General features: G+C 68.5%; 107 protein-coding genes, 1 tRNA gene, 1 other RNA gene and 1 CRISPR repeat array (2 of these 110 only partly in view). Of the genes, 56 read left to right on the top strand and 53 right to left on the bottom strand.

Going from position 1 to position 111,641, the window contains the following annotated elements; genetic code table 11:
- Positions 1-889 carry the 5' portion of a methylisocitrate lyase gene (prpB, locus tag KHU32_RS12165; RefSeq protein ID WP_213670351.1) on the bottom strand. 35 nt of this gene lie to the left of the window's left edge, so 889 of the gene's 924 nt are visible here — the first part of the coding sequence; its start codon is at positions 887-889; its stop codon lies beyond the left edge, outside the window.
- A gap of 12 nt (positions 890-901) precedes the next feature.
- Positions 902-2,314: a sodium:proton antiporter gene (locus tag KHU32_RS12170; RefSeq protein ID WP_213670352.1), complete on the bottom strand. Its 1,413-nt coding sequence runs from the start codon at positions 2,312-2,314 to the stop codon at positions 902-904.
- A 104-nt stretch (positions 2,315-2,418) separates the two neighbouring features.
- Between KHU32_RS12170 and KHU32_RS12175 the strand changes: the two genes are divergently transcribed.
- Positions 2,419-3,051 carry an SRPBCC family protein gene (locus KHU32_RS12175; RefSeq protein ID WP_213670353.1) on the top strand — a complete coding sequence of 211 codons (633 nt, stop codon included), beginning with the start codon at positions 2,419-2,421 and terminating at the stop codon, positions 3,049-3,051.
- An 8-nt stretch (positions 3,052-3,059) separates the two neighbouring features.
- Entirely contained in the window at positions 3,060-3,938 is an 879-nt protein-coding gene (locus KHU32_RS12180) for an AAA family ATPase (RefSeq protein ID WP_249680988.1), read from the top strand.
- 13 nt (positions 3,939-3,951) lie between these two features.
- On the opposite strand, the gene KHU32_RS12185 is transcribed toward KHU32_RS12180, so the two are convergent.
- On the bottom strand, positions 3,952-4,299 hold the full coding sequence (locus KHU32_RS12185; RefSeq protein WP_213670355.1) for a hypothetical protein: 348 nt from the start codon (positions 4,297-4,299) through the stop codon (positions 3,952-3,954).
- 138 nt (positions 4,300-4,437) lie between these two features.
- On the opposite strand from KHU32_RS12185, the gene KHU32_RS12190 reads away from it, so the two are divergent.
- Genes KHU32_RS12190 through KHU32_RS12205 form a run of 4 tightly spaced genes read left to right on the top strand, consistent with a single transcriptional unit; the run spans position 4,438 to position 8,307 of the window.
- On the top strand, positions 4,438-5,679 hold the full coding sequence (locus KHU32_RS12190; protein WP_213670356.1) for a vWA domain-containing protein: 1,242 nt from the start codon (positions 4,438-4,440) through the stop codon (positions 5,677-5,679).
- Positions 5,676-5,990: an XdhC family protein gene (locus tag KHU32_RS12195; RefSeq protein ID WP_213670357.1), complete on the top strand. Its 315-nt coding sequence runs from the start codon at positions 5,676-5,678 to the stop codon at positions 5,988-5,990. The genes KHU32_RS12190 and KHU32_RS12195 overlap by 4 nt, the downstream gene beginning before the upstream one ends.
- Complete coding sequence (locus KHU32_RS12200; protein ID WP_213670358.1) at positions 5,987-6,661, top strand: XdhC family protein; 675 nt, start codon at positions 5,987-5,989, stop codon at positions 6,659-6,661. Before KHU32_RS12195 ends, KHU32_RS12200 begins: the two co-directional genes overlap by 4 nt.
- Complete coding sequence (locus KHU32_RS12205) at positions 6,658-8,307, top strand: NTP transferase domain-containing protein (RefSeq protein WP_213670359.1); 1,650 nt, start codon at positions 6,658-6,660, stop codon at positions 8,305-8,307. The genes KHU32_RS12200 and KHU32_RS12205 overlap by 4 nt, the downstream gene beginning before the upstream one ends.
- A 234-nt stretch (positions 8,308-8,541) precedes the next feature.
- Here KHU32_RS12205 and dmeF read toward each other — a convergent pair whose 3' ends face one another.
- The 3 genes from dmeF to KHU32_RS12220 form a co-directional block, all read right to left on the bottom strand.
- Positions 8,542-9,423, bottom strand: a complete 882-nt coding sequence (dmeF, locus tag KHU32_RS12210; RefSeq protein WP_213670360.1) for a CDF family Co(II)/Ni(II) efflux transporter DmeF — start codon at positions 9,421-9,423, stop codon at positions 8,542-8,544.
- Positions 9,420-9,695, bottom strand: coding sequence for a metal/formaldehyde-sensitive transcriptional repressor (locus tag KHU32_RS12215; RefSeq protein WP_213670361.1), 276 nt, complete (start codon positions 9,693-9,695; stop codon positions 9,420-9,422). The genes dmeF and KHU32_RS12215 overlap by 4 nt, the downstream gene beginning before the upstream one ends.
- A 67-nt stretch (positions 9,696-9,762) precedes the next feature.
- Entirely contained in the window at positions 9,763-10,224 is a 462-nt protein-coding gene (locus KHU32_RS12220) for a Fur family transcriptional regulator (protein WP_408887846.1), read from the bottom strand.
- Positions 10,225-10,272: 48 nt separating this feature from the next.
- Between KHU32_RS12220 and hisI the strand changes: the two genes are divergently transcribed.
- The 5 genes from hisI to lpxB are packed head-to-tail and all read left to right on the top strand — an operon-like array spanning position 10,273 to position 14,276.
- Complete coding sequence (hisI, locus tag KHU32_RS12225) at positions 10,273-10,701, top strand: phosphoribosyl-AMP cyclohydrolase (protein ID WP_213670363.1); 429 nt, start codon at positions 10,273-10,275, stop codon at positions 10,699-10,701.
- Entirely contained in the window at positions 10,698-11,705 is a 1,008-nt protein-coding gene (locus KHU32_RS12230) for a CobW family GTP-binding protein (RefSeq protein WP_213670364.1), read from the top strand. The genes hisI and KHU32_RS12230 overlap by 4 nt, the downstream gene beginning before the upstream one ends.
- Complete coding sequence (locus tag KHU32_RS12235) at positions 11,702-12,289, top strand: GNAT family N-acetyltransferase (RefSeq protein ID WP_213670365.1); 588 nt, start codon at positions 11,702-11,704, stop codon at positions 12,287-12,289. Before KHU32_RS12230 ends, KHU32_RS12235 begins: the two co-directional genes overlap by 4 nt.
- Complete coding sequence (locus KHU32_RS12240) at positions 12,286-13,170, top strand: carbon-nitrogen hydrolase family protein (protein WP_213670366.1); 885 nt, start codon at positions 12,286-12,288, stop codon at positions 13,168-13,170. The genes KHU32_RS12235 and KHU32_RS12240 overlap by 4 nt, the downstream gene beginning before the upstream one ends.
- Positions 13,167-14,276: a lipid-A-disaccharide synthase gene (lpxB, locus tag KHU32_RS12245; RefSeq protein WP_213670367.1), complete on the top strand. Its 1,110-nt coding sequence runs from the start codon at positions 13,167-13,169 to the stop codon at positions 14,274-14,276. The genes KHU32_RS12240 and lpxB overlap by 4 nt, the downstream gene beginning before the upstream one ends.
- 46 nt (positions 14,277-14,322) lie before the next feature.
- Here lpxB and KHU32_RS12250 read toward each other — a convergent pair whose 3' ends face one another.
- A complete protein-coding gene (locus KHU32_RS12250) occupies positions 14,323-15,120 on the bottom strand; it encodes a class II aldolase/adducin family protein (protein WP_213670368.1) in 798 nt (265 codons plus the stop codon).
- A 182-nt stretch (positions 15,121-15,302) separates the two neighbouring features.
- On the opposite strand from KHU32_RS12250, the gene KHU32_RS12255 reads away from it, so the two are divergent.
- Positions 15,303-16,088, top strand: coding sequence for a DUF2189 domain-containing protein (locus KHU32_RS12255; RefSeq protein WP_213670369.1), 786 nt, complete (start codon positions 15,303-15,305; stop codon positions 16,086-16,088).
- 1 nt (position 16,089) lies between these two features.
- Here KHU32_RS12255 and KHU32_RS12260 read toward each other — a convergent pair whose 3' ends face one another.
- Positions 16,090-17,142, bottom strand: coding sequence for an FUSC family protein (locus KHU32_RS12260; RefSeq protein WP_213670370.1), 1,053 nt, complete (start codon positions 17,140-17,142; stop codon positions 16,090-16,092).
- An 11-nt stretch (positions 17,143-17,153) separates the two neighbouring features.
- The gene (gene hemA, locus KHU32_RS12265) at positions 17,154-18,377 is read right to left on the bottom strand and encodes a 5-aminolevulinate synthase (protein ID WP_213670371.1); all 1,224 of its coding nucleotides are present in this window, start codon (positions 18,375-18,377) and stop codon (positions 17,154-17,156) included.
- Positions 18,378-18,609: 232 nt separating this feature from the next.
- On the opposite strand from hemA, the gene hemC reads away from it, so the two are divergent.
- A complete protein-coding gene (hemC, locus tag KHU32_RS12270) occupies positions 18,610-19,623 on the top strand; it encodes a hydroxymethylbilane synthase (RefSeq protein WP_249680990.1) in 1,014 nt (337 codons plus the stop codon).
- Positions 19,624-19,636: 13 nt separating this feature from the next.
- Here the strand turns inward: hemC and KHU32_RS12275 are convergent, their stop codons facing one another.
- On the bottom strand, positions 19,637-20,248 hold the full coding sequence (locus tag KHU32_RS12275) for an immunoglobulin domain-containing family protein (protein WP_213670373.1): 612 nt from the start codon (positions 20,246-20,248) through the stop codon (positions 19,637-19,639).
- A gap of 40 nt (positions 20,249-20,288) precedes the next feature.
- Complete coding sequence (locus tag KHU32_RS12280; protein ID WP_213670374.1) at positions 20,289-21,236, bottom strand: LysR substrate-binding domain-containing protein; 948 nt, start codon at positions 21,234-21,236, stop codon at positions 20,289-20,291.
- Between the two features lie 128 nt (positions 21,237-21,364).
- Here KHU32_RS12280 and chrA point away from each other — a divergent pair, with 128 nt between their 5' ends.
- A complete protein-coding gene (gene chrA, locus KHU32_RS12285; protein WP_213670375.1) occupies positions 21,365-22,687 on the top strand; it encodes a chromate efflux transporter in 1,323 nt (440 codons plus the stop codon).
- Here the strand turns inward: chrA and KHU32_RS12290 are convergent.
- From KHU32_RS12290 to hpnH, 6 genes are all read right to left on the bottom strand, one after another.
- Positions 22,684-23,634 carry a sterol desaturase family protein gene (locus KHU32_RS12290; RefSeq protein WP_213670376.1) on the bottom strand — a complete coding sequence of 317 codons (951 nt, stop codon included), beginning with the start codon at positions 23,632-23,634 and terminating at the stop codon, positions 22,684-22,686. The two genes, chrA and KHU32_RS12290, sit on opposite strands and share 4 nt — an antisense overlap.
- A complete protein-coding gene (locus KHU32_RS12295; RefSeq protein WP_213670377.1) occupies positions 23,631-24,431 on the bottom strand; it encodes a polysaccharide deacetylase family protein in 801 nt (266 codons plus the stop codon). Before KHU32_RS12295 ends, KHU32_RS12290 begins: the two co-directional genes overlap by 4 nt.
- Before the next feature lies 1 nt (position 24,432).
- The gene (locus KHU32_RS12300) at positions 24,433-25,593 is read right to left on the bottom strand and encodes a YVTN family beta-propeller repeat protein (protein ID WP_347265545.1); all 1,161 of its coding nucleotides are present in this window, start codon (positions 25,591-25,593) and stop codon (positions 24,433-24,435) included.
- Between the two features lie 74 nt (positions 25,594-25,667).
- A complete protein-coding gene (gene msrB, locus KHU32_RS12305) occupies positions 25,668-26,069 on the bottom strand; it encodes a peptide-methionine (R)-S-oxide reductase MsrB (RefSeq protein ID WP_213670378.1) in 402 nt (133 codons plus the stop codon).
- Between the two features lie 167 nt (positions 26,070-26,236).
- Positions 26,237-26,869: a phosphoribosyltransferase gene (locus KHU32_RS12310; RefSeq protein ID WP_347265546.1), complete on the bottom strand. Its 633-nt coding sequence runs from the start codon at positions 26,867-26,869 to the stop codon at positions 26,237-26,239.
- A gap of 138 nt (positions 26,870-27,007) precedes the next feature.
- Complete coding sequence (gene hpnH / locus KHU32_RS12315) at positions 27,008-28,186, bottom strand: adenosyl-hopene transferase HpnH (RefSeq protein ID WP_213670380.1); 1,179 nt, start codon at positions 28,184-28,186, stop codon at positions 27,008-27,010.
- A 215-nt stretch (positions 28,187-28,401) separates the two neighbouring features.
- Between hpnH and KHU32_RS12320 the strand changes: the two genes are divergently transcribed.
- The 12 genes from KHU32_RS12320 (at position 28,402) to KHU32_RS12375 (ending at position 44,104) form a co-directional block, all read left to right on the top strand.
- Positions 28,402-29,331 (top strand): ferritin-like domain-containing protein, encoded by a 930-nt coding sequence (locus KHU32_RS12320; RefSeq protein ID WP_347265547.1) that lies wholly within the window; start codon positions 28,402-28,404, stop codon positions 29,329-29,331.
- A gap of 2 nt (positions 29,332-29,333) precedes the next feature.
- Positions 29,334-30,200 (top strand): hypothetical protein, encoded by an 867-nt coding sequence (locus KHU32_RS12325; RefSeq protein WP_213670382.1) that lies wholly within the window; start codon positions 29,334-29,336, stop codon positions 30,198-30,200.
- Positions 30,201-30,207: 7 nt separating this feature from the next.
- Positions 30,208-31,533 (top strand): hypothetical protein, encoded by a 1,326-nt coding sequence (locus tag KHU32_RS12330; RefSeq protein WP_213670383.1) that lies wholly within the window; start codon positions 30,208-30,210, stop codon positions 31,531-31,533.
- Positions 31,523-34,126: an MMPL family transporter gene (locus KHU32_RS12335; RefSeq protein WP_213670384.1), complete on the top strand. Its 2,604-nt coding sequence runs from the start codon at positions 31,523-31,525 to the stop codon at positions 34,124-34,126. The genes KHU32_RS12330 and KHU32_RS12335 overlap by 11 nt, the downstream gene beginning before the upstream one ends.
- A gap of 184 nt (positions 34,127-34,310) precedes the next feature.
- The gene (locus tag KHU32_RS12340) at positions 34,311-34,562 is read left to right on the top strand and encodes an acyl carrier protein (protein ID WP_213670385.1); all 252 of its coding nucleotides are present in this window, start codon (positions 34,311-34,313) and stop codon (positions 34,560-34,562) included.
- Positions 34,559-35,704 carry an acyl-CoA dehydrogenase family protein gene (locus KHU32_RS12345; protein ID WP_213670386.1) on the top strand — a complete coding sequence of 382 codons (1,146 nt, stop codon included), beginning with the start codon at positions 34,559-34,561 and terminating at the stop codon, positions 35,702-35,704. Before KHU32_RS12340 ends, KHU32_RS12345 begins: the two co-directional genes overlap by 4 nt.
- Positions 35,705-35,721: 17 nt before the next feature.
- The gene (locus KHU32_RS12350; protein WP_213670901.1) at positions 35,722-36,648 is read left to right on the top strand and encodes an amino acid--[acyl-carrier-protein] ligase; all 927 of its coding nucleotides are present in this window, start codon (positions 35,722-35,724) and stop codon (positions 36,646-36,648) included.
- Complete coding sequence (locus tag KHU32_RS12355; RefSeq protein ID WP_249680991.1) at positions 36,593-37,630, top strand: DUF1839 family protein; 1,038 nt, start codon at positions 36,593-36,595, stop codon at positions 37,628-37,630. The genes KHU32_RS12350 and KHU32_RS12355 overlap by 56 nt, the downstream gene beginning before the upstream one ends.
- A gap of 9 nt (positions 37,631-37,639) precedes the next feature.
- Positions 37,640-40,072 (top strand): glycoside hydrolase family 2 protein, encoded by a 2,433-nt coding sequence (locus tag KHU32_RS12360; RefSeq protein ID WP_213670388.1) that lies wholly within the window; start codon positions 37,640-37,642, stop codon positions 40,070-40,072.
- Positions 40,069-41,907, top strand: coding sequence for an alpha/beta hydrolase family protein (locus tag KHU32_RS12365; RefSeq protein WP_213670389.1), 1,839 nt, complete (start codon positions 40,069-40,071; stop codon positions 41,905-41,907). The genes KHU32_RS12360 and KHU32_RS12365 overlap by 4 nt, the downstream gene beginning before the upstream one ends.
- On the top strand, positions 41,823-43,061 hold the full coding sequence (locus tag KHU32_RS12370; RefSeq protein ID WP_213670390.1) for a serine hydrolase domain-containing protein: 1,239 nt from the start codon (positions 41,823-41,825) through the stop codon (positions 43,059-43,061). The genes KHU32_RS12365 and KHU32_RS12370 overlap by 85 nt, the downstream gene beginning before the upstream one ends.
- Before the next feature lie 74 nt (positions 43,062-43,135).
- Positions 43,136-44,104 carry a tripartite tricarboxylate transporter substrate binding protein gene (locus KHU32_RS12375; protein WP_213670391.1) on the top strand — a complete coding sequence of 323 codons (969 nt, stop codon included), beginning with the start codon at positions 43,136-43,138 and terminating at the stop codon, positions 44,102-44,104.
- 19 nt (positions 44,105-44,123) lie between these two features.
- Here the strand turns inward: KHU32_RS12375 and KHU32_RS12380 are convergent, their stop codons facing one another.
- The 3 genes from KHU32_RS12380 to KHU32_RS12390 form a co-directional block, all read right to left on the bottom strand.
- Positions 44,124-45,251, bottom strand: coding sequence for an endo-1,4-beta-xylanase (locus KHU32_RS12380; RefSeq protein WP_213670392.1), 1,128 nt, complete (start codon positions 45,249-45,251; stop codon positions 44,124-44,126).
- On the bottom strand, positions 45,242-46,228 hold the full coding sequence (locus KHU32_RS12385) for a glycosyltransferase family 2 protein (RefSeq protein WP_213670393.1): 987 nt from the start codon (positions 46,226-46,228) through the stop codon (positions 45,242-45,244). Before KHU32_RS12385 ends, KHU32_RS12380 begins: the two co-directional genes overlap by 10 nt.
- A 162-nt stretch (positions 46,229-46,390) precedes the next feature.
- Positions 46,391-47,089, bottom strand: a complete 699-nt coding sequence (locus tag KHU32_RS12390; protein ID WP_213670394.1) for a polysaccharide deacetylase family protein — start codon at positions 47,087-47,089, stop codon at positions 46,391-46,393.
- Positions 47,090-47,460: 371 nt separating this feature from the next.
- On the opposite strand from KHU32_RS12390, the gene KHU32_RS12395 reads away from it, so the two are divergent.
- Both KHU32_RS12395 and KHU32_RS12400 read left to right on the top strand, forming a co-directional pair.
- Complete coding sequence (locus KHU32_RS12395) at positions 47,461-49,518, top strand: GumC family protein (RefSeq protein ID WP_213670395.1); 2,058 nt, start codon at positions 47,461-47,463, stop codon at positions 49,516-49,518.
- Positions 49,519-49,601: 83 nt separating this feature from the next.
- The gene (locus KHU32_RS12400; RefSeq protein WP_213670396.1) at positions 49,602-50,543 is read left to right on the top strand and encodes an NAD-dependent epimerase/dehydratase family protein; all 942 of its coding nucleotides are present in this window, start codon (positions 49,602-49,604) and stop codon (positions 50,541-50,543) included.
- Positions 50,544-50,558: 15 nt separating this feature from the next.
- Here KHU32_RS12400 and KHU32_RS12405 read toward each other — a convergent pair whose 3' ends face one another.
- Positions 50,559-52,193: an FAD-dependent oxidoreductase gene (locus tag KHU32_RS12405; RefSeq protein ID WP_213670397.1), complete on the bottom strand. Its 1,635-nt coding sequence runs from the start codon at positions 52,191-52,193 to the stop codon at positions 50,559-50,561.
- Positions 52,194-52,270: 77 nt separating this feature from the next.
- On the bottom strand, positions 52,271-53,215 hold the full coding sequence (locus KHU32_RS12410) for a glycosyltransferase family 2 protein (RefSeq protein ID WP_213670398.1): 945 nt from the start codon (positions 53,213-53,215) through the stop codon (positions 52,271-52,273).
- A gap of 277 nt (positions 53,216-53,492) precedes the next feature.
- On the opposite strand from KHU32_RS12410, the gene KHU32_RS23095 reads away from it, so the two are divergent.
- The 6 genes from KHU32_RS23095 (at position 53,493) to KHU32_RS12440 (ending at position 60,085) form a co-directional block, all read left to right on the top strand.
- Positions 53,493-54,791, top strand: a complete 1,299-nt coding sequence (locus KHU32_RS23095) for an O-antigen ligase family protein (protein ID WP_213670399.1) — start codon at positions 53,493-53,495, stop codon at positions 54,789-54,791.
- Positions 54,792-54,837: 46 nt separating this feature from the next.
- Positions 54,838-56,070 (top strand): lipopolysaccharide biosynthesis protein, encoded by a 1,233-nt coding sequence (locus KHU32_RS12420; RefSeq protein WP_213670400.1) that lies wholly within the window; start codon positions 54,838-54,840, stop codon positions 56,068-56,070.
- 245 nt (positions 56,071-56,315) lie between these two features.
- The gene (locus KHU32_RS12425) at positions 56,316-56,666 is read left to right on the top strand and encodes a GNAT family N-acetyltransferase (protein ID WP_283771067.1); all 351 of its coding nucleotides are present in this window, start codon (positions 56,316-56,318) and stop codon (positions 56,664-56,666) included.
- Positions 56,667-56,931: 265 nt separating this feature from the next.
- Complete coding sequence (locus tag KHU32_RS12430) at positions 56,932-57,663, top strand: polysaccharide biosynthesis/export family protein (RefSeq protein WP_213670401.1); 732 nt, start codon at positions 56,932-56,934, stop codon at positions 57,661-57,663.
- 68 nt (positions 57,664-57,731) lie between these two features.
- Positions 57,732-58,433, top strand: a complete 702-nt coding sequence (locus tag KHU32_RS12435) for a WecB/TagA/CpsF family glycosyltransferase (protein WP_213670402.1) — start codon at positions 57,732-57,734, stop codon at positions 58,431-58,433.
- Positions 58,434-58,666: 233 nt separating this feature from the next.
- Positions 58,667-60,085, top strand: a complete 1,419-nt coding sequence (locus KHU32_RS12440; RefSeq protein WP_213670403.1) for an exopolysaccharide biosynthesis polyprenyl glycosylphosphotransferase — start codon at positions 58,667-58,669, stop codon at positions 60,083-60,085.
- A 59-nt stretch (positions 60,086-60,144) separates the two neighbouring features.
- On the opposite strand, the gene KHU32_RS12445 is transcribed toward KHU32_RS12440, so the two are convergent.
- Entirely contained in the window at positions 60,145-61,728 is a 1,584-nt protein-coding gene (locus KHU32_RS12445; protein ID WP_408887847.1) for an ABC transporter substrate-binding protein, read from the bottom strand.
- A 208-nt stretch (positions 61,729-61,936) separates the two neighbouring features.
- On the opposite strand from KHU32_RS12445, the gene KHU32_RS12450 reads away from it, so the two are divergent.
- Positions 61,937-62,449 (top strand): HigA family addiction module antitoxin, encoded by a 513-nt coding sequence (locus tag KHU32_RS12450; RefSeq protein ID WP_213670405.1) that lies wholly within the window; start codon positions 61,937-61,939, stop codon positions 62,447-62,449.
- Here KHU32_RS12450 and KHU32_RS12455 read toward each other — a convergent pair.
- From KHU32_RS12455 to trpD, 4 genes are all read right to left on the bottom strand, one after another.
- Positions 62,421-63,623: a molybdopterin molybdotransferase MoeA gene (locus KHU32_RS12455; protein ID WP_213670406.1), complete on the bottom strand. Its 1,203-nt coding sequence runs from the start codon at positions 63,621-63,623 to the stop codon at positions 62,421-62,423. The two genes, KHU32_RS12450 and KHU32_RS12455, sit on opposite strands and share 29 nt — an antisense overlap.
- A complete protein-coding gene (gene moaC, locus KHU32_RS12460) occupies positions 63,620-64,096 on the bottom strand; it encodes a cyclic pyranopterin monophosphate synthase MoaC (protein ID WP_213670407.1) in 477 nt (158 codons plus the stop codon). Before moaC ends, KHU32_RS12455 begins: the two co-directional genes overlap by 4 nt.
- 94 nt (positions 64,097-64,190) lie before the next feature.
- The gene (gene trpC, locus KHU32_RS12465) at positions 64,191-65,006 is read right to left on the bottom strand and encodes an indole-3-glycerol phosphate synthase TrpC (RefSeq protein WP_456315942.1); all 816 of its coding nucleotides are present in this window, start codon (positions 65,004-65,006) and stop codon (positions 64,191-64,193) included.
- 7 nt (positions 65,007-65,013) lie between these two features.
- Positions 65,014-66,027, bottom strand: a complete 1,014-nt coding sequence (gene trpD, locus KHU32_RS12470; protein ID WP_213670408.1) for an anthranilate phosphoribosyltransferase — start codon at positions 66,025-66,027, stop codon at positions 65,014-65,016.
- A 262-nt stretch (positions 66,028-66,289) separates the two neighbouring features.
- Between trpD and KHU32_RS23460 the strand changes: the two genes are divergently transcribed.
- On the top strand, positions 66,290-67,159 hold the full coding sequence (locus KHU32_RS23460) for a tetratricopeptide repeat protein (protein WP_213670409.1): 870 nt from the start codon (positions 66,290-66,292) through the stop codon (positions 67,157-67,159).
- A gap of 38 nt (positions 67,160-67,197) precedes the next feature.
- Entirely contained in the window at positions 67,198-68,739 is a 1,542-nt protein-coding gene (locus tag KHU32_RS12480; RefSeq protein WP_213670410.1) for a serine hydrolase domain-containing protein, read from the top strand.
- A gap of 8 nt (positions 68,740-68,747) precedes the next feature.
- Here the strand turns inward: KHU32_RS12480 and KHU32_RS12485 are convergent, their stop codons facing one another.
- From KHU32_RS12485 to KHU32_RS12505, 5 genes are all read right to left on the bottom strand, one after another.
- Entirely contained in the window at positions 68,748-70,346 is a 1,599-nt protein-coding gene (locus tag KHU32_RS12485; RefSeq protein ID WP_213670411.1) for an ABC transporter substrate-binding protein, read from the bottom strand.
- Positions 70,347-70,461: 115 nt separating this feature from the next.
- Positions 70,462-71,418, bottom strand: coding sequence for a tripartite tricarboxylate transporter substrate binding protein (locus tag KHU32_RS12490; protein ID WP_213670412.1), 957 nt, complete (start codon positions 71,416-71,418; stop codon positions 70,462-70,464).
- 102 nt (positions 71,419-71,520) lie between these two features.
- A complete protein-coding gene (gene moaB, locus KHU32_RS12495; protein ID WP_213670413.1) occupies positions 71,521-72,054 on the bottom strand; it encodes a molybdenum cofactor biosynthesis protein B in 534 nt (177 codons plus the stop codon).
- A 62-nt stretch (positions 72,055-72,116) separates the two neighbouring features.
- The gene (locus tag KHU32_RS12500; protein WP_213670414.1) at positions 72,117-73,691 is read right to left on the bottom strand and encodes a lytic transglycosylase domain-containing protein; all 1,575 of its coding nucleotides are present in this window, start codon (positions 73,689-73,691) and stop codon (positions 72,117-72,119) included.
- Positions 73,692-74,040: 349 nt separating this feature from the next.
- Positions 74,041-74,847: a uracil-DNA glycosylase gene (locus KHU32_RS12505; protein WP_249680995.1), complete on the bottom strand. Its 807-nt coding sequence runs from the start codon at positions 74,845-74,847 to the stop codon at positions 74,041-74,043.
- Positions 74,848-74,983: 136 nt separating this feature from the next.
- Here KHU32_RS12505 and KHU32_RS12510 point away from each other — a divergent pair, with 136 nt between their 5' ends.
- The 5 genes from KHU32_RS12510 (at position 74,984) to KHU32_RS12530 (ending at position 79,154) form a co-directional block, all read left to right on the top strand.
- Entirely contained in the window at positions 74,984-76,612 is a 1,629-nt protein-coding gene (locus KHU32_RS12510) for an electron transfer flavoprotein-ubiquinone oxidoreductase (protein WP_213670415.1), read from the top strand.
- Positions 76,613-76,696: 84 nt separating this feature from the next.
- A complete protein-coding gene (locus tag KHU32_RS12515) occupies positions 76,697-77,080 on the top strand; it encodes a DoxX family protein (protein ID WP_213670416.1) in 384 nt (127 codons plus the stop codon).
- A gap of 228 nt (positions 77,081-77,308) precedes the next feature.
- Entirely contained in the window at positions 77,309-77,917 is a 609-nt protein-coding gene (locus tag KHU32_RS12520) for a glutathione S-transferase family protein (protein ID WP_213670417.1), read from the top strand.
- Positions 77,914-78,543, top strand: coding sequence for a class II aldolase/adducin family protein (locus KHU32_RS12525; RefSeq protein WP_249680997.1), 630 nt, complete (start codon positions 77,914-77,916; stop codon positions 78,541-78,543). Before KHU32_RS12520 ends, KHU32_RS12525 begins: the two co-directional genes overlap by 4 nt.
- A gap of 56 nt (positions 78,544-78,599) precedes the next feature.
- Positions 78,600-79,154 (top strand): AAA family ATPase, encoded by a 555-nt coding sequence (locus KHU32_RS12530; protein ID WP_249680999.1) that lies wholly within the window; start codon positions 78,600-78,602, stop codon positions 79,152-79,154.
- A gap of 38 nt (positions 79,155-79,192) precedes the next feature.
- Here KHU32_RS12530 and KHU32_RS12535 read toward each other — a convergent pair whose 3' ends face one another.
- Positions 79,193-80,278, bottom strand: a complete 1,086-nt coding sequence (locus KHU32_RS12535) for an alpha-hydroxy acid oxidase (protein ID WP_213670418.1) — start codon at positions 80,276-80,278, stop codon at positions 79,193-79,195.
- 164 nt (positions 80,279-80,442) lie between these two features.
- Here KHU32_RS12535 and KHU32_RS12540 point away from each other — a divergent pair, with 164 nt between their 5' ends.
- The 3 genes from KHU32_RS12540 (at position 80,443) to KHU32_RS12550 (ending at position 82,402) form a co-directional block, all read left to right on the top strand.
- Positions 80,443-80,970 (top strand): hypothetical protein, encoded by a 528-nt coding sequence (locus tag KHU32_RS12540; RefSeq protein WP_213670419.1) that lies wholly within the window; start codon positions 80,443-80,445, stop codon positions 80,968-80,970.
- Entirely contained in the window at positions 80,967-81,461 is a 495-nt protein-coding gene (locus KHU32_RS12545) for a hypothetical protein (protein WP_213670420.1), read from the top strand. The genes KHU32_RS12540 and KHU32_RS12545 overlap by 4 nt, the downstream gene beginning before the upstream one ends.
- A gap of 83 nt (positions 81,462-81,544) precedes the next feature.
- On the top strand, positions 81,545-82,402 hold the full coding sequence (locus KHU32_RS12550; RefSeq protein ID WP_213670421.1) for an isocitrate lyase/PEP mutase family protein: 858 nt from the start codon (positions 81,545-81,547) through the stop codon (positions 82,400-82,402).
- A gap of 20 nt (positions 82,403-82,422) precedes the next feature.
- Here KHU32_RS12550 and KHU32_RS12555 read toward each other — a convergent pair whose 3' ends face one another.
- On the bottom strand, positions 82,423-83,355 hold the full coding sequence (locus KHU32_RS12555) for a sensor domain-containing diguanylate cyclase (protein WP_213670422.1): 933 nt from the start codon (positions 83,353-83,355) through the stop codon (positions 82,423-82,425).
- The gene (locus tag KHU32_RS12560) at positions 83,352-84,137 is read right to left on the bottom strand and encodes an HD domain-containing phosphohydrolase (RefSeq protein WP_213670423.1); all 786 of its coding nucleotides are present in this window, start codon (positions 84,135-84,137) and stop codon (positions 83,352-83,354) included. The genes KHU32_RS12555 and KHU32_RS12560 overlap by 4 nt, the downstream gene beginning before the upstream one ends.
- A gap of 567 nt (positions 84,138-84,704) precedes the next feature.
- On the opposite strand from KHU32_RS12560, the gene KHU32_RS12565 reads away from it, so the two are divergent.
- Together KHU32_RS12565 and KHU32_RS12570 are read left to right on the top strand one after the other, a co-directional pair.
- Positions 84,705-85,826 (top strand): glycosyl hydrolase family 8, encoded by a 1,122-nt coding sequence (locus tag KHU32_RS12565; protein WP_408887841.1) that lies wholly within the window; start codon positions 84,705-84,707, stop codon positions 85,824-85,826.
- A 169-nt stretch (positions 85,827-85,995) separates the two neighbouring features.
- Positions 85,996-86,781 carry a 2-keto-4-pentenoate hydratase gene (locus KHU32_RS12570; protein ID WP_213670425.1) on the top strand — a complete coding sequence of 262 codons (786 nt, stop codon included), beginning with the start codon at positions 85,996-85,998 and terminating at the stop codon, positions 86,779-86,781.
- Positions 86,782-86,805: 24 nt separating this feature from the next.
- Here KHU32_RS12570 and KHU32_RS12575 read toward each other — a convergent pair whose 3' ends face one another.
- From KHU32_RS12575 to KHU32_RS12590, 5 genes are all read right to left on the bottom strand, one after another.
- Entirely contained in the window at positions 86,806-87,615 is an 810-nt protein-coding gene (locus KHU32_RS12575) for a TIGR00282 family metallophosphoesterase (RefSeq protein ID WP_213670426.1), read from the bottom strand.
- Positions 87,612-88,169, bottom strand: coding sequence for a 5-formyltetrahydrofolate cyclo-ligase (locus tag KHU32_RS12580; protein WP_213670427.1), 558 nt, complete (start codon positions 88,167-88,169; stop codon positions 87,612-87,614). Before KHU32_RS12580 ends, KHU32_RS12575 begins: the two co-directional genes overlap by 4 nt.
- 84 nt (positions 88,170-88,253) lie before the next feature.
- Positions 88,254-88,410: non-coding RNA, 6S RNA (gene ssrS / locus KHU32_RS23585), on the bottom strand.
- 51 nt (positions 88,411-88,461) lie between these two features.
- Positions 88,462-88,824, bottom strand: a complete 363-nt coding sequence (locus tag KHU32_RS12585) for a cell division protein ZapA (RefSeq protein WP_213670428.1) — start codon at positions 88,822-88,824, stop codon at positions 88,462-88,464.
- A gap of 16 nt (positions 88,825-88,840) precedes the next feature.
- Positions 88,841-89,161: a hypothetical protein gene (locus tag KHU32_RS12590; protein ID WP_213670429.1), complete on the bottom strand. Its 321-nt coding sequence runs from the start codon at positions 89,159-89,161 to the stop codon at positions 88,841-88,843.
- A 57-nt stretch (positions 89,162-89,218) separates the two neighbouring features.
- Here KHU32_RS12590 and KHU32_RS12595 point away from each other — a divergent pair, with 57 nt between their 5' ends.
- The 5 genes from KHU32_RS12595 to KHU32_RS12615 all read left to right on the top strand — a co-directional run bounded on the left by KHU32_RS12595 (position 89,219) and on the right by KHU32_RS12615 (position 92,648).
- Positions 89,219-89,650 carry a hypothetical protein gene (locus KHU32_RS12595; protein WP_213670430.1) on the top strand — a complete coding sequence of 144 codons (432 nt, stop codon included), beginning with the start codon at positions 89,219-89,221 and terminating at the stop codon, positions 89,648-89,650.
- Positions 89,651-89,687: 37 nt separating this feature from the next.
- Positions 89,688-90,608, top strand: a complete 921-nt coding sequence (locus KHU32_RS12600; protein WP_213670431.1) for a class I fructose-bisphosphate aldolase — start codon at positions 89,688-89,690, stop codon at positions 90,606-90,608.
- 144 nt (positions 90,609-90,752) lie between these two features.
- Positions 90,753-91,400, top strand: coding sequence for a thiamine phosphate synthase (gene thiE, locus KHU32_RS12605; protein ID WP_213670432.1), 648 nt, complete (start codon positions 90,753-90,755; stop codon positions 91,398-91,400).
- Positions 91,390-92,277 carry a PhzF family phenazine biosynthesis protein gene (locus KHU32_RS12610; RefSeq protein WP_213670433.1) on the top strand — a complete coding sequence of 296 codons (888 nt, stop codon included), beginning with the start codon at positions 91,390-91,392 and terminating at the stop codon, positions 92,275-92,277. The genes thiE and KHU32_RS12610 overlap by 11 nt, the downstream gene beginning before the upstream one ends.
- A gap of 294 nt (positions 92,278-92,571) precedes the next feature.
- Positions 92,572-92,648, top strand: a tRNA-Pro gene (locus KHU32_RS12615).
- 450 nt (positions 92,649-93,098) lie between these two features.
- Here KHU32_RS12615 and KHU32_RS12620 read toward each other — a convergent pair.
- The gene (locus KHU32_RS12620; protein WP_213670434.1) at positions 93,099-93,794 is read right to left on the bottom strand and encodes a hypothetical protein; all 696 of its coding nucleotides are present in this window, start codon (positions 93,792-93,794) and stop codon (positions 93,099-93,101) included.
- Positions 93,795-94,213: 419 nt separating this feature from the next.
- Between KHU32_RS12620 and KHU32_RS12625 the strand changes: the two genes are divergently transcribed.
- Positions 94,214-94,477: a hypothetical protein gene (locus KHU32_RS12625; RefSeq protein WP_213670435.1), complete on the top strand. Its 264-nt coding sequence runs from the start codon at positions 94,214-94,216 to the stop codon at positions 94,475-94,477.
- A gap of 119 nt (positions 94,478-94,596) precedes the next feature.
- On the opposite strand, the gene KHU32_RS12630 is transcribed toward KHU32_RS12625, so the two are convergent.
- A complete protein-coding gene (locus KHU32_RS12630) occupies positions 94,597-94,908 on the bottom strand; it encodes a PepSY domain-containing protein (protein WP_213670436.1) in 312 nt (103 codons plus the stop codon).
- A 356-nt stretch (positions 94,909-95,264) separates the two neighbouring features.
- On the opposite strand from KHU32_RS12630, the gene KHU32_RS12635 reads away from it, so the two are divergent.
- Entirely contained in the window at positions 95,265-95,594 is a 330-nt protein-coding gene (locus KHU32_RS12635) for a PepSY domain-containing protein (RefSeq protein WP_213670437.1), read from the top strand.
- Positions 95,595-95,609: 15 nt separating this feature from the next.
- Here KHU32_RS12635 and KHU32_RS12640 read toward each other — a convergent pair whose 3' ends face one another.
- A complete protein-coding gene (locus KHU32_RS12640) occupies positions 95,610-96,005 on the bottom strand; it encodes a GtrA family protein (RefSeq protein ID WP_213670438.1) in 396 nt (131 codons plus the stop codon).
- A gap of 202 nt (positions 96,006-96,207) precedes the next feature.
- Between KHU32_RS12640 and KHU32_RS12645 the strand changes: the two genes are divergently transcribed.
- Positions 96,208-97,788, top strand: coding sequence for an ABC transporter substrate-binding protein (locus KHU32_RS12645; protein ID WP_408887848.1), 1,581 nt, complete (start codon positions 96,208-96,210; stop codon positions 97,786-97,788).
- A 48-nt stretch (positions 97,789-97,836) separates the two neighbouring features.
- On the opposite strand, the gene KHU32_RS12650 is transcribed toward KHU32_RS12645, so the two are convergent.
- Positions 97,837-99,048: a molybdopterin molybdotransferase MoeA gene (locus KHU32_RS12650; protein ID WP_213670440.1), complete on the bottom strand. Its 1,212-nt coding sequence runs from the start codon at positions 99,046-99,048 to the stop codon at positions 97,837-97,839.
- A gap of 10 nt (positions 99,049-99,058) precedes the next feature.
- Positions 99,059-99,895 (bottom strand): formate dehydrogenase accessory sulfurtransferase FdhD, encoded by an 837-nt coding sequence (fdhD, locus tag KHU32_RS12655; RefSeq protein WP_249681003.1) that lies wholly within the window; start codon positions 99,893-99,895, stop codon positions 99,059-99,061.
- A gap of 140 nt (positions 99,896-100,035) precedes the next feature.
- Here fdhD and KHU32_RS12660 point away from each other — a divergent pair, with 140 nt between their 5' ends.
- A complete protein-coding gene (locus KHU32_RS12660) occupies positions 100,036-101,025 on the top strand; it encodes a Bug family tripartite tricarboxylate transporter substrate binding protein (protein ID WP_213670441.1) in 990 nt (329 codons plus the stop codon).
- A gap of 37 nt (positions 101,026-101,062) precedes the next feature.
- Here KHU32_RS12660 and KHU32_RS12665 read toward each other — a convergent pair whose 3' ends face one another.
- From KHU32_RS12665 to cas3, 8 genes are all read right to left on the bottom strand, one after another.
- A complete protein-coding gene (locus tag KHU32_RS12665; RefSeq protein ID WP_213670442.1) occupies positions 101,063-102,697 on the bottom strand; it encodes a flavin-containing monooxygenase in 1,635 nt (544 codons plus the stop codon).
- A 112-nt stretch (positions 102,698-102,809) separates the two neighbouring features.
- A CRISPR array of direct repeats spans positions 102,810-105,238; the repeat unit is 31 nt; unit sequence GTTTCGATCCACGCCCCCGTGAGGGAGCGAC.
- Positions 105,239-105,430: 192 nt separating this feature from the next.
- A complete protein-coding gene (gene cas2 / locus KHU32_RS12670; RefSeq protein ID WP_213670443.1) occupies positions 105,431-105,721 on the bottom strand; it encodes a CRISPR-associated endonuclease Cas2 in 291 nt (96 codons plus the stop codon).
- A gap of 7 nt (positions 105,722-105,728) precedes the next feature.
- Entirely contained in the window at positions 105,729-106,769 is a 1,041-nt protein-coding gene (gene cas1c / locus KHU32_RS12675) for a type I-C CRISPR-associated endonuclease Cas1c (protein WP_213670444.1), read from the bottom strand.
- 10 nt (positions 106,770-106,779) lie between these two features.
- Positions 106,780-107,421 carry a CRISPR-associated protein Cas4 gene (gene cas4, locus KHU32_RS12680; protein ID WP_213670445.1) on the bottom strand — a complete coding sequence of 214 codons (642 nt, stop codon included), beginning with the start codon at positions 107,419-107,421 and terminating at the stop codon, positions 106,780-106,782.
- A gap of 6 nt (positions 107,422-107,427) precedes the next feature.
- Positions 107,428-108,366, bottom strand: a complete 939-nt coding sequence (cas7c, locus tag KHU32_RS12685; protein WP_213670446.1) for a type I-C CRISPR-associated protein Cas7/Csd2 — start codon at positions 108,364-108,366, stop codon at positions 107,428-107,430.
- A complete protein-coding gene (cas8c, locus tag KHU32_RS12690) occupies positions 108,359-110,155 on the bottom strand; it encodes a type I-C CRISPR-associated protein Cas8c/Csd1 (protein WP_213670447.1) in 1,797 nt (598 codons plus the stop codon). Before cas8c ends, cas7c begins: the two co-directional genes overlap by 8 nt.
- Complete coding sequence (gene cas5c, locus KHU32_RS12695) at positions 110,152-110,769, bottom strand: type I-C CRISPR-associated protein Cas5c (RefSeq protein WP_456315943.1); 618 nt, start codon at positions 110,767-110,769, stop codon at positions 110,152-110,154. The genes cas8c and cas5c overlap by 4 nt, the downstream gene beginning before the upstream one ends.
- A 356-nt stretch (positions 110,770-111,125) precedes the next feature.
- Positions 111,126-111,641, bottom strand: partial view of a CRISPR-associated helicase Cas3' gene (gene cas3 / locus KHU32_RS12700; protein ID WP_213670449.1) — the 3' portion only. It continues 1,788 nt past the right edge of the window; only the last 516 of its 2,304 coding nucleotides appear in the window; its start codon lies beyond the right edge, outside the window; it ends in the stop codon at positions 111,126-111,128.

Raw genomic sequence — 111,641 nt, forward strand, 5'->3', positions numbered from 1 at the left:
TGCGCACGAGGCTGGCATCCAGCTCCTCGTACTTGTGGTAGCCGATGGTCTCATAGAGCTCCGCGCGGGTCTGCATCCGGTCGACGGCGTTCTGCGCGCCGCCGTCCTTGGCGATCTGCGTGTAGAGCTGCTCCCAGGCCTTGGCCGCCACGCGCAGGTGCGAGACCGGCCAAATCACCATGGAATAGCCCAGCGCCTGGAACTCCTCCGCCGTCAGGAAGGGCGTGCGGCCGAATTCCGTCATGTTCGCCAGCAGCTTCACGCCCGGCATGCGCGCGGCGAATTCCTTGAACATCTCGGGCGTCGTCAGCGCCTCGGGGAAGATCGCATCCGCTCCGGCCTCGAGGTAGCGCTTCGCGCGCGCCACGGCGCCGCCCATGCCTTCGCTGGCCGCCGCATCGGTGCGGGCGATGATGTAGAGGTGCCGGCGCGCCCGATGGGCGGCGGCGACCTTGGCGCACATCTCATCGGCCGAGGCGAGCTTCTTGTCGTTGAGGTGGCCGCACTTCTTGGGCAGCAGCTGATCCTCGAGATGGACGGCCCCCGCGCCCGCATCCTCGAAGGAGCGGACCATGTGCATGACGTTCAGCGCCTCGCCGTAGCCCGTGTCGCCATCCACCAGCAGCGGCAGGCCGGTGGCGCGCGCCACCTGGCGGATGAAGAAGCAGACGTCCTCGATGGTGATCATGCCGAGGTCGGGCAGGCCCATCGTGGCCGACATGGCGGCGCCCGAGAGGTACAGCGCCTCGAAGCCCTGCTTCTTGGCCAGCAGCCCGGCAAGGCCGAGATGGGCACCCGGCATGCGCAGGATCTCGGGCCGGTCCAGCAGCGCGCGGAAGCGCTCGCCGGCGGGAGCGCTGGGAAGGTCGGCACCGATCACGTAAGGCATGGGAGGGTCCTGTCAGCGGAAGAAGAGGAAGGTGCAGAGGATGAAGAGCGGGACGAGGAAGACAAGCGCCCAGGCACAATAGCCGAAGAAGGAAGGCATCCGCACGCCGCTCTCCTCGACGATCGCCTTCACCATGAAGTTGGGCGCATTCCCGATATAGGAGTTGGCGCCCATGAAGACGGCACCGGCCGAGATGGCCGCCAGCGTCGCCGCCCCCGGCCCCATGAGATAGGCCGCGTCGCCCCCCGCCAAATTGAAGAAGACCAGGTAGGTCGGCGCATTGTCGAGGAAGCTGGAGAGCGCACCCGTCAGCCAGAAATAGACCCAGGGAATGGGCTCCCCCGCCGGGCCCGAGGTCATCGCCACAAGGTCGGCCGCCGCGCCCGCGGGACCCGCCTTCAGGATCGCGAGCACCGGCGCCATGCAAAGGAAGATGGCGGCGAAGAGCTTGGCGACCTCCACCATGGCGCCCCAGCCGAAGCCGTTCTCCAGCCGCAGCTCCCGCGGCGTCATTCGGAGGGAGACCACCGTCACCAGCGCGAAGAGCGCGATGGCCGCCAGGCGCTCGAGGCCGATGCGCTCGCCCAGCAGCGTCACCTCGCCCGGCTGCCAGATGCCCTGCATGAGCACGCCGAAAACGACCACGCCAATGAGGAAGATGTTGGAGGCGCCCAGGATCCGCAGCTTCTCGCGCGGCGCCGTGTCCGGCTCCAGCGCCGGTTCGCGGGCATGGAAGAAGCTGTCCAGGGCGAAATAGATGCTGAGCAGCACCGCCGCGCAGAACAGGAAGGGCACGAAGAGGTGGGTCGTCGGCCAGAAGAAGGAAACGCCCTTCAGGAAGCCCAGATAGAGCGGCGGGTCGCCGATCGGCGTCAGGCTGCCGCCGATATTGGCGACGAGGAAGATGAAGAAGACGAAGGTATGGGTCTTGTGGCGGCGCTTCGCGTTCGCGCGCAGCACGGGCCGGATCAGCAGCATGGACGCGCCGGTCGTGCCCATGACGCTCGCCAGCACCGTGCCGATGGTGAGCAGCACCGTATTCGTCAGCGGCGTGCCCTGGAGCGACCCGCGCAGCAGCACGCCGCCCCCCGTGGCATAGAGGGCCGTCAGCAGGGCCACGAAGGGGATGTATTCCTGCACGGCCACGTGGGCGACCTCGCCCCCCGCCGCACCGAGGCCATAGGCCAGGGCAAAGGGCAGCAGGAAGGCCGCGCCCCAGAAGACGGAGATCTTGCCGTAATGGTGGTGCCAGAAGCCGGGCGCCAGGATGGGCAGCAGCGCGATCGACAGCAGGATGCCGGCGAAGGGGAGGCCCCAGACGAGGCTGAGTTGTGCTCCATCGAAGCCCTCGGCCGCCGCCGCGGGCAAAGCAAGGCCGGTCAAAAGCGCAGCGAGAACACCGCGGAAGAGGATCGTCGCTGCCATGTCCGGGCTTTTCCCGAATTCGACTTCGGCGTCAACCAAAAGCGGGGGGTTTGCAGGGGCGTGGCCGGACACCTAATAAAGAAGCAACTGGCGGAGTACTTTTCATGGAAATGTCTGGTGAGCGGCTCATCGCCGCGCCGCGCGAGCAGGTCTGGCAAGCGCTGAACGATCCCGAGGTCCTGAAGGCCGCGATTCCCGGCTGCGAAAGCCTCGAAAAAGTCTCCGACACGGATCTGACCGCCCGGGTGGCGATCAAAATCGGTCCGATGGCCGCGAAATTCTCGGCGAAGGTCAAGCTCGAGAACCTGAACCCGCCCGAGAGCTATACCATCACCGGCGAGGGCAATGGCGGCGCCATGGGCTTCGCCAAGGGCGGCGCGGATGTCGCCCTGACCGAGACCGGCACTTCCGAGACGCTGCTGCGCTACGCAGTGAAGGCCCAGGTGGGCGGCAAGATGGCCCAGCTCGGCGCCCGGCTGATCGACAGCACCGCCAAGCAGATGGCCGACCAGTTCTTCGATCGCTTCGCCGCGAACCTGGCTCCCGCCCCCGCTGCCGATCCCGCGGCGCCGGAAGCAGCCCATGCCCCCGCGGCCGTCGCCCATGCCGCCCCGGCGCCGGCCCCGGCGGCGATCTCCATCTTTTCGCTTATTCCCACCGAGTACATGGGCATCTCCATCATCGGCTGGCTGAGCTTCGGCGCGATGTTCGTGATCGCCTGCCTGCTGTTCCTCTGATGGCCGGCATGCCGGAGAACGTCGCGGCCACCGCCTCCCTGCTGGCCGCCGGCGGCTACGTGGCGGATACGGCGCTGGCGACGACCGTGCATCTGGCGTTGCGCATGGGCCGCCCCCTCTTCCTCGAGGGCGAGCCCGGCACCGGCAAGACCGAGATCGCGAAGGTGCTGGCCGCGCAGCTGCCGCGGCGGCTGGTGCGCCTGCAATGCTATGATGGGATGGACCTCTCGGCCGCTGCCTATGAGTGGAACCATGCCCGGCAGCTCATGGCCATCCGCCTCGCCGAGGCGGCCGGCAATGTGGCCGACATCGAGAACAGCATCTACGAGCGGCGCTTCCTGGAGGCACGCCCCCTGCTCCAGGCGCTGGAAGGCGAGCCCGCCGTCCTGCTGATCGACGAGCTGGACCGCGCGGACGAGCCCTTCGAGGCCTTCCTGCTGGAGGTGCTGGCCGACTTCCAGCTGACGGTGCCCGAGCTCGGCACGCTGAAGGCCGAGACACCGCCCGTCGTCATCATCACCTCCAACCGCACGCGCGAGGTGCATGACGCGATCCGCCGGCGCTGCCTCTACCATTGGGTGGACTACCCCGACGCCGCCCGCGAGAAGGCCATCCTGGCCCTGCGCGCGCCCGGGGTGAGCGAAAGGCTATCCGCCCAGGTCGTGGCCTTCGTCCAGCGCCTACGCGCCGGCGACTACTTCAAGCTGCCGGGCGTGGCGGAGACGATCGACTGGGCCAATGCCCTGGCCGCGCTCGACGCGCGCGAGCTGGAGACGGGCGCCGTGGACGCCACGCTGGGCGTCCTGCTGAAATACCAGGACGACATCGCCAAGCTGAAGGGCGAGGAAGCCGCCCGGCTCGTGGCGGAAGCGCGCAGCGCCGCCTGACAGGCGTGGCGCGCTAGCGCCGGGGGCGCGGCGTGAAGCGCCGGACCAGGACCGTGGCCACACCGTCCTCCAGGCTCACGCGTCCTTCCACGGTCGAGGAATTGAGGCCCGAGGCGCGGCGGATGGCCTCCTGCACCGAGGTGAGCGTTGCCGGATCGATGACGATCCGCTCGGCACGGAGCCAGAGGTTCCCGACGTGGAAGCTCCAATAGGGCGGCGGACAGGGGGCGCGGATGCACATGGGGGTGGCGCGGCTCACGGCGAAGCGCCCTTCATGGACGGCTGGCGCGGCGCCTGCCCCCGCGATCGGGACGGGAAGGCCCAGCGCCAGGGCGAAGAGGACGGACCGACGGAACCCCATGCTTGCTCTCCCCTTCTGCGCCACGAATGGACGCCGGCGCGATGATAGCGCCCCTGCCCCCGGGAGGAACCGCCGTCGCGGCGCGGCGGCTTGTGGGCCCTGCGGGAATGGCCTGGAATGGCCGGAGATGAGGCGCAGATGATCCCCCCGAAGGAGGCGGTGCACGCCGCGGCCCGCCGTGGCACGGGCAGCCCCCTCGCGCCGCGCGACAGGCCCTCGGCCGAGGCCTTCGCCCCCAACCTGCTGGCCTTCATCCGCCTGCTGCGCCGCGTCGGGCTTCAGGTCGGCCCCGGTGATGCGCTCGCCGCCACCGAGGCGCTGACCCTCACCGGGATCGAGACCCGTGCCACGGTTCGGGCGGCGCTGTCGGCCACCCTGCTGCGCAAGCACGAGCAGGCCGAGCTCTTCGATGCCGCCTTCGCCCTCTTCTGGCGCGACCCCGAGAAGGGCGCGACGGAGGCCGCCTTCGCCATGCTGGAGGAGCAGAAAGCTCCCCAGAAGCCCAAGGCCGGCGACCGCCGCATGGCCGAGGCCATGGCGGCCGACCGCCCCCTCCCGCCCCCGCCGAAGCAGGAGGAGCAGCCCCCGCAGCTCGACGCCGCCATGACCGTTTCCGAGCGCGAGCGGTTGCAGCAGATGGATTTCGAGGCGATGAGCGCGGCGGAGATCGCGCTCGCCAAGCAGGAGATCCGCCGCCTCGTCCTGCCGCTCGACGCGCGGCCGACAAGGCGCTTCCGCACCGATCCCCTTGGGCCCCGCGTGGATCTGAAGGCCACCCTTCGCGCCGGCTCGCGCAGCGGCGGGGAGCTGGTGACGATCCTGCGCAAGCGCCGCGTGGTGCGCCCGCCGCCGCTGGTGGCCATCTGCGACATCTCGGGCAGCATGGCGCGCTACGCCCAGGTGCTGCTGCACTTCCTCCATGCCGTGACCAACGACCGCGAGCGCGTGCACAGCTTCCTTTTCGGCACGCGGCTTTCCAACATCACGCGCCAGCTCAAGCACCGGGACCCCGAGATCGCCTTCGAGATGGTCGCGCACATGGTGCCCGACTGGTCGGGCGGCACGCGCATCGGCGAGGCGCTAGAGCGGTTCAACCAGGACTGGGGCCGGCGCGTGCTGGGCCAGGGCGCGGTGGTCCTATTGATCACCGACGGTCTCGACCGCGAGGGCGGCCGCGGCTTGGCCGAGGCGACGGACCGCCTCAAGCGCTCCTGCCGCAGGCTGATCTGGCTGAACCCCTTGTTGCGCTATGCGGGCTTCCAACCCAAATCCCAGGGCATCCGCGCGATGCTGCCGCATGTGCACGAGTTCCGCCCCGTGCATAATCTCGCAAGCCTGCGACAGCTGATCGAGGCGCTGGGGAAAGGAACACGCCGATGAGCGACGATATTCTGGGCACCGCCGCGGCCTGGGCCGCTGAGGGCGAGCAGGTCGCTCTGGCGACCGTGGTGGAGACCTGGGGCAGCAGCCCACGACCGGCCGGATCCATGCTGGCGGTGACCGCCTCGGGCCGCATGGCCGGCTCCGTCTCCGGCGGCTGCATCGAGGGCGCGGTGGCCGACGTCGCGAAGCAGGCGATGCAGGACGGCAAGCCGCAGCTGCTGGATTTCGGCATCAGCGACGAGCGCGCCTGGGAGGTGGGGCTGGCCTGCGGCGGCAAGCTCAAGGTCTTCGTGGAGAAGCTCGGTTGACGCCCCTGACCCTCGAGCGGCTGCAGAAGGCGCGCGCCTCGCTGACGCCGGTCGCGCTGCTGACCCGTCTGTCGGATGGCGAGCAGCACCTCTTCCCGGAAGATGCCATCCCCGGGGCGCTGGCCGACGCCGCCGAGAAGGTGCTCTTCGACGACAAGGCGGCGAATGTCACCCTCGATGGCGAGGCCTGGTTCCTCCAGCCGCACAATCCGCCGCTGCGGATGATCGTGGTCGGCGCCGTCCATGTCGCGCAAGCGCTGGTGCCGATGGCCGCCGGGCTGGGCTTCGCCGTCACCGTAGTCGATCCCCGCCGCGCCTTCGCGTCCGAGGACCGCTTCACCGGCGTGACCATGAACCACGACTGGCCGGACGAGGCGATGGAGGCCCTGGCGCCGGACACGCGCACCGCCGTCGTCACCCTGACGCACGATCCGAAGCTGGACGACCCCGCGCTCGACGTCGCGCTGAAGAGCCGCGCTTTCTACATCGGCGCGCTCGGCAGCAAGCGGACGCACGCGAAGCGCGTGGAGCGTCTGCAGGCGCTGGGCCATGGCGAGGCGGCCATCGCCCGCATCGCGGCCCCCGTTGGGCTCGACATCGGCGCGATCACCGCGCCCGAGATCGCGCTCTCGATCCTCGGCCAGGTCGTGGCCCGGCGGCGCGGCAAATGAATTTCGGCCCCACCCCGCTGGAAGAGGCGGAGGGCGCGATCCTCGCCCATTCCATCCGCCTCGCGGACCGGGCGCTGAAGAAGGGCACGGTGCTCGACGCCGCGGCGCTGGCGGCGCTGCGCGCGGAGGGCCATGCCCAGGTCATCGTCGCCCGCCTGGAACGGGACGAGGTGCCCGAGGACGAGGCCGCGCGCCGCGTCGGCGAGGCGATGGAGGCGCCCCATGTCTCCCGCACCCGCGCCTCCACGGGCCGCGTGAACCTGATCGCGGAGACCGGCGGGCTGCTGGTGCTCGACGCGCTGGCCATCGACCGGCTGAACGCGCTGGACGAGAGCCTCACCATCGCGACGCTGGCCAATTACAGCGTGGTCCAGCCGAAGGAGATGCTGGCCACCATCAAGGTCATCCCCTTCGCCGTGCCCGGCGCCGCGCTGGGAGTGGCCGAGGCCCTACTGCGGAGGCAGCGCGTGCTCTCCGTCCATCCCTTCCGCCCACTGAAGGTCGGCCTCGTGCTGACCGAGCTGCAGGGCATGAAGGAAAGCGTGATGACGAGCGCCATCGAAATCTCCACCGCGCGGGTCGAGGCGCTGATGGGCACGATGCTGCCAGTGGAGCGCGCCCGACACGAGGCCGGTGCCACCGCGGAGGCGCTGAGGCGCCTGCTGCGCCAGGGCGCCGAGATGCTGCTGATCATGGGGGCCTCCGCCACCATCGACCGGCGGGACGTCGGGCCCGCCGCCATCGTGCGCGCCGGCGGGCGGATCGAGCATTTCGGCATGCCGGTGGACCCCGGCAACCTGATCTGCCTGGGCGAGGTCGGCGGCGTGCCGGCACTGGTACTGCCCGGCTGCGCCCGCAGCCCCAAGGTGAACGGCTTCGACTGGGTGCTGCAGCGCCTCTTCGCCGGCGTCGCCGTCACTTCGCGCGACGTGATGGGCATGGGCGTCGGCGGCCTGCTCAAGGAGATCGAGACGCGCCCCCTGCCCCGCGCCAAGGCCCCCGCGAGCCCGCCACCCCTCCGTGCACCGCGCCGCCCGCGCCAGGTGGCGGGGCTGGTCATGGCAGCCGGGCGCTCGAGCCGGATGGCGCCGCACAACAAGCTGCTCGTCACCGATGGCGAAGGTGTCGCCATGGTGGCGCGGGTCGCGGAAAAGGTGCTGGCGAGCGGCGTGCGGCCCGTCCTGGTCGTCACCGGCCATGATCGCGAGCGTGTGGAGGCGGCGCTGGCGGGCAAGCCCGTGATCTTCGTGCACGCGGAGGATTATGCGGAGGGCCTGTCGGCCAGCCTGAAGGCGGGCCTCGCGGCACTGCCGCCCGATACGGAGGGCGTCCTCGTCGCGCTGGGGGACATGCCCCTGGTGGAGCCCGCGGTCATCTCGCGCATCCTGGCGGGCTTCGATCCGGAGGAGGGCCGCGCCATCGTGCAGCCGATCTTCCGCGGCAAGCACGGCAATCCCATGGTCTGGGGGCGCGAATTCCTGCCCGAGATGATGCAGCTCACCGGCGACATGGGCGCGCGCCAGCTCGTCGCGCGGCATGCGGACCGGCTGGTCGAGGTGGAGGTGCCCGATGACGGCGTGCTGCGCGACTTCGACACGGCCGAGGCGCTGAAATCGGCCCCGGGCTTCGGGCGCATCTCCGCCTGAGCCCGCGCATCCCCCGCGATTGGACGATCCTGGAAAGCCCCGAGAACGGCCAGCACGACCGCTGCGTCGACCTCTTCCGGCGCCCCGACGGGACCTTCGGCTTCGAGGAGTTCCGCCGCGATGTCGAGGATCGGGGACGCTGGACGCCGGTGAGCTACTTCTCTGGCGCCGTTTTCCCCTCACAGGATGCGGCCCGAGAGGCCGCGCTCAGGGCCGTTCCCTGGCTGGCCGAGGTCAGCGCGTCTCGATCGTGACATGGGCGAGCTCGTGTACGGGCACGAGCCGCCGGCGGATCGCCTCCGCCTCCACGCCGCCCGTCACGCTGACGATCGCCGCATGCGCGCCCGGCCCCACGCGCCAGATGTGCAGGTCGGTGATGCGGGCATCACCGGGGCCTTCCACCTGCTCGCGGACCTCGGCTTCCAGATGCGGGTCCGTCGTGTCGAGCAGCACGCCGGCCGTGTCGCGCAGCAGGCTGCGCGCCCAGAAGGCGATCACCACGGCGCCGACGATGCCCATGGCGGGATCGAGCCAGAGCCAGCCCAGGTAGCGGCCCGCCAGCAAGGCCACGATGGCCAGCACCGAGGTCAGCGCATCGGCCATCACATGCGCGAAGGCCGCGCGGCGGTTGTTGTCGTGGTCGTGATGATGGTGGTCGTGATCATGGTGATGGTGCCCGTGCCCGTCGGAGAGCAGCAGCGCGCTCGCGAGGTTCACGGCGAGGCCGATGACCGCGACCACCGTGGCCTCCAGGAAGGCGACGGGCCGCGGATCGAAGAGCCGCCCCAGCGATTCCACCCCGATGCCGAGCGCGATGACCCCCAGCACCAGCGCCGAGGCGAAGCCCGCGAGGTCGCCCACCTTGCCGGTGCCGAAGGTGAAGCGCCGGTCCTCCGCATGGCGGCGTGCGAAGGCATAAGCGGCGGCGGCCACGGCCAGGGCGCCGGCATGCGTCGCCATATGGAAGCCGTCGGCAAGCAGGGCCATCGAATTATAGACGTGCCCGGCCACGATCTCGGCGACCATCATCGCGGCGGTGAGGCCCACGACCCAGAGCGTGCGCCGGGCATTGGCGTCATGGCGCTCGCCCAGGAAGACGTGGCTATGCCCGCTCATTTCGCGTAGCGGCGGATGGCCGCGATCAGCTCCTCGGCGCCGGCGGCGCGTTCCGCCTGGCCGAGATCGGGATGGGCGACGTGCTCGCGGACATGCTCCTCGATGAGCTCGTCCATCAGCCCATTGATGGCCCCGCGCGCCCCGGCGACCTGGTGCAGCACGGCGGAGCAGCCCGCCTCGCCCTCGATCGCCCGCTCGATCGCGGCGACCTGCCCCGCGATGCGCCGGATGCGGGCGAGTAGCTGATCCCTATGGGCGGCGAGATGCGACATAGAATACCCCCCTACCCTATCTTCTAGATCGCGGCAACGCCGCAGCAGGAGTACCTCCTTTATCGATTCAGGCGGCGCAGTTGGCGCAGGTGCCCTCGACCTCGACCGTCATGCGCTCGGGCGTGAAGCCGGCCCGCTTCGCCGCGGCCTCCAGCGCATGGGCCACGCCATGGTCCGTGAGCTCGGTCGTGATCCCGCAGGTCTTGCAGATGAGGAACTGGTGCGGATGCCCGTGCTCGCCGTGGTCGTGCCCGGCCTCGATGCAGGGGGTGAAGGCGTTCAGGCGCTCCAGCTTGTGGACGAGGCCCTGCTCCACCAGGAAGTCCAGCGCCCGGTACACGGTCGGCGGGGCCGCCGGCCCGCGGTCGTCGCGCAGCCGGTCCAGCAGTGCATAGGCGCCCACCGGCTGCCCGGCCTCCAGCACGAGGCGCATCACCTTGCGGCGCAGCGGCGTGAGCTGCGCCCCGCGCGCGGCACAGTGCTCGGCCGCGCGATCGAGCGTCGTTTCGAGATCCGCCGCTTCATGCATCATGGGGCCCCTCACCTGACATCACGAAACCCCATATAGTGTCTCGCCATGTCAGACACCCCCTCGCCCGTCCCCGTCAGCTCCGCCGCCGCCCGCGCCGCCGTGCTTGCCGCCGTCCATTTCGACGCGAAGGGACTCGTTCCCGCCATCGCCCAACAGCATGACACGGGCGAGGTGCTGATGATGGCCTGGATGAACGCGGAATCCCTCGCCGAGACGCTGGAGACCGGGCGTGCCTGTTACTACAGCCGCAGCCGTGGTGGCCTCTGGCGCAAGGGCGAGACCTCGGGCCAAGTGCAGAAGGTGCTCGACCTGCGCGTGGATTGCGACGGCGATACGCTGCTTCTGCTCGTCGACCAGCTCGGCGTCGCCTGCCACACGGGCCGGCGCAGCTGCTTCTTCCTGGCTCCCCGCGGCGACGAGCTCGCCGAGGTGGCCGCCCCGCTGGTCAGCCCGCAAAGCCTCTACGGCGCATGAGCCAGCTTCCTGTCACGCTGCTCACCGGCTTCCTCGGCGCCGGCAAGACAACCTTGCTCAATCGCCTGCTCCGGCAGCCGGCGATGGCCGAGACCGCCGTGCTGATCAACGAGTTCGGCGAGATCGGGCTGGACCACCTGCTGGTGGAGCGGCTGGACGAGGACGCCGTGCTGCTGGCCGCCGGCTGCCTCTGCTGCACCATCCGCGGTGACCTGGCCCGCGCCCTACGGGATCTGGCCGAGCGCCCGCAGCCCATCCGCCGCGTGGTGATCGAGACCACGGGCCTCGCCGATCCGGCGCCGATCCTGCAGACGCTGATGTCCGACCCCTGGCTGCAGCGCCAGTACCGGCTCGATGGCGTGGTCACGCTGGTGGACGCCGTGCACGGCATGGCCACGCTCGACGCCCAGCCCGAGGCGCTGCGCCAGGCCGCCGTGGCGGACCGGATCGTGCTCACCAAGACCGACCTCGCCGCGCCGGAGGAGGTCGCCGCGCTGCGCGAGCGGCTTTCGCACCTCAACCCTGTCGCGCCGCTGCTGACCGCCGTGGCCGGAGAGGTCGACGCCGCCGCGCTGATCGACGCCGGCCCCTTCACCGCGGACGGCAAGCTGCCCGACATCGACGGATGGATCGCCGCCGCCGGGCATCACCACCACCACCACCATCACCACCACGACGTGAACCGGCATGACGGCCGCATCCGCGCCACCTGCCTGCGCTTCACGGAGCCCCTGCCGTGGGAGGGCCTCGCCTCCTACCTGGAGATGCTGGCCATCACCCAGGGCCAGCACGTGCTGCGGATGAAGGCCATTCTGAACCTGAAGGGCCAGCCCGGCCCCGTGGTGATGCATGGCGTGCAGCACAGCTTCCACCCGCCGCAGCTGCTGCCGGCCTGGCCCGAGGGCGACGACCGTTCCAGCCGCCTCGTCTTCATCCTGCGCGACCTCGATCCCTCGGTGGTGGAGGACGGGCTGCGCGCCTTTCTCGAGGCCGCCGACGCATGACGCTCCGCATCGAGACCGTCACCGGCGAAGCCGCGCTGTCCCACGTCCCTGCCGTGGCCCGGCTGCGGACCGAGGTCTTCTGCGAATGGCCGTACCTCTATCGCGGCGAGGCCGAGGATGAGGCCCGCTACCTGCGCCACTACGCCGAGGATGAAGCCTCCGCGATCATCCTCGCCTGGGATGGCGAGGTCATCGTCGGCGCCGCCACGGCCCAGCCCATGACGGCGACGCACGGGCCCGTCCGCACGGCCTTCGAGGAAGCGGGCCGGAACCCGGCGGACTACTGCTACTTCGGGGAATCGGTGCTGCAGCGGCGCTATCGCGGCCAGGGCGCGGGTGTGGCCTTCTTCGCCGCGCGGGAGGCGCATGCGCGCCACCTCGAACTGCCCTTCACCACCTTCTGCGCCGTGATCCGCGAGGCCGACGATCCGCGCCGGCCAGCCGGTTACGCGCCGCTCGACGCCTTCTGGCGCAAGCGCGGCTACGCGCACCATCCCGAACTGTCCTGCGTGTTCAACTGGCGTGAGATCGGCGCCCAGCAGGAAACGCCGCACCGCCTCTCCTTCTGGATCAAATCCCTGTGACGGCGCTGACCCTGGCCACCCTGGCCTGGCCGGTGGAACCCACCTCCAGCATCGCTGCCTATGCCGAGAAGCTCGACCATTGGGTGGCGGCGGCTAAGTCCGGCGGGGCCGACCTCGTCCTCATGCCGGAATATGCCTGCGTCGAGCTCGGCGCCGCGCTGGCCGGCCGCAACGCCCCCGATGCCGCAACGGAGCTCCGCGCGATGGTGGCGGCGGCGGACGGGATCCTCGCCGCCATGCGAGCCGTGGCGATGCGGCACCGGATCTGGCTGCAGCCCGGCACGCTGCCCATGCGGGAGGGCGAGACCATCGTGAACCGCGCGCCCCTCATCGCGCCGGACGGCCGGATGGCGATGCAGGAGAAGCGCCGCATGACGCGCTTCGAGACGGAGCACTGGGGCGTCTCCTCCGGTGCTGCGCCGCAGGTCTTCGACACGCCCTGGGGCCCGGTCGGCATCGCCGTCTGCTACGATGCGGAATTCCCGGACGTGGTGCGCGCGCAGGTCGAGGCCGGCGCCTGGCTCATCCTGGTGCCCACCTGCACCGACACCGATCACGGCTTCAACCGCGTCCGCATCGGGGCCCAGGCGCGCGCGCTGGAGAACCAGTGCTTCGTCGCCGTCGCGCCCACGCTGGGGGGCTTCGAGGGCTCGGTCGCGCTGGACGAGAACCACGGCGCGGCCGCCGTCTACGGCCCCGTGGATCGCGGCTTTGCTTCCGACGGCGTGGTCGCGGCCCTGGCTTACGACACGCCTGGCCTGCTCTTCACGACGCTGGATCCGGCCCGGCTGGAGGCGGTCCGCGCCGAGGGCGCCGTGCGCAACCATCGCGACTGGCCCGCCATGCCCGCGCCGCGCAGCCCGATGGCAACCTTCGCTTGACCACCGTCTACATCGCCGCCGGCGAGGCCTCGGGCGACATCCTGGGCGCGCGGCTGATCGCCGCCCTGCGCGCGCGCGACGCCACGCTGGAATTCGCCGGCATCGGCGGCGAGCGCATGGCCGAACAGGGCTTCGCCTCGCTCTTCGACATCCGGCAGCTCGCGCTCATGGGCATCATGGAGGTGCTGCCCAGCCTCCGCCGGCTTTCCCAGCGCATGGACGAGGCAGTGGCCGACATCACCGCCCGCCGCCCCCGCCTCATCGTCACCATCGACAGTCCCGGCTTCACGCTGCGCCTGGCCGCGAGGGTGAAGCCGCTCGGCATCCCCATCCTCCATTACGTCGCACCGCAGGTCTGGGCCTGGCGGCCCGGCCGCGTGAAGAAGATCGCCAAGCGCGTGGACCGCATCCTGGCGCTGCTCCCCTTCGAGGCCCCGATCTTCGAGGCGGCCGGCATCCCGGTGGATTTCGTCGGTCATCCCATCCTGGAGAGCGAGGCCGCCCATGGCGACGCCTCGCGCGTTCCCTATACCGGCCGGTCGCTCATCGTCATGCCGGGCAGCCGGCGCGGCGAGGTCTCGCGCCTCCTGCCCCCCTTCGCCGAGACGGTGCGCCGCCTGCCGGCGGATATCCTTCCCGTCATCGGATTGGCCGGCACCGTCGAGGAGATCGTTCGCCGGCAGCAAGCCGTCTGGGGCCGGCCGATCCAGACCGTGCGGGCGCCCGGCGAGAAGGCCGACGCCTTCGCCGCCGCCCGGGCCGGGCTGATCAAATCCGGCACCTCCTCCCTGGAAGCGGCGGTGGCGGGCCTGCCGCATGTGATCGGCTACACCTTCAACCCGATCTCCAACGCCATCATCCGCCAGCTGTTCCGGGTGAAATACGCCAGCCTCGTGAACCTGCTGGCCGATGAGGAGATCGTGCCCGAGCTCCTGCTCGAGAAATGCGAGCCGCGCGGCCTCGCCGCCGCGCTCCTGCCGCTGATCGAGGACGACGAGGCCGTGGCCCGCCAGCGCGAGGGCTTTTCCCGGGCGCTGGCGAAGCTGCGCCCGGAGAAGGGCCTGCCGAGCGAGGCCGCTGCCGAGGCCGTCCTGCGGATGCTCTGACGTGATGCCGGGCGCGTGAGACGCGCCCGGTGCCTGAAAGCCGCCCTCAGTCGCGGAAGCTGGGATCCAGCCGGTCGAGCTTGCGCAGCAGGCCCGGCCATTCCATCACGCCGTAGGGCCGGCGCGTCTGCGGCTGGTAGTTCATGTAGGTCTCCTCCAACACCTTCGGCGGCACGGGATGGATCTCGGCGTTGCAGGCCAGCGCCGCGAGCTGCGCCTTGCAGGACAGCTCCAGGCGATGCATCGCGTTGAAGGCCTCGGCGATGGTCCGGCCCACCGTCAGCAGGCCGTGGTTGCGCAGGATCAGCGCGTTGTTGTCGCCGAGGTCCTGGACCAGCCGCTCCTGCATGGAGAGGTCGAGCACGACGCCCTCGAACTCGTGGTAGCCGATCTTCAGGAAGCGCATCGACGTCTGGTTCATCGGCAGCAGGCCGCATTCCAGCGAGGAGACCGCCATCCCGGGCCAGGTGTGCGTGTGGATCACGCAGTCGATCTCGTGGCTCGCCTCGTGGATGGCACCATGGATGACGAAGCCCGCGCGGTTCACGCCGTAGCCCAGGTCGCCGAAGTCCGGCTTCAGAAGGATGTTGCCCTTCACGTCGATCTTGATGAGTGAGGAGGCCGTGATCTCGTCGTAGCTCATGCCGTAGGCGTTGATGAGGAAGGCGCCGTCCTCGCCCGGCACGCGGCAGGAGATGTGGTTCGCCATCATGTCGCTCATGCCGTAGAGGTCCATGAGCCGGTAGCAGGCGGCCAGGTTCACGCGGGCCTGCCATTCGGCCGGCGTCACCTTGTCGCGCAGCGAAGGGATGCTGAGCACAGGGCTCGGCGAGAGTTCGAGCATGGTTCCGTCTCCTTCTATTGCCCGGAAGCGTAGCGCGATCGCCAGCGGAACGAAACGGGATGAATTCTGAACCGTTATGGCTCAGACGGTCCTAGAATGCCGCCATCGGGCGGATCGCGCGCCTCGGCATCCTCCCGTCGCCGCAAGCGGCCTCGGCTGATTCGGCCGCGGAGGAAACGACCATGGCACCAATCGCTTGGGTGGCCGACCACGCCGCCGGAGATCCGCAGATCCGTCGCCTCCGTTTCGGTGACTTGGCGACCGCGCTGCGCTGGGGGTGGGACGACTTCGTCGCCGCACCGACGCAGATCTTCTTCCTGTGTCTCATCTATCCTGTCTTCGGCCTGGTGATCGGCCGCGCCGCGGCGGGCAGCGCGATGCTGCCGCTCGTCTGGCCGCTGCTGGCGGGCTTCGCCCTGGTCGGCCCGGTCCTGGCGCTGGGCATCTACGAGCTGAGCCGGCGCCGGGAGCTAGGCTTCCCCACCACCTGGCGGGACATGTTCGGCGTGCTGAAATCTCCGGCCATCGGCGGGATCCTCCTGCTGAGCCTTTCCCTGGCCGCGACCTTCGTGCTCTGGATCGGCGTGGCCCGCGGGCTCTTCCATGCCTTCATGGGTCCGGAGATTCACACCTCCTTCAGCGCCATGATGGCCGAGATCCTGCACACGCGGCACGGCATGGGCCTGATAATCGTGGGCAACCTCGTGGGGGCGTGCTTCGCCTTCTGGGTGCTGGCGGTGAGCCTGGTCTCCTTCCCCATGATGCTGGACCGGCACGTGACCGCCGGCGAGGCCGTCTACACCTCGCTGGCCGCCTTCCGCGCCAATCCGGTGATGCTGACGGTCTGGGGCATCATCGTCGGCGCGATGATCTTCGCTGGCATGGCGCTGCTGGGGGTGGGCCTCGCCCTGGTGTTGCCCATCCTCGGCCACGCGACTTGGCACCTGTACCGGCGCCTGGTCCGGTAACTCAGGCCGGCTTGGGACGGAGCGGCAGGAACAGCGAGGCCGAGACCACGCCGAAGGCGCCGCCCAGCGCCGTCTCCCAGAGCCGCGCGGCCAGATGCGAGATGGAATGCTCGCCGCTGGCCGCCAGCGTGACGATGAGGGTGAAGGCGAAGGCCCCGCAGGCGATGTCGTAGCGGGCGGGCAGCGACATCGCGTAGATCACCATGGCCAGGGCGGCGGCCGCCCAGATCAGCACCGGCGCGTGCTCGGCGATGGGCAGGCAGGCCAGACCCAGCGGCACGCCGAAGAAAGTTCCGACCACACGGCGGCGAACGCGTTCCCGCGTGCCGGAGGCCGTGCTCGCCACGACATAAGTGCTGGCCGTGATGGCCCAGACGGAATGCTGCAGCCCCAGCGTGCCCGTCAGTGCCACGATCGCGACGGCGGAAATCGCCGCCTGCAGCCCCATCACCAGCTCAGGTGAAAATCCCAGCCGCGCCTCCGCGACCGTCGAGGGCCTGGGCGGAGCCGGGTCGGGCCGCTCGGCCGGGCCGCTCAGCATGCGCGGCACGATGGCGGCCGGTACGGCGATGAGCCAGGCCACGGCGAGCATGGGCAGGTCGGCTGGCGCCAATCCCAGGCCATAGGCGAGCAGCTGGCCGGTGTAGATTTGCGAGCCGAGCCCGGTCCCCAGCCTGCCGAAGCGGCGCAGGTAGCTGACCAGGAAGGCGCCGGTCACGAGCGCCGCTTCCGGCGCCACGGTGCCGAGGAGTGCCAGCCGCGGCGAGGCAAGCGCCATCAGGCTCGCCCCGGCCACCGCGGCCGTCACCAGCAGCGTCAGGTCCCGGGCGGACTGCCACCGCGTCAGCTGGCCTTCGGAGACGCTGGCCCAGAGTGCCAGCCCGCCCGCCAGCGGGGTGAGGAAGGCGCCCCGCGAGAAGTCGCCCGAGACGTCGTGCAGCGCGCCCACCAGCGCGGCAAGGCCGAAGGCCGTGACCAGGCGCAGCCCCTTGATGCGGCGATGCGTCCCCGGATCGATCCGGTCCAGCCAGGACGCCAGGGCGCCCCAAGGCATGCGCCGGCTCGTCAGGCGGCGCGCCGGAGGCTGAACTCGGCCCAGGCTTCCGCCAGGGCGTTCATCAGATGGTCGATATCGGCGTCGCTGTGCAGCGGCGAGGGCGTGACGCGCAGCCTCTCGGAGCCGCGCGGTACCGTCGGGAAGTTGATCGGCTGCACATAGACGCCATGGCGCTCCATCAGCAGGTCGCTGATGCGCTTGCAGAGCACCGCATCGTGAACCATCACCGGCACGATATGGCTGGGGTTGGGCAGGTGCGGGATGTTCAGCGCATCCAGCCGCGCCCGCACGGTGGCCACCCGCTCATGCATCCGGTCGCGTTCGGCCGTGCTTTCCTTGAGATGGCGGATGCTCGCCCTCGCCCCGGCCGCGATCGAGGGCGGCAGCGAGGTGGAAAAGATGAAGCCGGAGGCGAAGCTGCGCACGAAATCGATCACCGCGGCCGAACCGGCGATATAGCCGCCGATCACGCCGAAGGCCTTGGCAAGCGTGCCCTCGATGAGGGTGAGGCGGTGCTGCACGCCCTCGCGCTCCGACACGCCGCCGCCGCGCGGACCGTAGAGGCCCACCGCATGCACCTCGTCCAGATAGGTCATGGCGCCGAACTCGTCGGCAAGGTCGCAGATCTCGGCGATGGGCGCGATGTCGCCGTCCATCGAATAGACGCTCTCGAAGGCGATGAGCTTGGGGACGTCGCGCGGCAGCGCCTCCAGCCGGGCGCGCAGATCGCCGAGGTCGTTGTGCTTCCAGATCTCGCAGCGCGCCCGGCTATGGCGGATGCCCTCGATCATGGAGGCGTGATTCAGCTCGTCCGACAGCACCACGCAGCCCGGCAGCCGCCCGGCGAGGGTGGTGAGCGTCGCCCAGTTGGACATGTAGCCGGAGTTGAAGAGGAGCGCCGCCTCCTTGCCGTGCAGGTCGGCGAGCTCGCGCTCCAGCAGGACATGCTCGTGATGGTTGCCGGCGATATTGCGGGTGCCGCCGGAGCCCGCGCCCGTCCGGTCCAGCGCCGCATGCATGGCCTCGAGCACCTTCGGATGCTGCCCCATGCCGAGATAGTCGTTGGAGCACCAGACGGTGATCTCTTCGCTGCGGTCGGCCCCGTTCTCCGAGGAGTATTTCGTGGCGCGGGGGAAGGCGCCGGCATGCCGCTCGAGGTCGGCGAAGACCCGGTATCTGCCCTCGCGGCGAAGGCCGTCGAGCTGATTGCGGAACAGGTTTTCGTAGTCCATCGCATGCCTTTCCCGGGCCGCGGCCCTTGCGCCCCATCTAGCGGCCTTCGAGCTCAAAATCAGCCCCTGCATGGCTGACAGGCCGAGATTGCGGCACGATTTAACCTGGAAAGCCCCACCCGCTACTCCCCTTGCGCGAGCGTTGTGCTATGCAGCGGCCGCATTCTCCAAAGGGTCATCCAACGGTGTCGGGTTCCGGCACCCCCAGCCTGGCGCGGGGGGACATCCAGCTTTGAGGCATCCCGATCCGGGTCAGGCGCCCCGCCGCGGGCTGCGCTCGCACGCGCCCGCCATCCCGATGCGCGTCGGTACCCGCGGCTCGCCGCTGGCGCTGTTCCAGACGCGGACCTTCCTGGACCGCATCCGCGCCGTCTGCCCGGTGCTGCGCAACCTCGACGCCTTCGAGGAATGCGAGATCGCGACCTCGGGCGACCGTGCGCAGGAAAAGCGCCTCGCCGAGATCGGCGGCAAGGGCCTCTTCGCCAAGGAAATCCACGAGGCGCTGCTCGACGGCCGTGTGGACTTCGCCGTCCATTCGCTGAAGGACCTCGAGACCGAGCTGCCGCCGGGGATCGCCCTGGCCTGCACCCTCCGGCGCGAGGACGCGCGCGACGCCATCGTGCTGGGCGCCGCCTGCCGCCGCGGCGGCTTCTCGAGCCCGGCCTGGGACCCCTTCTCCGCCCTGCCTCCCGGCGCGCTCGTCGGCACGGCCTCCGTCCGCCGTCAGGCGCAGCTGCTGCACACGCGGCCTGACCTCCGCTGCGAGGTCATCCGCGGCAATGTGCAGACCCGCCTCTCGCGCGTGGCGAGCGGTGAGTTCGATGCGACGCTGCTGGCGCTGGCCGGCCTCAGGCGCCTCGGCCTCGAAGCCCATGCGGATGTCGTCCTCGACGAGGAGGAGATGGTGCCCGCGGCCTGCCAGGGCATCATCGGCGTCACCGTCCGCGAGGACGACGTGGCCCTGCGCGAGATGCTGACCGCCATCTGGGATCCGGCCTCCAAGGCCGTGAGCCTGGCCGAGCGGGCGCTGCTGCGCGCGCTGGACGGCTCCTGCCGCACGCCGATCGGTGCGCATGCGGTGCTGCTGCCCGAAGGCCGGCTCCGGCTGACGGCTCTGATCGCCCGGGGCGACGGCAGCTTCCTGATCCGCCGCACGGTCGAGGGCGCCGCCGAGGATGCCCCCCGGATCGGGCGCGAGTTGGGCGAGGAACTCTACCGCGAGACCCCGGCCGACGTCTTCGCCTGAGCCAGGCCGTGGCCTACTGGTCGCCCGGCCCCCAGAAGAACGTGTCGCTCCTGGGCCGGCTGCCGCCGCTCGTCGGATAGACGCGGACATAATTGCCCGTATTGGCCCGATAGACAGGGTTGGTAAGACCCCGTCCGCCTACCACGGGGACCGCGAAGGTATCGGCGAACATCTCCATGAGGCTGATGTTCATCCCGGCCTCGCAATGCTGCAGATGGACATAGGCGCCCGGCGCGAATTTCGATGCCAGCTTGGCGAATTCCGGCTGGAACCGCGCGAAACTCGCCGTCGAGACCCAATCCGTGCCGATTTCGAGGCCCGAGGAATTCCCGTGATCGAGGATGTTGAGCTTATCCATCGGGGTCGTCCCCGGGGCAGGCGTCTTGGGCAGCGGCACCCGTCCATGTGACATCGCATAGGCCGTGATGGAGTGCGGACTGGGCGGCGGCGAGTACTTCGCCAGAAAGGCGAGGATCTTGGCCACCATGTCGACCGCGTCCGTCATGTAGAGTTCGCCGGTTCGTAGCATGCTTGCCGCATAACCCACGCGATCCGTGTCATCGACGACAGTAACAACGAGTGCCATGGAGTTTCTCCCCTCGCTCCAGCGAAAGGGATAGTTCATTCCCTGGAATGATTGAATAAAAATCTCCTACCCAATCCCCTCAGGGGGCCGCCCGCCCCGGACGGTGCACCTTCACCGCGCTCTGTTCCGCGAGAATCTCGCCGATCGACTGGCGCAGCAGCCGGATGTCGCGGATGCGCCCGAAGCTGGGACGGTGGAACAGCGCGACGTCGCGCATGTACTGGCCGCCGGCGATGCGGCGATAGGCCACCATGTCGTCCAGCAGGGCGCCGACCTGGATCGCCAGCTGCGGCATGAAGGCAACGCCTGAGCCGGCTGCGATCATCTGCCGCATGGATTCCAGGCTCGCGGCCTGGAGCTCCGTCGGCCCTTCCCGGAGGCGTGAGGGGCAGAGCTGCAGCGCCTGCTCCCGCAGGCAATGCCCTTCCGAGAGCAGGATCAGCTCCGCCACCGGGATGTCCCCCGGATTCACCTGCTCGGCCTGGGCCAGCGGGTGATCGCGCGGAACGGCCAGGGCCAGTTCCTCCCGGAAGAGGGGCAGCTCGGTCAGCTCCGCCTCGGGGATCGGGCTGGTCGCCAGCAGCGCGTCGAGCTCGCCCTCCTCCAGCTGGCGGATGAGGGCGCGCGTATGCCCCTCGTGCAGCATGAGCTTGAGATCGGGATAGCGCGCCCGCAGCGGCTTCAGCAGGAAGGGCACGAGATAGGGCCCGAGCGTGGAGATGACGCCGAGGCGAAGCGTGCCGGTCAGCGGCTCGGCGCCGATGCTCACCACCTCGAAGAGGCGGCGCGCTTCGGCGATGATCCGCCGGGTCTGGGCGATGACATCCTCGCCCCGCCGCGTGACGAGGACGCCGCGCGGGCTGCGCTCGAAGATCTCGACGCCGAGGAACTCCTCGAGCTTGCGGAGCTGGCCCGACAAGGTGGGCTGGCTGACGCCGCAGGCCACCGCGGCCCGGCCGAAGTGGAGATGCTCGGCCACCGCCGTGATGTATTCGAGGTCGCGCAGGCTCAATCCGGCGAGGTTCATCCCGTGGCCTCATCCAATCCTTGACCAGGAACATTCCCCCCGGCAGCTTCCGCGACAAGGGGCATTCGGCGATCGCCCCATGAGGCACCCGCCCAAGCATCGCAGCGCATGAATGACAGGTGCCTGCCGTGCCGGCTACTCCCACCCTTCCCTCCTTCTCCGAGGCCCTGCGCGTCTGGGCCCGCATCGGCTGCCTTTCCTTCGGCGGACCGGCCGCGCAGATCGCCATGCTCCAGCGCGAGGTCGTGGACCGGCGCCGATGGGTATCGGATGCGCGATTCCTGCACGCGCTGAACTTCTGCATGCTCCTGCCGGGGCCCGAGGCGATGCAGCTGGCCACCTATCTCGGCTGGCTGATGCATGGCGTGCGCGGCGGCGTGGCGGCGGGCCTGCTCTTCCTGCTGCCGGGGGCGCTGGTGATGCTGGCGCTGTCGGCGATCTATGCGGCGCTGGGCGGCGTGCCGCTGGTGGCCGCGCTGTTCTTCGGCCTGAAATGCGCCGTGCTCGTCCTGGTGGTCGAGGCGCTGCTGCGCCTGGCGCGACGGGCGCTGCGGGGCCTCCTGCCCTGGGTGCTGGCGGTGGCTGCCTTCCTCGCGCTCTTCGTCTTCGCCGTGCCCTTCCCGGTCGTGGTGCTGGGCGCCGGCGCCATCGGCTTCCTCACGCCCGGGAGCTTCGCCAGGGCGGGCCACGGCCCCTCGGCTGACGACCACCCCGCGGCGCTGGACGCGCTGCTGGCGGCCGAGCCGGGGCGGATCGCCGCCATGTCGGGCGCCGCGCGCCGCGCCGGGCTGCTGGCCGTGGTGCTGTGGCTCTGGCCGGTGGCACTGCTGATCCCGGCGGGTGGGGTCTTCGCCGATATCGGCTGGTTCTTCTCGAAGATGGCGGTCGTCACCTTCGGCGGCGCCTATGCGGTATTGGCTTATGTCGCGCAGGAGGCCGTGGAGCATTACCGCTGGCTGACAGCGCCCGAGATGCTGGCCGGCCTCGGCCTCGCCGAGACGACGCCGGGGCCGTTGATCCTGGTGCTGCAATTCGTGGGCTTTCTCGCCGGGCTGCGCGAGGGCGGCGGATGGATCGGCGCCGCGGCCGGTGCGGGGTTGACGCTCTGGGTGACCTTCCTGCCCTGCTTCGCCTGGATATTCCTGGGCGCGCCCTATGTCGAACGCCTGCACGACGTCGCGCGGCTGCGCGGCGCGCTGGCGGGGGTCACCGCCGCGGTGGTGGGGGTCATCGCGAACCTCGCGCTGTGGTTCGCGCTTCGCGTGCTCTTCTCCCGGATGGTGGACGGGCCCTTCGCCGTCCAATGGCCCGATCCGGTCAGCCTGCAATGGCAGGCGCTGGCCCTGGCCGCGCTGGCCGCCTTCGGCCTGTTCCGGCTGAAGCTGGGCGTGGTGCCCCTGCTGGGAATGAGCGCGCTGGCAGGCCTCGCGCTGACGCTCGCCGCGCCCTAGGCGCGCCGGGCCGTGATCGCCCGCCAGACCTGCCGCAGCCCCATGGCCTGCTGCGCCAGCCAGCCACCGCGCACATAGGCCGAAGGGGCGTCGGGATCGCCCGTGCGGGGATAATAGTCCCGGCGGAAATCGGCCGTGCCGAAGATCCAGTCCCACACCGGCAGCAGCACGCCGTAGTTCTTGCCCGAATTCCCCGCGCTCAGCACGCCGTGATGCAGGCGATGGAAGCGCGGGCTGACCACGAGGCGCTCGCCCACCCGCCCGAAGTCGAGCCGGACGTTGGCGTGGCTGAGGCTCTCCGCCAGCCGGAGCACGAGCAGGATGATCGGGAACTGCCCCGGCGGCACGCCGATGACGACGGCGATGATGCCGAACCAGGCGGCGGCGATGATGTCGTCCAGGATGTGGTTCCGGTCGTCCGTCCAGAAGGTCATCTGGGTCTGGGCGTGGTGGATCGAGTGCAGCGCCCACCACCAGGGGAACATGTGCTGCAGCCGGTGGCGCCAGTATTCCGCGAAGTCGAGGATGATGATGTAGAGCGCGAGCGCGACCAGCGGCGCCTCCCGCAGCCAGGGGATCATCGTCTCGAGCGTCGGAGGCACGAAGCCGCTATCGGCGATCATCCCCTCGATGCGCGAGGAGGCGGCGTAGAAGAGGATGAAGCCCAGCATCGGCAGGATGCCGAGGCGCGCGAGCAGCGTGTAGAGCACATCCGTCTGCACGACGCGCTGGCTCTCCCAGCGCTCCACGGGCCGCCATTTCTCCAGCGGCAGGCAGACGGCGACCACGACGATGACCTGGATGACGCCGAAGACGAAGAAGTCCATCCATTGGAAGGCCTCGTCCGCCCAGTTCATCAGGCCCAGCTGATACATGGCCGGCTGCAGCAGCGCTTCGAAGAGCCAGCCGGTCAGCCGGTCGTACTGGTCCTGGATGAAGTCGATCATGTCGGGCCCCGAGGGGAAGCGGAGGGAGAGGGACGCGCCGGGATGCCGGCCGGCGGCAGGGTCGCGAAGCAGAAACCACGCTCGAGCAGGCCCGTCACCAGGGCCTCGAAAATAAGCCCGAAGGGCTCGCGGCGCGAGCGCACGCCCCAATGCATGATCAGCACCTCGCCATCGGCGATCCGCGCCAGGTTGCGCCGCAGCAGGGCGCCATTGGGCTGCGCGGCGGAATCCAGCTCGTCGCCAAGGAAGCCGTTCGGGGTCCAGCCCTGGTGCCGCAGCCCGCAGGCCTCTGCCATCCGCAGCGCGCCCGGCGTGACGATGCCCCCCGGCGCGCGCCAGAGCGGCAGGACCTGCGCCTCGGGCGCCAGGGCGCGCAGGGCGTCGACGGGCCGCGCGAGCTCGGCGCAGAGGCCGGCCTGGTCCAGCACCTCCCGGCCCTCGCCCCGGCGGGAGGCATAGTTCGTGCGCCCCGGCCCGGCATCGCCCCGGAAATACCAGTGGCGCCAGGTGTGGCTGGCGAAGACGTGCCCCTCCGCCGCCCGGGCGCGCCAGAACGGCCCCCAGGAAGCGTCAAGCGAGCGGTCGCCGCGAAAGGTGGGCTCCTGCGCCACGAAGAGGGTCGCGCGGATGCCGTGGCGGGCCATGACGGCGGCGATGGCCTCGGCCTCGCGGGCCCAGCCGGTATCGATGGTCAGATAAAGCGTGCCGGCGCAGCCGCGCGGCCTCGCCGGCTGCGCGAGGGCCGGCGCCGCCATGGCCGCGAGGGAGGCCGCGCCGAGGAGGCGGCGCCCGATCATGTCAGCGGGGTGCGGTGGCGGAAGCGGGCGTGGCGCTGACCGTCCCGGGCGTCGGCGCGGGCGCGCGGTCGGCGACCTCCGTCGCGACGGCCGGTGCCGCGACCGGCGTGGGCGGCACGGCGACGCGCACGATGGCCCCGCCCCCCACCACCGGCTGCGCCATCGGCCGGCTGCCGCTGATGGCACCGGGGGCTGCATAGGCGAAGTCGACGGCAACGCCTTCCCGCTGCGGAACCACGAAGATCCCATGCGGGCTGCGGCCCACGCGCGCCTGGGCGCTTTCACCGGTGCGGGGGTCGAAGGCCAGGATACGGCCCGTCCAGCGCAGCGTCGCGTAGATGCGGCCCTCTGGGTCGAAGGCGATGCAGTCCGGCCCGCCAGGGATCTCGAAGACGCGCCGGACCTCATAGGTCTCGGCATCCACCTCGGCGATGCGGCTGTCGACGCGGGAGGTGGCGTAGAGCGTCCGCCCGTCGGGCGCGGGGAAGGCCGTATGGGCGCCGCGCCCGACCCTGAAGGCGGTGCGGACCTCGCGCGTCGCGGGGTCCAGGGTCACGAATTCCTGCCGGCCCATCAGGCCGATCAGCAGCTTGCCGCGGTTCCAGATGATCCCGGCGGGCTCCGGCCCGACTTCCTGAACCCAGGCCACGCTGCCGTTGGAGAGATCCACGGCCGAGACCTGCCGGGTGCCCTGCAGCGTCACATAGACCCAGCGGCTGTCCGGGCTGAAGGCCACATGGCTCGGCTTGTCGCGCTGCCGGATGCGATGGATGAGGGTGAGCGTCGCGGCCTCGTAGATGTCGATCTGGTCTCGGCGCAGCGAAGCGACCACCAGGTACCGCCCATTCGGGCTGAATTCCAGGTGGTAGGGGTTGCTGATGCGCTCCCGCCGCCGGATCTCCCCCGTCGTCGGGTCGAGGAAGATCAGTTCGTTGGCCGCGCTGTCACCCAGCACGAGGTCACGCCCGTCGGGCGAGAGGACGATGTGATGAGCCTCCCGCAGCAGCGGGATCCGGCGCACCTCCGCGAAGGTCGTGACATCGACCACGGAGATGGAGGCGTCGCCGGAATTAAGCACGTAGACCGTGTCGGCGCGCGCCAACCCCGTCGTGAAGCACAGGAACAGCAGAGCGGCGCGCCACATGGCAGTCGAGGCTTTCACGGATTTTCGAAGGGTTCAGTCAACCGCATAAACCCGCCAAATTCAAGGCAGGCGGCGCGATGGCCGGCGCCTGCCTACTCCTTGGGATTGAAGTCGAGCGCCGCCCCGTTGATGCAATAGCGCAGGCCGGCCGGCCCCGGCCCGTCGGGGAAGACATGCCCCTGATGGCCGCCGCAGACGCTGCAATGGACCTCGACGCGCCGCATGCCATGGCTCTCGTCCAGGCTCTCGGCGATCGCACCATCCACGGGCGCGGTGAAGGAGGGCCAGCCGCAGCCGCTGTCGAACTTGGCGTCGCTCTCGAAAAGGGGCGTGCCGCAGCCCTTGCAGAGGAACATTCCGTCCCGCTTCTCGTGGTTCAGCGGCGAGGTGCCCGGGCGCTCGGTCGCCTGATGGCGCAGCACGCGATAGGCGAGCGGGTCGAGCTCGGCCTGCCACTCTTCGTCGCTGCGCTGGACGGGGAAATCTCCGCTCATGATCCAAACTCCCAATGGGCCGTGCCGCGGGGCGCCGGCCGGATCGGCCGATCCTCGGCGCGATGACGGCACGGCCATAGCCCGGTCGGCGCCGGCAGTCGAAATATTCCTGTTTCAGATGGGGTTCCGGCGCGCGCCCTCAAGCCGGCGTGGAGACCGGCGGTGCCTCAGGCGGGGAACCATCCCCCTTCCCGTCTCTCCAGCCGCGGCGTCTCGCAGACGCATTCCACCGGGATATCGGCCGGCCATTCCGGCTGCCAGCGGCGGGTCTGGATCATCGCGACGCAAAGCCCGACCGGGCGAATCCCCGCCGCCGCCAGCAGTGCCAGGCCCGCAAGGGCGGAGCTGCCGGACGAGATCACGTCATCCACCAGCAGCACGCGGCGGCCCTCGAGCCGCGGCAGCGTGCGCGGATCCAGCCAGACCCGACGTTCCGCGACGGTGGTGACGGAGCGAATCGGCACGCTCAGCGCCTCCTCGTACCAGAATTTCCGCGAATAACCGGCCGCCACCCAGTTGGGATGGCCGAGGCGCTCGGCCAGCAGCGGCGCGAAGACATGGCCGAGGGTGGGCAGGCCCAGCACCACCTCCGGCTCCAGCTTCCGGGCGGCCTCGGCCATCCAGCCGACGAGCGCGTGGATCACCGGAAAGCTCGCCTGGTTGGCGATCAGTCCGGCGACGCCGATGGGGCGGATCGGGAGGTGAAGGAAGCTGCCGTCCGGCATGCGGGCGGGAAAACGCTCGCCATAGGGAGGCCCGGGATCGGGCTCGGCGTCGAAATGCTGCCAGGCGTCCTGCACATGAGGCGGCTCCGGAAAGGCTGGCGCCGCGGCCGTCGCGTTAAGCCGCGACGGTGTGCCCGGCTGCCCAGAAGGGTCGCCCGGCGCCGGCATCGGGATGAGCCGGGCCGGGAAAGCCGTCGCGACCGGGAGGGCAGCCTATTCGGCGGCGGTGGCGGGGGTAGCCGAGGCGGCCGTGTCCCCGTGCTTCGCGCCGCGCTTGGGCTCGTGCTTCATCTCGCCCATGGCCTTCTGCACATGGGCGGAGAAGACGTATTCCGCCGGGCGCTGCTTGGTCAGGTCGATCTCCGCCGCCATGGGGCCCTCGGTGCGCGGGCCGCGGATCTGGGAGGCGATGATCTTCCAGGGCTTGCTGATGGCGTCCATCGCCGCCGTCGCCTCGAAGCCGGAATGGACCATGCAGTCGGCGCACTTCTCGTAGTTGCCGACGCCGTACTTGTCCCAGTCCGTGTCCTCCATGAGCTCCTTGAAGGTCTTCGCGTAACCCTCGCCCAGCAGGTAGCAGGGGCGCTGCCAGCCGAAGATGTTGCGCGTCGGATTGCCCCAGGGCGTGCAGTGGTAGGTCTCGTTGCCGGCCAGGAAGTCGAGGAAGAGCGGGCTATTGCCCATGCGCCACTTCGTCTTGCCGTTGTTGCGGGCGAAGATGTTGCGGAACAGGTCCTTGGTCGTCTGGCGGTTCAGGAAGTGCTTCTGGTCCGGCGCGCGCTCATAGGAATAGCCCGGGCTGAGCATGATGTTGTCCACGCCCATGGCCGTCACGTCGTCGAAGAACTTCGCCGTCCGCTCGGGGTCGGCGTTGTTGAAGAGGGTGCAGTTGATGGCGGTGCGGAAGCCCGCCTCCTTCACCTTCTTCAGCGCGGCGACGGCGCGGTCGTACACGCCGTCCTGGCTCACGGCCCAGTCGTGCTGCTTCTGGTCGCCATCCAGGTGGATGTCCCAGATGAAGCGCGGGTGCGGCTTGTAGCCTTCCAAGCGCTTCTCGAGCAGGAGCGCATTGGTGCAGAGGATGACGATGCGGCCCTGCTTCAGCAGCCCCTCGACGATCTGCGGCATCTCCTTGTGGAGCAGCGGCTCGCCGCCCGCGATCGCGACGACGGGCGCGCCGCATTCCTCGGCGGCGCCCAGGCAGTCATCGACCGAGAGGCGCTTGTTCAGAATGGCGTCGGGATAGTCGATCTTGCCGCAGCCGGCACAGGCCAGGTTGCAGCGAAACAGCGGCTCCAGCATGAGCACCAGCGGGAAGCGCTTACGCCCGGCAAGCTTCTGCTTGACGACATAGGCCGCCACCTTCGCCTGCTGCGCGAGAGGAATACCCATACCGAATCCGCTCCAGGATTAAAAACGAGCTGAAGCAGGTAGCATAGGTTTTGCTGCACCGCGAGCACGAGCAACGCAAGGCTGTCGCGCCCTTGCCAAGGCCGCTTCCGGTCACATCTCCCGCATTTCCATGTCGTAAACTTGCCGGCGGGTACGGGGGCGGATAATCAACGCCCGCGGCCGTCTGGCCGCCTCGACCAGCCGGAGTGAGCCTCGTGAGCACCGCCGACGCCGCCACCATCGCCGCGGCCGATCATGCCGCCCGCCACTGGCAGAGCCCTGAACCGGGCCCCCTCGTCATCGGATCGGAGGCGCATAAGCACGCCGTCTGCAAGATGTTCGAGGACACCTTCAACCCCTACAAGCCCTCGGTCATTCCCTGGCCCAAGCTCGATCCTGATACGCTGAACCGGATCACGAGCCTGCCCATCTGGGACATCGCGGTGCAGACCGAGGGCAAGGCCCGGCTGCGTATGGCGGCCTATGCGGCCACCATCACCGACCCCGAGATGCGCGACACCATCGCCCGCAACGGCTGGGAGGAGAACCGCCACAAGGAGGTCCTCTCCAAACTGGTGGAGGCCTATGGCATCCCGCTGGCGCCCGAGCCGGAATACGTTCAGCCGAAGGACCCGGAATGGGCCTATCTGGTCACCGGCTACAGCGAATGCGTGGACAGCTTCTTCGCCTTCGGCCTCTTCGAGATGGCCCGCCGGTCCGGCCTCTTCCCCGAGGAGCTGGTCGAGACCTTCGAGCCGGTGATGCAGGAGGAGTGCCGCCACATCCTGCTCTTCGCCAACTGGCTCGCCTGGCACCGGAAGAACATGCCCTTCTGGAAGCGCCCCTGGTTCGAGATGCGCGTCTGGGCCGTCTGGGTCTTCCTCGGCTACGAGCGGATCGGCATGGCCAAGACCGTCGATGGCGCCGGGAACGAGCAGAAGCAGGACAACAACTTCACGGTCAACGGCTCCAAGGCGGTCGCGAACGAGGACATCTCCCTCGCCCAGATCCTCGACCTCTGCCTCGCCGAGAACGACCGGCGCTTCAGCGGCTACGACCGCCGCCTGCTGCGCCCGACCACCGCGCCGTTCCTCGCCCGGATGGCGAGAAAGTTCATGCGCACCCCGCGTCCGAAGGAAGCCTGAGAATGAGCCGACGCCTGGTCGCCGGGTCGGAAGAGCACAAGAACCTCTTCTGCCAGCAGTTCATCGACACCCACCTGACCTTCGACCCCGAGGAGCTCCCCTGGCCGGAGCTGAACGAGGAAGAGCTGGCCCGCCTGCGCGCCGTGCCCTTCTGGCAGGAGGTCTATCATACCGAGCGCCGGGCCGGCGCGATCGTGCAGGCCTTCCTGCCGCAGATCGAGGACCCGATCGTGCGCGAGGCCGCCCGCGTGCAGGGCGTGGAGGAAACGCGGCACGCGAAGCTTATCCGCGTGCTCATCGACAAATACGGCCTCAACGCCACCGAGCAGCCGCTGGAGCAGTTTCCGGACGATCTGGAGAAGGCCTTCATCGACTTCGGCTTCGGCGAGTGCCTGGACGCCTTCCTTGGCTTCGGCGCTTTCAAGACGGCCCGCGAATCCGAGTTCCTGCCGGAAGCCATGTTCGAGATCTTCGACGTGCTGATGGACGAGGAGACGCGCCACATCGTCTTCTTCATCAACTACATGGCCTGGCGCGAGAAGCAGCGCGGCCTGATCGCGCCCATGCGCGCCATGAAGTCGGCCATCTTCTATGGCCGCGCCGTGCGCCGCCTGAAGGGCATGGTTGGCCGCGGCCAGGAGATGAATGACGGTAAGGATTTCAACGTCACCCAGGCGGGCGTCTTCCTGGACGGTTTCAACTTCACGAAGTTCGTGGAGGATTGCTACCGGGAGAATAGCCGCCGCATGGCCATCTTCGATCCCGACCTGATGCAGCCGCGCCTGCTGCCCGCCATGGCGGGTCTTGCCCTGCGCGGCCTGCGGCTGTGGGATCTCGGCGCCCGCCAGCTCCGCCGCAAGCCGGCCTGAGGCGATCATGCTCGCGGAGGCGGTTTCGGGGCTGTTGGCGGCGATCCAGTTCGCAGCCCATGGCGCCCTGTTCGGGTGCCTGGCCTTCCTCGCCGTGGTGGCGACGCCCCTGACCCTTCGCCTGCCCGACGAGCAATCTCGGGCGCTGACCGCGCGCACGCGCTGCGCCGTCCGGCTCTTCGCGCTGGTGACGGTGGCCTATGCCCTGGCGGAAGGCGCGCTGCTGGCCTTCCTCTTCAACGTCCTGCCCCCCCTGGCCACGGTCGGCATGGGGGTCGCGGGCCTCGTCGTCTTCTTCGCCGTGCCGCGCGGCGGGCCCGCCCCCCTCCGTGTGGCGGCCCTGACGCTCCTCGTCGCGGCCGCCATGATCCTGTCCTTCGCCCGCGAGGGTGCGCCCTGGTTCGGCCAGCGTGAGCTCGCCGCGCTGCTCGCCGAGGCGGGGCTTGGCCTGACCCTCGGTTCCCTGCCCGCCCTGTGGCTGGCGCTGCGCGCGCCCTGGCCGGCCTCGGTCTCGCAGGTCGTGGGCGTCCGGCATCTGGGCCTCGCCCTGCCCGGCCTTGCACTGCTGCTGGTGGCCGGCTCCATCGCCTGGCCGCAGCGCGCGATCCTCTGCACCGCCGAGATCTACCCGGTCGCCGTACTGGCGGCGCTGTTGGCGGGCATTCTCCTGCTGGCGTTCCTCGCGCGCGCTGCCTTTCTGGCGATGGGCTCGCGGGCCGGTGCGGCCCCAGGCTGGCTGCCGCGGCTGATCGTCACGATGGAACTGGAGATGCTGCTCGGCCTGGCGCTCTCGGCCGCCGCCATCTCCCTCGTCATGGCGCAGCCCGGCACGGGGCCGACGCCCAGCCTGCTGCCCACGGCCTCCCTCCGGGCCCCGGGCCCGATGGCGGCGGTGGGTGGGCTCGTCATCCTGATGGCACTTCTCTCCGCGGTGCGGTGGCCGCGCTGGCGCCGCTTCACCCGCTTCGGGCCCATCCTGCTGCTGCCGATCGCCTTCCTGCTGATGCTGCATCCCCAGGGCGGCCTGCGCGACGGCCTCGCGATCCTGGTCCTCATCGCCGGCCTCGGCGAGACATGGCGGCTCCTCGGTGGGGAGCGCGGTCGCCTGGAACGCGCGCCGGCGATCCTGGCGCTGCTCGGCATCATGCTCATGCTCGCCGCGCCGCCCTTGCCGACCGAGGGACTGCCGATCCTTCTCGTGCTCCTGGCGATGATCGCCCGCTGGAAGGAACTGCGCCTTCCCTCCAATTGGGAGCGTCACGCCGCTTCCGTCGGCTATGCGGCCTGCCTTGGCGTGCTCGGCCTCCTGCTGATCGTCACCCATGGCGGCTGATCCGGCGGCGGCACTGGGCCGCGTGGTCGTCGCGCTGGTGCGCGTCTCCATCCGGCGCCCCTGGACGGTGCTGGCCATGCTGGCGCTGGTCACGGCCGGCGCCATGTGGCTGACCGCCACGCGCTTCGTCCTGGATTCGGACGTCACGAAGCTTTTCTCGCCCGACCTGTCCTGGCGCGTCGCCGAGCGGACGATGGAGCGCGCCTTCCCGCAGAGGCTCGATCTCGTCGTGATCGTGCTGGACGGGCCGGACGCCGCCACTTCGGATCGTGCGGCCGCCTCACTGACCTCGGCGCTGCAATCCCGGCCCGACCTCTTCCGGACGGTGCGCCAGCCCAATGGCGGCCCCTTCTGGGCCAGCCACGGCCTGCTCTATCTGGACCGCGCCGAGGTGCAGTCCATCACCGAGAAGCTGGTCGAAGCGCAGGGCCTGCTCGGCCCGCTGGCCGAGGATCCCAGCCTTCGCGGCCTCGGGCGCCTCTTCGGCCTGATGGCCGAGGGGCTGGGCCGCGGGGATGCCGATCCCGCCCAGCTCGCCGGCCCGCTCGGCGCCTTCGCGAATGCCGCCGGGGCCGCCGCCCAAGGCCGCGTAGCGACGCCCGACTGGGGCGCGCTCATGACCGGCCGGCCCGCCCGCCCGCTCGAATTGCGGCGCATCATCCTGGTCCAGCCCGCCCTGAACTACGAGCAGCTGTCGGCCGGCGCGGCCGCAACCGACGTGATCCGCTCCGAAGCAGTCCGGCTCGGCATCGATGCCGCGCATGGGCTGCGCATCCGCCTCACCGGCCCCGTGCCCATGGCCGATGAGGAATTCGCGACCGTTTCCGAAGGCGCGGTCGAGAATGCCGTGCTTTCCTTCGTGCTGGTGGCGATCCTGCTCTGGATGGCGCTGCGGAGCTGGAAGCTGATCGTGCCCCTGCTCGTCCTCGTGCAGGTCGGGCTCGTCTGGACTTCCGCCTGGGGCATCCTCTCGGTCGGCAGCTTCAACCCGTTGTCGATTGCCTTCGCCGTGCTCTTCATCGGCATCGGCGTGGATTTCGGCATCCAGTATGCGGTTCAGTACCGTGCGGAGCGCGTCCACCTTCCCGCCCTGCTCCCGGCGCTCGAGAAAGCCGCACGCACTGCCGGGCCCGGCATGACGCTGGCCGCGCTGGCCGTTACGCTCAGCTTCCTGGCCTTCCTGCCGACCGAGTATCGCGGCGTCGCCGAGCTCGGCCTGATCGCGGGCGGCGGCATGGTGATCGGCTGGTTCCTTGCCATGACGCTGCTGCCCGCCCTGATGGTGCTGGCCAAGCCCGCCAGCGAGGCGCGGGAGGTCGGCTATCCCGCGCTGCGGCCAGTGGACGAATGGCTGTCCCGCCATGCCAAGGCCGTCGGCATCGGCGCGGTGGTGCTGAGCCTTGCCTGCCTGGGCTCCCTCGCCTGGCTGCGCTTCGACACCAATCCGATCAACCTGCGCGACCCCCATGTGGAATCGGTCGCGACCTGGCGCGACCTCGCGCGTGACCCGGACACGGACCCGAATATCCTCGAAATGCTGGCGCCGGACCTGCCGGCCGCCCAGGCCCTGGCGCGCCGCCTCGCGGCGCTGCCCGAGGTAGCCCGGGCCATGACGCTCGCCGACTTCATCCCCGAGGATCAGGAGACGAAGCTGGCGCTCATCGAGGATGCGGCCATGCTCCTCGGGCCGGCACTGGCCGGCGCGCCGTTGCCGCCGCCCAGCGATGCGGAGATCGTCGCCGCACTCCGCAAGGCCGCTGCCGAGCTCGCGCCCCTTCGCGGCGAGGGCGCGGTCTATCGCGACACTGCGCGGCTCGCCGCGGCGCTGACCGCCCTGGCAAATGGGCCTGCCTCCGGCCGCGACACCCTCGCCCGCGCCACGCTTCCCGGCCTCGGCCATCTCATCGGCCAGGTGCGCGCGATCCTCGCGGCGCGGCCCGTCACGCTGGACAACCTGCCGCCCGACCTCATTGCCGATTGGCGGACGCCCGATGGCCGTGCCCGGGTGGAGGTCGCCCCCGCGCCGACGACCCTGGACGAGACGGCGATGCTGCGCCGCTTCGCGCTGGCCGTTCAGGCCGTGGCGCCGGACGCGACGGGGCTGGCCGTCTCGACACTGGAATCCTCGGCCACCATCCAACGCGCCTTCCTCCAGTCCGGCGCTCTCGGCGTGGTCTTCGTGCTGGCGCTGCTCTGGCTCATGCTGCGCTCGGTCCGCTTTTCGCTGCTGGCGATTGCGCCCCTGGCCCTGGCCGGGCTGATGACGCTGGCGCATTGCGCGATCTTCGGCCCCGACCTCAACCTGGCGAACATCATCGCGATGCCGCTGCTCTTCGGCCAGGGCGTCGCCTACGACATCTATTTCGTGTCCGCCTGGCAGCAGGGCCGGCGCGACCTGCTGGCCTCGCCGCTCAATCGGGCGGTAATTTATTCAGCCGTCACCAATGCGGCGGCCTTCGGCGCGCTGGCCATCTCACCGCACCCGGGCACCGCCAGCATGGGCGTCGTGCTCTCCGTCAGCCTCGTCTATTCGCTGATTTGCGTGATGCTGGTCCTGCCGCCGCTTCTGAAGCTCTTCGCCCCCGGGAAGTAGGCCCCTGGGGGCCTGATTCGGAGCTTCAAGCCGGAGGTATGTCGACAAAGCCTTGTTCAAATTCCAAACATTACAATTAATTAATTTATGGGAAGCTTTTCATGGCACAAAGAAAGGATACGCTTATAGCGTCGTATATAAATTTAGAAACTTCTTATTTTTGACAAATATAGGACACCAAGAAATGACCGAAGTGGAAACTGGCATTCGAGAAGTGCTCCAGGCGAGCGCTCGCCTCTCGGTTCCAGCCAGCTCCATCGGACTGGATGACGATCTTTTCGATCGTGGCCTCACGTCACTCTCCACGGTGGACCTCATGCTTTCCCTCGAAAGCAAGTTCAATGTCGAGTTTCCCGACGAAGCTCTCAAGCGTCAGACCTTCCGCTCGATTTCGAGCCTGCGTGACGTGCTCGTGCAGATCGGCGCTGCCGCTTGAACCTTGAGCCGGACATTTCCGGCGCGGCCCGCGCTGCGGCGGACCATGCCGATGCCGTGGATCGCGAAGGCCGCTTCCCGGCCGAAGCCGTCGCGGCCCTGCGCGAATCCCTGTCGCTAGGCCTGATGATCCCACGCGAGCTCGGCGGCGGCGGCGGAAGCCTCGCGGATGCCACGCGGGATTGCTTCGCGATCGGCCGCGGCTGCGCCAGCGCGGGCATGGTCCTCGCCATGCATCACATCCAGGTCGCCTGCCTCATGGCGCATGGAGGCGACACGCCCTGGCAGCGCGACTTTCTCGTTCGCGTCGCGAAGGAACAATTGCTTCTGGGTTCCGTGACCTCTGAGGAAGCGATCGGCGGCAATATCCGCCGCTCCTTCTGCGCGCCCGAACCTTCGGGCAAGGGGCGCGTAAAGCTGGTGAAGCGCGCCACCAACATCTCCTACGGCGCCCATGCCGATGCCCTGCTGCTGACCGCGCGTCGTGACGGCGAGGCCGCCGAGGCGGATCAGCTTCTCTGGGTGCTGGGTCCCGGCGATTTCGCGCTGGAGCGCACTGGTGGCTGGGACACCATGGGGATGCGCGGCACGCGCTCCGAAGCCTTCCTGGTCACGGCCGAGGCACGAACGGACCAAGCGCTTCCGACCGGCTTCGGCAGCATCGCTTCCGAGACGATGACACCTGTCACCCATATCGTCTGGGCCGGGGTCTGGCTCGGCATCGCCGCCGACGCGCTGGACCGCACGCGCTCGGCCTCCCGCGCGAAGGCGCGCCAGCGGGGCATGGCCTCCGTCGCCACCGGTCGCCTCAGCCAGGCTGCGGAACGGCTGATCGGGGCGGAGGCCATGGTCGCCTCCGCGCTGCGCAAATACGGCGAGCCGGGCGGCCAGGCTTCCCGCGAGATCTCGGCCGTCGAGATCAACGCGCTAAAAACGGCCGTTTCCGAGGCAACGCTGGAAGCGGTCGGGCATTGCATGATCGCGAGCGGGCTGGCCGGCTATCGTACCACCGGACCCGCTTCCTTATCGCGCCATCTCCGGGACCTCTGGTCGGGTCCCTTAATGATTCAGAACGACAAAGTGCGGGAAGGCACGGGCGCGATGCTCGTGGCCAGCCCGCCGAAGCTGGGAGTATTCCTGTGAGCGCCGTCGCCAAGACTGTGGGCCTCCCCTCCGAAGCGGGTCGCCCGGAGGTTTTTCGTGATGCGCTCCTGAGGGCAGGCGTGCTGATAGATGGCGGCACGCCCGGCCTCTATCTCCGCTCCGGCGAATTCGAGGCGGTGGCGCGCGCCGTCGAGTCGCTCATGCGCCGCCAGATGGCGGAGGACGGGGCGGAAGAGATCCACCCGCAGCCCGGCATGACCACCCGCGCGCTCGGCAAGAGCGGCTATATGCGCTCCTTCCCGCAGCTGGCTGGCACCATCGGCTGCTTCTGCGGCGACGACGCCGCCCACCGCCGCCTCGTCTGCAAGCTCGATGACGAGGAAGACTGGACCGACCAGCAGGTCACCTCAGAGGTCTCCCTCATCCCCGCCGCCTGCTACCCGACCTACGCGCTGATCGCATCGCGCGGGCCCCTGCCGGTGGATGGACACCGCGTGGCGATCACCTCCTGGTGCTTCCGGCACGAGCCCTCGCCCGACCCCTGCCGCATGCAGATGTTCCGCATGGCGGAGTCCGTTCGCTACGGCACGCCCGAGCAGGCGCGCGCGCATCGCGAGCTCTGGATGACGCGCGTCGCCGAGGCCGCGACGATGATGGGCCTGCCCCATACGATCGAGCCGGCGAATGATCCCTTCTTCGGCCGCACCGGCCGCCTCATGGCGACCAGCCAGCTCGAGCAGGAGCTGAAGATGGAGCTGCTGATTCCCGTCTCTGACGAGACGAAGCCGACGGCCTGCGCCTCGGTCAACATGCATCTCGACGGCATGGGCCTGAAATGGGGCATCACCACCCAGGACGGGGCTCCCGCGCATACGGCCTGCGTGGGCTACGGGCTGGAGCGGATGAGCCTGGCGCTCTTCCGGCATCATGGCGCCGAGCCGCGGGACTGGCCGCCTTCTGTCCGCGCGGCACTCTGGCCGTAGTGTTGTGACCCCAGACGAGCTCCACGGCACGGCGAGCACTTTTCAGCTCGAAGCCGTTCCGTTGGACGGCCCACACCGTCAGTGGCCCGAGACGAATTGCTATATCGACCTCTGGCTGAGCTTGCTCAGCCTCTGGGGCGAGGAGCCCCGGGCCATGCTCGGTTTTCTGGCGGCGACCGGATATGCCGGAGACCAGTTCACCTTCGGCAAGCCGCCGCATCCCGAGCTCGAGTTGCTCTACGGGATCCGCGTGGAGGAGATGACGGTCTACCGTTCCCTGGAGGCGCATCTCGGCACCCATGCCAATGCGGGCCGGCCGGTCCTGATGGAGGCCGACTCCCATTGGATGCCCGATACCCAAGGGACCGATTATCGCCACGGCCATACCAAGACCACCATCGGCGTGCTCGGCATCGATCCCGCCGCGGCACGGCTGACCTACATCCATAATCGCTTCCATGGCTCGCTGGCGGGCGACGATTACCGCGGCATCCTCTGGCAGGAGCCGGCACCGCCGTCGAATTGGATGCCGCCCTTCGCCGAGGTGGTGGAGCGTCATGCGGGTGCGCCACGCGGCCGGCAATTGGCGGAGGCAGCGAAGGTACTGCTGCTGCGCCACCTGGATCGCGCCCCGGCCGATCCTTTCGCCGCCATGGCCGACCTGTTGGCAACCGAAATGGAGCAGCTGCGCCTCGGTGGCCCAGAAGCCTTTCACCCTTGGGCCTTCGCGACGCTGCGACAGGCCGGCGCCGCCTTCGAGCTGCTGGGCATCCATGCTTCCTGGCTCGGCGCGGAGCTGGGGCGGGATACGGCCGAGGCCACGGAGGCCTGCGCCCGCCTTGCCAGCGGCTGCAAGGCTCTGCAGTTCCGGGCGGCACGCGCCGCGCGCGGCGGCGACACCGGCGTTCTCTCCGCCAGCATCCGCGCCCTCGGCGAGGATCGCGGCATCGCCCTCGCCAGCTTGCGCAAGGCCTTCGGTTGACCTCCGGTCATGGCACGCATCCACACGGCCTCGCACCGCCTCGTCACTCATCCGCAGCACTGGCAGCTGGCCGTATTGCCTCCCGGCAAGGCGACGCATCCGGCCGAACTGCCGGCAGGCACGGAATGGATCACGGCTGAGGCGCCGGGCACAGCCGGCGCCGCGCTCAAGGCTGCCGGTCGTGCAATCCCCGATCTGGACGCGATGGACTGCTGGTTCCGAGCCGACATCCCAGCAGGGCCGGAAGGGCGCATCCTGCGCTGCGAAGGTCTCGCGACGCTAGCGGAGCTCTGGCTGGGAGACCAATTGCTGCTCGCCTCGGACTCCATGTTCCTGCCGCAGGAGGCCGCCATTCCGGCTTCGGGCGGCGTGCTCCAACTGCGCTGCCGCGCCCTCGCCTCGCCGGCCGGAATCCGTCGTCCACGCTGGCGACCGGCGCTCATGCGGCCGACCTGGTTGCGGGGCATCCGCACGGCGCTGCAGGGGCGGATGCCGGGCTCTTTTCCAGGTCCGGCGGCCGTCGGTCCCTGGCGAGAGATCGAGCTCCTGACCTGGAAGGCCGGCGCGCCGCGCGTGACGGAGGTCGACCTCCGCGCCACACTGGATGAGGCCGGAAATCCCCGGCTGTCCGTCTCGCTGCGGACCGATGCCACCGCCGGCCGGCTGCTCTGCGGCGGCGAGGAAGCACCGCTGCGCCCCAGTACCGAGGGCCTTCTCGCCGCGACGCTTGAACTGCCCGGCCTCGCCTTGTGGTGGCCGCACACGCATGGAGAGCCGGCGCTGCACGAAGTGGCCGTGGAGCTGGGCGGGACCCGCATCGAGCTCGGCCGCACGGGCTTCCGCCGTATCGAGGTCGACACCGGCGCTGGCGGACGCGGCTTCGGCCTGGTGGTGAACGACATCCCGATCTTCTGCCGCGGCGGGGTCTGGGCCGGCGCCGATCCGACGACGCAGGGCGGCGATCCCCTGCCCTTCCTGCGCGCCGCGCGCGACGCCGGGCTGAACATGATCCGCGTCTCCGGCACCGGAGTCTGGGAGAGCAACGCCTTCTATGAGGCCTGCGACGCGCTGGGCCTGCTCGCCTGGCAGGACGCGCCCATGGCCAGCGCCGATTTCCCCGAGGAACAGCCCGCCTTCCGGGCCGCGATCGAAGCCGAGGCGACCGCGTTTCTCGCTCGCATCCAGACCAGCCCTTCGCTCGCGGTGCTGTGCGGCGGCAGCGAGATCGCGCAGTCGGCAGCCATGAATGGACTGCCGCCGGAGGCCTGGTACGGCCCAGTACGCCGCGAGGCCTTGCCCTCGATCCTCGGCCAATGGCGACCGGATGTCGTCTACGTGCCCGACTCTCCCTTCGGCCCCGCCGACGAGCTGCCGCATCGCTCGGATGCTGGCGTCGCGCATTATTTCGGCGTGGGGGCCTATCTCCGCCCGCTCGGCGATGCCCGCGCCGCCGGCGTGCGCTTCGCCTCCGAATGCCTGGCTTTCGCGAATGTGCCGGCGGGGGCCCTGGATCTTCCCCCCGTGCACCATCCGGACTGGAAGCGCGGTGTGCCGCGCGATCCCTCAGCCTCCTGGGACTTCGAGGATGTGCGCGACGACTACCTGGGCCGCCTCTATGGCGTCGATCCGTCCCGCCTGCGGCGCGAGGAGCCGGAGCGCTATCTGGACCTCTCCCGTGCCGTGACCGGCGACATCATGGAGACCACTTTTGCCGAATGGCGGCGGCCCGCTTCGCCCTGCCGGGGCGCGCTTGTCTGGACGTTGCAGGATGTGATGCCGGGCGCCGGCTGGGGCTTGCTCGATGCCGCCGCGCAGCCGAAGCCGTGCGTGCACGCCCTGCGCCGGGCCTGCGCGCCGCTGGCCCTGCTCCTGCTGGACGAGGGCACGAACGGCATCGCGCTGCATCTCCTCAACGACGGTCCGGAGCCGGTCGAGGGCGAATTGGAACTGGCCTGCTACCGCGGTAGCGCCCGCGTCGCCCAGGGCAGCCGCATGGTCACGGTGGCTGCGCACGGCACGCTGTCCCTGCCTGGCGAGGCGCTCTTCGGCCGCTTCTTCGACGCGGGCTACGCGTGGCGTTTCGGGCCGCCGCCTTGCGACGCCACGCATGCGACCTTCCGTCGCGTCGGTGCGTCCCCCGATGCCCAGCCCTGTGCGGAGGCCGCGCTCTACCCGCAGGACCGCGTCCTACCGCCCGCGACCAGCATACGCGCTGTCCCCGAAAAGGATGAGGCGGGATGGTCGCTGGTGATCACGGCGGAAGGGTTCGTCCGCGGCCTGCGGATAGAAGATGAAAACGGCTTCCGGCCGGAGGTAGACTGGCTCCCCTTGCCTCCCGGGCAGCCGCGGCGTCTTCGCCTGAGCGGCCCCTCCAGCCGGGCGCCGCAGGGCCGTGTCGCGGCCCTCAACGCCGGCAGTTCCTCCTATCGAGGTGTCTCATGAAGCCGGTCTCGGTCGTATTCGGGGATTGCGTCGGCTGGTACCACCCCGTCGCGAAGCCGAGCGGCCGCTGCGTCGTGATGTGCGGCGCCGATGGCTACGAGGGGCTTTGTTCCTACCGCCCCTGGCGCGAGCTGGCCGTCCTGCTGGCCGAGGCCGGCTTGCCCGTCCTTCGCTTCGATCCGCCCGGCAGCGGCGATTCAGGCGGGCCGGAAGAAATGTCGCCCGATCTTCAGCTCTGGAGCGATGCGATCGTGGCGGCGGTGGAGAAGGCGCGCCGTCTGAGCGGCGCCGCCGAGGTTTCCCTGGTGGGTCTTCGCCTGGGTGCGCTGGCGGCGGCTCTCGCGGCCGCCCGTATTCCGCGCGCGCCAATGGCGCTGCTCTTTCCGGTTCTGTCGGGCCGCAGCCATGCGCGGGGGCTCCGCGTGGTCGCCGCTGCCACGAAGGAAGGGCCCGAGGTCGCCGGCTACCCCTGGTCCGAAGCGGGGCTGAGCGCCCTGTCTAAGCTGGACCTCGGAGAAGCCCTCAAAGCCGCGGCCGACCGGCCGATACTGCTGCTGGCGCGCCCGGACGGCATGGCCCCCGCCGAGGCCCTCGCCGCCTCCCTTCCTAGCGCCGAAGCGCGGCCAGCGGAGGGCTACGGCGACCTCATGGCCGAGGCCCATGTCGCCGAACCGCCGGCCGCGGCCTACGAAGCCATTGTCACCTTCCTTTTGCGCGATCTGCCAGATGGCCCGGAGAATATGCCCTCCCCCTTGGCGCCGGGCGTCCTGCGCCTGCGCTTCGGCGTGACAGAACGTGTTGTGCGTTTCGGTCCGGAAGACGGCCTCGTAGGGGTTTGGAGCGAACCAGCTGGCGGCGCGCGGCCTGGCACGCCGGCGCTGCTCATCCCGACCACCGGAGCCGTCCACCATTTCGGCAATGGCCGCCTTCTGCTGCGCATGGCCCGGCGCGCCGCGGAGGCGGGATGGCCTGTCCTTCGCTTCGACGGCACCGGCATGGGAGAAAGCGAGAACCCCGCAGGGCTTCCCCCAGTGCGCCTGCTCTATCAGCCAGGCGTGGTGACGGACACGCGCGCCGCCATCGACTGGGTCGAGGCGCAGGGCCATCCGCAGGTCGTCGCTACGGGCCTCTGTGCCGGTGGATGGGCCTCGCTACAGGTCGCGTTGGCGGATTCCAGGGTCATTCATGCGATGCCGCTCAACATCCAGACCTTCGTCTGGCGCAAAGGTCGGCTTCTGACCGTGCCCGCCAATCGGGAGCGCGAGAAACCTCGCCAGGGGCACATCCGCTGGGAATTGCTGGCCGAGGGCCGGCGTGCAGGCGCCCCCTGGACGGATCTGGCAGCGATTTTCATGCCACGCATCCTACGGCGTGGCGTGCGGCGGGGAGCCGCCGTGCTGGGGCGCAACCTGCCGCCCGCCATGCTGCCACTCCTCGGTGCGATGCCACTGCTCGGCTCGATACGTGTGTTCGGTTGGGTACGGCAGCTTTCCGCGCGCGGCGCGCGCCTCACCCTTGCTTACTCCGATATGGATCCCGGGCTGGACGAGTTGGAGGTTCATTTCGGTCATCTCGGGCAACGGCTGGCAGGCATCCCCGGCATACAAACCATCTTCGTTCCGGATGCCGACCACATCCTCTCCACACGAAGGATGCGGCGCGACTGGGAGGCGGCCTTCCTCGACGCGCTTGGTGACCCGGAGGATCAAACCGATGTTTCCTTCGGCCAGGCTCCGACGAAGAGGATTACATGTCCCTCCGACGTTCCCTCCTGGCCGGCTCAATCCTCGTGGGCGGCGCAGCCGCGACCGTCGTCGCGGCGAACCTCGGCATAGGCCTTCAGCGCTACGGCCCCACCTATCTGCGCCGTACCCTCACCCGCCGATGGATCCCCGATCTGCGCGATCCGGAGTATTTTCCGGCCCGGCCGATCCGGGCCGCCGACCGCGCCTTCCTCCTTCCCGTCGATCCGGACGGGCCCGAACACGTCGAGGCCGCCTTTGCCTCGATCGCGGGTCGTCACGGCGCATCGGGGGAAACGCTGGACGGCTTCCTCGCGCGCACGCGCTCCACGAGCCTCCTGGTCCTGCATCGGGACCGGCTGATCCGGGAGAGCTATGCCAACGGTGCTTCCGACACGAGCCTGCTGACCTCGATGTCGATGGCGAAATCCGTGCTGTCGCTCCTCGTCGTCGCGGCCATCGCGGACGGGTACATCCCTTCCCTGGACGTTCAGGCCGAGACGTTGCTTCCCGATATCGGCGGCTTGCGAGGAACCGGCATCACGCTGCGGCATCTCATGCACATGGTCTCCGGCCTGCGCTTCGAGAATCCGCGCCCGCTCGGGTGGCTTTCCTGGGAACACATCTTCGACGGCGAGCGCGTTTCCTATCTCACGCCCGATATCGTGTCCCATCTCGCGACCGCTCGCGCAGGCCAAACTCCCGGTTCGCATTTCAGCTATGACGATCGCAGCGCGCAGCTTGTGGGCCTGGCCATCGAACGCGCCACGGGTCGAACCGTCTCGGCCTGGCTTGAGGAGCGTCTCTGGAGGCGGATCGGAACCGAGGCGGGCGCGACCTGGGTGCTCGATCGCAAGGGCGGCCACGAGCGGATGGAGAGCGGCATCAATGCCCGCGCACGGGACTGGCTGCGCCTGGGCCGGCTCGTTCTGCGCGAGGGCGACTGGGAAGGCACGGCCGTGCTCCCCCGGCAGCTGGTGCGTGAGGTGACGCATGCCCCGCAGATCATCGCGGGCCTTGCCGACCCCATCTCCCGACAGCCGGAATATGCCGGGCGGTCCTACGGCCTGTTCTGGTGGGGCCTCGTCGATGAACCTCAGGACTGCCTGGCGGAGGGCGCCCTGGGGCAGGTTCTCTACGTGGCGCGCTCCCACGATGCCGTGCTGCTTCGGACGGGAGGGGGCACGCGGGACGTGCCCTCCTGGGCCACGCTGCTCCGCGATCTGGCGGCCGCACTGCCGGCCTGAGGGCTGCCCGAAAGTATCTCGCCGGACTTTCAGAGTTGCTCCATGATCCTCAAAATACCAGGAGGACACGAAGCATGCTCCCACGCCGATCCCTTGTCGCGGCGCCCGCTCTGCTGGGCGTCATCGCGGCCGAGGCGCGGGCCTCCAGCGCGAATTGGCAGCCCGATCGTCCCATCACCATGATCGTCGCCTTTGCCGCCGGCGGCGGCACCGATGTCGCCGCCCGCACCCTCGCCCGCTTCATGGAACGCGAGCTCGGGCAATCCGTCGTCGTGAACAACCGCGCCGGCGCCGGCGGCGAGATCGGCTGGGCGGAGCTAGCGCGCGCGCGGCCGGACGGGCTGACCATCGGCTTCATCAACACGCCCAACCTCGTCACCATCCCGATCGAGCGCCAGGCCCGCTACAAGCTCGACGACTTTTCGCCCATCGCGAATGTGGTGGACGATCCCGGCGGGTTCTGGGTCCTGCCAGACAGTCCCTGGCGCAACCTGCAGGATCTCGCGGCCGCGGCGCGGGCTGCGCCGGGGCAGATCGCCTATGGCAGCACGGGCGTAGGTTCGGACGACCATCTGGCCACCCTGACCTTCGAGCGCGCGATCGGCACGCGCCTGCTGCATGTGCCCTTCAACGGCTCATCGCAGGTGAAGAACGCCATGCTGGGCCGGCAAATCCATCTCGCCGCGATGAACATGGGCGAAGGCGTGGGCGATTTCCGCCAGGGGCAGATCCGCCCGCTCGGCCAGATGGCGACGGAACGCTGGGCCAATACCTCGGATGTACCGACCTTCCGGGAGCAGGGCTTCGATGTGGTCGATGGCTCGCTGCGTGGCCTCGCGGCTCCTGCTGGCACGCCGCAGCCGGTGCTGCTGCGGCTTGCGGCCGTGGTAAAGTCGGTCATGGAAAATCCGGAATTCGTGGCGCTCGCCAATCAGCAACAGCTGCCGCTGCGCTTTCTCGATCCGGATCAGCATCGCGCGGTGCTCCTCGGCATGCATGAGGGCTATAGCCGGATGTGGCGGGAGTATCCGTGGCGGGATTGAGAGGCCAGGCGGAAGCTTTCTACCGTGTGGGCCGCATTGAGCGTTGCGGTGCCGCTCGAAACGCCTGGGCGACGGCATGCCAGGCCGGTTTCCGCAGAAAAGCCTCGTCATAGAGATGTGGGCGTTGCGGCTTACCGTCGCGGCGCTGGAGATCGGGGATGCGGCTCATGTAGCTTCCACGGTCGCTCAGCCCCCAAAGAGTGACGAGGTCCACCGCGGGCTCCGCCAGCGCCACCGCGAGAACCTCGCCGATCGCCGTGGCGGCCATCGCATCCCGCTGGCCGATATCCGCGGGCAGGAAGCGGTCCTGGATGTCCAGCTCGGTGAATTGGATGCGCAGCCCGAGGCTGGCAACGTCGCGCAGGAAACGCCGGAAGATTTCCGGGCGGAACGGTGCCTGGCGCGGCACGAGATGCGCCTGGATGCCCAGCGCATCGATCGGCGCACCGCGGCGGACCAGGCGCTCCAGCAAGGCGAGCATCGCCCGGCGCCGCGCCTCCTGGTAAGAATTGTCCATCTCCAGATTGAATTCGTTCAGCACGCGGATCGCGCGCGGGTCGGCCGCCGCTGCCAGCTCGAACGCCTCCTCGATGTAATCCGGGCCGAGAGCTCGCAGGAACGGCGTGTTCCGCAGCCCTTGCGGATGGCCCTCATGAGGTTGAATCACCTCGTTCACGACATCCCAGGAATGCAGCCGGCCCGCAAAATGTCGACCCACCGTGGAGATATGCGTGCGCAGCAGCGCCTGCGCCTCATCACGGGTCGGGGACAAGTTAAACCAGCGTGGCAGCGCCTCGTGCCAGACGAGCGTATGACCCTTCGACGGCAACCCCTGACGTTCCGCAAAAGCGAGCATTGCCTCCGCGCGAGAAAAATCGAAGCGGTCCGGAGCGGGGCGCAGCTTGTCCCATTTCAGCTCCAGCCCCGGCACCACGATCCGTGCGTCGCGCGTGATCGCCTCCGGCAGCAGGATCGGGCTTTCCTCGAGCAAGTCGAGCGTGGCCATGGTGCCGAAGAGAATCCCCTTCTCCCAGGCGAGCTGAGCGAGGGAGGCTTCCGCGCCCGAGGCTGCCGCTGGGCCAAAGGTGGTGGCCGAGGCAGCGGCGGCCAGCAGCGTCGTACGCCGACCCGGACCCGTCACCGGCATGCCGCGGTCCCGTCAATACGCGCGGTGACCGCCGGCGGCTGCGCGTATTCACGGTAATGCCAGCCCAGCAGCACCGACAGCTTGCCGAAATTCGCGCAGGCACGCCCCAGCCAATACGCCGCCCGGTGGCGCCCGACCGGTAAGGTGAGAATGGCAAGCCCTGCCGCAGTCACCATCTGCGAGGCCGCGCGAGCGAAAAACATCACGCTGCGCGCCGTACTGGGCCGTCCACCGAAGCGACCGACCCGGAAGTGGCGTGCGAAATCCTGACCACCGCGCATCGCGCGCTTCAAAATCCAGCCCAGCCGTAGGCGCGCCTCCGGCACCGGTTCGCTCACCGCAGCCGCTTCGCACCAGATCAACCGCGCGCCGCCATTGACGAGGCGCAGCAGCATGTCGCCATCCTCACCGCCGGTCAGGCCGTAATCGGGATTGAACACCGGATCGAGCCACCGCAGCCGATCGGCGACTAGGATGGCATTGCCGATCCGTAACTCGTTGGGGGGGACGACGCTGCCGGTCGGCATTTGGTAGCGGTCGTAGAAGCCGCCACGCCGGATCCACTCCGGCGCATGCGCCGGCAATACCGGCAATACCGGTGCGAGGGCGCCGTCGGCATTGAAGCGCAGCAAGGCCGCTTCCAATTCGGCCAACCAGTGCGGCGGAGCCCGCTCATCGTCATCGATGAAGGCCAGCAGGTCGCCATCGGCCAGTGCGACGGTGCGATTTCGCGTGAGCGAGATATTCTGCTCGGGCTGTACTTCATAAGATAGGTCGATACGCGGCAGACGAGCCCGCCAGTCGTTCACGACCGCGGCGGCGCTTGCGGCCGCATCGTTATCGACGATGACGATCTGCTCCGGCAGGCGAGTCTGTACCGCCAGGTCGCCCAGCAGGGCGCCGAGCAGGTCGGGACGCCGGTAGGTGGCAATGCACACGCTGATGCGAGCCGGGGTGCCCTCCGCCGCGCCCATCATTCGACGCTGTCCTTCATCGATTCCAACTGGCACGGCCACGCATCGCAGGGCGATTGCCCGCTCGCGAGGATTCTTTCGTCCAGCATAGAGGCACAAATTCTTCCCGAAGATTGATGCTGTTTTGCGGGCCGATCGCCACGCCACGCGAAACCTTCTTCAAGATCAGTCCTGACCTGCTGACGTCATCGAAGCGTATCCATTTACTCGGTGCTTCAACAGGCGGGCGTGGTTTCGAACGCCGGAGATCAAGCGGTCTTGCACGCCGAGCACTGGATAGGATTCGTTCCTTACGGATGTCCGCGGCAGGATTCTCATGACCTTCGAGGCAAATCCGCCGGAGCTCGTATAGACGTTCTGGTATCCGACACTCAGCGCCTTCCTGAGGGATCGGCCGTCGAAATCACCGAAGGGAACAGCAGCCGTCAAAACCGGCTTACCCAAAATATCCTCTAAAACACTTTTCGAGACGGCCAATTCGCGATGCAAAGCGACATCATCGACCGCCGGCCAGTGTACATGGTCCATGCCGTGACTACCGACGACCATTCCCAACCGATCAAGCTCACGAATATCCCGTGCCGACAGGAAATCCTGCCATCCGATCCTCCCTCCCAGGATGAAGAATGTAGCACTCAATCCTCTCTCGGCGAGTATTGGAGCCGCAACCCTTAGATCAGATATATTTCCGTCATCGAAAGTTATTTCGATACAATTATCGATAACGGCCGCATTGGCGACCCCAAGCAGAGTATCCTCTCTCGACCAAAAATTTCTCTCGGCCGAATCTACCGCCCTCGATGGCAATGCCCCCACGCCATGGAAGATCAGTATTTGTCTTTTTGGCAATATTTCCGAAAGCATGACCGTCCCTCGAGCTTCGCCTCGCGTTGATATCAGAACGAAAAACCGAAACCGGGCTTTGTATTTTCATGGAATGGCTCGGTGTGTGTGGCGTAGGACGCCTCGATCCGCTAGTTGTTCCTTTCATTGCTGTCTTCCAACAACAACTCCAGCCTTCGGGGTCGGAAAATCGTGCAGCCGGAATGATCATCCGCCACCTCCGTGACCATGCCAATTCCCGCCAGGAGCGATAAGGTGCACGGCATGACAAACTGGGCGATCGGCTGAAGATGCCTGAGCTTATTCCTGCCACAGGCCCGTCCAGGCCGCCTGCGCTTCTCGAGTCACCGCCGCAGCCGCCGCCCTATTCCGGCTTCGGGTTTCGGGAAGTGATGGTGACCGCCTTTCTATGGCGCGGCCTGATGGTGGCGGCGCTGATCCTTCCCATCCTTGCCGGGATCGCGATGGGCCTTGGCGGACGCACCTTCACCGCCGAGAGCCTGCTGACCGTGTTGGCCAGTCGCGAAAGCACCGGCACGCCCGATATCTCGGGCTTCGGCCGGGACGTTCAGGCGATCGAACTCCTGAAAGTTGTGCGCTCTGAGGCGGGACTTCTCGAGAGCGACGACGTCGTGCGCCGCGCGCTGCGATCCCTCGGACCGCTGACGCTTTACCCCGGCCTCGCCGAACGCCGTCGCTTCGGCCTGCTTCCGCCTCGCCCGCCCGAAGAGCACCTGGACCGGGCGGTCGAAATGTTCCGTCGCGACCTGCGCACGGGCACGGATGCGAGCAGCAACATCCTCCGGGTGCAGTTCACCTATTCCGATCGCGCCCTGGCGATCCGCGCACTCAGCGCACTGCTGGACGCCTACTTCGAGCAGCGATCGGAACTGGCTCAGAACGGCAATTCGCGCTTCCTCGTCACCGAACTGGATCGCTATGCCGGTGAGCTGCAGCAGCTCGAGGCGCGGATCGTCGCCGAGAAGACGGAAGCCGGCGTTCTCGACATCGCACAGGACATCTCCCTGGCGGGTAACCGCGTCAGCGGAATCCTGGACCGCGCGGACAGAGTGAGAGAACAGCTGGCGACCACCCAGGCGCAGCTTGCCTCCGCGCGGGCACAGTTGGCCGCCCTGCCTCAGCGGGTCACCGCCTCACTGGAGAGCACGAACATCGTCGCGAACGACGAGACCAGGAACAACCTCGCGCGCCTCGAGCAGGAACGCGCGCGGGTCGCAGCGCTCTATGCTCCAGGCTGGCCTGGGCTGCGTGATCTCGACAATCGGATCAATGCCGCAAGGGAGGCCGTGCGCGCCACGGCGCGCAACGCCTTCGCCACGCGGCGCGAGGTGCGCAATCCAGAAGTGGAACTGCTCAGCGGCCGGATCGTGACCCTACAGGTCGAGGCAGCAGCGTTGACGGAGCAACTCGTGGAGCTCGAGAAACAGCGGGAAGCAGCGGAAGCGCGCAGCGCCACGCTGCTTCGCGCCGACGCCTCGCTCCGCGACTTGCAGCGTCGACGCGATGGGCTTGAGGCGGTTTACCGGCAGTTCACGACCCGCGAGGCTGGCACGCGCGCGGAGGAGGATGCTCGCCGCATGGGCAATGCCAGCGTGCAGGTGACGCAACAGGCCAGCGCGCCAATTTCCGGTAAGAGCCTTGCGCCTGCCTTCATGCTGGTCGGCATCCTTGGCGGCCTCACGGCGGCGGCCGGCGTTGCCGTAGCGCTCACCTGGCTCCGGCGCAGCTTCGCCACGCCGTCGGAAGCCGAACGAGGCCTGGCGCTCCCGCTGCTGGCGTCGTTCGAACCATTGGGCAAGGCGGCGGACCAGTTGGCCGATAATGAGGGTATCGCGGGGCTCGCCGCTCAGATTCTCGACCTCCGGCTCGACGGCCGGCGGCCGCAGATCATCCAGCTTCTGTCCAGTGAAGCGGACGACGAGCGAGGCAAAATGGCCCGCCTGCTGGCCTTGGAGTTTGCGCGTGCCCGCTCGAAGGAAACCTTGCTCGTAGATCTGCAGGAGGATGGGCGGTCGCACCTCGCCGCGCTCGGAACGCAGCCTATGAATGTTGAGCGCATCGAAGGCCATGTACTCGCCTTCAATACCGTGATCGAGCGCCTATGGATCACCTACGAGGCCCAGAAGTCCGACCTGATGAACATCCGGGTGGATGTGGCGCAGATCCAGGACGTGCTCGCACAACTCCGCCGCGCCTTCGAGTTGGTCATCGTCATCGGTCCGGACCCGTCGGCAAGCTACGCGACACGCCGTCTGGCCGCGCTGGTGGATGCCAATGTCATGGTGGTTCACGGCGAGAGCACCGAGGCCGGCCCGCTCCGGCAAAACCGGGATGCCGTCCTCGCAGCGGGTGGGCAGGTCCTCGGCCTTGCCTTCACCGGGCGACGGCAGGTCGTACCGCGACGGCTGGAGAAGCTGGTCGACGCCTGACGGCCCTTCGCCAGCTGCCGCCAGCGGCCCTCCCCCCGACGCGAGGCGCCTTCAGGAGGGTTACCCATGCCGTTCTTGCCCGCATGACTCGCAGGGTTCTGGTTCTCGGCGCCGGCGGCTTCGTCGGGCGCCACGTGATGGCGGGCCTGCCGACGGCCGGCTTTGATGTGATCGCGGGCGTGCGCGGCGCGGCTCCCCCGGGTATCGAGGCGCGACGGTTGGAGGCAACTGATCAGACCTCGCTGCGCGCCGCCCTCGACGGTGTGACCGATATCGTGAACTGCGTGGCGGCGGCGCCAGGGGCCATGACGCAGGCCACGCAGGCCCTATGCGAGGTCGCGCGCGAGCGGCGCATCGTCCATCTCAGCAGCATGGCGGTCTATGGCGCGGCCACCGGCTTGGTGAACGAGGAGGCTTCTCTGCCCGGCGGCGGCCCCTATGCCGACGGCAAGGTGGCGAGTGAGGGAATCCTGCGGCAGCACGCCGCGAATGGCGGCCAGGCGGTGATCCTCCGCCCGGGCTGCATCCATGGGCCCGGCTCGGAGCAATGGACGGCGCGGCCGGCGCGGCTGCTGCGCCAGGGCCGGCTCGGCGACCTCGGAGTAGCGGGGGACGGGTTCTGCAACCTGACGGCAGTCGCAGATCTCGTGGCCGCCATCGCGGCGGCGCTGGAGCGGTCGGAAATCAGCGGCGCCGCATTCAACATCGCGGATCCGGAGCCGGGCAGGTGGAACGACTATTTCCTGCATCTGGCCCTCGCGATCGGGGCCACCCCGCTGCGGCGATTGCCCGACTGGCAGATGAAGCTCGACAAGCTTGCGGCCTTCCCGCTGAAAGCCGCCGAAATAATGGGTGGAAAGCTGCGGATCCGATTTCCTGATCCGATCCCGCCCTCGCTCTGGCGGGTCTTCGCCCAGGAGATCCGCTTGGACCACCGGCGCGCCGATGCCGAACTCGGCTTTCTGCGGCAGGCGCCAAAGGCTACATTGGCCGAGGCGGCCGAGTGGTTTCTGCGCGCCGCCTGAAGCGGCCCGCTCGCGTCAGCCGACTTGTTTCAGCCGCTCCGCCATCCGAAGCGCCAAGGCCACGATTGTCAGCGTCGGGTTGGCCTGGCCGGAGGTCGGGAAGGTCGCGCTTCCGGCAATGCTGAGATTGCTGATCCCATGCACCCGGCCCTCGGCATCCACCACGCTATCGCGGGGCGATCGGCCCATCCGCGCCGTACCGATGTGATGCCCGCCATAGGCGCCGTCGCGCAGCATGTCGTGGGCGAGCTCCGCGGGGTCCCACTCCAGCCAGCCGCGACCCCAGCGCCGAAGATCCTCCGCCAGCAGCCGGAAAAACACCTCGGCCGTCCGCAGGTCGCCCGCCGTATGGCGCCAGTCTATGTGAAGGCGAGGCATGCCCAGCGCATCGGTTGTCGCTCCGAGGGTGATGCGGCTCTCCGGATTCGGCTGCTGCTCGGCATGGAAGTCGAGGGAGAAGACACGACCGGGCGGGTGCACGATCACCGAGGGAAACTTCCGCGCCGCAAGCTTGCGCCGGAACAGCATCGAAGTCGCGAAACCAACGGCGCTGCCGGGATCGGTCGCGACATTCCCCAGATGAGCCAGCATATGTCGGACACCACCCGCGCCGTCATGGTCGAGCCGCTTCCGGTACTCATAGGGCAGCAGACGGCGGGCAAGGTAGAGGCCGGACAACACGCCGCTGCCATGGCTCGGATCGGGAATACGCGGAAAGTGCAGCCGTGCGACCGCATTGCCGACTTCATGGCGCTCTTGCGCTGCAGCATTCAGCTGCAAACGACGCCGGATATAGGTGCCATCCTCCGAACGCTCATAGCCGGGATGCACCATGGCGCGCGGAACCGCCAGCCGTAGGCGACCAGAGGTGCCGGCGATGTGGCACATGTAGTAGCGCCCGACCTGATCCTGTGCATTGCCGAGACGCGAAGCAAGCAGCAAGCGGGGGGTCTCCAGCCCGCCCAGCGCCAGCACAACCTGCGCGGCCCTCACGAGGAAGCCACGCCCGCTCAATGTACGCACGCGCAGGGCTTCGACGCGGCCGCTCCCGGCGTCCGTCTCGATGGCCGTGCAGTTGGCACCCAGCAGGACGCGCACCGACGCACTGGCGCGTAGACGATGGCCGTAGCGCGACGCGAAATTGGTCGGCGTGCTGAAGCGCTCGATGCCATCGGCAGAAAAATTCTCCGGATCGAAGCCAGCGATCATCGAACGCATACCGCCCGGGACGGCGCGTGCCGCGCTATACTGGTACTCTCCCGCCTCGCAGAGCGCATTGGCCGCCCGATACCAACGCGCCAACTCCTCCATGCCGATCGGCCAGCCGGAATGCGGCACCCAATGCCGCGCCTCCAGATCAACTGGATCGAGCGGCATGCAACGTCCACCCCAAAGGGCGGTGGAGCCACCGAAGCGCCTCTGGCGGTAGGAATCGGCGGGCGGATGCAGGGCCGGATCGGCTACCTCACCTTCGTAAAGGGCCTGGGTTCGCGCTTCAAAATCGGGCCTTCCCGACTCCAAGAGGATGATGCGTCGCTTGGTATCCAGGAATTGCAGGGCGATCGCGATCCCCGCGGCACCCGCGCCGACGATGCACAGGTCACACTCCAGCCGTGCCCCGTCCTCCACCATTTCGGCATCGTCGATCATGCGCGGCAAAAGACGGGAGAAGTAGTGTCGGCACAAGGTCCATTTTGCCGTCCAAGATCAGGCGGCTGAGCAGGTGTTCAGCTCTGTGGGGCATCTCCCGCGCCAAGCTTGGCAGCGCAGTCGCGCAACGCGCGCTGCCGCATCGATTCAGCGGCACGGGCCTTGCCAATGAACAGAGCCCGCCACTGGTAGCTGCTCACGAAATCCAGGTAACCCGCTGCGTCGTATCGCGGCGCCCGGCCCAGCCAAGCCTTCAGATAGCCGATCCCCATGAACAGCGACCCCAGGACGATGGGACGCTGCCCTAGCCGATAGACCATGGAAACGAACATGAAAGGAGGAATGGTCCCGAGGAACCATGCACCCAGCCCGTGCCTTTGGCGGCCCTTCCAGATGCTGACCTGGCTCGATCCCATCTGCCGGAGGTGAATGAAGCGCAGCTCGGGGCGATCCACGCTCAGTGCCTTCCAACCCCTCATACGGCAGGCATGGCAGTCGATCACATCCCAGCCGACATGCAAAACAAAGCCGCCGAGCTGACGAAGTCGATCGAGCCGGTAGAACTTGGTCATACCGACGGAGATCTCATCGCCGGAGGTTTCCGCTACCAGACGTCCGTCCGAGCCGACGCGGATATAAGGTTTGCCGCTGCAGGTCGCGATGGAAGGGTCGGCATCCATCATCGCCATCAGCGTCTCGAAGTAGCGTGGCGGCAGGTCCAGGTCCGCATCCAGCTTGCAGATGAATTCGACAGGGGCGTCGAGCGATTCCATCCCCTGATTGAAGGCCTCCACGACACCAGCGCCGACACGGCGAGGACCCGTTCGCAGCCTGGGGACCACGCGCAGGAAAGGCATGCGCGACCCATATTCGGCCAGGATTGCCGGCGTCGCATCGGTGGAACCGTCATCCACGACGATCAGCTGCGCGGGAGGCATCGACTGCGACAGAATGGAATCCAGCGTCGTGCGCAGCGTCGCTGCCTCATCCCGACAAGGAACGATCAGGGCATAGCGGGACACTGGGTGCACAAACTCCGTTGCGCCATTGGGCAGGAAACAATAACCCTATTCTATCTTGGGAGACACTTGCGGGTACAAGTCGGGTCTGGGCGTGTCAAGCGAAGGGCAGATCGGCTATTTTCTGAAATAGGGACCTGCAGGCGTCCGACGATGTGTTTTTCTTCCAGGGGCTTCAGAAGACACCATGCGAGCGTTTTCCTCCCCTTCGAGCCCGCCCGGGTCGGGTGCCAGCGCCGCCGCCGCTCGCGCAGCCCCTGGTTCTGCAGGACGTGGTTGGGTGCTCTTCGCGGCCTTGGGTTCTCTCCTCTACATGGGCGCGCGCATCGCCCTGGCGGTGCCTTCGCCGGATGCCGATCCTGAAATGGGCGCCTTCGATCCCATCAACACCATTCTTTCCCTGGTGATGCTCGGCTTCGGCCTTTTCCATGCCTTGCGCTATCCACGGGCGACGTTGCTCATTTCACTCCGAGCCTGGCCTTTTGCCTTGGCCGTGGTTGTGGCGGCCGCCTCTGCAATGTGGTCGCAGTCACCGGAGCATTCGCTGCGCCGTGCGTTAAGCCTCGCGACCCTGCTGCTGTTCGCCGCGGCCATCTGGAATAAGCTCGGCCTGCGGCGTTTCATGCGCGTGCTGGTCGGCACGACGATCTTCGCCTGCATCGCCAGCCTCGGCGAGGCGGTGATCCGGCCCGAGATCGGCTTCGATATCGGGGAATACGCCGACGCCATCCGCGGCATCTTCTGGCAGAAGAACGTCTTCGGCTTCGCGCTCCTAGGCGGGACAGTGGCACTCGCCTTCGTGGCGCTCGACCGCAGGCGGCTCCGCGGCAAGGACATCGCGGTGGCCCTGTTCTTTCTGATAATGCTCATGCTGTCGCGCTCGACCACGGCACTCCTGCTTTCCGTTGCCGTCATGGGGGGAACCTTCGTAGCGCTGGGCCTGGATCGCGGCGGTGCCTGGAGGGCCGCGATCCTCATCCTGACAGCAGGAGGAGTCACCCTGGCCTTGCTGATCCTCACGCTACTTGGCTCTTCCGGTGTTTTCGAGGCGATAGGCAAGGACGACACGTTGACCGGCCGCGTCTATATCTGGGCCGAGGTCTACGAGGCCATCGGCCTGCGGCGCTATCTCGGCTACGGCTACAACGCGTTCTGGCTACAGGGCACCAACCCCGCGGAGGTCATCTGGCAGCGCATCGGCTGGCTCGCTCCCACGGCTCATAGCGGGTATCTCGACGTGGCGTTGCAACTCGGCATGCTCGGAGTGGCAGTCGTGGTGATGGCGCACCTTCTTGTCCTCTCCCGGGCGGCCATGGCGATCTTCGACGGGCGCCGTCCCCAGGCGTTCTGGGTACTGATGGTGTCCGCCACCTACCTTGTCTACAATTACAGCGAATCCCTGCTTCTGCGGCCCGATCTGCAATTCCTGCTCTGGATGATGGCGTCGCTTGCGGTCGCCCCCGTTATGCGTAAGCAGGGCGCAGAGAGCTGGGTCGGACCATGGAGCTTTCGCTCCGCCCGGCGGCCGCATGCCGCGAAGGGCCCCGCGCAGAAAACCCTGCCCGTGCCCGCTCCATAGCCCGAATATGACGTCTGCTTCCCCGTCGTCGCGGCCGCGCCTGCTGGTGAGCGCCGCGACCTCCATCCTCGACCAGGCCTGGCTCAGCATGCTGAACCTTACCCTGGGCCTGATCCTGATCCGATTGGCGAGCAAGGACGACTATGGGATCTATACTCAGCTCTACGTCGCGGGGATTTTCGCGGCTGGCATCGGCGAAGCCCTGATCACCAGCCCTCTGACCACCCTGGCCTCCACCTATCCGGAGGATCAGCGCCGCGCCATGGTCGGCCATCTGGACCGATTCCAGGGCCGTCTGAGTACGATCGTCGCCCTACTGTTCGGCCTCGGCTGCGCTGCAGTCACGAACTGGGCGCAGATGGGACAGCCGCTGTGGCTGGGCCTGGGCTTCGCCTTCTACGTGAAGACCAACGCGATCCGGGAATATCGGCGCAGTTCCTTGTTCATCGAAGGCGAGGCGCAGCGGGTCCTGTGGATCGATCTGCGCTACGGTATCGCGGCGCTGGCCTGCACGGGCCTGCTGATCTGGATGGAGTGGCTGCATATCCCCGCTGTGTTCGGCATGTTGGGAGTCGCCAATCTGGTCGCACTACTGGGAACGCATGCGCATCCGGTGCCGGCGACAGATGCCGTGCCAGACTACCGCTATGCCGTGCGGGAAGCCTGGAAGCGCGGGCGATTGGGCCTGCCAGGCTCGATCCTGGCCTGGATCATCAACTACAGCTACCTGTACCTGACCGCCGCGTGGCTGGGCGCAGCCGCCACCGCCGATCTAAACGCGTCGCGGCTTCTGCTGATGCCGATCTCGCTGACTGTTCTGGCCTGGTCGCGCGTGGCCAGACCGCTCATCGGCCGGCGATTGATCGAGCGCGACCGCCGCGGGTTACGTCGGCTACTGGTGGTGTCGGTGGTGGGCATGGAGGTCCTGACGCTGGCCTACATCGGCGTGCTGTGGCTGGCGTTCCCCTTGCTTCAGCAGCACGTGCTCGGTGCCAATTACGCCTCCGCCCAGCACCTAGTTCTGGGCTGGGGGTTCTACTTCGCCGTCAATGCCGCGCGCTGGATCGGTACCGCAGCACTGCTGGCCGTCGATCGCTACGGTTCTACTCTTGCGGTCACAGCGGTCAGCCTGACCTTGGTGCTGATCTCAATGAACATACTGATCCCTCGCTACGGCACGGCCGGCGCCGTCATGTCGCTGACTTTAGTGGAAACGGTCGGTCTAATTCTAGTTTGGTTTATATACTGGCGCTCCCCACGCAAGATTACCGCACTATAAATATTTATTCTAATATATATTTTTTATTAAGGATAAATCAACTTTGATTCAATCTGCTGGAAAACTCTACGGGACGGCTCTAGCGACTTGTCCCAGACCTTGGAGTGGAATGACGTCTGGCAGGACACCATCGGCCGGTTTGTGCTGCGCGTCCCGGACTTCCTGGCGGACATGGTAAGCGACTATCGGGCACCGATCTTGCGGCCCGCACTCATCCAGGCCCTGCCGTCTGGCGCCTCGAAGCCCTGTGGCAGGCAATCGCCCGCGGCACGTCCTGGATCGACTTGGTGGCGCTACGATACGACGCACAACTTGAGGCGCCGGCCGCTCCCCCAATCGCATGGCGCAGCTGGCGGATCCTGCCAACCTATGCCGCCGGCGAGTGGATGCGCTTCTCCTGCGGCCGTGCACTGATGAAGGCGATGATCGAGTGGAGCATCGCGCAGGGCTTCCGGATCTTCGACCTCACGGTGGGCGACGAAGCCTACAAGAAGGACTGGACCGACCACAGCATGCCGCTCTACGCGTGGCAGCAGGGTGTCACGCTGCCGGGCCGTGGTTTCCTGGTACTGCAGGGCATCAGAGCCTGGGCGTGAGCTCAGCCCGCATTAAGGCGCTTGGTGCGGCGCCTAAGGGGATCTCCGTGATCGGCAGCGCGTATCTTTTCGTTGGGTCCGAACCCATCCTGCAATTCCGTCAACGATAAATATGCTCTAAGCTAAAAATTGAGCTCTTCGGAGAGACAAGCTTTTATGGCGGCGCATTTTCCTGGGGTGGCAGAGATATGAGCGTCTCTGGATATATCGTCGCCATGCCATCAGCGCGCCGACGCGCGCCTGTACTGACCAGACTGGAGACGTGATGCGCCGGGCCTTCCTGTTCCTGCCGCTCCTGGCCAGTTGCGCCCCCGGAACCAACAATTTCAGTACCACCCAGTCGATCTCGGTGACCGAAAACATGCCCGAGGGCTTCGCCCCCTGGACCGACGCCATGCCTCCCTACCGTTTCGGCCCGGGCGACAAGGTTAAGGTACAGTATCTGTTGACGCCCGAGATCAACGAGACGGTGCTGGTCGCGCCCGACGGTTCCATCGCCCTCCGCACCGGAGTGCGGCTGACTCTGGACAGCCGCACGGGCGAGGAGGCCTCGGAGGCGGTGGCAGAGGCCTCGCGGCGCGTACTGATGCACCCCTTCGTAACAGTCAGCCTCGATGAGCCTGGCGCGGCCGTCGCCTTCGTGGGCGGCATGGTTCGTCGTGCGGGTGCCTATCCGGTCACAGGCCGCCGCGGCATTGCCGAGATGATTACCTTGGCAGGCGGGCTCGAGGATTCCGCGCGCATGGACCAGGTGGTGCTGATCCGTCGCTCTCCGGAGAACCGGCCCATGCTGCGCACCGTGGATCTGCGGGGCTTTATCTCCGGCCGTGGCACGGAGGCGGACGTCCCCCTGACCGCGGGGGACATCGTCTTCGTCCCGCGTAGCCGCATCGCCGAGGTCGGGCTTTGGGTAACCCAGGCCATCACCCAGACCTTCCCTTTCTCGCGCTCCTTCTCCTACGCGATCAACCGCAACAACCCGGGCAACCTGCTCTGACGACATCCGAGATCCTTCTCCTCGGCTGCGAATCCGTGCTGCCGGTGGGCGCTCATGAGGCGCTGGAGATGATCGCCGCGCGTGATCCGTCGGCGCCGCTTCGCTACGTCGTCTCGGTCAACGTCCAGCACATGGTCATGGCTCAGCACCCGGAAAGCGGACTTGCCCCCGCCATGTCAGGTGCCTGGCTGCGGTTAAACGACAGCCGGATCCTTGCGCGGCTGCATAGGATGGTGACTGGCGAAAACGTGCCGCTTGCGCTGGGTAGCGACCTCACTGCCATGATGTTGGATCAGGTGATCCACCCCGACGATCCCATCACCATCATCGGCGGCGGCCCGCTGCTTGTGCCGGCCCTACAGGACAAATATCGCCTGAAGTGTATCGCACAGCATGAGCCACCAATGGGCTATATGGGCATTCCCGAGGCGCGCGAGGCGGCGATCTCCTTCGCGGAGGCCAATCCCGCGCGCTTTCTCTTCGTCTCCACTGGAGCGCCCGGCTCAGAAATCCTGCTTGCCGAAATGGCGGCACGTCGCAGCATTACCGGTACCGGCCTCGCCTTCGGCAGCGCTCTTCTGTTTTCCGTGGGAATTACCCAGAGAGCGCCGGGGTGGATGCAAAAATATGGTTTTGAATGGCTGCATCGCGCATTCACGAGCCCGCGGCGACTGGGCAAACGCTACGCAAAGGATCTTATCCCTCTGATCCGTCAGACTTGGCGCGCATGGTCGGCCGAAGTTGCTCGCAGGCGCAGGCCATCTGAATGACGGCTATCGGTCTTTTATGCGAAACATCTTCATTTTGAAACGACAGTAGACACGTAACTACCTTACGATAGAAGTAAGAATGGCTCCGTGGATTCAACGTGGCATGTAGGTGAGGCGCGAGGTATCAGCGGGTGCAGGCGGACATCGGCGGGAAGGGTCAGGCCGGCTCTCCATCCGGAGTAGAGCTAGAGAATAAGGTCTGCTGCGGTCCACCGGCACATTCGGTTGCGCCTGTGGAGGCCTATAAGCAGATTGCGCTGGCTGTTGACCTGATTTGTCTGCTTCTTGCCGGTTGTTTCTGGCTCGGTATACCAGAAGTCCACAATGCGTTCACGCAGCTTGAAGCGCGGCTGATTGCCGCGGGGCTCGCCGGCCTCGGCTGGCTAACTATCCTGCGCTTGGCACCACCCCGGCTTGGCCGTCTGCTCGATATGCCTTGGGCAATCGCGGACGCGCTGCTGGTCCCGATGCTCGTGGGCGTCACAAGCATCCTCTTGGTCCTGCTGATGGCAGGACCGCAATACTCCTCCGCATTGCTGCTCTGGTCCTTCGCAACGACAGCGATTCTGCTGCCATGTCGGGCCATTCTCTCGGTCCTCGCACGGCGAGGCGTGAAAGCGGGCTGGCTACGGCGGCGTATCGCGATCGTAGGGGCGACCGATATGTCGGCCCAACTCATTCATCGCCTCCAAGGTTCTGATAATCCCGAACCTCCCAACATCGTCGGTATTTTCGATGATCGCGACGCCTCTCGCCGCCCTTCCGAAATCTTCGGAGTGCCGGTGCGAGGGGATATCGCCCATCTATGCGCCCTTGCTCGCATAGAGCGATTGGATCTCGTCGTCATAGCGCTGCCGCTCAATCGCGCGATCGACATTCTGCGTACCGTGCAAGAGGTGCAATGGTTGACGGCAAAGGTCGTCGTTCAGCTGGATGGCGCGAATGAAGCGCCGCAAGGCACCAACCGCTCGGTGATGGCCGGCCAGCCGGTGCTGGAACTGGTGCGTCAACCGATGGCGCCAGGAGCCGCGATCACCAAAACCCTGATGGACTTCATCCTGGCCGCCATCGCTTTGCTTCTATTCTCCCCCGTGCTCGTGGTGGCGATGCTGGCCATCATGCTCGAAAGTCCCGGGCCCGTTCTCTTCCGCCAACCGCGCATCGGCCGGAGCGGGAAACCCTTCCAGATTCTCAAGCTACGCACCCTGCACCACGACCCAACCGACACAGGCACGCAGGGTGTCGTTTCACGCGATTCACGCGTCACCCGGGTCGGCCAGATCCTACGGCCCACCTGCATCGACGAGCTGCCGCAGCTGATCAACGTCCTGAAGGGCGATATGAGTATGGTGGGACCGCGGCCCCATGTAGCGCATATGCTTGTGGCCGGCAGGCCCATCGAGGAAGTGGCGCCGGGCTACGGCGCCCGTTACCGCGTGCGCCCCGGCATCACGGGCTGGGCGCAGGTGAACGGGCTTTCCGGCACCATGAGCGACGACGCCTTCGCCCGCAAAGTCACGGCGCATGACCTCGCCTACCTCGGCGAGTGGTCCATCTGGCTCGACCTGCGCATCCTCGCGCGCACAGCCGTCGTCTCGCTGTTTGGCCGCAAGGCCTTCGAGGCGCAGAGCCACGAGTGGCGGGGGCTTTAGAGCCTCTCTACCCGACCAGATGTTCCCATCTGGTCGGGTGAAGCTCTAGCCCCCGTCCGTCACGTCTTCCTAATGTTCCAAAAGGTCGGGAAGCCCTTCTGAATGCCGGTGACGTTGTTGCGGTAAGCGGTCGGCTGGACGTATTGGCCGAGCGGAATGCTGGGGACGTCCTGCATGCACTGGATCTGCATGAGCCGGCAGGCCTCCTGCTGGGCGGCCAGGTTCGGCGCCTCGAACCACTGGTTGCGCAGTTCCTCGAGTCGCGGGCTGACGCACCAGCCCGGCCAGCCGGAGGGCTGATCGCCATTGCCGCGGATCGCGTAATGGTTGGAGGGATCCATGTGGTCCACGCCCTCCCAGCCCGTGTTGAAGCAGCTCCATCCGCCCTGCTCCACCGGGCCACGATTGTTGCGGCGGGAGAGCATCGTGCCCCAATCCGTCGCGACATAGTCGACGTTCATGCCGATGCGGCCCATCACATCGGCCATCACCTCGCCGATGGCCTTGAACTGCGCGTAGTCGGTGGCCACGAGGATCGCGACCTTCTCGTTGGCGTAGCCCGCCTGCTTCAGCATCTCCTTCACGCGGTCGAGGTTGCGCGTGCCGACCAGCGGCTCGAGCCCCGCCTCGCTCGCCATCGGCGTGTTCGGGCAGAAGACGCCATGCGGCACGTGGTACATGGCGGGGTCGGCGCCCACGATTGCCTGCATGAAGTCCGTCTGGCTGAAGGCGTGCAGCATGGCGCGCCGAATGGCCGGGTTGTTGAAGGGCGGCTGCAGGTGATTGGGCCGCATCATGTCGACGGCGCCGGTGGGGTTGTTCACCTCGATCTTGATCTGCCGGTTGCGGCGGAGCAGCGGCAGAAGATCGTGCGTGGGGTTCTCCCACCAGTCCTGCTCGCCCTGCTGGAGGGCGGCTACCTTGGTCGCGGCATCCGGAATCGTGGTCCAGACCACGCGTTCGAAATTGACCCGCTTGGGGCCCGCATTCCATTCCGTCGGCCCGTCCTCGCGCGGGACGTAGCGGTCAAACTTGGCATAGACGTTGCGCGAGCCCGCGATGCGTTCATTCGCCACGAAACGAAAAGGCCCGCTGCCCACCATCTCGGTGATCTGCGTGAAAGGATCGGTGTTGGCGAGCCGCTCAGGCATCATCGCCGGCATCGGCGAGGTGACCTTGCCCAGCGCATCCGGCAGCAGCGGGAAAGGCCGCTTCAGGCGGAAGCGGATGGTGCGGTCATCCGGCGCGGAAAGCTCGTCGGTGGCCTCGATGAGGGCGCCGCCCAGCGCGTCCCGCTTCGCCCAGCGGCGGATGCTGGCCACGCAATCGCGCGCCGTCACGCGCTCGCCGTCATGCCAGAGCAGGCCCGGGCGCAGCGTCAGGTTCCAGAGCTTGCCGTCATTCTCGACGGTGTGGCCGGAGACCATCTGCGGCGATGGCCTGAAGGAGGCATCGCAACCGTAGAGCGTGTCGAAGACCATGTGCCCGTGGCCGCGCGTGACATAGGCCGTGGTGAAATGCGGATCGAGGAAGGCAAGGTCGATCTGCGGAATGAAGCGCAGGACATTTGCGCCTTGGGCCGTCGCGAGGCGGGGTGCAGCGATGCTCCCCGCAGTCAGCGCGAAAATGGAACGGCGACTGATGGCCATGCGGCCTCCTTCTTGTTCGACCAGCTTTTCTCCCGGTCGAGAGGCTAGCAGCGCACTGCGCGCCTTTGCACGAAAAAGCCTTCACCTTCGCTCCCGTACGCGACGAGGGGGCGATAGGGACGGCTGATCGCGCGCATCGGAACACCCGATGCTGCGCCGCATGCCACCCCATGTAGCTTCCGCTCCAGCAAAGGAGGCGACCATGAGCCTGGACACGTCGCGATATCCCATCACCCCCGAACAGCAGCGCGTCCTGCTCGCGACGGCCTATGAAGGCGGTGCGGCCGGCCGGATCGACGAGGTTCTCCAGGCGATCTGCCGCGCGCGCGGGCTGTCCCCTGCCCTGGCGACCACGCCACCGCAGCGTCCGGCCTTCGACACGCTCGCGCGGCGCGCCGCCACGCGCGCGCTCCGCACGCCGGGCGACGTGCTGCTGCGCCTCTTCATGGAACCGCACGGACTCTCGGGAAAACGCCTCGCGGCGGAGCTCGGCGTGCCGCGCAGCCGTATCGCAGCCATCCTCGGCGGCTCGCGCAGCATTACTGCGCCGACCGCGATCCTGCTGGGTCGCCGCTTCGACAACAAACCGGAATTCTGGCTGCAGCTGCAGATGCAGCACGACCTGACGATGGCCCGGCGCGAACGTCAGACCCCGCCGGCGATGATGCTGATCGGCCGGTCGGCGATCAGACCCCCAGCGCCGCCAGTGGGATGACCTCGACCATCTCGCCCGCGGCGAGCCCCGGCGCGAAGGGTGCGCGGAGCACCAAGCCGTCCGCCCGCGCCAGCACAGCCAGCATGGAGCTGTCCTGACGGCCGGCGGGGGTGGCGATCCAGTTCCCGTCCGCGTCGCGCTTCAGTTCCGCGCGCAGATGGTCGGCACGCTTGTCGTTCTCCGGCAGGGCCACGCCCGCCCGGGCGCGCAGCATGGGCGTCGCGGTATCGGCGAGGCCCTGCAGCCGCGCCAGCGCGGGCAGCAGGAAGACGACCGCACAGACCAGCGCCGAGACGGGATTGCCCGGCAAGCCCAGCACCGGCACCGCGCCCAGGCGGCCCCAGATCAGCGGCTTGCCCGGCCGCATGGCGATCTTCCAGAAGTCCAGCACGAAGCCGTCCTGGCCCAGCGCCTTCTGGATGAGATCGTGCTCGCCCACGCTGGCGCCGCCCGTCGTGACGAGAAGGTCGTAGCCGCCGCTGCCGGCCAGGGCCGCGATCTCGGCCGCGTCGTCCCGCGCGATGGGCAGCACGCTCGCCTCGCCGCCGGCGGAGGCGACGAGCGCGGCCAATGCATGCGCGTTGGAGCTGACGATGCCGCCTTCGGGGATCCGCTCGCCCGGCAGCGCAATCTCGTCCCCGGTCGCGAGGATGCCGATGCGCGGCCGGCGATGCACCGCGAGCCAGGGGTGGTTGCCGGCGGCGGCAAGCCCGATGTCGCGCGCCGTCAGCCGCCGTCCGGCCGGCAGCAGCTCCGCGCCCTCGGCGAAGTCGAGACCGCGGCGGCGGATATGGCGCCCGAGCGTGACGGTCTCGTTGACGCGGATGCCGGCCTCGGAAGCCGTGGCGTCCTCCTGGAGGAGGATCGCGTCGGCGCCCTGCGGCACGAAGCCGCCGGTGAAGATGCGAACCGCCTCGCCCGGCCCCACGGCGCCCGTGAAAGGTTGGCCCGCCGGCGCCGCGCCGGCCAAGCGCAGGACCGCGCCCTCCACCGCATCGGCCGCCCGCACCGCATAGCCGTCCATGGCCGAAACATCGGCCGGCGGTTGCGTGAGCCGCGCCGTCACCGGCCGCGCCAGCACGCGGTTCCATGCCTGGGCCAGCCCGACCGTCTCGGGGCCCGTCGGGGCCAGCGCCGCCAGTATGCGTTCGCGCGCCTCGTCGACCGAGATCATGCCTCGGCCTCGAAGCGGCCGGACTTGCCGCCTTCCTTGAGCACCAGCCGGACGTCCTCGATGCGCATGCCGCGATCCACCGCCTTCACCATGTCGTAGACCGTCAGCGCCGCGACGGTGACCGCCGTCAGTGCCTCCATCTCCACCCCCGTGCGACCCGTGACGCGAACCTGCGCCTCGATCTCCACCGCCTCCGGCTCGACGATCACGAGATCGACCGCGACCTTGGTCAGCATCAGCGGGTGGCAGAGGGGAATGAGGTCCGAGGTGCGCTTGGCCGCCATGATGCCGGCGAGCCGCGCGACGCCGAGCACGTCGCCCTTCCCGGCCTTGCCCTCGGCGATGAGCGCGAGGGTCGCGGGCTGCATCACCACCCGGCCGCGCGCGACGGCGAGACGCTCCGTCTCCGCCTTGCCGGCCACATCCACCATGGCGGCACGGCCGGCCTCGTCGAAATGGGTGAGAGACGACATGTTCTAGGCCTTCAGGCGCCGGGCCGGTGAGTGGAGTGGGCGGCGCCGGCCGCTTTCGCGGCCGGATTATTCTGGTTGGATGAGGCTTCCGGCCTCACGTGCCCAGCAAGGCGCGCGTCGCGGCCGCGACGTCGGGCTGGCGCATCAGGAACTCGCCGACCAGGATGCAATGCGCGCCGACCTTCGCCATGCGCGCCACGTCGTCGGTGTTGCGCAGGCCGCTTTCCGCCACTGGGATGCGATCCGCCGGAACCAGCGGCACCAGCGCCTCGCTGATCGCCAGGTCGGTCTCCAGCGTCTTGAGGTTGCGGTTGTTCACGCCGATCAGCCGCGTCTGCAGGCCGAGGGCGCGGTCCATCTCCCGGGCATCGTGCACTTCGGCAAGCACCGCCATGTCGAGGCTGCGCGCCACCTCCTCGAGCTCCTGGGCACGGGCATCGGTCAGGGCCGACATGATGAGCAGGATGGCATCCGCGCCCATGGCCCGAGCCTCGAAGACCTGCCAGGGGTGGATCATGAAGTCCTTGCGCAGCACCGGCAGGGCGCAAGCGGCGCGGGCCGCGCGCAGATACTCGGCGCTGCCCTGGAAATACTTCGCATCCGTCAGCACCGAGAGGCAGGAGGCACCCGCGATCTCATAGGCCTGGGCCAGCGCCGCCGGCTCGAAGGGATCGCGGATGAGCCCGCCGGAGGGCGAGGCGCGCTTGATCTCGGCGATCAGGCCGGTGCGGCCCTCGCCGATGGCGCGGCACAGGGCGCCCATGAAGTCGCGCGGCTTCTCCTGGTCGAGCGCGCGCTTCTCCATCTCGGTGATCGAGACGGCGGAAGCGCCGGCCGCAACCTCGGCCTGCTTGTCGCGCAGGATGCGCGCCAGCGTGTCTGACATCTCGGGGACGACGTCGATATTCATGATGGGATCAAGCCTCGGTGGTCGCGCGGCGAAGACGGGTTAGAACATCCCGTGCACGGCCGCTGTCAATGCTGTCTGAAGCCAACGCGGCACCCTCCTTCAGCGTTGCAACGCGCCCGGCAACGAGCAGCGCGGCAGCCGAATTGAGCAGAACCATGTCACGATAGCCGCCTTTCTGTCCCTCCAGGAGGGCCACGAGCGCGGTCGCATTCTCGGCGGGCTCGCCGCCGCGGATGGCCTCAATGGGATGGACCGGCAGGCCGGCATCCTCGGGCGTCACCGTGAAGCGCCGCAGGCGGCCCTCGTAGATCTCGACGACCTCGGTCGGGCCGGAGATCGCCATCTCGTCCATGCCCTGGCCATGGACCACCCAGGCACGCTCCGTGCCGAGGCGGCCGAGGGCCTCGGCCATCGGATGCAGCCATTCGGCGGAATAGGCGCCCGTCATCTGGCGCTTCACGCTGCCCGGATTGGCCAGCGGCCCCAGCAGGTTGAAGATCGTGCGCGTCCCGAGCTCGACCCGGGCGCCGCCGGCGTGGCGCAGCGCCGAGTGATGCCGGGTGGCCAGCAGGAACACCATTCCCGCCTCGCGCATCACCTGCGGCAGGCGCTCCAGCGGCACGTCGAGATTGACGCCGAGCGCAGCCAGTGCATCGGCCGCCCCGGACTTGGAGGACAGCGCCCGGTTGCCGTGCTTGGCGACCGGCACGCCCGCTCCGGCCACCACCATCGCGGTGGTGGTCGAAATATTGAGGCTGCCTGAGGAATCGCCGCCCGTGCCCACGATGTCGATCGCGTCGGCAGGCACCGAGACGGGCGTCATCCGCGCGCGCATGGCACGCACCGCGCCGGTCATCTCGGCCACGGTCTCACCGCGCACGCGCATCGCCATGAGCAGGCCGGCGATCTGCGCCGGGGTGGCTTCGCCCGCCATGATGATGCCGAATGCCGTTTCGGCCTCGCTTTCCGCGAGCCTTTCGCCGGCAGCGAGGCGGGCAAGGATGGGTTTCAGGCCATTCATGCCCCGTTCGTAAGGCCTTGTGGCGCCGCCCGCCAGTATCGCCGCCCGGCCCCGGCGCCGGCCTGACCCGCTTGTGGGACAGGACGGTCATGCGCGATGGGAGGATTTCCCGCTATTCCCTTCTCATCTCGAATGAATGTCCCCTGCGGCAGCGATCCCCCGGTCGTGCCTCCCCGTCACGGATCCCCCCATGGCCGAAACCGCCTCCCCCCCGATCTCATGTCCGATTCCAGCGCAGGGCGAAGTGTTGTAGAGTCGGCAGGTGCGCATACGCCTTCCCCTCCTTCTCGCCACCGGTCTGGCCCTGGCCGCCGCCGCAGGGAGTGTCGCCTGGCAGGCCCGCGAGGACGCGGAGCTGCCCGACACCATCGTCGTCGCCCAGGTGCCCGAGGCAACGGCCGAGCCCACGCCGGAAACCCTGCCGCTTCCGCCTGAGATTCCGCGCATCGCCGACGGCCCCGATTACGACCGATGCCTCACCTTGCTCCGCAACGACCCTCACGAGGCCATGCGCTTCGCCGAGGCCTGGGATGCGACCGGCGGCGGCGACGGATCCCGCCATTGCATCGCCCTCGCCATGATCGGGCTCGGCGAGGCCGAGCGCGCGGCCGAGCGCCTGGAGCGCCTGGGCAACGGCTCGCGCGCCGGCGGTATCGCGCGCGCGCAGGTCTTCAGCCAGGCGGCACAGGCCTGGATGATCGCGGGCGACGCCAACCGCGCCTACGGTGCCGTCACCATCGCGCTTACCTTGGCGCCGAACGACACCGAGATGCTGGTGGACCGCTCCGTCATTCTCGCCGCGCTGCGCCGCTTCAGCGAGGCGCTCGAGGATCTGGACGCCGCCCTGGCCCTCGAACCGGAACGGGCCGAGGCCTGGGTGCTGCGCGCGGCCGCGCTACGGCGGCTCGACCGCGTCGACCAGGCTTTCGAGGCCGTGGAGCGCGCGCTGACCCTGGCCCCGGACAATGCCGAAGGCCTGCTCGAGCGCGGCATCCTGCGCCAGCTGCGCGGCGATATCGCTGCCGCACAGGTCGACTGGCGCCGCGCGATCTCCGTGGCCCCCGACAGCATGGCCGCCGACCTCGCCCAGCAGAATCTGGAGCTGAGCGAGATGGGCCCGGCCCGCCGTTGATGACCCATCGTTGATACACCGGCATTGAGGAGACGGCCGTGCAGCTGAACTGGGCGGCGGCCGAAGCCGCGGCAAAGGAAGCCGCCAACGCCTGGACCGCGGAGGGCCCGAACCACCCGGGCGGCGTGATCCTGGCCTTCGACCGTGAGGGAATCCGCTTCTCCGCGGCCGCCGGTATGGCCAGCCTGCCGCAGGGCTTGGCCCTTACCCCGGCGACGCGGCTGCGCTTCGCCTCGCTCACCAAGCACTTCTTCTGCGCCTTCGCCCTGCACCATGGGCTGGACCCCGCGGAACCGCTGGGCGCCCTGCTGCCGGACCTCCCGCCCGAGCTCGCCGCCGTGCCGGCGGGGCGCGCACTGGGCATGGCCGGCGGCATCCCGGACCTGATGCCGAGCTTCGTGCTCTGCGGAACGCCCGCCACCGCCTTGCTGGACGATGCCGCGCTGGACGCCTTCACCCGCGACCTGCCGGGCCTCGACAATCCGCCGGGCACCGAGATCTCCTACAGCAACACCGGCTACCGCCTCGTCGAGCAGGGCCTGGCCCACCGTGGCGCGGTCTTCCGCGAATGGGCGGAAGGCCCGCTGAACGCGGCGCTGGGCACGGGCTTCCGCTATCCGAAGGGATGGGATCGCCCCCTGCCTGCCCTGGCCGACGGTTACTGGCGGGCGACGCCGCAGGAAGGGTGGCGCATCGGCGATTACGGGATGGCCCTCTCGGCCTCGGGCGCGCTGACCGGCAGCGCCACCGACCTCGCGGCCTGGCTGCGCGCCCTGCTGCGGGGCGACGGGCCGGCCGGCGACGTGCTGCCCCGGCTCGCGACGCCGGGCATGTTGGAAGGTGGGCGGGTCGCCGGCTACGGGCTCGGCCTCGCGCTCATGGCCATGGGCGGGCGGCGCTGGATCAGCCATGGCGGCCACCTGCCAGGCTGCAAGAACCACTTCCTGCTGGATGCCGAGGCCGGCGTGGGCGTCCTGCTCCTCTCCAACCGGGACGACACCGATCCGCTACTTCCGGCACTACGCGTGATGGCGGCCCTGCATGGCCTGGAACTTCCGGCGCCCGCCCCCGCGCTCCTGCCCGAGGGCTTCTTCGTCGAGGAGGAAGGTCCCGCCTGGATCGAGCATCGCGCCGGGCAGCTCACCTTCCTGGGCGCCACCGAACGGCTCTTTGCCGGGGCGGATGGGCGGACCGCGATGTCCCTGTCCCCCTACCTGCCCATCGCGCTGAGCGTGGAGGCAGGCGGCATCGCGGGCACCATCGGCCATGTCGCCCGGCGCTTCCGCCCGGTCGCGGCGGCGGCTTTTTCGCCCTCGGCCTTCCTGGGCCACTGGCGTTCGGCGCGTCCCTGGCTGGAGCTGCGGATCGAGTCGGATGCCGAGGGTCGGGCCGTGGCGGTCATGGGCAACGGACCGTTGCGCCGCCGCGAGGCGCTTACCCTCCTGGACGAGCGGCGGGCCCTGATGCCGGTCGGCGCGGCGCCCTGGCCGGGCCGCGCATGCCTCTGGCTGGAAGCGCCGGACCGGTTGCGCCTCTGCACCAACCGCAGCCGCGTGATCCGGCTGGACCGCGCGGGCTGATCCGCCAGCTACTGCTTGCGGATATTCCAGAAGACCATCACCGGCGCGGCCAGCATGCCCTGCACATTGGCGCGCCGGGCATAGGGAACGTCCACCTGGCCCAGGACCCGATAGGGCTGGACCTCGGCCAGGCGCCGCTGCAGCGCCTCGGCCAGGCGGGTGCGCTCGGCGCCCTCCGGCGCATCGAGGAAGGCCGCGCGCAGCCGCTCGGCCTCCTCGTCGCAGGGCCAGCCGGACCAGTTCCGGCCCTCACAGGACATGTCGGTGCCGATATTGGTCAGCGGGTGCTGCATCGTGGCGCCCGAGGCATTGGTGACGAAGAGGTTCCAGCCGCCCTGGCTTGGCGGATCCCGGCGCGGCTGGCGGGTGATGACCGTGCCCCAGTCATTGACCTGCAGATCGACGTTCATGCCGATCTGGCGAAGGTTGCTCGCCACCACCTCGGCCATGCGGCCGATGGGCGGGATGTCGGTGCTGGTGATGAAGACCATCCGTTCGCCGTTGTAGCCCGACTCGCGCAGCAGTTGCCGCGCGCGCTCCAGGTTCGGGCGGGCATAGCCCTCGGCCCCGGCCTCCGAGCCATAGGCGGTGCCGCAGACGAAATAGGCGTCGCAGCGCCGCCACCAGCGCTCGTCGCCCCAACCGCCGGCCATTACCTCGGCCTGGTCGGTGGCATAAGCCAGGGCCAGGCGCGCGCGCGGATCGTTGAAGGGCGGGAAGAGCGAGTTGGGCCGCAGCATGCTCTGCGTGCCGAGCGTGTTCAGGCGATCGACCTGGATCTCCCGCCGGCGGGTCAGGACGGGCAGCAGGTCCAGCGCGGGCTGCTCCCAGATGTCGATCTCGCCGGTCTGCAACGCCGCGGCAGCCGAGGCGGCATCGGGCATGATCAGCCATTCGACGCGGTCCACATTCACGACGCGGCCGCCGGCCAGGCCGTCGGCGGGCTCGGCGCGCGGCACGTAGTCGGGGTTGCGGTCGTAGACCACGCGCTGGCCGGAGAGCCAGCGCTCCCGGTTGAAGCGGAAAGGCCCGGAACCGACGGTCGTGCTGATCTGGCGCGAGGGGTCGGTCTGCGCGTCCTGCTCGCGCATGATGGCCGGGATCTGCCCCACGGCCGAGCCGAGCGCATAGGTGACGAAGGCATGCGGGCGGGAGAGCCGCATCTCGAAGGTCCGGTCGTCGACCGCCTCCATGGCGGCGACGCGGGCACCGAGATGGCTGCCCACGACGTCCCGCGCCATCCAGCGCCGCAGGCTCGCGATCACGTCCCGCGTGGTGACGGCCTGACCGTCATGGAAGCGCAGCCCCTCGCGCAGGGTGAAGCGCCAGACGAGGCCGTCGGGGCTGACGCTATGCTCGCCGACCATCTGCGGCTGGGCACGCAGCTGGCTGTCCCAGGCGAAGAGCGATTCGTAGATCATCAGCCCGTGCATGCGGGTGATGACCACGGAGACGGAAACGGGATCCAGGGTGCGCAGGTCCGCATGCGGGACGACGCGCAGGACGCGGTTGGGCGGCGGGTCGCCACCCTGGGCGAGCGCGGTCCCCGCAAGGACCGGCAGGATCAGCAGTGCCGCCGCCGCGCGGCGCAAATGTCCCAGAGCCATGCCGTCCGTCCTCCCCATTCCTGAGGAGGCAGCAAACACGCCCGCCTTCCCGGCGGCAAGCCGGCCAGAGGCCCGCCCACGCCGACGGAAGGCGGACTTCTGCCCGGGGATTACGCTAGTCGCGCCAGGGGTGCTCGTTCCACATGCGCTGGAAACGCTCGCGCATCGCCTGCAGCTCCGCCTTGAACTGCTCCGGGTCGAGATAGCGCAACGGCAGCTGCTGCTGGGTCGCGGAGGCCACGAATTCCGGATCGGCCATCACCGCCTTCACCGCCTCGGCATAGCGATGGAGAATGTTCTCCGGCGTGCCGGCCGGCGCGGCAATGCCACGCAGCGAGCCGTCCACCACGTCGATGCCCTGCTCCCTGAAGGTCGGCACGTCGGTGGCATTGGCCCAGCGCGTCGCGGCCATCTGGCCGAGCGCGCGCAGCATTCCGTTGCGGAAGTCGGCGATGCCCTCGCCCATGTTCATGGCGGCGAGGTCCACGGTCCGGCCGAGGATGGCGTTGCGCACCTGCGCCGCGCCATTGAAGGGCACGTGCAGCAGCCGGGTGCCGGTGGCGCGCTCGAAGGCCAGGGTCGCGAGATGGTCGTCGGAGCCGACGCCGGTCGTGCCGTAGCTGATCGTGCCCGGTGCCGCCTTGGCCGCCGCGGCCAGCGCCGCGAGGTCGCGCCAGGGGCTGTCCGGCCGCACCCAGAATCCGCCCGGATCGTCCACCACATTCGCGATGGGCGCGAAGTCCTCGAGCTTGTAGCGGGCCTGGCGCTCGATCGGGATGGTGACGAGGTTGGGCGTGTTGACGAAGCCGATGGTGAGGCCGTCGGGACGCGAGCGCGCCAGCTGTGCCCAGCCGATCTCGCCGCCCGCGCCCGCGCGATTGTCGACCACGACGGTCTGGCCGAGGCTGCGCTCCATGAAGCGCGCCAGCGTCCGCGCGGCGATGTCGGTGCCGCCGCCCGGCGCGAAGGCGACGATCATGGTGACGGGGCGATCAGGGGTCCAGCTCTGGGCGGAGACACGGGTCGCGGCGAGAAGCGCCGGCGCAGCCAGGAGAAGGCGGCGTGTGTTCATGGAAACTCCAGCTTCGGCAGATGGGAAGACAGTCTGGCGGGGTGATACGCCGCCCTTGGCGACGTGAACATGGCGCCTTCCCGAAGGGCCTCGCCCTGCCCCTTAGGCCAGGTGCTCTCGCAGCCGCGGCATCAGTTCCACGAGATTGCAGGGCCGAAAACGCGCATCCAGCTGATGGACCAGGATGTCGTCCCAGGCATCCTTGCAGGCCCCGGTGCTGCCCGGCAGCGCGAAGAGATAGGTACCGGCCGAGACGCCGCCGATGGCGCGCGACTGGATCGTGGAGGTGCCGATCTTCTGGTAGCTCAGCATGCGGAAGAGCTCGCCGAAGCCGGTGATCTCCTTCTCCAGCACGCGGTCGAAGGCCTCGGGCGTCACGTCGCGGCCGGTGATGCCGGTGCCGCCCGTGGTGATCACGCAATCCACCTCGGGGTCGGCGATCCAGGTGAGGAGCTTCGCCTCGATGGTATCGGCCTCGTCCCGGCAGATCTGGCGCGCGACGCAGCGATGGCCCGCGGCCTCGATACGGGCCTGCAGGGTCTCTCCCGACCGGTCGGAAGCGAGGTCCCGCGTGTCGCTCACCGTCAGCACGGCGATGTTGACGGGGACGAAGGCGCGTTCGGGGTCCAGGGGCATGGCGATCTCTGCGGGCCCGGTGCCGCCAGGAGCCGCTGCGGCACCTGGCGACCGGACCTGTCTTAGTTGGAGCGCGAGGGCCGCCGGCGCAACATCGCCACGACCTCTTCCGTGTTGGAAAGGGTCGGAAAATTGCCGCCCGCGATCTGGTCCAGCGTGGGCGTCGGCAGGCCGAGGCGGTTCGCGTAGATCCAGCTGAAGGTCAGTACCCGGCTGACGAAGCCGCGCGTCTCATTGATGGGGATGCTCTCGATGAAGAGCAGCGGGTCCGACCGATGGCGGGTCGCGGGCAGCCAGCGCGTGAGATTGCCCGGGCCGGCATTATAGGCCGCAAGGACGCGAACCAGGTCGCCCTGCACCGCCTCGTGCCGCACCAGATAATGAATGTAGCGCTGGCCGAGCTCCAGGCTGAAGCCGGGATCGTGGAGCCGCGTCACGCCTTCTCCCCGCAGCGAGGGGTCGTTCGCGAGATAGCTCGCCGTCGCCGGCATGATCTGCAGGATACCGCGGGCACCCGCGCGGCTGACCGCGCTGGGGTCGAAGCGGCTCTCCTGGAGGGCCAGCGCGTAGAGCAGCGAGGGATCGATCCGGAAGCCGCCATTGGGCAGCAGCGTCGGCAGGGGGAAGCGCGCGACGTCCCGGACGCGCCCGTCATCGCCCTGCGCCTGGCTCGCGATCTGGGTGGAGAGGCTGTTCAGCCCCGCCTGCTGCGCCACGCTGAGAATGCCCTGCACGACCGGCGTGTTGTTCCGCGTGCGCTGGTTGAGCAGCCGAAGCTCGGCCTCGGCGCGGTTCTTCTGGCCGATCTGGAGCAGGGCGAGCGCCCGCCAGCCGCCGGCCGTCTCGGCCACCTGCTGGGCATGCGCCTCGTTGGCGATGTCGAGTTCCCAGACAAGGCCGGGCGGCAGGCCCAGGCTGCGGCGGGCGATCATCCCGTAGAAGGTGCGTGGCTCCTGCGCGGCCTGGAGCATCCAGGGCACGTAGAGGTTGGGGCGCCGGGCACGCACGGCCGAGCGCGCGGTCCAGAAAGCGGCGGCAGCCCGCTGGGTCGCGGGCGCCTTGCTGTTGCGCGCCGCCCGCTCGAAGGCCGCCTGCGCGACGTCGAACTGCTCGGTGCCCCAGGCGGCAAGGCCCGCCTGGTAGGCCGCGTCCGGATTTTGTGGCGCATGGCGCAGGGCTTCCTGCGCGACCCGCAGGGCGTCCGCGTCGCGCCCGAGGCGGAACAGCGTCGCGGACATATCGGCCTTGAGCTGGCCGAGATAGGCGGGCGTCAGGTCACGCCGGGCCTGGATCAGGGCCAGGGCGGCGTCGAGGTTGCCGTCGTTGAGCCGCTGGTTGATCGAGCGCTCGAGCGCCGTGTTGCGGGTGATGCGAGGCGCGGCGGGCGCGCGGTCCTCGGGGCCGAGATCGGAAGGGACCTCCGGCTGGCTCGGCGGCGGCGGCGCCGCGGCGCCCCGCGGCAGGCGGCCGACCAGCGTCTCGTGGATCAGCGGGGCGTCCGGAAGATCGGAGAAGTCGGCGAGCCAGGCCTGGAGCTCGGCGACGGAGGACTCACCGCGCAGGTAGCGGTCGGCGAGCAGGTGGCCCATGAGGCGCCGGTCGTCGAGACGCTCGGTCTCGCGCGCCGCGGTGGCCATGTCGCCGCGCGCCTGCGCCTCGAAGGCGCGGCGGAGATGGGCGGCATCCGCAACCGAGAGGGGCTGCGTCCATCCAGGTGATGGTGTTCGGACCCGCGCCTGTGAAGGAGCGGGCTGGTCGGAGGCCCGTTGAGCGGTGGCCGGAGCGAGCCCGGCGCCGATAAGGAAAAACCCCAAAATCAGGCGGGGGCAAATTCGGGCCACGGGGCTTTTCGCTCGCATGACGGGCCACCGGTTAGCCAGTCCCGCTCAAGCTGGCAAGCGATGATGTTCGAGGTGTTCCAAAACCCGACCAGACGACGGCCCCCGGGAGGGCAGTCAATCCCCCCCCTCGCAAGGCTGCCTTATTCTAGTCATCTTTCATGTTGCGTTGCAGTAACAGGAGGTCCGCCCAGGCGTCCCGCTTGGCCATCGGGTTTCTCAACAAATAAGCCGGATGCCAAGTCGGGATCGCCTTGAATACTGTACCGTCTTGGTTCGTTACTTGATGCCATCGACCGCGCAGGCGGGTGATTCCCTCCCGCGCCTGGAGCATCGCCTTCGCGGAAACACCGCCCGCCAGCACGAGGAAACGGGGCGCGGCGAGCCGGACGTGGCGCAGCACGAAAGGCAGGAAAAGCGCGATTTCCGCGTCGGTCGGCGTGCGGTTTCCGGGGGGACGGAAAGGCAGGATATTCGTGATGTAGACGTTTTCCGCCCGGCTCAGCCCGATGGAGGCGAACATACGGTCCAGCAGCTGGCCTGAGGTGCCGACGAAGGGCTTGCCCTGCCGGTCCTCCTCCGCGCCCGGCGCCTCGCCGATGACCATCACGGGCGCGCCGGGGACGCCGTCGGCGAAGACAAAGTTCGTCGCGGTCTCGCGCAGCGGGCTGCCTTCGAAGGCCTGCATCGCGGCGCGCAGCTCCTCCAGCGTCGAAGCGCCGGCGGCCAGGCCCGCGGCGAGCTCGCCGCCCGGCGGCGGCTTGCGCAACGGCACGGGGGCCGCGCGCGTTGTCCCCGGGGTAGTGGCCGGCGTCCGTTCGGCGGGCGGCGCGGCGGTTCGCGCCACGGGCTCGTCGAGCATCGCCTCGTCGGCCCCCATGGCGACCTGCCAGCTGAGGGCCGCAATGAGCGCGTCGCGTTCGGTGGCTGCGTCCATCGTGCCTATGTAGAGCATGATGCGCTCCGGCGGAATCGCCGGAGGGGCCGAAGCTGTGCCCATGACGGCGGGCCAGGGAGTCGCACGGGTTCCGCGAAGCCGCGGGCTCGTCTAGTGAAGTTGTTCAGAGTTAGCCGTGGAAAGGTCCAAAGGGATGAGCGAAGAGCGCGAAAGCATGGAGTTCGACGTCTTGATCGTGGGCGGCGGGCCCGCTGGTCTGGCCGCCGCGATCCGTCTGAAGCAGCTCTCGCCCGAGATGAGCGTCTGCCTCGTCGAGAAGGGCAGCGAGATCGGCGCCCATACGCTGAGCGGCGCCGTGCTGGAGCCGCGGGCCCTGGATGAGCTGCTGCCCGACTGGCGCGACAATCCGCCCGACCTCGCCACCCCCGCGGGCGACGACCGCTTCATGCTGCTGACCGAGACCAAGGCGTTCAAGCTGCCCACGCCGCCGCAGATGAACAACCACGGCAACTACATCGTCAGCCTCGGCAACGTCGCCCGCTGGCTGGGCGCCAAGGCCGAGGAGCTCGGCGTCGAGATCTATCCGGGCTTCGCGGCCTCGGAGACGATCATCGAGGACGGCCAGGTCAAGGGCGTCGTCGCCGGCGTCATGGGCATCCTGAAGGATGGCGAGAAGGGCCCGGACTACCAGCCCGGCATGGAGCTGCGCGCCACCTACACCATCTTCGCCGAGGGCTGCCGCGGCAGCCTGACCAAGAAGCTCTTCGAGACCTACAGCCTCCGCGCCGATTGCGAGCCGCAGACCTTCGGCCTCGGCATCAAGGAGCTCTGGGAGATCCCGAAGGAGAAGCACACGCCCGGCCTCATCTGGCACAGCACCGGCTGGCCGCTGAAAACCGACACCTATGGCGGCTCCTTCCTCTACATGTTCGGCGAGAACCTGGTGACGATCGGCTTCGTCGTCGGCCTCGACTATCCGAACCCCTGGCTCTCCCCCTTCGACGAGTTCCAGCGCTTCAAGCAGCACCCGGCCGTGCGCCCGATGCTGGAGGGCGGCAAGCGCGTCAGCTACGGCGCGCGCGCGCTGAACGAAGGCGGCTTCCAGTCTATCCCCAAGCTGGTCTTCCCGGGCGGCCTGCTGATCGGCGACACGGCGGGCTTCCTGAACGTGCCGAAGATCAAGGGCACGCATACGGCGATGAAGTCCGGCATGCTGGCCGCCGAGGCGGTGGCCGCGGCCCTGGCCGGCGAGGAGCGCCCGCCGGTGCTCGAGTCCTATCCGGAAGCCCTCAAGGCGAGCTGGGTCTGGTCGGAGCTCCACGCGGTCCGCAACATCCGCCCGGCCTTCGCGAAGTACGGCTTCTGGGGCGGCATGGCGAATGCCGCGCTTGATACCTACCTCTTCCGGGGCAAGGCGCCCTGGACCATGTCGCACCACAAGGACAATGAGAGCCTGCGCAAGGCCGCCGAGGCCCCGCGCATCGCCTATCCCAAGCCCGACGGCGTGATCAGCTTCGACCGGCTTTCCTCGGTGTTCCTGTCGAACACCAACCACGAGGAGAACCAGCCCGCCCACCTCGTGCTGCGCGATCCCGGCAAGTGGCTCGGCGAGAACTGGGAGAAGTTCGGCAGCCCGGAAAGCCGCTACTGCCCGGCCGGCGTCTACGAGGCCGTCGGCGTCGAGGAGGGCAACCCCCACCTCGTCATCAACGCGCAGAACTGCGTCCACTGCAAAACCTGCGACATCAAGGACCCGACGCAGAACATCGACTGGTGCACGCCGGAAGGCGGCGGCGGCCCGAACTATCCGGGCGGCATGTGATATCTCGCGAGGGGTGCGCGAATCGCTTTCTTGCGCATCCCTTGCGACGGTATGCAGGCGTGTTCGACACCCAAAGGACACGCCATGAATCTCGACGCCTGGGCTCCCCGCGTTCTCAGCCTGACACGGGCGGTGGCCGGCCTGCTGTTCCTTCTCCACGGCACGCAGAAGTTCTTCAGTTTTCCTACCCGCGCCGCGCCCAACGCGCCTGAGCTCTTCTCGATGATCGGGGCCGCCGGCACGATCGAGATCGTCTGCGGTGCGCTGATCATGGTCGGCCTTTTCACGCGGCCTGCGGCCTTCCTGGCCTCCGGCCTGATGGCCTTCGCCTATTTCATCGCCCATGCGCCGCGGAACCTCTTCCCGACGCTGAATGGCGGCGATGCGGCGATCCTGTTCTGCTTCTTCTTCTTCTACCTCGTCTTCGCCGGCCCGGGCGTCTGGAGCCTGGACGGACGGCGCCGCTGACACCGGCGCAGGTATCGCACTGACAAGGCACGCGGCCGGATCTTCCGGCCGCCGCCGACTTGCCGGAACGCCGCGCCCTGCCGCTCATGGCGGTTTCCCATCGCATCGGCGCAGCTGAACAGCCCGCCGGGCATATCCCCCCCCCGCTGAAAATGTCCTAGCCTGCGCTACGCCCCGGCGGGCCGGCCACTGGGGCCGGTGCGCAGGCAAAAGGACGGAGAAACGCCCTTGCTGAAGCTCCACGGCACGCCGAAGAGCCGCAACTTCCGCTGCATCTGGGCGGCCGAGGAAGCCGGCATCCCCTATGAGATCGTTCCCATCGGCCTGGGAGCGCCGGTGAGGTCCGACACCTTCCTGAAGGTGAATCCCAACGGCAAGGTGCCGGCCATGGAGGATGGCGATCTCGTCCTCTTCGAAAGCCTGGCCATCAATCTGCATATCGCGGCCAAGGTCGGCGCGCCGCTCTGCCCCGTCGGGGACGATTACAGCCGCGCGCTGCAATGGACCCTCTGGGCCGCGACGGAGGTCGAGCCCGCGGCCGGCCAATGGGCCTTCAACGCCTATATCCGCCCCGCTTCGGAGCGCGACACGGGCCAGGCGGCGGCAGGCGCGGCCGGTGTTGCCGCCCGCCTGGACGTGCTGGAGGGCCAGCTCACGCGCCCGTACATCCTCGGCGACGACTTCACGATCGCCGACTGCAACCTGGCCTCGGTGCTCTACGGCGCCTGGGGCAACAAGTTCGACTTCGGCGGCCATACCCGCGTGAAGGCCTGGCTCGACCGCTGCTTCGGGCGTCCGGCCGCGCTGGTGGCCCGCAAGCTGCGGGACGCCGCTTGAACCAGGCCCTCATCGACTGCGCCCGGCGCCTGGACGCGCTGGGCTTCATGCCGAGCAAGTCGGGCAACGTCTCCGTGCGGACGGAGGGCGGCTTCCTCATCACGCCCTCCACCCTGCCCTATGCCGTGCTGACGGAAGAGGATCTCGTGGAGGTGGCGCTGGACGGCACCGTGCTCCACGGCCATCGCCGCCCTTCCTCCGAATGGCGGCTGCATGCGGCGATCTACGCCGCGCGGCCCGAGGCGAAGGCCCTGGTCCATACGCACAGCCCGCGGGCGACGGCGCTTTCCTGCGCGCGGCGCGGCCTGCCGCCCTTCCACTACATGATCGCGCTCGCCGGCGGCGACGACATCCCCTGCTCCGGCTACGCGACCTTCGGTACGCAGGAGCTGGCGGAAGCCGCCGCCATCGCCATCCGCGGCCGCCGTGCCTGCCTGCTGGCCAATCACGGCGTCGTCGCGATCGGCTCCGGCCTCGCCGGGGCGGAGACGCTGGCGCGGGAGGTCGAGAACCTCGCCTCGGAATATCTGGACCTGCTGCAGGCGGGGCTGGAGCCGGTGCTGCTGACGCCGGAGGAGATGGTCGCCGTCACGGCGCAGTTCGGAGGCTATGGCCGGATTTCCTGAGCCGGCCCATCGCCACCCCCTCTGTTCCGGCAAACGAGATCCTGGAGGGAGCTTCCATGGACATCCCCCCGACCGACCGGCTGATCGTCGTCACCGGCGGTCCCGGCTCGGGCAAGACCACGCTCATCGAGGCGCTGGCCGCCTCGGGCCTTCGCACGATGCCGGAGGCCGGGCGGGCCATCATCCGCGACCAGCTGGCCATCGGCGGCAACGCCCTGCCCTGGGCTGATCGCGCGGCCTTCGCGGAGCTGATGCTGGGCTGGGAGATGCGCTCCCATTACGAGGCCCTGGCCGGCCCCGGTACCGTCATCCTCGATCGCGGCGTGCCGGACGTGGCCGGCTATCTCACGCTCTGCGGGCTCGAAGTACCGGCACCTGTCCGCCGCGCTGCCGAGGTCTTTCGCTATCGCCGGCAGGTGTTCATCGCGCCGCCGTGGCGCGCGATCTTCGCCCAGGATGCCGAGCGGAAGCAGGATTTCGCCGAGGCGCAGGCAACCTTCGAGGCTCTCGCTGCGACCTATGTCGGCCTCGGCTACGAACTGGTCCATCTGCCCTTAGCCCCGGTCACGGAGCGCGTGGCTTTCGTGCTCGACCGGATCGGGGGACCGTAAGGCGGCGTCCCGATCGGGGACGCCGCCAGGGGTAGCTCTCAGTAGCCTTCGGCGAGCAGCGGGAAGGCGCTGTGCACGTGCGGCAGGATCACCGGCGGGGCGCCGATATGCACATGGCTGCGGTTGAGCTGGGCGAAGCTGTTCACGCCCGTGAGGCCGAGCGCCTTGATCGTCTCGTCCTCCAGGATCTCGAAGAGCGTGCGGATGCCCGAGGCCCCGTCCGCCGCCAGGGCGTAGAGGTAGAGGCGGCCGAGGCCGACCCAGTCGGCGCCCAGCGCGATGGCCTTCACGATATCCGTGCCGCGCGTGAAGCTGCCATCGACCATGATCTTCGCGCGGCCCGCCACGGCCTCGACGATCTCGGGCAGGATCTCGAGCGAGCCACGCCCGCCATCGAGCTGCCGGCCGCCGTGGTTGGAGCAATAGACGACGTCCACGCCATGGTCGCAGGCGATAGCCGCGTCCTCGCCGGTGCCGATGCCCTTCAGGATCAGCGGAATCTTATACTTGTCCTTGAAGCGCTTCACCTCGCGCCAGGACAGCGCCGCCTGATGGTCCATGCCGGTATTCGCGGCACGCCAGGTCTTCACGAAGCGCTTGGCGATGTCGCGCTCGCGGCGGCTGTAATGCGCCGTATCGACGGTCAGGCAGAAGGCGTCGTAGCCGGCGGCGATGGCGCGCTCGGCGATCTCGTCCACCCACTCGTCGCCGCCGCGGACGTAGAGCTGGAAGATCTTGGGGCCGGAAGCGGCTTCGGCGCAGGCCTCGAGGCCCGGCTGGCTCACGCTCGACAGCATATAGGGCACGCCGAAGGCGCCAGCGCCCTTGGCCACGGTCGCGCCGCCACCGGCCTCGAAGCTCTCGAGCGAGCCGACCGGCGCGCAGAAGACCGGCAGCCGGATGCGGTGGCCGAAGAAGTCCACGCTGGCATCGACCTTGGAGACGTCGTTCAGGACGCGCGGGCGAAGCGCCACGGTATCGATCGCCATGCGGTTGCGGCGGAGCGTCGTCTCCGTCTCGGTGGCGCCGACCAGATAGTCCCAGATATTCGGGTTGAGCTTGTTCTTGGCGGCCTTCACGAACTCATGCAGGCACAGGAAACGGCCCTCGTTGTCACTCACCATCGCGTTTCTCCCAAGCGATCAGGAAAAGCTAGGACGTTTCGCCGCAACCGGGAACACGGCCCGCCCCTGAAACACCGAAGGCCGGACCTGCGAAAAACAGCCATGCGGGCTAGAATCGTCGCTCCCGGATTCGGAGTCCGGCACGCTGGAGAGGATTACGCCGCATGAATGATGCCGGATCGCGCCCTGCAAGATGGCTTGCTCTGGCCATCGTCGCGCCGCTCCTGGCCGGCTGCGGCTCGCTCCTCGGGGCGGGCACCGAGGTGGCGGCCGGTGCTGCCGGCGCGGGAATCGCCTCCGCGGTGACGGATAATGCGACGGTGGCAACGGGCATCGGCCTCGGCGTCTCGGCCGGCGCCCGGGCGGGTCTGCAATATGCCCAGCGGCGCGTGCATCGGAACGCGCAGAACGCGGTGGCCACGGCGGCGGGCGACCTCCCGCCCGGCCGGGTCGCGAGCTGGAGCGTGCGGCACAGCGTCCCCATCGAGCCCAATGAGCAGGGCGAGGTGGTGGTGACGCGGGTGATCGGCAATGACGCCTTCTCCTGCCGCGAGATCGTCTTCTCCGTCGACAAGGTCGAGGACAATGCGCCGCGCCGCAGCTTCTACACGGCGATGATCTGCCGCGACGCGACGCGCTGGCGCTGGGCCAGCGCCGAGCCCGCGACCGAGCGCTGGGGCGCGCTGCAGTGAGGCCGGCGCGCCGCCTCCTGGCGCTCGGGCTGATGGCCGGCCTGCTCGTGGGCTGCGACGCGGTGCGGGCGGCACCGCAGCTCGTGGGCGCGGGCGCGGCCATGATCACCGGCGCCGGCACGGCCAATCCGGCGGTGGGCATCGCCGTCGGCCTCGGCGTCACGGCCGCCACTGACTATGCGGTGAAGTATTACGGCCGCTCGCGCCAGCGCACGACGCAGGAGCTCATCGCCGCGGCCGCCGGCCCGCTGCCGGTGGGCGGCCGGGCCGATTGGGCGACGGACCACACAATCCCCTACGGCAACGAGCGCGGCGTGGTGCATGTGGTTCGCACCATCGACAACCCGCTGGCGCCCTGCCGGGAGATCGTCTTCTCCGTCGTCGATGGCGAGGCGCTGGACTGGTTCGCGGCGCAGATCTGCCGCCAGGGCGAGCAGTGGCGCTGGGCGAGCGCAGAACCGGCGGTCGAGCGCTGGGGCGCGCTGCAATAGCGCATCGCCCCGGGGCCAGGCCCCCTCGCCTCCTCGCGCGTTGCGGGCGAAACTGCGCCCGACCTGAGGGGGAACTCCGTATCATGACCGTCACCGAACGCCGCCTGCGCGCCCGCGCCGTCCTGGAAGGCAAGGCCTGCCTCCACCCCGCCTCCGTGCACGATCCGCTCTCGGCCCGCATCGCCGAGGAGCTGGGTTTCGAGCTCGGCATGTTCGCAGGTTCCACCGCATCGCTCGCGATCCTGGGCGCGCCCGACCACATCCTGATCACCCTCACGGAGTTCGCCGATCAGGCGCGGCGCATCACCCGCGCGGGATCGCTGCCGGTGCTGGTGGATGCCGACCATGGCTACGGCAATGCGCTCAACGTCCAGCGCACCGTGGAGGAGCTCGAGGTCGCGGGCATCGCCGGCATGTCCATCGAGGACACCGAACTGCCGCGCCCCTATGGCGCGCCCAAGCCGCGGCTGATCCCGATCGAGGAGGGCGTGGGCAAGATGCGCGCGGCGGCCGCGGCGCGGGTCGACAAGTCACTCTGCATCTTCGCGCGGACCGGGGCGATGAACACGACCTCCAAGGACGACTGCCTCGCCCGCATCCGCGCCTATAATGACACCGGAACGGACGGGATCTTCCTGACCGGCGTCACCACGCGTGACGAGCTCGATGCGGCGGCTGAGGCCGTGCGCCTGCCGCTCATCCTGGGAACGCTCTCGCCGGAGATCGCCGATCGCGACTATCTGGCGAGCCGCGGCGTCCGCGTCGCGCTGCAAGGCCACGCGCCCAGCCAGGCGGCGGCGCAGGCCATTCATGCGACGCTGAAGGCACTGCGCGAGGGCACTTCTCCCAGCGCGCTGACCGGCCTGCCGGAAAAGGGCGCCATGGCCCGCTGGACGCGCGAGGCACCCTATTCGCAGACGATGAAGGACTTCCTCGGCTAGGTGCCGATCGGGCGGACGGCCTACCCGCTGACGACGCGGTTGCCGCCCGCCCGCCGCGCGGCCTCGAGCGCGGAATCCGCGCGCTCCACCAGCTCGGCGAGGGTTTCGCCGGGCCGGCCCATGCTCAGGCCGATGCTGCAGACCGTCGCCAGCGGGCCTGCCGGCGTGGCGATGGGCTGGGCCTCGATGGAACGGCGCAGGCGTTCGGCCAGCGCCTGTGCCTCCGCCGGCCGGATCCCCGGCATGCTGATGCCGAACTCCTCGCCGCCGAGCCGCCCGAGCCCGTCGCTGCGCCGGAGATTGGCCGAAAGGATGTCGGCGAAGCCGAGCAGCACGGCGTCGCCCATCGATGTCTCGGCCGCCGTCAGCGCGGCGAAATGGTCGATGCTGAGATAGGCGAAGCACAACTGCCCCGCGCCCCTGCCCTGCAGATGCCGCTGGACCTCAGCCAGGAGGGTCCGCCGGTCGGGAAGGCCGGTCAGCGCGTCGCGACCGGTGTCGGCCCCCGCCACATCCGCCCACTCCATGTCGGGATGGCTCGGTCGCTGGAAGGCGACGAACTGGTCGACCCTTCCCTCCGCCCCGCGGAGCGGCGCGATCCGGAGCTCGACCCAATAGGGCGCGCCATCCCTGCCCTGGTTCATCAGCTTCCAGATACCGCCCTCGCCCCGTCGCAGCGCGGCGCCGATGGATCTGATCGTGATCTGGTCCGTGCCGGGTCCCTGCAGCAGGCGTGGGCTGCGGCCGATCACTTCGTCGGGCGTATAGCCGGTCATCCGCGTGAAAGCGGGGTTTACGTAGAGGATGGTCGGGCCTGGCGGGTCGAGCACCGCATCCGTCACCACCACCGTATGCTGCAGACTGTCCACGATCGCACGGAAATCGGGCGCAAGGCCTCGCCGGGAGGAAGCGCGGCGCCGCAGTGTTCCATCGGCGATGGGACGGTCTGTCATGGCAAATTCAGCAGTTGCAAATCGAGATGGGGAGCCCTGAGCGCATGCCCCGGCAGATCGGGCCAGGCATGGATCTGATCGCGGTGGAATTGGCCGCGGCCGTCCCGCTCCAGGCTTTCCGCCAGTATCTGCGCCGCGAGCGGTTCGAAATGCGTGCCGGCGCAGGCGGCGGTTTCCTGAAGGGCCTCGCTCCAGTTCAGCGGCGCACGATAGGCGCGGCGCACGTCGGTCATGGCGTCGAAGGCATCGGCGACGGCGACGGCGCGCACGATCGGCAGCTGGTCACAGGCCGGCCGGCCCGTCGGGTAGCCATCGCCCGCCCAGCGTTCGTGATGACCGGCCGCGATGGCCACGATGGGGGCCGGAAAGCCCATCTCCTGCAGCAGCTCCGCGCCGAGCGTGGAGTGGCTGGAAACGATGTCCCGCTCCCGCTCGGTCAGCAGACGACGGGAGGAGAGGATGGAGCGCGGCACGAAAATCTTGCCCACGTCATGCAGCAGGCTGCCGAGCAGCGCGGTCTCCGCACTGCCGAGGATGTCGGGCGCGAGGCGCCACATGCCCATGGTGATTTCCGCCACGCGGAAAGAATGAATCGCGCTATCCGCATGGTGATGGTGGAGCCGGTCGAGCAGGCTTCGCGTCCGGGCTTCCAGGGCCAGGCTCACGCGCTCGCCAAAGCCATCCACCTGCAGGCCGCCGAAGGCGCCGAAGCCCTCGGAGAGCCAGGATAACGCCGCCTCCCCGCCGGGATGGGCGTCTCGCGTTGGGGCAGGAAATGGCATCACAAGTCTCGCTTCTAGCGTTTCCTTATCCAAATAGGAAACTAGAGCGTGAAACGTCGCAACTGTTGCGGTGAGACGTGCATTAGTGTCGTGCGAGGGATCGAGCCGCCAGGGATCGGCCCCTGTGCCATGCCCTGTCCCGTGATGCCTCGGCCGAAGGCCGAGGGACCATGACGCGGCGGGACGCCAAACCGCTGCGGAGCGGATCATCCACTGTGATAGCCGAAGCGAAGCGCTTGCTCACAAACGGAATTTGGCCCCTGTGCGTCAAAGCCTACGGGCGCGAAGCAACGCCAGTGCGTGTTCCGTGAGCGATGCCGCAGGTGGAATGCGGGCCCAGCGCAACAATTATGTCGGAGTGTAACCACCCCACCATTTCATCGCCGTCACTGGGTCGATCTGGGCGCGCGAGGATTCAAGACTCGCATTTTCTTGCTTCAGCACCACAATCGTATCACAACCTGAAGTTGCATCGTTGGGCGCTCTACAACTCACCATTCTTCTGCCGTGGCCCCTCCCAGCGCTGGAATGTAACTCCTGCGTGTAGAGATGGCCGGGATTGCAACCATGGTAAGGCACGACATCGAGCAGAGGACGGAGGCGACGGCCTCTCGCCGTGCCGTGCTTTCCACTGCTTTTGCAGCGGCAGGAATGCTACCTCTGGTTGCGTCGCCCGCCTCCGCCGCCAACCACCGCGCGAGCCGCATTGAGTGGGATCACTTCAAGATCCGCTTCATGAGCCGCGAAGGCCGCGTCATCGACAATATGAATGGCGACATCTCCCATTCGGAGGGCCAGGGCTTCGCGATGCTCCTCGCCGTCCGTTTCGACGACCGCGAGACCTTCGACCGCCTTCTCGCCTGGACCCGCGGCAATCTCTCCCGCCCCGCCGACAGCCTCTACGCCTGGTGCTTCCGCCCCGGAGAGCCCGGTGGCCGCCCTGGCGACCGCAACACCGCAACCGATGGCGACCTCATGATCGCCTGGGCCCTGGCCGAGGCGGCCGATCGCTGGGGGCAGCCCGTCTTCCGCGCCATGGCCGTGGCCACCGCCCGGGACATCCTGGCGCGCATGGTCGTCCAGGTCGGCGACCGGCAGTACCTGCTTCCGGGCAGCGAAGGCTTCCTCGATCACGGTACCCTCATCAACAACCCGAGCTACTACATCTACCCGGCCTTCCAGGCGCTGCGGTCGGTCGTGCCCTCGCCGCTTTGGGGCCAGCTCGAGGCGACGGGCCTCTACCTTTCGCGCGTCGCGCGCTATGGCCGCCACCAGCTCGTCGCCGATTGGGTGGTGCTGTCCCGCGACGGCTCCGGGCAGCCCGCCATGGCGCCCAGCCGCCCGGGCCGTTTCTCCTACGACGCCTGCCGCGTGCCGCTTTATCTGGTCTGGGGCGGCTTCGGCTCGGAACCCATGGTGGAGGCCGCCGCCAGCTTCTGGCACAGCACCACCTTCCGGCAGATGCCCGCCTGGACAGACCTGCGCACCGGCGTGGTCGCGCCCTACGCGGCCGATCCCGGCATCGCCGCCATCGCCCATCTCGCGGCGGTCGGCTGCGGGCAACGCCGCCCGACCCGCGCCCCGGAAGCCGCCGTGAGGCCCGACGCCTATTACGCGAGCGTGCTGCGCCTGCTCAGCCGCGTCGCCGCCGCCGATACCCAAGGCGGCCTGGTCGTGGCGGCACGCTGAGCGCCGGTCGACAAACACTCGACATTTCTTGCGTAATGGCGGCCGTCGGTAGCGACGGCCCGGATTGCGGAGCCTTCGCGGCACGCCTCGAATTCCCGCCAGTCACCTCCCCCGCCGTTGACCATCCCGTCTCGGGATCGGAGACAGGTGCCAAAGAAATGGAGGACACATGACCCTGGATTCCTCGCAGGCCCTGGTCGATCTTCTGGCGCGGCTGCGCCGGGAGCGGCGCCAGCAAAGCGGCCTCGACGCCGCGCTCGTCCCCTCCGATCCCGATACCGCCTATCGGATCGCAGCCCGCGTAGAGGCAGAGCTGGGTTGGACGCGCCTGGGATGGAAGATCGCGGCCACGCGACCCGAGATGCAGCGCGCGCTGCGCGCGTCCTCGCCGATCTACGGCCGCGTCTACGCGCCCTTCCTCACCTCGTCGCCCGCCATGATGGAGGCCGCGCCGCTCCTGCATCCACTCCCCGAATGCGAATACATGGTCCGCCTCGGCGCGGACCTGCCGCCACGCGCTCGCCCTTACACGGAGGCCGAGGTGCGGGAGGCCGTCGCCTCCATCTCACCTGGCGTCGAGGTCGCCGAATGCCGCTTCGTCGCGGATGCCGCCTTTCCGCCCCTGGAGGCGATCCTGGCGGATGGCACCGGCTCGGGCACGCTCGTCATGGGCGCGCCGATCGAGGATTGGGCGCGGCAGAACATTCCGGACCAGCCCGTCGTGCTGCGGGTGAACGGCGTGGAACGCCGGCGCGGGACGGCACGCGAGGCCGTGGGCCACCCGGTCGAACCGCTCACCTGGCTGGCGAACGAGCTGTCGCGCACCGGCATCGGCCTCCGGGCCGGCGAGGTGGTCAGCACCGGCACCTGCACCGGGATGATCAAGGCCCGGGCGGGCGAGGAGCATGTCGCCGATTACGGCGAGTTCGGCGAGATCCGCATCCGCTTCGCCTGAGGTTCAGGCGTCCTCTCGCCGCGATCAGGGCATGGTCTGGCTGAGGCGGCCGCCCTGGCGCAGCGGCGCCACCCGCGTGGCGAGGCCGGTCGCGTCGTCCGTCTCCACGAAGAGGCCGCAGAGCGTGGCCTCGCCCTCGGCCGGGGCCAGCCGTTCGCCCGGCATCTTGCGCCAGAAGCGCAGCGCAGCGCCGCCCTTCTGCATGCCGATCACGCTGTCGAAGTCGCCGCACATGCCGGCATCGGTCTGATAGGCGGTGCCGCCGGGCAGGATCTGATGGTCCGCCGTCGGCACATGGGTATGCGTGCCGATGACGAGGCTCGCCATGCCGTCGAAGGAGTGCCCGAAGGCCTGCTTCTCGCTGGTCGCCTCGCAATGCACGTCGAGGATCGTCGCCTGCACGCTGCGGCCGAGCGGATGCTTGGCGAGCTCCGCCTGGATAGCGCGGAAGGGATCGTCCAGCGGGTCCATGAAGAGCCGGCCCATGGCGTTCACCACCAGCGCGCGCCGGTTGCCGGGCACATCGACCACCACGGCGCCGAACCCCGGCGTCCCCGGAGGGAAGTTGATCGGCCGGATCACCCGCCGTTCCTCCTCCAGATAGGGGACGATCTCCCGACGGTCCCAGGCATGGTTGCCGAGGGTGATCACATCGGCGCCCGCGGCCAGGAAGGCCCGCGCCATGTCAGGGGAAAGGCCGAAGCCATGGCTGGCGTTCTCGCCGTTCACCACGACGAGATCGAGGGCGAGGTCGCGGCGGAGGCCAGGCACGCGCTCCACGAAGGCGTCGCGGCCAGACCGGCCCACGATGTCGCCGAGAAAAAGGATTCTCACGGGCGGATCAGCTCACGTTCAGTGGCGACGGCGTTCAGCAGCACGTCGTGCGGTTCGAGGGGCACCTCGGGAATCTCCTGGGCGGCATAGGCGACGCCGATCGCGACGGCCTGGGGGAAAAGGGCCAGCGTCCGGTCGTAATAGCCGCCGCCATAGCCGAGCCGGGCGCAGCGCCGGTCGAAGGCCAGCAGCGGAACGATGAGCCAGTCCGGAACGACGCCCGCGCCCGCCGCCGGATGCTGCGTGCCGAAGACGCCGGATGCCATCGCCATCCCCGGCGCCCAGGGGCGGAAGAACAGCGGCTGTCCGCGTGGCGGGGTGACGGGCAGCGCGATCACATGCCCGCGGGCATGCAGCGCCTCCAGCAGGGGGCGCGTGTCGATCTCCTCGCCCATCGGCCAGAAGCCGCCGATGCGGGTGCCGGGCGGCGGCGGGGCCTCGCGGAGGATCACGTCGCGCAGCGCCTCGCCGGCACCGGGAAGCGCCACGCGCGCGGCCAGCGCCGCGGCACGGAGCTGGGCCTTGCGATCGATGAGGGGAATGGAGCGCGTCATCAGGGCCGGTTGATACGCCGGAACGCGCCGGGCTGGCGAGCCGGCCCCGCGGAAGAAGCGGTCATCCAGAAGAAGGAAGGGAAGTGCGAAGCCACCCTGGCCGTTGGCACATGCATCCTCCCAAGGCCTGCCATAAGCAGGTGGGCACCAGGTAGCTGGACCAAGATCCAGCCAGCGCCAGTTCCCGGGAGATGCGTATTGGCCCTGGGGATGTCTTGCCGGACGCACCGGGCAGCCTCGCCCCTCTCAAGTAGGGCGGGACGGCTTCCAGTACAAGCAACGAGAGGCGCGTTCAGTTCTTCTCGATGGCGCCAGTGATGTTCTCGATCCGCTCGGCGATGCGGGTCAGCCGTTCCGCAAGGCGCGGATCGGGCTCGGCAGGCTCCGCCGGCTCGACAGGCAGGGGCGCCGCGGCCGGGCCCGCGCCGTGGCTGCGCAGCCGCGCGAGGTCGATCCGCAGGTCCGCCGCCTCATCGGCAAAGAGCAGCGCCACATGCAGCAGCATTCGCGCTTCGGAGAACTGCCCACCCATGGAACGGATGATGCGCACCTTCTCCTCGATCTGCGCGACGAGGTCGGAGACATGCCCTTCCTCGCCATCCTTGCAGCCGATGGTGTGGTTGTAGCCATTCACGCGTACGTTGACCTGGCCCATCGGAACCCTCCTTGCCTCAAGTATCGCCGCTGGCGTCCTCGCCGAGCAGCCCGCGCAGCCGCGCCAGTGCTTCGTCCAGCCGGGCGGCCAGACGATCCACCTCGGCGCGGGGCACCATGTCGGCGGAGCCGGCGGCATCCGCCAGCTGGCCATCGGGCATCCCCGCCAGAAGCCGGGCCGCCTCCTGGTCCACCAGCAGCCGGACGGCGTCCTGCTCCATACGCTTCAGCGCGGCTTCCTCCTCGGCGGCAAAGCGAGCCTCGAGGGCCTCCGCGAGTCGATCCAGCGCGGCTTCCAGCCGCTCAGCGGCCAGAAGTGTGATGTCGATTGAGTTCACATCCAACTCCAAGCGGCGCGCTGGACGGATCGGCGCGGCGCGTGGGAAAGCGTTGGCATGCAGGACTGCCAGGGTCAACCGCGCGCCGTGATCGTGCATGGCGCGGAAGAGGTGGGCACCGTGCTGGCCCTGGCCGCCGGGCGGCCCGTGGCGCTCCTCTCCGCCCCTGGCGCGGCGGGGTATCTCGGCCTTGCGGGATTCCGCGCGATCCTGGAGGCCCACGGCGCCTTTTCCCTCGGAATCCTGGACGCCGCGGAAGCGCCGGGCCATGCCCTCGCGGCCTTGAGGGAAGGCTTCCCGGCGGTCGTCCTTTCGCCGGAGGTGGCGGCCTTCGGGCGTCTCCAGCGCCTCGCCACGGAGATGGGCGCGCGGCTGCTCGAAGCCCCTCCCCCTGCCCTCGATCTCGGCCGGGTCGACCTGCGCAAGCCCCAGGGCCGCCGGTACCTCGCCCGATGGCTGGGCCTTCCGGAGGGGGCGGATCTGGCCTAACTCTCAGGTAACATCGGTCATCGAAGGGGAGCGCCACATGCAGCTGACCAATAAGGTGAAGGAAATCCTCTCCTGGTACGAGAGCGACAATCCCGGCACGAAAACCAACCTCGCCCGCATCCTGATGACCGGCCGGCTGGCCGGCACCGGCCGCATGGTCATCCTGCCCGTCGACCAGGGCTTCGAGCACGGCCCGGCCCGCAGCTTCGCGCCGAACCCCGACGCCTATGACCCGCACTATCACTTCCAGCTCGCCATCGATGCGGGGCTGAACGCCTATGCCGCGCCGCTGGGCCCGATCGAGGCCGGCGCGGCGACCTTCGCGGGCTGCATCCCGACCATCCTGAAGATGAACTCGTCCAACAGCCTGTCCACGACGAAGGACCAGGCCGTGACGGCCTCGGTGTCCGACGCGCTGCGCCTCGGCTGCTCGGCCATCGGCTTCACGATCTATCCGGGCAGCGAATACCAGTTCGAGATGATCGAGGAGCTGCGCCAGCTCGCCGAGGAGGCGAAGTCGGTCGGCCTCGCCGTCGTCGTCTGGTCCTATCCGCGCGGCCCGATGCTGGACAAGGTCGGCGAGACGGCCCTCGATATCGCGGCCTATGCCGCGCATATCGCGGCGCTGACGGGCGCGCACATCATCAAGGTGAAGCCGCCGACCGATGCCATCTTCCTCGACGCCGCGAAGAAGACCTACGCCTCGTATCCGGTTGAGGTGAAGGACCCGGCCGCGCGCATCGCCCATATCGTGAAGGCCTGCTTCAACGGCCGGCGCCTGGTGGTCTTCTCGGGCGGCGAGGCGAAGGGCGCGGACGCGCTGCTCGACGAGGTGAAGGCCATCCATGCCGGCGGCGGCAACGGCTCCATCGTCGGCCGCAACGCCTTCCAGCGCCCCAAGGCCGAGGCGCTGAAGCTGCTCTCCGACATCATCGACGTCTACAAGACGGCGGGCTGATCCTTCCGACCGGAAGGCCGCATGGCCCGGGGCTTCGGCTCCGGGCCATTTTCGTTGGTGGCCCCGGTAAAAAGCTCGCGATCGCTTCGTTCCGGCCCCGCCGTTTCAGCTTCCCAAAATCGCCGCCCCGCGCGATGAAGGGAGATGGACGATCGCTGCCGCCTCTACCTCATCACGCCCCCGGTTCTGCCGGCCGGCTTCCCCGATCTCCTGGCGCAGGCGCTCGACGCCGGCGACGTGGCCTGCCTGCAGCTGCGGCTGAAGGACGCCGCGGAGGATGAGATCAAGCGCGCCGTCGAGACGCTGATGCCCATCGCCCAGGCGCGCGACGTGGCCTTCATCCTCAACGACAGCGCCAGGCTGGCCCATGCGCTGGGCTGCGACGGCGCGCATCTCGGCCAGACTGACGGCGACCATGCGGGCGCGCGCAAGCTGCTCCAGGGCAAGATCCTCGGCATCACCTGCCATGCCTCGCGCCACCTCGCGATGGAGGCCGGCGAGCTGGAGGCCGACTACGTCGCCTTCGGCGCCTTCTTCCCCACCTCCACCAAAGAGACGCTGCACAAGGCGGATCCGGAGATCCTGGAGTGGTGGAGCGAGATGATGGAGGTGCCCTCGGTCGCGATCGGCGGCATCACGCCGGTAAATTGCGGCCCGCTCGTGCGCGCCGGCACCGACTTCCTCGCGGTGGTGGGCGCGGTGTGGAACCATGCCGAGGGCCCGGGCGCCGGCGTGCGCACGATGAATGCGGCGATCGCGGAAGCCCTGGCCGGGCTCGATCGTGGAAGTTGAATTCGAGACGGCCGACGTCTTCACGGATCGCCGCTACGCCGGCAATCCGCTCGGCCTCGTCTACGGCGCCGAGGCGCTGGAGACGGAGGCCATGCAGGCCATCGCGCGCGAGCTGAGCCTGCCCGAGACCGTCTTCGTCCTGCCGGCAGAGGCCGGGGACGCGGATATCCGGTTGCGCATCTTTACCCCCGCGATCGAGCTGCCCTTCGCGGGCCATCCCAGCGTCGGCGCCGCGGTGATGCTGGCGCGCCGACTGGGCCATCCCCGGGAGACCCTGGTGCTGCAGGAGGCTGCCGGCCTCGTCACTGCCCATCTGACCCGCGACCGCTCAGGCACTCCCGTAGCCGCCGAGATCGAGGCGCCCCTGCCGCTGGCGATCGGCCCGGCGCTGGACCGCTCCGCCATCGCCGCCTGCGCCGCCCTTCCCGATGATGCGATCCATGTGAACGGGCATCCGCCACTGCTGGCCGGCTGCGGCGCGCCCTTCGCCATCGCCGAGGTCGAGGATGCGGACCACCTCGCGGCCGCCCTGCAGGACGTGGCCGCCATGGCCCGGTACTGGCCGACGCTGCCCCTTCCGCCGGTCGGGCTGCTGCTGCACACGCCGCTCGGCATCGGGCGGCGGCGGGCCCGCATGTTCGCGCCGCTGGCGGGCATCCTTGAGGACCCGGCCACTGGGGCGGCCAATGTCGCCCTGGCGGGCCTGCTGCTGCATCTGGCGGGCGGCAGCTCGCTGCTGCTCGAGGTAGAGCAGGGAATCGAGATGGGCCGGCCCAGCCAGCTTCACCTCGCTGCCCGGCGCGATGCGGACGGCGCCATCCGCGTGCGAGTCGGTGGCGGGGTCGTCGCCGTCTCCCGCGGGCATATCACGCTGTAGGGGCCTACCCCGGCCTGCAGGGCATCCTGCTCGACTTCGACGCGCCCGCCTTCTTGGCGAGGCCCGATGCGGCGCCTGACTCGGCCGAGCATCGTGGAATGCAGGCGCAAGCGCATCACACACGGACCACGCGGGTAGACGTTGCCGATCTCTTCACGCCGCGTTCGCGACGCCTCGCAGCACCATCAAGGCCGAAACGAGCACGTCAAAGCAGCGATTCACTTTCGCATAACAGCAATCTTTCTCCCCCCGGCTTGCCGAGGTGTCTGCATCTCGCTAATAACCCGCCCACACCGGAGTGTAGCTCAGCCTGGTAGAGCACTGTGTTCGGGACGCAGGGGCCGGAGGTTCGAATCCTCTCACTCCGACCATCTTTTCAGATGGTTAGTCTGGTGAAAGAAAATGCGTGATTGGCAGGATTGCCGAATGCGCACCCTGATCTTTCCATCCTCCAGGCATCATTCCTTTCCTCCACGATATTCCGAATTGGTGGACGCAGGCTCGCTGCGAAGGTCGAGTCATAACGATCCCATTCAGATGCGGATTGAGCGCTACGGATCGGACGCCGACCCAGCCATCACCGCGAATGGGCTGTTCTGCTCACCGCACCGCGAGCGGTGGTCGCGCAAATCGGCAATCCCGTTCGGCCGCCAGGGAGATGACCAGGGAGGTCCGCAACCAGCTCCTCCCTCACCCTTTTGGATTCGTGCGCTACGAAAAAACTGCTCCGGAAATCCGCGCTCAGATCGAAAGACGGCTTGAAGCACTTGCGCCTCGGTCTATGCGTGAGCAGCGGGCAAGAACAAGGGAGCGGTCACAGCCTATCCAGGAGGCTGAATACCGGATCCCCAAACCACATACGGCCGTGGAAGATTGCTGAACATCGCCGAATCGGCCCCCGGGTATAAATTATTAACCTGCGCCGCAAGATAATTAATCAGAGTATTGACAGAAATATCCGAATGTTGAATTCCGGTATGAACCAAAGGCAGGCGCCTGGGATAAAATTGCTGGGTAAATCCGCTTTTAAGCGCCCCAAGAGCAAAATTTAAACTGGACACTCTTGATAAATTACTGGCGCCTCCAGCATATTTTATTGCTCTCTCTGGAGTAAACCACTCCCATTGACTTAAAGCCCCGAGATAGAATTTTTCATCGGCGACAACGCCAAAATGTACACGGCTCGCGTCTCGCCCCAGACTGCGAACCTGCTGTCCAGTAATTGCGGCCCATCTGCCCGTCTGAAACTTCCCGTCCCCTTCAGGGACGGCACCAAGTATCGCAATCTTCGCGCCGTCTCCCCCACCGGGCGCATACCGTGCTTTATGTCCAACCAGTTCAAGCCATGCGTATTTGCCGCTGTTATGCCAGCAAAGGCTGGCCCAACTCCCCGCATTCGGGGGCGCATTCACTTCGTGGTAGCCTGCCACCCGCGGTCCCCCTATGTGCGATTGCTTTGTGCCGGAAATGATCCGACCAGGATCAAGCCGACGCAAGGCAAAAGCGTCGGTTTTCATGCATTCGGACGTGGGGCTGCCGCCGGCGCCCCCGGCAAGGCTGACGGTGCTTCGGGAACAGAGCGATTCGGGCCCAGATTGCGCGACGTCGTGCGGGAATCGATGGCGGGGCACTCATCGGACTCGGTCGGTTTTTCCGCACGTCGTTCACGGGCCGGCCGATATGCTGCTCCCACAGGCCGCCGTCGCCTATGCCGCTAGCCCCCCAAGGGAAGTCCCCTCGGAGGTTCCTGCGCCCTTCTAAGCCCCTCTTCTTCACGATTTTAAGGAAGGGACATGACTTCGAAAGTTATCGAAGTAATTCACATAATTTTCTTAGCTGAACACTGTCGACCTACCGTGTTCCGCGATAGGAGCGCTGCCGCAGGTCAGTACTGGGAATTCCTCAGATCCGCCCGCATCCCTCCGGATATCATCCCATGACGATCCTTCCCGCGCTGCGCATCATGACGCTTGCCGTCGGCGTAGCCTTCTCCGCCTCCGCCATGGCCGCCTGCAGCGATGCGCAGGCCGAGGCCAAGATGATGGAGCTCATGAACCTCATGGGCCCGCTGATGACCCAGAATCCGGCGCTGGCGCAGACCATCAGCACCGAGATGCAGACGCTGATCACGACGCCCGTCTCCGACGCCACCTGCACGACCTATGACCGCCTGATCGCCCGCGCGCGCGCCGGCCGGTAAATCACTATCGCGGCCGGCGGGATTCCGTCTGGCCACGACAAAACGCCCGGCCCGGGTTTTCCCGGCCGGGCACCCCATTCCGAACCGCCGCGTATTGACGGCGGCCCGGTGTGCCTTCCCTAATCGCGTGAATCGCGCGGAATTTCCACGCCCGTCGCGGCATCCAGGCGCACCTTGAAGGTCCGGCCCTGGGCCGGGAGGATCTTCACCTCCCAGACAATCCGGCCACGATGCCTGTCCAGCTCCGCTTCGATCACGCGGCCGTTATGCCGGCGCTCCACCTCGCCCAGAAACTGGGACATGGGGCGCACCTGCCCCCGCTCCACCGCCAGACGCAATTCCTCGCGCTCCGACGAGCTGGCGATCGCGGGTTGGGGCTGAAGCGCCGCGAGGCCGATCAGAAGCATCAGAGGGGCGGCGCGAAGAAGCATTCTTGAATCTCTCCCGTCGATCGCGCGGGACCTTCCGCGCGTCCGGACCATGCGAAGCAGTCGATGAACCAATCCTGAACCATTCGCTCAGCATATGTTCAGAGTGATCTCCGTAGATAAGTCGGCATGGCAGGCGGAAACGTCTGCAAAAGACAAATCATACCGACATGGAGACGAAAATGTTCGCTCAGCTTTCTTCTACCACTCTTATTGTATTCATGCTGGCCCTTGCCGTGTTTCCCTTCACTTTCGCTCGCCGCCGGTAGACTGGCATCCTGGCCGCGCATGACATCGCGCCGGTCGTTACCCAGTCTGCGTTGCCTTGACGATCCCGCCTTGTGCAAGTTGGATGCATCATGCTGCACCGCTTCACGCCGCTCGTGATCCTTGGCTGCGTTGCCGTCATGTTGGCCCCCGGGCCCGGACAGGCACGTGGCGGTCATGCCTCCGCCCGAGCCGCGCTTGAAGCCGGCCAGATCCGCCCGCTCTCGGAACTGATGACCGAGGTTGAGCAGCGCTATCTCGGGCGCGTCATCGAAGTCGAGCTCGAGCGCTCGGACGGACGCTGGCAATATGAGATCAAGATCCTGCCGCCCAATGGGCATGTCTTCGAGGTGGAGCTCGACGCCGCTACCGGCGCCTTGCTGCGCGCGAAAGGCCCGGTGCAGCTGCGCCGAGGGCGCTGACCGCCGCCCTGCGACCTACGTCTTGAAGACGTAGCGCCGCGACAGGCCGAAATTGATGAACATCCCCGCGAAAGAGCCCGCCGCCACGCCCAGCACGGGATGGGTGGCCACGATCTCCGTGCCGGCGATAAGCGCCGCATAGGTTCCGTAATTCGCGGCGAAACCCACCAGGTTCAGCATCACGAATCGCCCCCACTGGGCCGTGACCGGCGCGTCCCGCGCGGCCGTCCGGAAGGTCCAGGCGCGATTGAGCGCGAAGGTCGTGCTCGCGGCCGCCAGGTAGGACACGACGCGCCCCGCATAGGGGCCGAGGCCCGCCCAGAGCATCACAGTCAGAACCCCGGCATCCACCAGGAAGCCCGCCACCCCGACCACGCCGAAACGAAGGAACTGCGCGATCGTCTTTTGCATGGACAAGCCTGCCACTCCTCGGTGTCCGTCCGAGAACGGCCGGATGGGTCTGATACGAGGTCGATGAAAGCCGGGAAAGATGGCCACCACGCGGCGGGGCTTCCTTCGCCGGAGCGTCGTCGGCCGCTCAAGTATTCGATGGAGACGCGAACCGATCCCCTGCTAGGATTCGCCCATAAAGCTCGGGAGACTTCGCGAAATGATCCAAAGACGTCACGTCCTCGCGGGCGCAGGCGCGCTCAGTGTTGCCGGGCTGGCCGGGCCATCCCTCGCGCAACCGGCCAATGCGCGCGTCGTGCGCCATATCCCCCATGCCAATCTCTCGACGATCGACCCCTTCTGGTCCTCGGCGCTCATCGTCCGGAACTACGGCTATCTGGTCTATGACCAGCTCTACGGGCTGGACAACGACTTCAAGCCGCAGCCGCAGATGGTGCAGGGCCACAGCGTCGAGAATGATGGCCTGCTGTGGAAGTTCACGCTGCGCCCCAACCTGCGCTTCCACGACAATGAGCCGGTGCGCGGAAGCGACGTCATCGCCTCGATCCGCCGTTGGGCGCGACGCGACGCCTTCGGCCAGACCATGCTGGCGCGGACCGTGGAGATGCGCGCGCCGACGGACACCACCTTCGAGATCCAGCTCAACAAGCCCTTCCCGAAGATGATCGACGCCTTCGCGAAGATCACGACGCCCTGCCTCTTCGTGATGCCGGAGCGCGTGGCGCGCACCGATCCCTTCCAGCAGATCACCGACCTCGTGGGCAGCGGGCCCTATCGCTTCATCCGCAACGAATGGAATCCCGGCAGCAAGGCCGTCTTCGAGAAGTGGCCGGGCTACGTGCCGCGGACCGAGGGCACGACGCAGCAGACCTCGGGGCCCAAGGTCGCGCATTTCGAGCGCGTCGAATGGCAGATCATCTCCGACGTCGCGACGGCCGCCGCCGCCCTGCAATCCGGCGAGACCGATTGGTGGGAGCAGCCGACGGGCGACTTCCTGCCGCAGCTGAACCGCAACCGGAACCTCAAGGTCGAGGTCGCGGACGTGCTGGGCCTCATCGGCATCATCCGCCCCAATCACCTGACCGAGCCCTTCAACAATCCGGCCGTGCGCCGCGCCGTCATCACGGCGATCAACCAGATCGACTGCATGACGCCCGTGATCGGCAACACGGAACTGATCCGGGACAATGTCGGCTTCTTCGCGCCGGCCTCGCCCCTGGCTTCCGACGTGGGGATGGATCGCCTCAAGAAATCGGTCGAGCAGGCGCGGCGCGAGTTGCAGGCGGCCGGCGCCATCGGCGCCAAGCTCGTGCTGATGAATGCGACGGACCTGGCCTCCATCAACTCCAGCACCCTCGTCGTCGCCGACACCTTCCAGCGCATGGGCTTCAACGTGGATTATGCCGCGACCGACTGGGGCACCGTCCTGCAGCGCCGCGCCACGAAGAACCCGTTGGAACAAGGTGGCTGGTCGGCTTTCTGCACCTTCTGGTCGGCCTTCGATCACTGGACGCCGGCGGGCCACAACTCGATCCGCGGCAATGGCGCCGAGGCCTGGGTCGGCTGGCCGGACATCCCCGCCCTCGAAGCCAAGCGCGACGAATGGTTCGACGCGCCCAACCTCGATGCGGAACAGGCGGCCACGCGGGAGATGCAGCGCATCGCCTTCGACCAGGTGCCCTACATGCCGATGGGCCAGTATTTCCAGCCGACGGCCTATCGCGCGAATATCACGGGCGTCCTGCGCGGGCCGCCGCAGTTCCACAACATCCGCCGTACCTGATCGCGCGGCATGTGCGGGGGCCATGGTCTCCGCACACTTGCCCGAGGGTCAGCCCGGAAAGGGCAGGATCCCCAGGGCATCGCCCTCCTCCACGCGCGTGACCTCCGGCCCGATCACGCAGAGCCCGTCGGCTGCCGCCAGCGGCGCCAGCCGGGCCGAGCTGCCGCGGCCCAGCAGCTCCACCGCCGGCACGCCGTCGAACTCGGCGCCGGTGAAGCGCGCGGGGGCGAATTCCACCCTCCCCGCCTTGCGCTCCTCGCGGAAGCCGGCCCGCGCGGCCATCAGCCGCAGCGGCTGGGGCGGCGCGCCGGCCAGCACATCCAGCAGCCGCCGGCCGACCAGCCAGAAGTTCACATAGGCGGCCAGCGGATTGCCCGGTAGCGCCAGGATCACCGCGGCGCCGAGCCGCCCGGCCTTCACCGGCTTGCCCGGCCGGATGGGCAGGTGAACGACATCGATCGTCCCGCCGGCCGCCAGGATGGCGCCCATCATGTGATCCTCCTCGCCGACGGAGACGCCGCCGGAGGTGACGATCAGATCGGCCTCGGCCGCCGCGCGCTGCAGGGCGTCCCGCAGGCGGACCGGATCGTCGGGCAGGATGCCGAGCTCGACGAGCTCCACCTCCGGCACCCGCAACATCGCGCGCAGCATGGGGCCGTTGGAATCATGCACTTGGCCCGCATCGAGACCGGCGCCCGCCCGACGCAGCTCGGAGCCCGTGGAAGCCAGCGCCACGCGCAGCTTCCGCACGACCCGCACCGCATCGTGCCCCGACGCGACGGCGAGCGCGACATGCCGCGCATCCATGCGCTGGCCCGCCGGCAGCAGGGCGGCGCCGAGGCGCACATCCTCGCCCCTTCGCCGGATGTTCAGGCCGGGCCGCAAGGCCGTGGCGACGCGCACCTCCGTGCCCTCGACGATCGCCTTCTCCTGTTGGACGACGAGCTCGGTTCCCCTCGGCACGGGGGCTCCCGTGAAGATCCGCGCGGCCTCGCCGGGACCGAGCGGCAGGCGCGCCGCATCGCCGGCCTCGAGCCGCGCGGTGACGCGCCAGGCAGCATCGGCCGCCGGCCCGAGCGCATAGCCATCCATGGCCGACTGGTCGAAGGGCGGGACGTCATGCCACGCGGCCAGCGGCACGGCCAGGACGCGGCCCATGGCGACCTCCGGCACCACCTCCTCGCTTGCTGTCACGGCGCGGGGAATGGCGAAGAGGCGGGCCAGAGGCTCGCGCAGAATGGCGAGGGGATCGGGAACCATCAGCCGGCCATCATGCGAGGTGCGATTCCGGTTCCACGAAGACCATGTGACCGTCTTCGCGCGCAATGGCGACCAGCGTCATGCCATGACGGCGCGCGCGATCGAGCGCGAGCGAGGTGGGCGCCGAGATGGCAACGAGCGTGCCGGCGCCGAAGGCGGCCGCCTTTTCCACCATCTCGAAGGACAGCCGGCTGGTGATCACGATAAAGCCCTCGGCCGGATCGGTCCCCGACCGCAGCAGGGCGCCAATCAGCTTGTCCAGCGCGTTGTGCCGGCCGACATCCTCGCGCAACAGGCGGAGCTCGCCGTCCGACCCGGCCCAGGCCGCGGCATGGACAGCACGCGTCGCGGCATTGAGCGGCTGCCCGCCCGCGAGCGCCTCCAGCGCCCGATGGATCGCCTCGGGCGCGATCGCCTCCCCCTGGCCGCCCCGGCGCTCGGCCAGCGGCAGGGCCGCCAGCTCCTCCACACCACAGACACCACAGCCTGTGCGGCCAACGGTGTTGCGCAGCCGGCGATTGGCCAGCAGAGCGTGCAGCCGGTCGGGCACCAGGTCGATGGTCACGGTCATCCCATCCGCCCCTTCCTCGACGGAAAGGCCGCGGATATCGACAGGGCTGCGAATGATCCCCTCGGTAAGGCTGAAGCCGATGGCGAAGTCTTCAAGATCGGCCGGGGTCGTCATCATCACGGCATAGGGCTGGAAGCCATAGACCAGGCCCACCGGCGCCTCGATGGCGACGAGGCGGGCGACCTCCTGCACCGGGCCGCCCGTCGCCGGCACGCGCCTGGCCGTCACCTCACGGGAGGTGGGGATGGCTTTGGCCTGCCGCCCGATGCTCGCCAATGCGTGGTTCTCCTCAATGCTGCGGGCGAGATTGGCATCGCCGGCCGGCGGGAGGAAGCGCGGCGCACGCGGGGCGCCAGCGTCTTCGCGGCGCCGACAGGGCTGTTATCGTGTGCGCAACAAAAACGAAGGAAGCGCCCGTGACCGAAACATCCTTCCCCCAGGCCTCGCGCCGTGGCGTCCTCGCCGCGGGCATGGCCCTCGCCTCCGCCGGGATTGTGCCCGCCGCCCAAGCCGCGGAATGGCCGTCCCGCCCGGTCCGCGTCATCGTGCCCTGGCCGCCTGGCGGCACGGCCGACAGCGTCGCCCGGCTGCTCTTCGCCGAGACCTCGCAGCGCACGGGCCAGCAATTCGTCATCGACAACCGCGCCGGCGCCACGGGCATGATCGGCAGCGGCCATGTCGCGACCCAGCCGGCCGACGGCTACACCGTGCTCTACGGCACCACGCCGCTCTCGACCTCGGTGCTCTTCCCGCAGATCACCTTCGATCCGGCGCGGGATCTGGTGCCTGTCTTCCAGGCGATCACCGTGCCGCAGCTGCTGCTCATGAACCCCGCGGTCCGCGCCAATTCCGTGGCCGAGGTCATCGCCGACGCCAAGGCCCGGCCGGGCGCGCAGAACTGGGCCTCGGCGGGCAGCGGCGGCGTGCAGCACCTGGCGCTGGAGCTCTTCTCGCGCCGGGCCGGGATCCAGGTGAACCACATCCCCTATCGGGGCGGCGGCCCCGCCACCAACGATCTCGTGGCCGGCCAGGTGCAGTACTATTGGGGCAATGCCGACACCGCGATCGCCTTCGTTCAGGAAGGCCGGCTGAAGGCGCTCTGCCACACGGGCGCGACGCAGCTGGCCTCGCTGCCGCATCTTCCGCCGCTGTCGGACACGCTGCCGGGCTTCGAGACCTACGAGTGGAACGGACTCTTCGTGCCGGCCGGCACGCCGCCCGCGATCGTGAGGCGCCTCAACGCGATGATGAACGAAACCCTGGCGACGCCGGCCGTGGCGGAGCGGCTGCGCGGCCTCGACCTGCAGGCCCGGGCCAATACGCCCGAGCAGTTCGCGGACTTCTTCCGCAGCCAGAGCGCGCGGTGGAACGGCTTCATCCAGGAAGCCGGCATCCGGCTCGAGTAAGACGCCGCGCCGGCGGTGTTCCGCCGCCGGCGCGGGCTCAGCCTATCTCCACACCCGCATATCCCCGCTCGGCGATGCCGTTCGCCCAGGCGCGATAGTTCGGGGCGCTGCCGGTGTAGCGCGCGATGCGCCGCGTCTGCCGGCCGGCCACGTTGTGGTTCACGCCCGTCATCCAGGAATCGACCTCCATGCTCAGCAGGCCCTGGGCGATCTCCATGACGTGATCCATCCACTGCGCCACGGCCTCGGGCTGCGCCTCGAAGCGCGTGGCGCCGCGCTCGCCGAGATGGCGCAGGAAATCGGTCACCCATTCCACGTTGAATTCGATGGTGCGCGGGATATTGCCGAGCGCGTTGTGCGGGCCGACCAGCATCAGCATGTTCGGAAATTCGTCGACCAGCATGCCCACGAGCGAGGTGGCGCCGTCCTGCCACTTGTCCTTCAGGGCCACGCCGTTCGCGCCGCGGAAATCGATCCGGTCGAAAGCACCGCGCAGCGCGTCGAAGCCAGTGGCGTAGACGATGATGTCGAACTCGTATTCGGCGTCGCTGGTCCGGATGCCGGTCGGCGTGATGCGCTCGATGGGCGTCGCCTTGCTGTCGACCAGCTTCACGTTCGGCTGGTTGTAGCACTCGTAGTAGAAGGTCTCGAGCGGCACGCGGCGGGTGCCGAAGCCATGGTTTTTCGGGATCAGCTTCTCCGCCACCGCCGGATCCTTCACGCGCTGGCGGATCTTGTCGGCGATGAAGCGCGAGATCTCCTCATTCGCGGCGCGGTTGGTCAGGATGTCCTGGTAGTTGCCGACCCAGATGCCGAAGCCGCGCTCGGCATAGAGCTTCTCCCAGAAGGCGCGCCGCTCCTCCGCCGTGGCATCGAAGGTGTCCTGGGGATGCGCCGTATGGAGGAAGCAGGCCCATGTTTCCCGGCAGCGCTGGAAAATCTCGTCGTAGCGGGTGCGGATCTCCGCCATCTCCTCGGGCGAGATCTTCCCGTTATGCAGCGGCGCGCACCAGTTTGGCGTGCGCTGGAAGACGGTCAGCTGCGCGGCCGTCTTGGCCACCTCCTGGATCGTCTGCACACCCGAGGCCCCGGTGCCGATGACCGCGACGCGCTTGCCCGCGAAATCCACCTTCTCCTTCGGCCAGAGGCCGGTGTGGAAGGAAGGCCCCTTGAAATCATCCATGCCCGGGAAGCTCGGCATGGTGGGCGTGGAAAGCGCGCCGATGGCGGTGATGAGGAAGCGCGCGCGGTGCCGGCCGCCATCCTCCAGCTCGATGTTCCAGCATCCAGCGGCCTCGTCCCAATGCGCCGCCTTCACGCGGGCCGAGAATTGGATGTCGCGGCGGAGATCGTATTTGTCGGCGACGAGGTTGAGATAGCGCTCGGTCTCGGGCTGGGGGGCGAAATGCTCGGTCCAGCTCCATTCGCTGAGCAGGTCGCTGTCGAAGGAATAGCCGTAGGAATAGCTTTCGGAATCGAAGCGGCAGCCGGGATAGCGATTCCAGTACCAGGTGCCGCCAACGCCGGAGCCGGCTTCGAGAACGCGGGCCCGGAGACCGAGCTCCCGCAGGCGGATGAGCTGGTAGAGGCCGGACATGCCCGCGCCGATGACGATGACGTCGAGGGTATCGGCCCGGGTGGTCAGTTCTGCTGTGGGCGCTGGGGCTGGCATGCCGGCGGTGCTCCTCTTCTTGGACTGTCGTTGGGCTGATTCTGATCGTCCTTGGCCGTTTGGGCAAATGGGTTCGGTGCGGATGGGGTGTAGGGCGGCTGTCGCTGATCGCGTTTCGGTTCACGCCCCCGTGAGGGAGCGACTCGTGCGCGAGAGCGTGTTCGGCGAGCCGGCCGTGTTTCGATCCACGCCCCCGTGAGGGAGCGACGGTCAAGAAGGTTCTGGTGGGTGCGGGCCACGTGTTTCGATCCACGCCCCCGTGAGGGAGCGACGTTCAACCCTGAGACGGGTGCCATCGAATGATCGTTTCGATCCACGCCCCCGTGAGGGAGCGACAGACGATCCGCGTCTTCTTCGCCGACATGCTCTGGTTTCGATCCACGCCCCCGTGAGGGAGCGACCCGTAGGGCGCCTGGCTGCCGTCGGACGACGCGGGTTTCGATCCACGCCCCCGTGAGGGAGCGACCGTTGAGATTGCGTTCACGGCTGAACTCCGTCCGTTTCGATCCACGCCCCCGTGAGGGAGCGACAGGAGCCGCAGACTGCGTCGTCAGGTAGATCACGTTTCGATCCACGCCCCCGTGAGGGAGCGACTCCCTGAAGGAACTCCACATGTCCGCAATTGCGAAGTTTCGATCCACGCCCCCGTGAGGGAGCGACGAACGGAAGCCGAGCGCGCGGCGAGCTACGCCCAGTTTCGATCCACGCCCCCGTGAGGGAGCGACCAGCATCCTCAATGCGTCCGGCAACAGCGTCGAGTTTCGATCCACGCCCCCGTGAGGGAGCGACCGTCCAGGAGATCAGGCGCTGCGTCTCGGCCTTGTTTCGATCCACGCCCCCGTGAGGGAGCGACCTCCGGGTTTCCAGCGCAATGACTCATAGATGGGCGTTTCGATCCACGCCCCCGTGAGGGAGCGACTCGTGAATGCCCGGTTATCGGCTTTCAATTTTCTGTTTCGATCCACGCCCCCGTGAGGGAGCGACGTTGCCGGGTTTCTGCGAGTTTTCCCCGAGGCATCGTTTCGATCCACGCCCCCGTGAGGGAGCGACGAAATCCGGCGCGAGCGGATGGGAGTGGGCGCATGTTTCGATCCACGCCCCCGTGAGGGAGCGACCATACGCGACGCTCAGGCCGACATCGAGGGCCAGGTTTCGATCCACGCCCCCGTGAGGGAGCGACGCCGATCTATGAGGTCAAGCGGTACCAATCCTGGTTTCGATCCACGCCCCCGTGAGGGAGCGACGGGCGAAGCGCCTAGTTCCCCAGCACGAGCGGGGATGTTTCGATCCACGCCCCCGTGAGGGAGCGACCGCTTCTGCTGCCAGCCTCGGTGCAGGCTTGCCCGTTTCGATCCACGCCCCCGTGAGGGAGCGACCGCCCCTCTGGCCGGCCTCCCCGTTGAGTGGCCGTTTCGATCCACGCCCCCGTGAGGGAGCGACGGCTCAGCGCCGCCAGGCGGTGGACAGCCGCTCTGGTTTCGATCCACGCCCCCGTGAGGGAGCGACGACGAGCCGTCCGTCCGTCCGTTGGAAGCCGATGTTTCGATCCACGCCCCCGTGAGGGAGCGACCCGCAAGGTCCAAGACCCGATCGCCCAGGCCCTGTTTCGATCCACGCCCCCGTGAGGGAGCGACTTGGCTCGCCGGTCCGGACGTGGCGGCCGCCATCGTTTCGATCCACGCCCCCGTGAGGGAGCGACCCTCGCAGTCCATTTCGTGACGCACGGTGCGCGGTTTCGATCCACGCCCCCGTGAGGGAGCGACGCGCATCACCTACGCCAAGCTCTTCGCCAGGATCGGTTTCGATCCACGCCCCCGTGAGGGAGCGACGCGGCGAGCTCACGCCGGTCGAGCGCGAGCAGGCGTTTCGATCCACGCCCCCGTGAGGGAGCGACGGCGTCACGCTCGACGGGGACGATCGGGTCCGGGTTTCGATCCACGCCCCCGTGAGGGAGCGACGCGGCCTGGACCTCTGATCCGGCCCATCCCTGCTGTTTCGATCCACGCCCCCGTGAGGGAGCGACCTGGCGAGACCTTCGCGGGGGACTGCGTGGCCTGTTTCGATCCACGCCCCCGTGAGGGAGCGACACGACACCGCCAACGTCGCGACGATCGTGGCCGAGTTTCGATCCACGCCCCCGTGAGGGAGCGACCATAGCCGACCTTCCGCGCCTTCCCGTCGGCCGCGTTTCGATCCACGCCCCCGTGAGGGAGCGACAGGACCTCTACTACACGACCGTCGCGCAGATCCTGTTTCGATCCACGCCCCCGTGAGGGAGCGACCTGCCGCCTGTTGGCGCTCCGCAGGCCACGACGCGTTTCGATCCACGCCCCCGTGAGGGAGCGACGGTAGCGGAGCGGCCCAACCCCGCATCCCCGTAGGTTTCGATCCACGCCCCCGTGAGGGAGCGACCCGTTCCATCGGCTCATGGAGGTCGGGAGTAACGGTTTCGATCCACGCCCCCGTGAGGGAGCGACGGCGGCGCGCAGCTCCTGACCAACGCCCTGCCGGTTTCGATCCACGCCCCCGTGAGGGAGCGACCCACCCAGTCTCAAGCAAATGCCCCAACAGCACTATCCACCCCCTCAGCGCGAACCCCACCCGCCGCAGCGTCAGGACAAGCCGCTGCCTCCCTCACCATTCCGCAAGCCCCTGACGAAAAACGCCGGAGCTCTCTCGCGAACCTCCCGCGAAAACCATGCGCGCTTGCCGTTCGCGCAGCACCGCTCAGAATCAGAACAGGAGGGGCCCGTCCAGGTCCAGCGCCGGCTTGGCGCCGACATGTTCCACGCGTCGGCGGCCATCGGCGCCCAGACGATAGAACCGCAGGCTGTCCGTCGCGGGATCGATCTCGCCGATCAATCGGGCGCGAAGGGTCGTCCATTGTGCGGGCTCCACCTCGCACTCGAACACCGAATTCTGCACCCTCTGGCCGAAATCGAGGCAGGCGCGCGCGACCCGCCTCAGCCTGCGCCGGCCCGCCGCGGTTTCCGTGCTCACGTCGTAGGCGACCAGCATCAGCATGCCGCGCTCACTTCCAGATGAAGGCGGGGTATCCGTCCAGGTCGCCGCGCAGGTGACGCGCCAGCAGCTGCGCCTGCAGGTGGACCACAAGACCCATCGGCGCCGTCTCTCCCAGGAAGGGGTGGCGCAGTTCCTGCCGCTTGCGCTCCTGCCAAGCGGTCAGCACCGTCTTGCGCGCCGCATCCGTCAGCCGCACGCCGCCCGCTTCCTCGACGATGAAGTCATCCGCGCGGAGCTGGCCTCGATTGAGGAGGCTGAGCGCCAGCCGGTCCGCCAGCACGGGACGCAGCTCCTCCATCAGGTCCAGCGCCAGGCCCGCGCGGCCGGGACGGTCGGCATGGAGGAAGCCAACCTGCGGATCCAGCCCATGCGCCTCCAGCGCGGAGCGGCAGTCGTGCCCCAGCGTGGAGTAGAGGAACGAGAGCAGCGCATTCACGCGATCGAGCGGCGGGCGACGCGATCGGCCGGTGAAGCGCAGCCCCTCCCCCTCCACACGGATCATGTGGTCGAAAACCGCGAAATAGGTCGCCGCCGCCTCGCCCTCCAGCCCGCGCAGCGTGTCGACCTCGTCCATGGCCAGGGTCCGGCGGGCGATATGGCCGAGGCGCTGCTCGGCGACGGCCAGGGCGTCGCGCGCGCCCGCCTCCATCGCCTCGCCATGGTCGCGCAGCGCGCGCAACAGGACCGTGCGCTGGTTGGCGGCCTTGGCGGCGACGATGCCACGGACGATCGGCACCTGGCGCGCCGGGTCGTCGGCGATGCGATACTGCGCCCGGCGCAGCAGCACGTTGCCGCTCCGCGCGCCTTCGACGCGAGCCAGGAAGCGGCCATTGGGATCGAGGAAGGACAGGGCGACGCCGGCCTCCGCGCAGGCGGACAGGAGCGCCGGCGACGCGCCGGGGCGCGCGAAGCTCATCACGCCGTCGAGCATGTGCAGCGGCGCACGGCCGCGTTCCTCGCCGTCCACCTCGACGACGAGGTTCTCGCCGTCCTTGCGCAGCCAGGCGCCCTCGCTGGTGACGTAGATGGTGTTTCGCATCCGTCGCATCGTCGCCTCCTCAATCCGCCAGCTGCCCGGCCAGCCAGCGTGAAATCGACGGCGGCGCCGCGAGCCTGTCGGGCTGGCAGAGGTCCTGCAGGGAGCAGCGACGGCAGCCCGACAGGCGCACCGGCGGCGGCGTGCGGCCGGCCAGCAGGTTCGCCCGCGCCTCGGTGGCGACGCCCGAGGTCAAGGCGCGCAGCTCTTCATCGAAGGCGACAACGAGGCGCCGGCGCGTGGTGCCGTAGAAGAGCGCGCCCTCCGGCACCGGCCGGCCGAACATTTCCTCGAGACAGATGGCCTGCGCGCAGAGCTGCACCTCGTCGGCGCGGTGCGGCTTGGGCTTGCCGCGCTTGTACTCGACCGGGAAGGGCTGCGGCGGGCGCCCGCGGAACTCCACCGCATCCGCCTTGCCTGAGACGCCGAGGGCCAGCGATCGCAGCGCGAGGCCACGCGCGACACGGATACCGGGCCGGGTCTCGGGCCGTCCGGCATCCACCTTTTCGTGCAGCAGGCGGCCTTCCGCCGTCGCCACATCCTCGGCCCAGAGCTGCTCCACATGGATCAGCGCGCATTGCCGCGGGCAGAAGAGATGGTGCTGCAGCGCCGAGAGCGGGATCAGCGCGTCCTCGACCTCCGGATCCGGTGCCGCAGCGGCCATCGCGGGCTATCTTTCGATCACCTCGATGCCTGCGGGCAGGTTCTCCCGATCCACCGTGATCGCATAGTCGGTGAAGCTGCGCGCGGCGGGCCAGTTGTCGGTGGCCTCGTCGCCGATCGGCTGACGGCTGCCCTTGTGCTGGCGCCAGGTCTTCACCCGGTCGAAGAGCTCATGGGCATGGGCATTTCCCAACGCGCCGGCATGGCGGAACACGACCAGCTTGCGCGTCGCCATCTCGCCCCGCGCGGCGGAGCGATCATGTTCGAACATGTTCGACAGCGCTTCGAACAGCAGCTCGAGATCGGCCTCCGAAAAGCCGGTGCCCTTGGTGTCGTGCGAGGCGAGCGGCGCATTCACGAAGCCATGCGCGCGGTAGAGGCCGTAGGGGATGATGTGCTTGCGGCCCATGGTGCGGCCGCCCTTGTCCTCGGCGTCCTTCTCGGTCGTCGCGGCCAGGCGGGTGATGGAGATTTCCAGCGGCATCACCGGCTCGACGGAATTGGCGAAGGTGATCTGCACCGGGCCGCGCACCTGCCCCGCATTCACGCCCGTCGTCATGACAGCGCCGAAGGCGCGGATGTCCCAGAAGTTGGCGCACATCCAGCGCGTCAGCGCGCGGGACTTCGCCTCCTCCTTCGGCAGTTTCTTCATCTCCTCGGCCTTGGAGACCTCGGGCAGCACCGCCTGCCAGGCCCGCTTATGCTCGAGGTTCAGCGTGGCGCCGTCCCGCATGTAGATCTCGTGGCCCGGCACCTCGCCCTTCGCGAGCGCCACGTAGTTGCGGATCTTGCGCTTGATCGCGACGTCGGAGACGAGGCCCCGATTGGTCTCGGGGTCGAGGCGCGGCAGGTTGCCGGCATCCGGATCGCCGTTCGGATTGCCGTTCGCGACATCGAAATACAGGACGAATTCGTGGCGCTGCGTCAGCGCGCTGGTCTCAGACATTGGTCTCGCCCCCTTCCGGCGTCTCCGCCGCTTCCAATTCCTCCACCGGCTTGCCCGCCACCCGGGCGCGGCGCTGGTGGTAGTAGCCGATGACGAAGCGCCCCTGCTCCTCGAGCCGCAGCGAACGCGGCAGCGCCGAGGGAAGCTGCTCGGCGATCTGATCCAGCTCGCGCTCGATGAAACCGCCCTTCCCGTCCTTGCGCAGCTTCGCCAGGTGGTTCTGCATGCCGCGCAGCAGCAGCGGGAAGACGCCGGCCGGCGTCGCCGAGGCCGCGCCGAAATAGCGGTCCCGGATGGTGGCGTTGACCTTGCCCAGCGCCATGCGCTGCGCGATCTCGGCCATCGCGAACATGCGGCCGAGCTGATAGGCGGCGTTCGGCTCCTCCCGGTTCAGGCTCACAGGCGGAATCTCCCTTCGATGTTTGCGGCCCTCGCGCGCGAGCACGGCGCGGATGGCCGCGGCGTGCCAGCCGGTGCTGGGATCGTCGCCGGCACGCAGGCGCATGAGGGCGGCGGCCAGCAGCGGACGCGGATAATTGCCGCCGGTCAGGATCGCGCGCGTGACCTCGCCGGCGAGCTGGGGCGGGATGTTCTCGAATTTTTCCTGCGCCGCGGTCGTCCGCACCAGCAGGCGTTGGATCGCGGGCGGGGCGGCGCGCCAGGGCGTCGGCTCGATCGAGAGGTCGTCGTAATGCTCGGCGAGGCGCTTCGCGAAGACCTCGAAGCGGCCCTGCATCCAGAAGCGGACCGACAGCCTCGCCGCATTGGGCGACAGGCCCAGGATGTTGAAGCGGACGCCCGGCTCCAACCGAGGGCCGCCTTCCCTGTAGGGGCGGCCGTCCAAGACCCATTGCAACTCGTCACGAACCAGGGCGGCCTGCTGCTCGTCGCGCTCCAGATTTCCGGTCGAGGCTTCCGGCGTCGGCGGGCTGAAGAAATCGGCGAAGGCGTCCTCGATCGGCTTGGCGACCTCCTCGCTCGCATCGGCCCAGAAGATGACCGATGCATCGCCGATCGGGCGCGGGAGGCGATTGGGGCTCGCGCGGTCGAGCATGCGGTTCAGCGCGGCGCCGTAGCGGAAAGCCGCGATCTCCGAGGTGGGCGCGTTATCGCCCTGCTCCTTTCCGTAGGAGGTGAAGGCCTCAAGGTTGAAGGAGACCAGCGCGGCCCCCGAGGACTGCGCCCCCTCGACGCCCTTGATCGTCGGATGAAGCCGCTGGGCGGGCGCCTCCTCGCCCGTGACGAGGCAAAAGGCCGGCGGCCGGCCATCCGCCACGGGCCTTCCGATCAGTCGCTGCGCGGCCTCACGATCATGCAGGTAGCCGCCCCCCGATAGGCGGAAGACGATATTGGCGTCCAGCATCTCGGGCTTGAAGGGCTCGGCGTCGAAGCGGTCGGGCGTCCAGCCCTCCAGGAAGCGCCGCAGGGCCAGCAGCCCTTCGTCATTGGTCCCGGCCAAGAGCTTCAGATGCGCTTCCCGGAAGGCCGCATGCTCCTCGGCCGTACGGCGCCCCTCGCCGGCGGTGCGGCCGAGCACATAGGCGCTCTTGTCCCAGAGGCAGTTCGGCATGATGCCGGCCGTGCGCTTCCCCGCCGCCGGGACCGTCATCAGCCGCGGGACGAGCTTCTTTCCGCTCTGCTCCCGCAGATCCACGACCTGGACGGGGTCGCCCTCCGGGGAGAGCATGATCGCGAAGCTGATCTTCTCCCGCGAATAGCCCGGCGCCTCCGCCTCACCGCGCGCGGCCATGCGCCCGTAGTAGCCGTCGAGCGCCTGGAGGAGGCTCATGCGATCGTGCCCTCGGCCAGGCAGGCCTGCACGTCCATCACGCCATTGACGAGGCGCGCGCGGAAGAAGCGCGAGGTGCGGTTCTGCGCGAAGTCGATGTCGTGCAGCATCCAGCCCAGATCGCGCTCGGCCTCGTCGGCCGGCCACTCGCTGGCCGGCAGCGGCGCGCCTTCCGGGATCAGGGCGAAATCCGCCGCGAATTCGCGTGTGCCGAGGCAGGGTCGATGGAAGCACTGACCCGCGGCGGCGCGGCGCGTGAACATGGCATGATGCTTGGCCGGCGTGTCCTCGGTGCCCGCGCGGGCGGTCATCTCGAAATGCGCCTCGATCACATAGGCCACGTCGACGAGGAGCATAGCCGCTCGCTGCTGCCGGACCTCCTCCACCACCAGGCCGAGACCCTGGGTGGAGCCCGCCCGCATGGCCCGGTCGGCCAGGGCCGCACTCGCCTTCGCGCTGACCTCGTTGCGTCGGAAGGACTGGAAGCGGATGGGCCGGAGGATATGGATCCGGTCCACGACCCAGCGGATGGCGGGCTTCCAGTGAATCGCCTCGAGGATGCCCCGGGCGGCGGACGGCGTCATGACGTCATAGGAGACGCGCTCGACCTTCATTTCCGGTCTGGTGAAGCAGGCGCGATCACCCCAGACTTGCAGCCTCACCCCAAAGGCCATGGATCTACCCTTATTATCCCTAGGATACCCTCCCACGAGCAGAAAATACGTCAATATATTCTAAATAATGAAATTATTTGAAAATATACCCGCGTCGTTAGAAACGTTCATTCGATAACTATGCAATGAACACTTAGGAAAATTAATTCATTTCGGCATGTGCAGCCGCGAATATTTCTACCGACTCCAAACAACATTTTATTCTGCAATGGTCGTAGCCGCGCCGTCGTCGCCTCGCGCGCCTGACCGGCCCTGCGCATCTTCCACCGGCGTTGCCAAGCTGATCCGGACCGCTCTCAGAAGATCCCGCTCTGGATCGACCGTTCGCCGGGCCGCCAGATATCCAGCCCGGTCTGCGGCCGATAATGCGCGCGGTCCACAAAGGTCAGCAGCTCCTCCCCGATCGCTGGATGAACGGGGCGCAGCGCCCCCATCACCAGCCACTCGCCACGGACCTGCCGCGGGATCGAGACCGTGAATTGCTGCAGGCGCCGCATGTGCCCTGAAGTTGGCCGCTCCATCGCCCCCATCTCCTTCAGCAGCTTCTGCGCCTCCTCGTCGAAAGGCACGACGACCGTCGCCATCACGGCGTCGATGAGGCGGAAGGCCTCGGCAATGCCGCGAAACGGAAAATCCAGCCGATCCGCCCGCTCCTTCAAGGCCGCCAGGGTACCCCCTGCCCGCTCGCCCACCTTCACCGCGTCCAGCGGGTCTTCCCGCGGCCGGTCATGCGCGCCCTTGTTGAAATAGAGCTCGCGGAAATAGGCCTCGATCGCCTCCAGGGTCAGCGGATCCTCATGCGCCGCCAGCAC

It is taken from the genome of Roseococcus pinisoli (assembly GCF_018413645.1).
In the GTDB taxonomy this organism is placed as follows: Bacteria; Pseudomonadota; Alphaproteobacteria; order Acetobacterales; family Acetobacteraceae; genus Roseococcus; species Roseococcus pinisoli.

Bases quoted from the DNA above. Each gene is read 5' to 3' on its own strand.
- cas1c (WP_213670444.1), bottom strand. From the start codon at position 106,769: ATGCGACGGATGCGAAACACCATCTACGTCACCAGCGAGGGCGCCTGG.
- KHU32_RS12220 (WP_408887846.1), bottom strand. From the start codon at position 10,224: ATGCATGAAGCGGCGGATCTCGAAACGACGCTCGATCGCGCGGCCGAG.
- KHU32_RS12175 (WP_213670353.1), top strand. From the start codon at position 2,419: ATGGAAATGTCTGGTGAGCGGCTCATCGCCGCGCCGCGCGAGCAGGTC.
- moaB (WP_213670413.1), bottom strand. From the start codon at position 72,054: ATGCCCCTGGACCCCGAACGCGCCTTCGTCCCCGTCAACATCGCCGTG.
- KHU32_RS12630 (WP_213670436.1), bottom strand. From the start codon at position 94,908: ATGCTTCTTCGCGCCGCCCCTCTGATGCTTCTGATCGGCCTCGCGGCG.
- KHU32_RS12325 (WP_213670382.1), top strand. From the start codon at position 29,334: ATGAGCCGACGCCTGGTCGCCGGGTCGGAAGAGCACAAGAACCTCTTC.
- KHU32_RS12215 (WP_213670361.1), bottom strand. From the start codon at position 9,695: ATGTCGCATCTCGCCGCCCATAGGGATCAGCTACTCGCCCGCATCCGG.
- KHU32_RS12205 (WP_213670359.1), top strand. From the start codon at position 6,658: ATGAATTTCGGCCCCACCCCGCTGGAAGAGGCGGAGGGCGCGATCCTC.
- KHU32_RS12450 (WP_213670405.1), top strand. From the start codon at position 61,937: ATGAGCCTGGACACGTCGCGATATCCCATCACCCCCGAACAGCAGCGC.
- KHU32_RS12185 (WP_213670355.1), bottom strand. From the start codon at position 4,299: ATGGGGTTCCGTCGGTCCGTCCTCTTCGCCCTGGCGCTGGGCCTTCCC.
- moaC (WP_213670407.1), bottom strand. From the start codon at position 64,096: ATGTCGTCTCTCACCCATTTCGACGAGGCCGGCCGTGCCGCCATGGTG.
- KHU32_RS12570 (WP_213670425.1), top strand. From the start codon at position 85,996: ATGACCCTGGATTCCTCGCAGGCCCTGGTCGATCTTCTGGCGCGGCTG.
- hpnH (WP_213670380.1), bottom strand. From the start codon at position 28,186: ATGGGTATTCCTCTCGCGCAGCAGGCGAAGGTGGCGGCCTATGTCGTC.
- KHU32_RS12190 (WP_213670356.1), top strand. From the start codon at position 4,438: ATGATCCCCCCGAAGGAGGCGGTGCACGCCGCGGCCCGCCGTGGCACG.
- KHU32_RS12620 (WP_213670434.1), bottom strand. From the start codon at position 93,794: ATGAAAACCGACGCTTTTGCCTTGCGTCGGCTTGATCCTGGTCGGATC.
- KHU32_RS12550 (WP_213670421.1), top strand. From the start codon at position 81,545: ATGACCGTCACCGAACGCCGCCTGCGCGCCCGCGCCGTCCTGGAAGGC.
- hemA (WP_213670371.1), bottom strand. From the start codon at position 18,377: ATGGACTACGAAAACCTGTTCCGCAATCAGCTCGACGGCCTTCGCCGC.
- KHU32_RS12195 (WP_213670357.1), top strand. From the start codon at position 5,676: ATGAGCGACGATATTCTGGGCACCGCCGCGGCCTGGGCCGCTGAGGGC.
- cas4 (WP_213670445.1), bottom strand. From the start codon at position 107,421: ATGGCCGCTGCGGCACCGGATCCGGAGGTCGAGGACGCGCTGATCCCG.
- KHU32_RS12400 (WP_213670396.1), top strand. From the start codon at position 49,602: ATGACTCGCAGGGTTCTGGTTCTCGGCGCCGGCGGCTTCGTCGGGCGC.
- KHU32_RS12560 (WP_213670423.1), bottom strand. From the start codon at position 84,137: ATGCCATTTCCTGCCCCAACGCGAGACGCCCATCCCGGCGGGGAGGCG.
- hisI (WP_213670363.1), top strand. From the start codon at position 10,273: ATGTCAGACACCCCCTCGCCCGTCCCCGTCAGCTCCGCCGCCGCCCGC.
- KHU32_RS12230 (WP_213670364.1), top strand. From the start codon at position 10,698: ATGAGCCAGCTTCCTGTCACGCTGCTCACCGGCTTCCTCGGCGCCGGC.
- KHU32_RS12335 (WP_213670384.1), top strand. From the start codon at position 31,523: ATGGCGGCTGATCCGGCGGCGGCACTGGGCCGCGTGGTCGTCGCGCTG.
- KHU32_RS12535 (WP_213670418.1), bottom strand. From the start codon at position 80,278: ATGGTGAGTGACAACGAGGGCCGTTTCCTGTGCCTGCATGAGTTCGTG.
- KHU32_RS12650 (WP_213670440.1), bottom strand. From the start codon at position 99,048: ATGGTTCCCGATCCCCTCGCCATTCTGCGCGAGCCTCTGGCCCGCCTC.
- KHU32_RS12595 (WP_213670430.1), top strand. From the start codon at position 89,219: ATGCAGGACTGCCAGGGTCAACCGCGCGCCGTGATCGTGCATGGCGCG.
- cas7c (WP_213670446.1), bottom strand. From the start codon at position 108,366: ATGTCTGAGACCAGCGCGCTGACGCAGCGCCACGAATTCGTCCTGTAT.
- KHU32_RS12370 (WP_213670390.1), top strand. From the start codon at position 41,823: ATGTCCCTCCGACGTTCCCTCCTGGCCGGCTCAATCCTCGTGGGCGGC.
- KHU32_RS12665 (WP_213670442.1), bottom strand. From the start codon at position 102,697: ATGCCAGCCCCAGCGCCCACAGCAGAACTGACCACCCGGGCCGATACC.
- KHU32_RS12580 (WP_213670427.1), bottom strand. From the start codon at position 88,169: ATGACGCGCTCCATTCCCCTCATCGATCGCAAGGCCCAGCTCCGTGCC.
- KHU32_RS12255 (WP_213670369.1), top strand. From the start codon at position 15,303: ATGGCACCAATCGCTTGGGTGGCCGACCACGCCGCCGGAGATCCGCAG.
- KHU32_RS12555 (WP_213670422.1), bottom strand. From the start codon at position 83,355: ATGACAGACCGTCCCATCGCCGATGGAACACTGCGGCGCCGCGCTTCC.
- KHU32_RS12260 (WP_213670370.1), bottom strand. From the start codon at position 17,142: ATGCCTTGGGGCGCCCTGGCGTCCTGGCTGGACCGGATCGATCCGGGG.
- cas2 (WP_213670443.1), bottom strand. From the start codon at position 105,721: ATGCTGATGCTGGTCGCCTACGACGTGAGCACGGAAACCGCGGCGGGC.
- KHU32_RS12500 (WP_213670414.1), bottom strand. From the start codon at position 73,691: ATGGCCACCGCGGCGCGCGAGACCGAGCGTCTCGACGACCGGCGCCTC.
- KHU32_RS12395 (WP_213670395.1), top strand. From the start codon at position 47,461: ATGGTGACCGCCTTTCTATGGCGCGGCCTGATGGTGGCGGCGCTGATC.
- KHU32_RS12490 (WP_213670412.1), bottom strand. From the start codon at position 71,418: ATGAACACACGCCGCCTTCTCCTGGCTGCGCCGGCGCTTCTCGCCGCG.
- KHU32_RS12355 (WP_249680991.1), top strand. From the start codon at position 36,593: ATGGCGCCGAGCCGCGGGACTGGCCGCCTTCTGTCCGCGCGGCACTCT.
- cas8c (WP_213670447.1), bottom strand. From the start codon at position 110,155: ATGAGCCTCCTCCAGGCGCTCGACGGCTACTACGGGCGCATGGCCGCG.
- thiE (WP_213670432.1), top strand. From the start codon at position 90,753: ATGGACGATCGCTGCCGCCTCTACCTCATCACGCCCCCGGTTCTGCCG.
- KHU32_RS12405 (WP_213670397.1), bottom strand. From the start codon at position 52,193: ATGATCGACGATGCCGAAATGGTGGAGGACGGGGCACGGCTGGAGTGT.
- KHU32_RS12505 (WP_249680995.1), bottom strand. From the start codon at position 74,847: ATGCTCTACATAGGCACGATGGACGCAGCCACCGAACGCGACGCGCTC.
- KHU32_RS12250 (WP_213670368.1), bottom strand. From the start codon at position 15,120: ATGCTCGAACTCTCGCCGAGCCCTGTGCTCAGCATCCCTTCGCTGCGC.
- KHU32_RS12585 (WP_213670428.1), bottom strand. From the start codon at position 88,824: ATGGGCCAGGTCAACGTACGCGTGAATGGCTACAACCACACCATCGGC.
- KHU32_RS12640 (WP_213670438.1), bottom strand. From the start codon at position 96,005: ATGCAAAAGACGATCGCGCAGTTCCTTCGTTTCGGCGTGGTCGGGGTG.
- KHU32_RS12455 (WP_213670406.1), bottom strand. From the start codon at position 63,623: ATGATCTCGGTCGACGAGGCGCGCGAACGCATACTGGCGGCGCTGGCC.
- KHU32_RS12430 (WP_213670401.1), top strand. From the start codon at position 56,932: ATGCGCCGGGCCTTCCTGTTCCTGCCGCTCCTGGCCAGTTGCGCCCCC.
- trpD (WP_213670408.1), bottom strand. From the start codon at position 66,027: ATGAATGGCCTGAAACCCATCCTTGCCCGCCTCGCTGCCGGCGAAAGG.
- msrB (WP_213670378.1), bottom strand. From the start codon at position 26,069: ATGAGCGGAGATTTCCCCGTCCAGCGCAGCGACGAAGAGTGGCAGGCC.
- KHU32_RS12170 (WP_213670352.1), bottom strand. From the start codon at position 2,314: ATGGCAGCGACGATCCTCTTCCGCGGTGTTCTCGCTGCGCTTTTGACC.
- KHU32_RS12485 (WP_213670411.1), bottom strand. From the start codon at position 70,346: ATGGCTCTGGGACATTTGCGCCGCGCGGCGGCGGCACTGCTGATCCTG.
- KHU32_RS12290 (WP_213670376.1), bottom strand. From the start codon at position 23,634: ATGATCGACTTCATCCAGGACCAGTACGACCGGCTGACCGGCTGGCTC.
- KHU32_RS12330 (WP_213670383.1), top strand. From the start codon at position 30,208: ATGCTCGCGGAGGCGGTTTCGGGGCTGTTGGCGGCGATCCAGTTCGCA.
- KHU32_RS12600 (WP_213670431.1), top strand. From the start codon at position 89,688: ATGCAGCTGACCAATAAGGTGAAGGAAATCCTCTCCTGGTACGAGAGC.
- KHU32_RS12515 (WP_213670416.1), top strand. From the start codon at position 76,697: ATGAATCTCGACGCCTGGGCTCCCCGCGTTCTCAGCCTGACACGGGCG.
- KHU32_RS12365 (WP_213670389.1), top strand. From the start codon at position 40,069: ATGAAGCCGGTCTCGGTCGTATTCGGGGATTGCGTCGGCTGGTACCAC.
- KHU32_RS12235 (WP_213670365.1), top strand. From the start codon at position 11,702: ATGACGCTCCGCATCGAGACCGTCACCGGCGAAGCCGCGCTGTCCCAC.
- KHU32_RS12375 (WP_213670391.1), top strand. From the start codon at position 43,136: ATGCTCCCACGCCGATCCCTTGTCGCGGCGCCCGCTCTGCTGGGCGTC.
- KHU32_RS12385 (WP_213670393.1), bottom strand. From the start codon at position 46,228: ATGATGGGCGCGGCGGAGGGCACCCCGGCTCGCATCAGCGTGTGCATT.
- dmeF (WP_213670360.1), bottom strand. From the start codon at position 9,423: ATGAGCGGGCATAGCCACGTCTTCCTGGGCGAGCGCCATGACGCCAAT.
- KHU32_RS12180 (WP_249680988.1), top strand. From the start codon at position 3,060: ATGCCGGAGAACGTCGCGGCCACCGCCTCCCTGCTGGCCGCCGGCGGC.
- KHU32_RS12435 (WP_213670402.1), top strand. From the start codon at position 57,732: ATGATCGCCGCGCGTGATCCGTCGGCGCCGCTTCGCTACGTCGTCTCG.
- KHU32_RS12340 (WP_213670385.1), top strand. From the start codon at position 34,311: ATGACCGAAGTGGAAACTGGCATTCGAGAAGTGCTCCAGGCGAGCGCT.
- KHU32_RS12635 (WP_213670437.1), top strand. From the start codon at position 95,265: ATGCTGCACCGCTTCACGCCGCTCGTGATCCTTGGCTGCGTTGCCGTC.
- KHU32_RS12625 (WP_213670435.1), top strand. From the start codon at position 94,214: ATGACGATCCTTCCCGCGCTGCGCATCATGACGCTTGCCGTCGGCGTA.
- KHU32_RS12360 (WP_213670388.1), top strand. From the start codon at position 37,640: ATGGCACGCATCCACACGGCCTCGCACCGCCTCGTCACTCATCCGCAG.
- KHU32_RS12530 (WP_249680999.1), top strand. From the start codon at position 78,600: ATGGACATCCCCCCGACCGACCGGCTGATCGTCGTCACCGGCGGTCCC.
- KHU32_RS12565 (WP_408887841.1), top strand. From the start codon at position 84,705: ATGGTAAGGCACGACATCGAGCAGAGGACGGAGGCGACGGCCTCTCGC.
- KHU32_RS12540 (WP_213670419.1), top strand. From the start codon at position 80,443: ATGAATGATGCCGGATCGCGCCCTGCAAGATGGCTTGCTCTGGCCATC.
- KHU32_RS12380 (WP_213670392.1), bottom strand. From the start codon at position 45,251: ATGCCGGTGACGGGTCCGGGTCGGCGTACGACGCTGCTGGCCGCCGCT.
- KHU32_RS12295 (WP_213670377.1), bottom strand. From the start codon at position 24,431: ATGATCGGGCGCCGCCTCCTCGGCGCGGCCTCCCTCGCGGCCATGGCG.
- cas5c (WP_456315943.1), bottom strand. From the start codon at position 110,769: ATGAAGGTCGAGCGCGTCTCCTATGACGTCATGACGCCGTCCGCCGCC.
- KHU32_RS12390 (WP_213670394.1), bottom strand. From the start codon at position 47,089: ATGCTTTCGGAAATATTGCCAAAAAGACAAATACTGATCTTCCATGGC.
- KHU32_RS12510 (WP_213670415.1), top strand. From the start codon at position 74,984: ATGAGCGAAGAGCGCGAAAGCATGGAGTTCGACGTCTTGATCGTGGGC.
- KHU32_RS12280 (WP_213670374.1), bottom strand. From the start codon at position 21,236: ATGAACCTCGCCGGATTGAGCCTGCGCGACCTCGAATACATCACGGCG.
- trpC (WP_456315942.1), bottom strand. From the start codon at position 65,006: ATGAATATCGACGTCGTCCCCGAGATGTCAGACACGCTGGCGCGCATC.
- KHU32_RS12275 (WP_213670373.1), bottom strand. From the start codon at position 20,248: ATGAACTATCCCTTTCGCTGGAGCGAGGGGAGAAACTCCATGGCACTC.